Origin of the sequence: Labrenzia sp. OB1, assembly GCF_001624695.1 — a bacterium.
Taxonomy (GTDB): Bacteria; Pseudomonadota; Alphaproteobacteria; order Rhizobiales; family Stappiaceae; genus Roseibium.
Window position 1 is genome coordinate 1 of sequence record NZ_JSEP01000008.1, and the last position, 115,343, is coordinate 115,343.

The window sequence follows — 115,343 nt, forward strand, 5'->3', positions numbered from 1 at the left end:
GCCCATGGCGTGGTCATCCTTGATCAGGCCGGATGGCACACGTCAAACAAGCTCGCCATCCCGGACAACATCACACTCTTGCCTTTGCCACCCCGATCTCCCGAACTCAATCCTGTCGAAAACCTATGGCAGTACATGCGAGAAAACTGGCTCTCAAACCGGGTCTTCAAGGACTACGACCAGATCGTCGACCTGTGCTGCCGGGCCTGGAACACGCTCATCGATCAGCCATGGAAAATCATGTCAATCGGAATGCGTGACTGGGCGCATCGGTCCTGAATTTTGTCGTTTGGTATTACCTGGAAAGGTCTGCGTCCTTCATTGGTATTAATGGCTTTCTAAAGAAGCCGTTTGCTGCTGATGATGTCGATACATTCATGCACGAGTTTCTGGAAATAGATAAACCGAAATTCGGCAAGGTTCGGGACATGTTTACATTTCTTTCCAGAGAAAGTAGCTCTCCCGAAATCTAGCGCAGACTGCTTTGCGCAACGGTGTCTCATAGGAAAAAAATCGCTTTTGATCACATTGTCTCGTGGTGCCGATTTACGCGATCCGGCAAAGTCAGACGGTGTTAGATCGCAATTGTCTTGTGGTCAGCAAGGTTTCTGCGGTGAAGGCCCTGCAACGCTATTTGCCGCTCCTGAGAGTTTCGCCTATCATTTGTCATAGAGGATTCCGCTGCTTCGGAATGTCATGACATTTGGGAGGAGAGTGTCGGCATGTCAGTGACGCACGAGCCTTGGCTCGTCGCGCTATCGCTCTTGATGGCCTTTCAGGGAAGTTTCGTCGGGCTGAGCCTTGTGGTTCAGATCCGGCAGGCGGTTGTGCGGCGCCGTCGGCTGCTTCTGGCCGGTGCCGCGCTGACGCTGGCGCTGGCGATCTGGTCGATGCACTTTGTCGGCATGCTGGCGGCGCGGTTGCCCGTGGCGGTCGATTTTCTGGTTCTGCCGACCCTTCTGTCCTTTCTCGTCTGCGTGCTGGTTGTCGGCATAGCGGTCTTCGCGGCGAGCAACGGCCGCCTGACTTCTGTCCGTCTTGGCCTGTCTGCCTTTGTGATGGGAAGCGGCATTTGCACCATGCATTACCTTGGTATGTATGCGCTGCATGAATCGCTCCTCATGAGGCATGACCCATCCTACATCCTCGCCAGTTTTTTGATTGCTTTCAATGCCGCCGGGCTTGCCATGTGGCTGCTTTTCGGGCTGGGACGGCGTCCGCCGATTGTTTTTTCCGCTGTGGTGCTGGCCCTTGCCATATCGGCCATGCATTACACCGCGATGGCTGGTCTGACTTTTGATGTTTTGCAGCCGTCCACGGCATTGCGGGCGCCCTCCCTAAGCCCCGGCATGCTGGCGATTCTTGTCTCCTGCGTGGCGTTTCTCGTCTCAGGACTGTTTCTTCTGGCACTGGTGCCGGCACAGGAAACCGATGAAACGCATCGGCTGGAGAACGAGCCGGGGCAGCCGGAAATTGAGGCTTCAGGCGACGCTTTGGAAGCTACTGAAGCTGCCCCTTCCCTGCCCGCCAAATCTGCCGCCGGTTTGCAGTCAGCGGCAGTACCTGTGCGCACGACATCGCCATCGGCCAAGCGCATGCTGCCGATCGAGCGGGACGGTCAGAAGACGCAGATCAGCGTGTCCGATATCCACGTTATTCACGCCGATGCGCATTACACCAGAATATATGATGGCAACCGGGAGTTCTTCTGCCCGCTGTCGATCAGCGAAGCCGAACAGCAGCTCGACCCCAAGACCTTCAACAGGGTCCATCGCAGTCATATCGTCAATCTGCAGCACGTGGACAGCTTCAAGCGTGCAGGCGATGGAGGGGTGCTCATTCTTGCCGGCGAGAACGGACTGACGGTTCCTGTCAGCCGGTCCAGATGGGCGCGTGTCAGGACACGTCTGATGACGCTTGCGGAAAACGCCTCTCCCAAGGAACATGCTGCTGCAGCGCAATAGACAGCTTTTTTAGTTCGGGCAATCGGAACGCGCGTCGGATGGACGGCCGGTTTGACGCTGTTCGTGCGAAATCGCATAAAGTACCTACACCATAAAGTGGTATTCTGCCGCGCTCATTTTTACCTGTAATTCGTTGATTTGTTTATTCTTGCGGCGAATGAGCACAAAAACGATCGCAAAATACGGCAGTATAGCTACCGCATTTCGTGCGAAATATCCCGCAATCCGTGTAATCGAGCATGCTGTTAGTGCATGGCGTCTTGAGTGTGCGCTGCACATCTCCGCACCCTTGGGTTCACGTGACAATCTGTCGCCTCTTCGGTGGCAGCGCAACGTCGGCCCTGGTACGCGAACCGGTTGAGTGGGCCGGCAGTCCGTTTTCGACCCTTCCTGCAAGGGGCGTTTGAGTGAGGAGAGAGACGTGATCCCTGGTGAATTCACCTATCACCGGCCATCGTCGGTGGCCGAAGCAGTCGCCATTCTGGCCAACCACGGAGACGAGGCGCGCCCGCTGTCAGGCGGACACAGCTTGATCCCGATGATGAAGCTTCGCATGGCAGCACCCGAACATCTTGTAGACCTTGGGGGCATTCCCACCCTGAAGGGCATTTCGGAAGATGGCGACACCATCTCCATCGGTGCCATGACGACCCAGCATGATCTTATCGATTCCGGTCTTTTGAGCGCCAAACTGCCGATCATTGCTGAAACATCCCGGCTGATCGCGGATCCGCAGATCCGTTACGTTGGCACCCTCGGCGGCAATGTCGCCAACGGTGATCCGGGCAACGACATGCCAGCCCTGATGCAGTGCCTTGATGCCTCCTACGTTCTGACGGGCCCGGACGGTGAGCGGCAGGTCGCGGCGCGTGCATTCTATGAGGCCGCCTATTTCACCGCCCTTGCTCCTGAGGAAATTCTGACCTCGGTCCGAATTCCGGTTCCCGCCGCGGGGCATGGCTACGCCTATGAAAAGCTGAAACGCAAGGTTGGCGATTATGCCACGGCTGCTGCGGCCATCGTGCTGACGATGAACGGCGGAACTGTCGGCACGTGCTCTGTCGCACTTACCAATGTTGCCGACACGCCGCTGTTCGCAAGCGAAGCGGGACAGATCCTGACCGGTTCGACACTGGATGCAGAGACGGTCAAACGCGCGGTCGCGGCTGCCGAAGCCATCACCCAGCCGGCCTCCGATGGCCGGGGACCCGCGGAATACCGCACCAAAATGGCCGGGATCATGGTGGAGCGCGCTCTTGCCCGCGCCGCTGAACGGGCCAGAAGCTGAGACCGGGACTGAGGGAGAGACAAGATGAGCGATATTGAGCAGATCCCGGTCACGATGACCGTCAACGGCAAGAAGGTGCAGCGTTTCGTGGAACCGCGCACGCTTCTTATCCATTTTCTCAGGGAAGACCTGAACCTGACCGGTCCGCATATCGGTTGCGAAACGTCTCATTGCGGTGCCTGCACCGTCGAGATGAACGGCATGTCGGTGAAGAGCTGCACTTTGTTCGCAGTTCAGGCGAATGATGCCGAGCTGACCACCATCGAAGGCATGGCCAATGCGGACGGCACACTGTCGGCGCTTCAGGAAGGGTTCCGCCAGATGCACGGGTTGCAATGCGGCTTCTGCACACCGGGCATGATCACGCGCGCCCACACGCTTTTGCAGGAAAACCCGAACCCGACGGAAGACGAAATCCGTATGGGGATTTCGGGAAACCTGTGCCGCTGCACCGGCTACCAGAACATCGTCAAGGCCATCCAGTATGCCGCGGCCAAGCTCAACGGCACTGATTTTCAGGAGGCTGCAGAATGAACGACATGACCCCGACACGGGAACAGCGCGAGGCCGCCCTTGAAGGCATGGGCTGCAAGCGCAAGCGCGTTGAAGACATCCGGTTCACCCAGGGCAAGGGCAACTATGTCGATGACCTGAAACTTCCGGGCATGCTCTTCGGAGATTTCGTTCGCTCCCCCTATGCCCACGCCAAGGTCACCAGGATCGACGCGAGCGAAGCCCTGAAGCTGCCGGGTGTTATCGCGGTGCTCACTGCCGAGGACCTCAAGGGCGTCAACCTGGCCTGGATGCCGACGCTGGCCGGTGATGTGCAGATGGTTCTGGCTGACGGCAAGGTGCTCTACCAGAACCAGGAAGTGGCGTTTGTCGTCGCTGAGAACCGCTATATCGCCGACGACGCCATCCAGCTTGTCGAAGTCGAATACGAAGAGCTTCCCGTTCTGGTCGATCCCTTCAAGTCCATGGATGCCGATGCGCCGGTCCTTCGTCCCGATCTCGACGGCAAGACCGAGGGCGCGCACGGTCCGCGCAAGCACCACAATCACATCTTTACCTGGGAAGTCGGAGACAAGGACGAGACGTCCAGGGCTTTCGCCGAGGCGGATGTCACCATCAAGGAGATGATTTCCTACCACCGTACGCATCCCTCCCCTCTGGAGACCTGCCAATGCGTTGCCTCCATGGACAAGGTCAATGGTGAGCTGACGGTCTGGGGAACTTTTCAGGCGCCGCATGTGATCCGCACGGTGGCTTCCCTCCTGTCGACCATTCCGGAGCACAAGATCCACGTGATTGCGCCGGATATCGGCGGAGGGTTCGGCAACAAGGTGGGCGCCTATCCGGGCTATATCTGTTCCATCGTTGCCTCGATCGTCACCGGTGTGCCGATCAAATGGGTTGAGGACAGGATGGAGAACCTCTCCACCACCTCGTTCGCCCGCGATTATCACATGACTGCGCAAATTGCGGCGAAGAACGACGGTACGGTCACCGGTCTGAAGGTTCATGTTCTTGCCGATCATGGCGGATTCGACGCCTGTGCCGATCCCTCCAAATGGCCGGCCGGGTTCTTCAACATCGTCACGGGGTCCTATGACTTTCCGGCGGCGCATCTGGAAGTCGACGGCGTCTATACCAACAAGGCGCCCGGAGGCGTCGCCTACCGGTGTTCTTTCCGTGTGACGGAAGCTGCCTATTGCATCGAGCGGGCGATGGATATTCTGGCGCAGAAATTGAGCATGGATCCGGCGGACCTGCGCATCAAGAATTTCGTCAAGCCGGAACAGTTTCCCTATCAGTCGGCGCTCGGCTGGGAATATGACAGCGGCGACTACCACACCGCCATGCACAAGGCGATGGACACGATCGGCTACCGCGAACTGCGGGCCGAGCAAAAGGCCAAACAGGAAGCCTTCAGGCGTGGGGAAACCCGCGAAATCATGGGAATCGGAGTTTCCTTCTTCACCGAGATCGTCGGTGCCGGGCCTTCGAAGAACTGCGATATCCTTGGAGTGGCCATGTTCGACAGCGCGGAAATCCGCGTGCATCCGACCGGTTCTGTGATTTCGCGTATGGGCACCAAGTCCCAGGGCCAGGGGCACGAGACCACCTGGGCGCAGATCATTGCAACGGAGATCGGCATTCCGGCCGCGGACATCATGGTCGAGGAAGGCAATACGGACACGGCTCCTTACGGACTGGGTACCTACGGATCCCGTTCGACGCCTGTTGCCGGCGCCGCCATCGCCCTCGCCGCGCGCAAGATCCGGAACAAGGCGCAGATGATTGCCGCGCATATGCTGGAAGTGTCCGAATACGACCTGGATTGGGACATTGACGGTTTCCAGGTGAAGGGCAATCCGCAAGCGCGCAAATCCATGAAGGAGATTGCCTGGGCGGCCTATCACGCCCCGCCTCCCGGTATGGAACCGGGTCTGGAAGCGGTGAGTTACTACGATCCGCCAAACATGACCTATCCCTTCGGCGCCTACTTCTGCGTCATGGATATCGATGTCGATACCGGTGTCGCCAAAACCCGGCGTTTCTACGCGCTGGACGATTGCGGCACACGGATCAACCCGATGATCATCGAGGGACAGGTTCATGGCGGCCTGACCGAGGCATTCGCCATCGCGATGGGACAGGAAATCCGCTACGACGAGATCGGTAACGTGATGGGCGCGTCCTTCATGGATTTCTTTATCCCGACAGCGGTGGAAACACCGCATTGGGAAACCGATCACACCGTCACGCCAAGTCCGCATCATCCGATTGGGGCCAAGGGTGTGGGCGAAAGCCCGAATGTCGGCGGCGTTCCGGCCTTTTCCAACGCCGTGAACGATGCGTTCCAGTTCCTGGGCAGCACACATATCCAGATGCCGCATGACGCCTGGCGGATCTGGCAGGCTGCCAAGGATCTTGGTGCGCACGGCTGAATGAGGAGTGGCGGTCCACACCACACCACGCCACACCAAACTTACTTTCAGGAGAGGTTTCGTATCAGGACCTCTCCTGCCCCGTCCTCCCCTGGATCCAGCATATCGGGGTGCCACCGCTCCGGAATGAAGGCAAACGGGTCAGATCCGGCGGAAACACTGCATGGATTGCCGGTTCAAGTCCGGGGATGATGAAGCGGGAGGTTGAAGAGAACGGGCCTTATGACGAAGACCAGGGAACAATTGGCAAACGCTTTGGCGCAAACGGGTTATGTCGCCGATGAGGGACTGGCGACGACCCTTCTTCTGAGCGAAATGCTGGATCGTCCGCTCTTGCTGGAAGGCGAGGCTGGCGTCGGCAAGACCGAGGTTGCCAAGGCACTGGCCAAGCTTGAAAACACGGCACTTATCAGGCTTCAGTGCTACGAAGGGCTCGATCGCTCCGATGCCATCTATGAATGGAACTATCAGCGCCAGATTCTCGCAATCAAGGCGCGGGAAGGTTCCGGCGAGGATGCCGAAACCGTGGAAGAAGCGGTCTTTTCCGAAAAATATCTTCTCGAGCGCCCGCTGTTGGCCGCCATCCGGCAAGATCGGGCTCCAGTTCTTCTGATTGACGAGATCGACCGGGCGGATGAAGAGTTCGAAGCTTTTCTGCTGGAGATCCTGTCGGACTATCAGGTGTCGATACCGGAACTCGGCACGGTTCCTGCGATCTCAATTCCACGCGTTGTGCTGACCTCCAACGGGACGCGTGAGCTGTCGGACGCTCTGCGCCGGCGCTGCCTTTATCATTATGTCGACTATCCGACACCGGACCGGGAGGCACGGATCCTGTTGTCACGGGTCGACGGGCTTGACGCAGCGCTTGCCCTGCAGATTGCTGAACTCATGGGAAAGCTGCGCAAGGAGGATCTGGCGAAGGTGCCAGGTGTTGCCGAGACCATCGACTGGGCGGCCGCTCTTTTGGGGCTCGGCGCGAAAAACCTGCAGGACAGCCGCGAACTTGTCTTCGATGCGCTTGCCTGTGTCCTGAAGACCCGCGAAGACCGCGCCCGCGTTTCTCCCGAAGTTACAGACCGGCTTTTGGGAAAGGTGGCGTGACGCGATGACCGCCCTGACCCTGGACACTGCCGAGGATATCGGTGCCGTACTGCGGTATCGGCTGGCCGGGTTTGTCCGTTCTCTGCGCGACAGCGGCTTCAAGGTGGGGCTGGCAGAGACGAATGATGCGCTTCGATTGCTCAATACACCGGTCATGAACCGTTCGGGCAGCTTGAAGGCTGCCTATCGCTCGTTGTTTTGCGGACGCCTGTCGGACTGGCAGCGTTTCGACGAGATTTTCGATGCCTACTGGACAGGGCGCGGTGTGAAGTCGGGGGTCAAGGTGACCGGGTCAAATACGCGCAAGGGCACAAAGACAATTCGCGAACTGGTTGATGCCCAGGGCAACCGTCAGGAGACGATTGCCGGGGATGTCGAGCGCCAGCCCGGTGAGGAGGATGAAGACACCGGCGAAACGCCGTCCGGCCGACGGGAAGGCGCGAGCATCGCCGAGAACCTGGGTCAGGTCGACATCCGCAACATTCACGATCCCGAGGCTCTGGAAAAAGCCCATGACCTTGCGGAAAAACTGGCCCGCGCGATGCGTGTTCGGCTGACCCGAAGGGACCGACAGAAACGAAAGGGACCCCGGCTCGATCTCCGCCGGACGATCCGTCATTCCATCGCCCATGGCGGCACGCCGATCGAGCTGATCCACAAGGGTCCGCGGTCCCGGCAGCTCAGGCTGGTTATCCTGCTCGATGCCTCCGGATCCATGAACAACTACACCGGGGTCTTCACGCGCTTCGTGCACGGCATTCTGGACAATTTCCGTGAGGCGGAAGCTTTTCTGTTCCACACGCGTCTGGTGCATGTATCCTCCGCCCTGTCAGAGCGGGACGCGGCTCGGGCGCTCGACCGTATGGGGCTGATGGCTCAAGGCGTCGGAGGCGGAACGAAAATCGGCGAAGCCCTCGCGGATTTCAATCGCTTTCACGCGGCCCGGGTCATTCACTCACGAACCTGCGTAATGATCCTGTCCGACGGCTACGACACGGGGGCGCCGGAAATCCTGGGGGAGGAAATGGCCCGGCTGAGACGCCGCTGCCGCCGGATTGCCTGGCTCAACCCGTTGATCGGCTGGGAAGGTTACACGCCGGCAACGGGCGGCATGCAGGCAGCGCTGCCGCATGTCGATCTCTTCGCCCCGGCACATAATCTCGACAGTCTCGCAGCTCTTGAACCTTATCTGGCGAAGCTTTGACCCATGGGAGATGCTGAAATGAAACATGCCGCGCCCGTGACACCGTCCAGATCCGAACCTGTGTCCGGCGTCGATCTGTCGGAACTGATGAGCCGTCTGCAATATGACAATGAACCCTTTGTGCTGGCCACGGTGGTGCGCACCATATCGGTCACCGCGGCGAAGGCAGGCGCGAAAGCCGTCATAAACCGGGACGGCGCCATCGTCGCAGGCTGGATCGGCGGCGGATGCGCCAGGGGCGCTGTCCTGCGGGCCGCCAAGGCAGCCTTTGACGACAGGGAAACCAGATTGATTTCCATCCAGCCGGGAGATCTGCTCGCCGAGCTCGGTGTCGAACCGGGCGATGAGCGTGAAGGTGTGCAGTTCGCCAGAAACATGTGTCCAAGTCAGGGGACCATGGACATCTTCATTGAACCCGTTCTGCCCCGCCCGGTTCTTGTTGTTTACGGGGCGAGTCCGGTCGCCGTCGCATTGGCGCAACAGGCGCGAACCATAGGGTTCGACATTGCGGTTTGTGCTCTTCCGGAAGATCTCGATGCCTTTCCCGCCGGTATCGACAAGACCGGTGGCTTCGACAGCTTTAAGCCGGGCAATGCGGAGACATATGTCGTCGTTTCAACGCAGGGGCGCGGCGATCTGGCGGCGCTTGAAGAAACCTTCAAGTTGCCCGCGCGCCATATCGGCTTTGTGGGCAGCCGGCGGAAGCTGGAAACGCTCAAGGAAAAACTGAAGGACAAGGGGATAGCGCCCGAGGACCTTGATCGCGTCAAGGGACCAGCCGGTCTCGATCTAGGGGCGATTACACCGGAAGAGATCGCTCTTTCAATTCTGGCCGAACTTCTGATGCTGCGAAGGAAAGACCAGCGCCTACACGATCTGGACAGTGAAGATGCGCAGGTTGTTGAAACCTGAAAAATGGCAATGAGACCGAACAGGTCGTAGGCTGGGGTGCCGATGGTGCCGCGCGGCCGATTTGGAGGACATGATATGGAACGTTCTGACATCTTGCGGGAAAACGCTTTGCAGGCTGCGGTCAGCGACCCGTCTCTGCTTCTTGCTCTTGGGACCGGTTCCGCGCTGACGGCATTCCTGCTGCTGGCGCATTCCTGTTGCCTGGGCCTCAGCGAAACGCATCTGGCCCCGCTGCTGCAGATCTGTTCCTTTGCAGCTTAGCTGTTTTCAAGACCACAAATGATTACCAGTGCCGACATGCCTCTGGGATGTCGGACGTCTGAGCCGGAACCGGTCGCGGAATAGGCATGACTGATCCTTGAACATATAGGGTCAGAACATGCTGTTTTTTTAACCACGGCACTTACGGCTTCGCTAAAGTGACATTTCCTGACAGATCCATCTTATTGATCTAATTGCCGAAAATACTTCCCTCTACGAACTGGCATCGCACTTGCTTGATGACTCACGTGCAGCGCGCCTAGGGATCCGGTCGGAAACGACGCAGGACCGAGAGGTGCAAGCCGGACGAGGGTGTAAGCCAACATAGTCCGGTAACACGGCGGGATAAAAACCCGGGAGACAACTGCACGAGGTTTCGCGCGCGCGAACCTGCTCCCGGCCGTGCGCAAGAACCTGATGACGCAAGCCAGGCCGTTCCATGGCCGGGCTCATAACAGGAGTTGCGCCTAGATGCTGAAATCGATTGCCAAAGCTTCCCTCCTCGCCGCTGCGCTTTTGTCGCCGCTGTCATTGTCCGCAAGTCAGGCGGAAGAAAAGAAAGACTTCAAGGTCTGCTGGACGATCTATGCCGGCTGGATGCCCTGGGGATACATCTCCGAATCCGGAATCATGAAGAAATGGGCCGATAAATACGACATCACCGTCGAGATCACCCAGTTCAACGACTACATTGAATCCATAAATCAGTACACGGCTGGCGAATTCGACGCTTGCGCGATGACCAACATGGATGCCCTGTCAATTCCTTCCGGTGGCGGTGTCGATACGACCGTTTTGATCGCAGGCGATTATTCCAACGGCAATGACGGCCTGATCCTGAAGGATGGCGGCGACCTCGCATCCATCAAGGGACAGAACGTCAATCTCGTCGAACTGTCCGTCTCTCACTATTTTCTCGCCCGCGCGCTGGAAAGCGTCGGTTTGAGCGAGAAGGACATAACCGTGGTCAATACATCCGATGCGGACATGGTCGCGGTCTACGACACTGCGGACATCACGGCGGTTGCGACCTGGAACCCGATGCTGTCGGAAATTCTCGCAACGAAAAAAGGCGAAATGGTCTATGACAGCTCGAAAATTCCGGGCGAAATCATCGACGCGATGATGGTCAACACGGAAACGCTGGCGGACAATCCTGCGCTCGGCAAGGCGCTTGCCGGTGCCTGGTTCGAGGGTCTCGCCCTGATGGCGTCGGATACGCCGGAAGGCACTGCGGCGCTTGAGTCCATGGCAGCTGCCTCGGGTACCGACCTTGAAGGCTACAAGGCGCAGCTCGCGGCGACCGCTCTTTTCTACCAGCCGGAGGATCTGCTTGCCTTCACCAGCGATGACAAGCTGAAGGAGACGATGAAGTTCGTCGCCACCTTCCTCTTCGATCACGGCATCCTGGGCGAAGGCGCTCAATCCGCGGAGTTCGTCGGCATCGAATTCGCCGACGGTTCGGTGTTCGGCGACAGCAGCAACGTGAAACTGCGTTTCAACAATTCCTTTGTCGAGATGGCAGCCAAGGGCGCGCTCTGATCGTGACAGTTGGGCGGCGCGGCTGGAATGGCCGCCGTGCCGCCGCTTCTTGTACTTCCTGAACCACAATCATACGGGGTTCCTCATGGCTTCCAGATCGCCTCTGGCCTTCACCGAACTTCCAGTCGTGGATGTTTCCGGACTTTATTCTTCAAACAGGCAGGACCGTCTTGCGGCCGCCATGGAACTCGGCAAGGCCGCGCAGGAGGTCGGGTTTCTCTATGTGACCGGGCACAGGGTTTCGCGGGATGTGCGCAGCGGTCTCATCGACCAGACAAAAGAGTTCTTCGCGCTCTCTGAACAGGAGAAGATGGAGATCTACATCGGAAAGTCGGCGAACCATCGCGGTTATGTCCCCCCTGGCGAAGAAGTCATGGCGGACGGCAAGGGCGACACGAAGGAGGCTCTCGACCTGGGACCGGAAATCCCGTCGGACCACGCGCTGGTGAAATCCGGCACTCCGTTCCTGGGGCCCAATCAGTGGCCGGCGCTTGACGGCTTCCAGTCCTCGGTCAGCACCTACTATGAAGCCGTTTTCGACCTTGGCCGCCATTTGTTGCATGGCTTCGCTCTGGCGCTTGGAGAAGAAGAGGACTTCTTCGACAAATACGTCACCTGCCCGCCGAGCCAGCTCCGGCTTCTCCATTATCCATACAATTCTCAAGCGAGCGACAGTCCTGGCATCGGGGCGCACACCGATTACGAGTGCTTCACGCTTCTTTTGCCGACCGCCCCCGGTCTGGAGGTCATGAACGGCGCGGGGGACTGGATCGACGTTCCTCTCCTGCCCGACGCCTATGTCGTCAATATCGGCGACATGATGGAGGTCTGGACCAACGGTCGTTTCGTCGCCACGTCCCACCGGGTCCGCAAGGTCAAGGAAGAGCGCTATTCCTTCCCGCTGTTCTTCGCCTGCGACTACGACACCGTGGTGGAGCCCCTGCCCGCGTTCGTAGCGGAGAATGAAAAGCCCAACTTCGGGCCGATCAAGGCGGGGGACCATCTTCTGGCGCAGACCATGCAGAGCTTTACCTATCTCATTGAAAAGCAGAAGCGCGGCGAAATCGGTTTGCCCGAAGGAGCGAAGGAATTGTCCTCGTTCGGACAGGAAGCCCGGCAGAAGGCCGATGCGGATGCTTGAGCGCATGATGGAGTTGCCGCAGCACTGGCAGGGATTGTGGCATCGCACCCTGTTGGAGCGGCGCGGAGCCGGCAGCCTGACGAACGACCGGCCGGCCGAGGTCTATTGGCTCCAGACGCCACTTTGGCATGCGGACCTGCGCATTCCCGACGACCGGCCGGATTTCTCCGGCGTGACTTCGCTCGACGGATGCAACGACGACCAGTTGGCCTTTATCGCCGGGCAGGAAGGCTTCTGCGGCGTTACCCGTGTGGAAGGCTCGATCTGTACGTGGTCCCGTCTGTTCGATCTCAATCCCGGAACCGCGCTCGATGTCGCCCGGATGCGTTTCGAGCACGAGGATTTCATTATCGAAACCGGCATTGTGGAAGATTACACAGAACACTGGAAACGGGTGCCCGGGTCCGAGCCGGCACCAGGCCTTCCGCCGGCGGATTGTGCCCTCATTGACGGCATCTTCCTGCAATCCGGCGATTGGGGTGTCCAGGTGAACCCCCGCGAAGGCGCACCGGACGGGATCGATCTTTATTGCGAAACGGCGGCCCGCGGCCGCGAACATCTCCTGTGGCAGGCCAGTCTGGCGATTTCACTTTGCGAGCGTACGCCAGCTGGCTGGATCACAAGGCTCTCAACCCATCCATGGCGGGAAGGCCAGGCGCTCACTGTTGCAGAAAGCGAGACGACATGCGTCTGATCAACCGCAAGCCGGGCCGTGCGACGGCATTGATGCTGGGCCTCCTGCCTTTTCTGGCCCTCATCATCGTCTATACCATCGCCAGTCAGGCCCGGCTCGCCGAGAACCCGTCAGACAGATTGCTGCCGTCGCTTCAGTCCATGGCCAATGCGATGGAGAAGATGGCGTTCGAGCCGGATCGACGAAATGGCGAGCTTCTGCTGTGGAAGGACACATTTGCCAGTCTGGCAAGGATCGGTGCAGGGCTGGGTATTTCAACTCTGCTTGCGCTTCTCATCGGCCTTGCCATGGGAACCCTGCCCTACGGCAAGGCGGCGTTGGCTCCCTTCGTCGGCGCGTTCTCCCTTATCCCTCCCATTACGATCCTGCCGATCCTGTTCATCATTCTCGGTCTCGGAGAAGCCGCCAAGATCGGCTTGATCGTGGTTGGAACCGTAGCGTGCATGATCCCCTACATCACCCAGGCGGCGTTCGACATACCGCGGGAAATGATCATCAAGGCCGAAACGCTGGGGGCGTCCAGTTGGCAGATCGTGACCCGGGTCATCGTTCCGGGAGTTCTGCCCACGGTGGTGATGGCCTTGCGGATCGGCCTTATTCCGGCGTGGATCTTCCTTGTTTCCGCCGAGGCCATCGCTTCGACGGAGGGCTTGGGGTACCGGATTTTCCTGGTCCGGCGTTACATGGCGATGGATATCATCCTGCCGTATGTCGCCTGGATAACGCTGCTTGCGTTCATCATGGATTACCTGCTGCGTGTGTTCTCACGTGTCGCCTTCCGGTGGAAGCATCTTGAGGGGGACAGCCTGTGAGCACGGACGCGATCATCTCGGTAGACAGCGTGTTCAAGAATTATGGCGATGCCCGCATTCTGGAACGGGTCAATCTCGACGTGGCCCGGGGGACATTCTGCACCATTGTCGGCGCATCAGGCTGCGGAAAGTCCACCTTCCTGCGAATGCTGTTGTCTCAGGAACACCCGAGCCGGGGTAACATCCTCTTGGAAGGCCGCCCTCTCCCTCCGGAACCTACCCCCGATCGTGGCATCGTATTTCAGCGCTATTCGGTTTTTCCGCATCTGACGGTCGCCGAGAACCTTGTGCTGGCTTCGGAATTCGAGGCAGCGCCGTTCACGGGTCGTTTGTTCGGTTCCCAGAGGAGAGAGGCGCTTGCCGAAACGGAAGCCCTTCTTGACCGGATCGGTTTGTCTCATGCCGCGAACCGGTACGCCGTGCAGCTTTCCGGCGGCATGCAACAACGTCTCGCCATTGCTCAGGCACTGGTCAAGAAACCCAGCATCCTGCTTCTCGATGAGCCCTTCGGCGCGCTCGATCCCGGTATCAAGCTCGATATGCATGAACTTCTGCTCGGGCTCTGGGAAGAATTCGGCATGACGGTTTTCATGGTGACCCACGACATCCATGAAGCCTTCAAGCTGGGCACCCGCCTGCTCGTCTTCGACAAGGTTCGACACGACCTCCAGGCGCCCGAAGCCTATGGCGCCACTATTACCTACGATTTGCCACTTTCGGAACCGGAGAAGAGATCTGACCGGTTGCGTGATGAAATCGCGGGAACCATCCACGTCCCGAAGACTGCGCTCTCTTCGGGGTTTCAAACACCAAACCCTCATGAGGAACGTTCATGACACTGTTTGATCGCAACGGCCCGATGACATGGCACAAAGCTGCCGGACCTGTTCGGCGTGAGCCGGCGGAACACCGTCATCATCCGGATTTCGACAAGCTTCAGTTGCGCGGCTGGAAGGCGGCGGAAAAGGAAGGCACCCTGCCCTCCGCAGCCTGGGAAAAGGAGAAGGCCTGGGCGCTGCGTATGGGGCTGACGGGTTCCGACTGTCTGACGGACAAGTCCATACCGACATTCGCACGTGGCGAGCTCCCCCACTACGCGGGCATCAACACGTTCCTCAAGGCGCCATACATCGAGGACGTCACCCAGGTTGGAGCTTATGATGCTGCTGTCATAGGTGTTCCCTTCGACGGCGGGACGACTTACCGCCCGGGAACGCGTTTCGGACCGCAGGGGCTCAGGAAGATCTCCGCGCTCTACACGCCCTACAATTACGAAATGGGCGTTGATCTGCGCGAACAGATGACCCTTTGCGATGTCGGCGACATCTTCACCATTCCCGCCAACATCGAAAAGACCTTCGATCAGATCACCCGCGCGGTTTCGCATGTCGCGTCGTCTGGGGCGCTGCCTATCATGATCGGCGGCGATCACTCCATCGGCTTTCCCTGCGTGCGTGGCATCGCGCAATGCACCTCCAAACGTATCGGCATTGTGCATTTCGACAGGCATATCGACATCCAGGAAAAGGATCTCGACGAACGCATGCACACGACGCCGTGGTTCCATGCGACGGACCTTGTCAATGTCCCGGCGGTGAACCTGGTTCAGATCGGCATTGGCGGCTGGCAGGTGCCGCGCGAAGGTGTCGAGGTTGCCCGCGAACGCAACACCAATATCTTCACCATGCGCGACGTGGAGGAACTGGGACTTGCGGAAACCGCGGCCCGGGCGCTGGAACTGGCCTGGAAAGATGCGGATGCGGTCTATATTTCTTTCGATATCGACAGCGTCGATTGCGGGTTCGTTCCGGGAACCGGGTGGCCGGAACCGGGTGGGTTCCTGCCACGCGAGGCTCTGGAACTCGTATCCCTGGTCGCCAAGGAAGGTATTTGCGGCCTGGAGGTGGTGGAAGTCTCTCCGCCTTACGACTGTTCGGACATTACCGCGCTGCTTGCCACCCGTGTGATTGTGGATGTGCTCGGCACGCTGGTCTCTCACGGCAAGATGGGCGCGCACAAGCATATCATCGACAAGCCAGTCTCGATTCCGGCCGGCCCGGAGGTGATGTGAGATCATGGGACACGACCATCACGCTCATCATCACCACCCGCATGATCACGCGCATCCGCACAGTCACAATCATGCCGGATCGGATCATCTGCATTCACATGTCCACGGGACCTCGGATGCGGAGGCGGCGGAAGAAATTCAGGCGCTCGCGGCAAGCTTTGTCGAAGGCTTCCGCTCGGCTGACGACAAGACAAGCTATTTGCGTCTTGCGGCTATTCCGTTTCACCGGCCTGGTGCGGATGGCCTGACCCAGCATCTGGTCGATGCCAGTATCGTCAGCAACTGGCAGGTTGGAACGGCCTCGCCTGCCTTTGCGTCCAGGGAACTGGTCTACATGCCTTATCCTGGCGCCATGGTTCAGGCGCGCGAAAGCATGACATTTACTTATGTCTCTCTTACAGGGAGGGCGGATGTGGATCTCGTCGATATTCTGACAGAGCGTCTTGCACAGGGCGACATTTCACAATGAGGCATGCGCCCTGCCCGACCGACCTAATACCAAGCCATCAAATAGGGTCTTATTTGTTGAGATTGGTATAATCGGATCTGATTGGGCGGGGCTGTGCCGCCCCCTACCATCTGGCAGGTTTCTCGTGGAGAGGGCCGGGTTCATGTGAGGGCTGCCACATTGAGAGGTGCTTCCAGGTCGCAGAAGAACCGGCGGATTTCGAAGATCGGTTTCGGTTTGCTGTAAAAGTACCCCTGCCCGTAAAGACAACCGAGTGTTCTGAAAATTTCGACCTGTTCGCGTGTTTCCACACCCTCAATCAGAAGGGTCACATTCATCGTGTCCGCCAGCGATTTGATGACCTTGACGACCTTGCGCGCCTTGGCTGAATCGTCACAGGCGGTCACAAAGGACCGGTCGATCTTCAGTTCGTCCCACTTGAATTTGTTCAGGTAACTCAGCGCGGAATAGCCTGTTCCGAAGTCATCGAGGGAGATGGACACACCGAGGTCCTGAAGTCTTCTGAGAACGCCGGAGACAAAATCGACGTTCTGCATGAACACGCTTTCGGTGATTTCCAGTTTCAGCCTGTCCGGCCGGAGGCCCGTTTCCCGCAAAGTCGTCTTGACGAGTTGGACGATATCGTCGTTCATCAATTGGATCATCGACAGATTTACGGAAACGTGAATGTGGTCGGGCAGAAGCTGGATGTCACGGCAGGCGGATCTCAGCATGAACCTGCCAAGTTCAATCACGTCGCCGCTGGCTTCCGCTATCGGGATGAATTCTTCAGGCGACACAAGGCCGATATCGCTGTGGGTCCACCGGGCAAGCGCTTCCATTCCGATCGGCTCACCGGTGTCGAAATTGACCTGAAACTGGTAGTGCGGCTGGATCGTTGCATTGCGCAATGCGTTGGGGAGATGCCGTTCTATCTGCAACCTTCTTTCCAGTCGCGTCCGCATGGGCTCCGCGAATTGCATCACGGTCCCGCGTCCTGCCGCCTTTGCCTCCATCAGCGCGACATCCGCGTTCAGGACGACATAACCTGTTGCCTGCCTGCTGTCGGCCACGGCATAACCCATCGATGTGCCGGCAAGGATGCTGCCGATCGAGGTTTCCAGGGGCGTGCTGAACTGGCTTGAGAGCACACGGATCGTCGTCTCGATGTCTATGGCATCCCTGCGGGAGCGAAAGACGAGGATGAATTCGTCACCGCCGACACGAGCTGCTAGGTTTCTGCCGGGAAACCTGGTTACGAAGTCTTTCAGTCGTTGAGACAACGCGACCAGAAGCGCGTCTCCGCCCGCATGTCCGAGTGTGTCGTTGATGCCCTTGAACCCATCGAGGTCGATCGCGACGGCAAGCAGAATTTCGTCGGAAGCCAGATGTGTCTTGGCTTTGGTCATATATTCGTTCAGCAACGCCCGGTTCGGCAGCGCCGTCAGGGCATCATGCTTGGCCATGAAGGTCAGCCGCTTGGCGTCCCCGGCTATTGTGTCATTGGCGAGCGTCAGGACGCGGTTCTGGCGCATGACGACTGCAAGCAGAACCGTTGCGAGCATCAGGAGAGCCAGGACGATCCGTTTCTCTGTCATCAACCTGTCGTGGGAGGCCAGCCTCTCCTCGCTGAAACGCCGAATGCTGGTTTGATAGGATGTCCCTGCAATCGTCTCAATTTCTGACGCTATGTCGTCCAGTATCCTGTTCAAGTCTTCGGCCGGGGCGGTCTCGATGGACCGCATATATGGGTGAAGGTCTTCCAGATCGGCTGAGAGAGCCTCGAAGGCTGCACGCGATTCAGGGGACTTCGCCAGAAATGCCTTGAAACTCCCGGAATTCCAAAGGTCTATCCGGCCCAGAAATATCTCGTATTTCAACAGCGTATCGTCCAGGTACGACGGATTGCCGGACTGGAGATATCTGGAAACACTTGTGGTGTATTTGTAAAACTCGTTGCGGCCGTTGGTCGCCGACCACACGGTATCGTATTCCAGCGACCTCACCTGTTCCCGTTCCAGGGGATCCGAGGCGTAAAAGTAGGTCCAGAACACGAAGAGCGCGATCAGGAACAAGCACAATACGGCCCAGTGCCAGGTCTGATTGCGCGGCATTGCCCCCTCCCTCACTCGATCACGATGGATCTGACTTGCCAGACGGAACGGGAGTAGAAGATCTCGGTTTTCATTTCCGGATAGTCATCGAAGGGGTAGATGATGAACAAAGGCCCCTTGTCGCGGATGGACGGATATTGCCCATTCACCTTGTATGCCAGAAGAGGATTGCTCGATGTGAAGTCGGAAACCGGAATGACCGCCCGGTAGTCATTCAAGGCGGTGATTTCGGCGTTTTCGCCTTCCGCGCCAATCTGGTTCATCAGGTCGCTCAGCAGAACGCCTTCAAACGTTACCTTGCCATCATGCCAGGGTGTCGAGGTCTCAATCCTGGAGTGTGGCAACGCCTCCAGCTGTCCGATTGAAAATTCCGCCGGATCACCGGTAGAAATCTTTCCTGAGACTGACAGGATCGTCTTGTCCTGATCCTGCGACATGGCGGCGGAGACAAGGTTGAACGGCATCAGAAAAAACAGAAAAACCGTAAGATTCCGGAACACTATTGACCCTCCCAGTCAATTGATTTTCCGTATTTTACGGTAGGCTATGAAGTGCGTAAATTGGAACTCTCCCCAATCTTAATTTTATCAATAACCCTTCACGTTTAAATGGTAACTATTCTATTTAAGGTGAGACTAATATTTCAGTCTTTACTTATTCTGTCTTCAAGTCGAAATCGGGAAATACGCGCGACCTGCGTCAGCGCGGTCTGCAGTTCATCCTCCGATGAATTCGAGACCCGGTCTTCGAATGCAGCCAGGATCATATGTTTGTTTGCTCCCTTGACCGCGAATATGAAGGGGAACCCGAACCTGGTCTTGTAGCGTGTATTGAGCTGCGTGAAACGCTCGAATTCTTCGCGAGACAGAGTGTTCAATCCCGCTCCCGCCTGCTCGCGTCTTGAATCTTCGGCAACCTCACCGGCGAGTGCAGCCTTGCCGGCCAGGTCTGGATGCGCGCGCACCAGAGCAATTTTCCGGTCTGCGGGTGCTGCATTCATGGCTGTTTCGAACGCGGCTATCACAGCCTCCCGGTCGGCGAACGGCGCCTTTCTGAACGCGTCTTCGGCGACCCATGGAGAATGTTCCGCAACATCGCCGAAAGCGGCCACGAAGTCCTTGAGGTCCATGTTGTTTATTCGGTCGATGGCAATCATGGCTGAGCGCTATTTCTGTTGACTGATCCAGGCCCCCAAAGTGGCCCGGTCTTCGGATGTCATTCCGGTTTCATTTCCAAGCGGCATGGCGTCGGACTGCACGGCCTGGGCCATGATGAGATCCGCGTAACGATGCAGGTTCGCGATCGTATCAAGTTCGATTTCCTTGGGAGCTTCGTCAAAGCCCTCATAGGTCGGATGGGCGGAATGACAGGTTGCGCAATGGGTCCGGGCTATTTGCAGCGCCGCCGTGTCGCTGACCGTTTGCGATCCGGAAAAGTCGCGCGGTGCTGTCATGACCATGGCGGCAATCGTCGCGACGGCGGCGATCGGAAGCGACCACCAGAATTTCCCCAGCTCGTCACCAGCGTCATGCCGGTTGAAGAAATGACGCACCATTCCGCCGATGACGAGAACCAGCGCCACGAGAAGCCACGCATGCGGATGTCCCGTCAGCATGGGATAGTGATTGGACACCATCATCAGAAGAACCGGCAGGGTCAGGTAGTTGTTGTGCACGGAACGCTGCTTGCCGATGGCACCAAGAGCAGGGTCCGGCGCTTCGCCCGCCATCAGACTCGCGGCGATCTTCTTCTGGTTGGGAATGATCACGCCGAAGACATTCACGGCCATGATGGTGCCGATGAAGGCCCCGATATGGATCAGTGCTCCACGTCCGGAAAAGACGTGGGTGAACATATAGGCGGCCCCGAGGATCAGGACGAAGACGCAAATCGACAACAGCGGCGTATTCTTGCCGATGGGAGACTTGCAAAGCTTGTCATAGATGAGCCAGCCGGCGCCCAGAGACGCGATGGAAATTAGGATGGCCTCACTTGGCATGAGCCTCAAGACGCTCGGGTCGATCAGATAGGCCGTGGCATTGAAGTAATACTGGACGACAAGAAGCGCGAAACCGGTCACCCAGGTCAGATAGGCTTCCCATTTGTACCAGATCAGGTCATCGGGCAGTTCCTTTGGCGCGGTCATGTATTTCTCGACGTGATAGAAACCGCCGCCGTGGACTTCCCAGGCCGTGCCCAGGACGCCTTCCTTCATTCCTTCCCTTTTGCGCAGGGAGAGATCGAGTGCGATGAAATAGAAGGACGTGCCTATCCAGCCGATGCCGACAATGAGATGAGCCCATCTGAAAAGCAGGTTCAGCCAGTCCATTGCAAAGGCAAGGGTCATGGGTCGCGCGTCCGTCTTTAATGAGGTTCGGAGGTGCCGGTCCGGAAAAAAAACCGGACCGGCGTGCTTGAGTTTACTGCGGCAGCTGGTCGTCTACACCCTGGACGTACCAGTTCATGCCCAGGATTGCTCCGTCATCGAGAGGGACGCCGGTTTCAGCCGCGACCGATCCGTCCTGTTTGGTGATCGGGCCGGTGAAAGGCTCCCAACCGCCCTTGATCTTGGCTTCGGTGGCTTCCGCCATCTCGGCTACGTCTTCCGGCAGATTGGTGTAGGGCGCCATCACGACGTGACCTTCCGCCAGGCCGTCCCAGGTGCTTTCCGATTTCCAGGTTCCGTCGAGAACCTCCTGAACGCGCTCAACGTAGTAGGGAGCCCAGTCATCGATGATCGCGGTGTATTGAGCGTCCTTGGCGAAATTGATCATGTCGGAAGCCTGACCGAAGCCATGAACACCCCGCTCCTGAGCAACCTGCAGCGGTGCCGTGGAATCGGTGTGCTGGGTGATGATGTCGGCACCCTGGTCAACGAGCGCTTTGGCGGCATCCGCTTCCTTGCCCGGATCGAACCAGGTGTTGACCCAGACGACTTTTAGCTTGAAGTCCGGATTGACGGACTGTGCGCCAAGCAGGAAGGCGTTGATCCCGGCGACAACTTCCGGAATCGGGAAGGAAGCGATGTAGCCGGCAACACCGGTCTTGGACTGTTTTGCCGCGATCTGGCCGATGATGTAGCGGCCCTGGTGGAACTTGGAATTGTAGGTCGCGACATTGTCGGCCGTCTTGTACCCGGTTGCGTGCTCGAATTTCACGTCCGGAAACTTCTTGGCGACCTTGATTGTCTGGTTCATGTAGCCGAAGGACGTCGTAAAGATGATGTTGCAGCCTTCGCGGGCGAAGCGTTCGATGGCGCGTTCGGCATCCGGACCTTCCGGAACGCTTTCCAGATAGGCGGTCTCGACCTTGTCGCCAAATTCCGCTTCAACGGCAAGACGGCCCTGATCATGCTGGTAGGACCAGCCGAAGTCGCCGACCGGTCCGACATAGATGAAGCAGGCCTTTACATCGGCAGCACTCGCCGCGGACCCTGCGGCCACCAGGGCGAAAGCGGCGACGGTTGCTTTCAAAAGAGATTTCATTTGGTTCATTCCCCTCTTGTTTGAACTTTCTGTTGCGATCAGGTGATGAGTCCGTTCCCGGATCGCAGCGGGATTTGGACGTGACCGGCTACCGGGAGGTTTACCGGTCTGGAACAAACGGCTTGCCAAGACAGGCCGGTGTGTTGACCAGCGTCAGCCTGCGGTTCGCCGAGATGAGCACAAGAACCAGGATCGTCGCAAGATACGGCAGACTGGAGAGCAATTGCGACGGGATATTCAACATCTCATGGGCCTGTGCATGAAGGTTGAGAACGCTGACAGCGCCGAACAGATAGGCACCGGCAACCACGCGCAACGGCAGCCACGATGAAAATACCACCAGCGCAAGCGCAATCCAGCCCCTGCCCGCGGTCATGTTTTCCACCCATTGCGGTGTATAGGCAAGCGACATGTAGGCTCCGGCAAGACCGGCGCATGCGCCCCCGAAAAGCACCGCCATGAAGCGCACCTTGATCACGGAATAACCGAGCGCGTGCGCCGAGGCGTGATTGTCGCCGACCGCGCGCAGGACCAGCCCGATACGGGTCCGGAACAACGTATAGGCAACACCGGCAACCAACGCGAAACCGAGATAGACGATTGCGTCCTGCTGAAAGAAGACCGGACCGATGAACGGTATGTCCGACAGGCCCGGAATGTAGAGGCTGGGAATTTTCAACCCGGGCACACCGATGAAAGCCTCTCCGATCAGGCCGGAAAATCCGACGCCGAGGATGGTCAGGGCCAGGCCGGTTGCCACCTGATTGGCCACCAGGGACAGGACAAGGAAACCAAACAGCACCGACATCGCCATTCCTGCAGCTATTGCCGCGACCACGCCGAGTGCGCCGGATCCCGTCTGGTTGGCAACCGCGAAACCGACAACGGCGCCCATGATCATCATGCCCTCAACGCCAAGGTTCAGTACGCCGGAGCGTTCAACGACCAGTTCACCGACGGCTGCGATCAGCAGAGGCGTTGCCGCCGTAATGACAGTGAGTAGAACAGCTTCAAACATGGGATGTCTCCCCTGCTGGCGCATGATGCGAGACCAACCGGATGCGGTAGAGGATGAGGGTGTCGCAGGCGAGAACGAAGAACAGCAGCAATCCCTGGATCACGCTTGCGATCTTGTTGGATACTCCCATGGCGGATTGCACGCCCTCGCCGCCGATATAGGAAAGGGCCAGCACAAAGCCCGCGATAATGATGCCGATCGGATTCAACCGCCCCAGAAAGGCGACAATAATTGCCGTGAAGCCGTAGCCCGGCGATATGGTCGGAAGGAGCTGGTTGAGACCGCCGGACACCTCCATGGTTCCGGCAAGGCCCGCAAGACCACCCGCAAGGGCAAAGGAAAACAACGTCAGGCGCTTTGCCGAGAAACCGGCGAAGCTGCCGGCGCGGGGGCTTTCACCCATGACCCTGATTTCGAAGCCCTTGAGGGTTTTCGCAAGCACGACCGCCAGAATAAGCGCAATGACGATGGTGATCGGCGTCGACAGGCTCATTGTGCCGCCGAAGACGTCCGGCATGGTCGCGGCGTCTGAAAACATCCGCGATTCCGGAAAATTGTAGCCATCGGGATCGCGCCAGGGCCCGCGCACGAGATAATCCAACATCAGGCTTGCCACATAGACCAGCATCAGGCTCGTCAGGATCTCGTTCGTGTTGAACCAGTTCTTGAGCACGGCCGGGATCAGAGCCCAGAGAGCGCCGCCCAAGGCACCGAACACCAGCATGAGCGGCAGCGTTGCACCGGATTCGAAATCGGGAAGCAGGATCGGTAGAGCGGACCCGAAAAGGGCTCCGACGATAAACTGCCCCTCCGCGCCGATGTTCCAGTTGTTTGAAAGATAACAAACGGCCAATCCGCAACCGATCAGCACCAGGGGCGTCGCCTTGGCAATTGTTGCCTGCAGGGACCATTGTTGCGTGAGGGGTTCGACAAAAAACTTGTAGAGTCCTTCAAGCGGATTGTGACCGGAAACGGCGAAGATAATCGCTGCTGCCAGGGCAGTCAGGCCGATGGCGATTATCGGCGAAAGCATCGCCATCTTGTGGCTGCGTTCTTTTCTCTTGACCAGTTCCAGGCGCATCAGGCCACCTCCCCCTGCGCTTCGGCGCCGCCGGCCATGAGAAGGCCGACACGCTCCCGATTCATATCCGCCGCAGGTTCGGCGGCAGACAGGTAACCTCTTGATATCACGGCGATCCGGTCGGCAATTTCGAAAATTTCATCGAGATCCTGACTGATCACCAGAACGGCGGAGCCTGATCTGGCAAGATCGATCAACGCCTGGCGGATCAGGGCGGCTGCACCCGCGTCGACCCCCCAGGTCGGCTGATTGACCACAAGCACTCCTGGCTGGCGGTCCAGTTCCCGGCCGACGACGAATTTTTGAAGGTTGCCACCCGACAGGGAGCGTGCCTCCGGATCGTCATGGGACATGCGCACATCGAATTCCTGTTTGATGTGTTTCTCCAGCGCATTGGCCCGGGCAGTAGACACGAAGCCGCTACCGGTGAGCTTGTCGCCGGTGGCGTGGCGGGTCAGTACGATATTCTGAGACAGTTTCAGGCCCGGCACGGCTCCATGGCCCAGACGTTCCTCTGGCACGAAAGCCGCCTTCTGTCTGCGCCGCCAGGTGATGCTTCTGGAGCCGCAGGACTTTCCGTCGATGCGCACCATCTCCTGCGATACAGGCATTTCGCCGGATATGGCGTCGAAGAGTTCTCCCTGTCCGTTTCCGGCAACGCCTGCGATCGCCACGACTTCGCCCGCATGGAGTCCAAGCGATATGCTGTTCAGCGCGGTTGCGAACGGGGTAGCCGCTTTTGCGGAGAGGTTGCTCAGTTCAAGCCGGATCTCGCCAACCTGCGGCTTCTGGGCACCGGCACTGACGCTCGCCACATCGGCTCCGACCATCATGCTTGCCAGGGTCGCCGGGGTCTCATTCGCCGGATTGCATTCGCTCACGACCTTGCCGTGCCGAAGTATGGTTGCGTGATGGCAGATCCGCTGGACCTCTTCCAGCCTGTGACTGATGTAAAGGACAGCACAGCCTTCGCTTGCCAGGCGCTGCAACGTCAAAAACAGGAGGTCCGCTTCCTGGGGTGTGAGAACGGAGGTCGGTTCGTCCATGATGATGAGCTGCGGTTCCTGGAGGAGACAGCGGACAATCTCGATGCGCTGACGGATACCCACCGGCAAATCCGCGACGATATCGGTTGGATTGAGCGGCAGGCCGTAGTCAACCGAAACGGATTCAATCCGCGTTGCAAGCTCCGTCATCTTGCCCGGGTTCGGCAGGGCAAGAGCGATGTTTTCGACAACGGTCAGTGCCTCGAACAGCGAGAAATGCTGAAAGACCATACCGATGCCGAGTTCGCGTGCCGCGGCGGGATTGCCGATGCTGACCTTTTGTCCCTGCCACAGGATTTCACCACCATCCGGTTCCAGGGAGCCGTAGAACATCTTGACCAGTGTGGATTTGCCCGCGCCGTTCTCGCCCAGGAGGGCGTGGATCTCACCCTTGTTTATGACAAGATCCACCTTGTCGTTGGCAAGAATGTCGCCGAAGCGCTTGGTCAGTCCTCTAGCGTCCAGCAGCACGTCCATACCGGATCTCGTTTGCTGAACCATGTGAGTGTCTGCCTCTGAAAGGATTGTTTCTGACACGCCGTCCCCCGAGCGTCTGCCGCTTTATTGACCATATGGTATATTTTGTGCAAGCCCCTTGCCTGCTGCGGCTTGTTGATGACCGGCCTCGTCCCGTTCAAGGAATTCGACGGCTATACCGGCGGCAATCGCAGCCGGATGTTTTGATTTTATTGCCGAAACTCCGACCGGACAGACCATTTTAGAGATAAGTGAGACGTCCATTCCTCTCGATTTCAAACGCCTCCGAAACCTTGCGCGCTTGGTTTTTGAGCCAATGACACCGCAATAGGCGAACCTTTGCTGAAGCAAGGCGCGTGCCATGATTTCCTCATCAAGCGCGTGGGAATGGGTCATTGCCAGCACAAAGGCCTCGTCGGGAGCCTGTTCCAGAAGGGATGCGGGTTCGGGAACGCAGATTTTTTTGACATTGGCCGGTACCGGGCCGGGAAACTGTTCCGCCCGGCTGTCGATCCAGGAAACGGAAAAAGGCAAGGGCGCGAGCGCCAGCACAAGTGCCTTGCCGACATGGCCGGCTCCAAAAAGAAAAATTGGGCGAAGGTTCGCTCCGAAGCGTTCTGTCAGCACACGCGTGCCGTTTTCCGGATCGGTATCAATGTTGAAGGCGTCACCCGGAACTGTCTCGACAATCCGCCGGTTCAGCGAGCCTGCGGGCTCGAGACCGGACACGGTCGCAAATGGTGTTTCTTCCGCTTCCCTGGCGGCCAGAAGCTCCACTGTTTCCAGAGCGTCCGGCGTGAACACTTCAACTGCGAGTTCCGCGCGTCCACCGCAGCATTGTCCAAGATCTGGTCCCAGGGAAACCGAGTGCAGATCAAAAGAGGCTTTTCCGGAGCCCGCTGCCCTGGCAGCGCGCCGGATAGCCTCGAATTCCAGGGTTCCACCGCCGATCGTCCCGTAAAAAGTGGATTGGGGGCCGACGACCATGCGTGCGCCCGCCTCCCGGGGAGTTGAGCCTTCGGCCCGGGCAACCGTGACGAGGGCACACGCCTTGCCGTGCCTCAGGTTATCCGCGATGTGCGCCCAGATCCTCACTGCGTCGCTTTCCTCCTGCGCATGTCCTGAACCGCTTTCATGATCGCTTCAGGCGTCGCGGGTGCATCCAGCGAAGGCACCTCACCGGGATTGAGACTGGCGACAGCGTCATTGATGGCGCAGAAGACGGAATTTGCAAGCATGACCGGCGGCTCGCCGACCGCCTTTGAGCGGTAGACGGTCGCTTGCGGATTTCCCTCGCCCTCATAGAGATCGACCCTGAAGTCTTCAGGCACATCGGACGCCGTCGGAATCTTGTAGGTTGACGGGGCATGGGTGCGCAGACGCCCCTTGTCGTCCCAGACCAGTTCCTCCGTCGTCAGCCAGCCCATCCCTTGAACGAAACCGCCTTCTATCTGTCCAAGATCGATGGCGGGATTGAGTGAGTGGCCGACATCGTGAAGGATATCAACCCGGTCCACGCTCATCTCGCCGGTCATCGTATCGATGGTGACTTCTGCGCAGGCGCCACCAAAGGCAAAATAAAAGAATGGCCTGCCGGTAACGCTTTCCCTGTCCCAGGTAATCCCCGGTGTGGCGTAGTATCCGGCATGCGACAACTGAATGCGCGCGACAAAGGCCTGTTTGGCGATTTCCGCGAGGGAGAATGCCTGTTCGCCGACGAGCACCTTGTTGTCGCCAAAATGGATCGCCTCGGGTCCGCACTGGTACTGTTCACCGATATAGGCAATCAGCCGGTCCTTGATCTCTCGCGCAGCCTTGCGGGCAGCCATGGCGTTGAGGTCGGTGCCCGAGGAGGCAGCCGTCGGCGCGGTATTGGGAACTTTAGACGTGTTGGTGGCCGTGATCCGCACCTTGTCGAGCGTTACGCCGAATTCCTCGGCGACGACCTGGGCGACCTTCTGGTTGAGCCCCTGCCCCATTTCCGTGCCGCCGTGGTTCAGATGAACCGAGCCATCCGTATAAAGATGCACAAGGGCGCCAGCCTGGTTGAGTTGTTTCAGGGTGAAGGAAATGCCAAATTTCACCGGCGTTAGGGCAAGGCCCTTCTTGAGGACAGCGTTTTCGGAGTTGAACCTTGCAACCTCTTCACGGCGGTTCCAATAGTCCGAGCTTTCCTCAATTTTTTCAACAAGATCGAGCATCACCTCATGCTCTTCCACCGGCATGCCGTATGGGGTGAGATTGTGCTCGGCGTCGTAAAAATTCAGTTTGCGGATTTCGAGCGGATCCCTGCCCGTCTTGATGGCGATGGCATCGATCATCCGTTCCGCCGCCAACATGCCCTGCGGTCCGCCGAAGCCCCTGAAGGCGGTGTTGGAACAGGTGTCGGTGCGCAATCGGCGCGACCGGATGAGGGCGTCCGGGTAAAAATAGCTCGAGTCGGCATGAAACATCGTGCGGTCGTTGACGCCGAGCGAAAGATCGGCGGAATATCCGCAGCGCGCCAGAAACTGGATGTCCACGGCCCGGATCTTGCCCGAACCGTCGTGTCCGACCTTCCATTCGACTTTGAAATCGTGCCGCTTGCCGGTCATGATCATGTCGTCGTCGCGATCAAGGCGCAACTTGCAGGCTCTGCCGGTCTTTTGTGCGGCCAGCGCCGCAAGAGCGGCCCATTGATTGGCCTGGGACTCCTTGCCGCCGAAGCCGCCGCCCATGCGGCGCACTTCCGCGGTGACGGCTGCATCCGGCACGCCGAGAACCTTGGCAACGGTGTGCTGGATTTCCGTCGGGTGCTGGGTGGAGGAATAGACAAGCATGCCGCCATCTTCCTGCGGCAGGGCCATGGCGACCTGGCCTTCGAGATAAAAATGCTCCTGCCCGCCGATATACATGGTTCCGGAGAGCACCGCCTCTGACGCGGGCATGCCGGTTTCCGGCGAGCCTCGGCGGAACTGATAGTCCGGCATGACCGTGGTGTCCGCATCCACCGCATCGTCCGGGGTCAGGATCGGCGTGCTCGGTGTTATCTCGATTTTCGCATTGAGCGCCGCCTTGCGTGCGGCTTCGCGAGTCTCAGCGACGACAGCGAACACCACCTGGCCATTGAACAGGATTTCCTTCTCGGCCAGGACCGGATCGTCACCGAATGCGGAAGAACAGTCGTTTATCCCACGTATGTCAGCGGCGGTCAGCACTTCAACGACCCCCGGAGCCGACCTGACATCCTCCAGATCGATGGCGTGAACACTGCCGCGCACGGCATCTTTCGCCCATCCCGGAACCACATGCAGGGTGCCAACCGGCTCAACCATGTCGTCGATATATTCGGCTGTGCCGCGGACATGTTTTTCCGCGCTGTCATGCGGCAAGGACTTGCGGACCTGCTTCAAGGGCCCTGTCAGATCGAGGTGTTCAAGCGGCGCGGTCATTGTCGGCCTCCCGCTGTGCCAGCACACGGATATCTTCCGGCGCCGTTCCGCTGATTTCCATCAAGGCCTTGGCCAAAAGAGCCCTTGCGGTTTCCATGCGGTATTCCGCGCTGGCCCGCATGTCGCTCAAGGGCGTGAAATCGGTCAGCAGCGCCTGCATGCCTTCGCCCCATGTCGATGGATCGTCCACAAGAGCGCCGGTCAATGCAGCTTCCGCACCTGCCGCCCGTTTGGGTATGCCCGCCATGCCTCCATAGGCGATACGCGCTTCGCGGATCACGCCGTTTTCCAGGGTGAAACGGAAAGCGCCCATGACCGAGGAGATATCCTGATCGAACCGCTTGGTGATCTTGTAGCAACGGAATGTCTGATTGCCGGACAGGCGCGGCACGAACAGGCCGGTGACGAATTCCCCCGGCTTGCGGTCCTGCTTGCCGTAGTCGATGAAGAACTCCTCCAGCGGCAGCGCGCGGGATCCATCGATTGTCTGCAGCTCCAGCGTGGTTCCAAGGGCAATCAGCGCCGGAGGCGTATCGCCGATCGGCGAGCCGTTGGCGATGTTTCCACCCACCGTTCCGGACGCGCGAACCTGCTTGGAGCCGATGCGTTTCCAGAGTTCGCCAAGATCGGCCGACAGGTCGGTCATGGCTTCCTCGCTTGCCTGGTAGGTTGCGGTCGCGCCGATCAGCACACCCGAAGGGCTGTTCTCTACCCGGTCGAGACCTTCGATGCGGCCAAGCCAGATCGTTCTCGACAGGTCGCGCAGTTGCTTGGTGATCCAGAGACCGACATCGGTCGCGCCGGCCACCAGCGTAGCGTCGGGATGCTGGGCGTATAGAGAGGCAAGGCCGTCCAGAGTCGATGGAGAGGCAAAAAAACGCTCGCTGTCGCCGATGAAGACGTCCCGGCTGTCCGCAAGCGCCTGAAGTCTTTCACGCGTTTCGTTGGCGCGCCACGAAAAAGCGTCGTCGGCCGCATCGAAACAGGCGTCCAGAGCCGCCTCCACGATGGGGCGATATCCGGTGCAGCGGCAAAGGTTGCCTGCCAGCCACTCGTTTACGGTCTTCCGGGACTTCTGCTGGCCTTCCGAATGATACAGCGTAAAGAGGGTCATGATGAACCCTGGTGTACAGAAACCGCATTGCGAGCCATGGCAGGCAACCATCGCGGCTTGAACCGGGTGCAGCTTGTCATCTGCGGTCAGGTCCTCGACGGTCACCAGCTCGGCACCGTCGATCATGCCCAGAAGCTGAATGCAGCTGTTCACGGGCTGGTAGACCGGTTTTCCATCCACAAGACGGCCCAGTGCCACTGTGCAGGCGCCGCAGTCACCTTCCCCGCATCCTTCCTTGGTTCCCGTCTCACGGCGGCGGAGCCTCAGGTAGTCGAGAACGGTATCGGTCGGGCCGACATCGTCCAGTTCGACGATCTCGCCACCTTTCAGGAAGCGTATGGTTTCGCGCATTTTTCAGCTCCCCCGGTAAGTTGAATAGCTGAAGGGAGACAGTAGCAACGGCACGTGATAATGGCCGTGAGCCTCCGCGACGCCAAACCGGATCGGAATAACGTCCAAAAACAACGGGTCGGGCAAATTCTGGCAGGTCTTGCGCAGATAGTCGCCGGCAAAAAAGCGCAATTCGTAAGTGCCGGTCGCGAATGCGCTGCCTTCAAGCATCGGGCCGTCGACTCTGCCGTCGTCGTTGGTTTCGTGAGTTGAAATCAGTTCAGGCGCGGCACCCTGGGCCCAGAGTTCTATTTTCAGACCTCTGGCCGGTTTGCCGAGTGCGGTGTCCAGAACGTGCGTCGTCAAACGCCCCATATGGTTTTCTCCCTCGCGCGGCCAGAGCATCCAGCATTCAATCGAACGCAGTGACGATGCTCTATTTCCCTAGAAACGATCAACTTCCGGATGCCCAACCGATATCGATTGGAGGTTGCTCGTTAGAGTGCCACGAAACTGTCGTAAAAAATGTGCCTTAAAAAGGCGCGGATCCAAAGCGCTCATTTGAGATCTTGTTGATGCCTATTTGGCAGCAAGTGATGGAAGATGGTCCTTCAAGGAGTACACAGCATGATCAAAGAACATGCCCGGAGCCAAAGCCAACGCGCGCAGCGACGAGGTAACCACACACAAACGGTCTTCCTGAAGCGGGGCATCCGACAAGGGTTTAAACACCAGTGTGCCGGCCTCCAGGTCATCCTCGCAGCCGATAAGCGTCTGAAAGCCGATCACATCCTCTTCCCTGGCCAGAGCTCGCATCAGGCGCAGGGAATTGGCTTCCACATAAGTTCGCGAGGCGCCCAGTATCCGGGCACGCACCACATCGATGCGGGTGCGCAGGGAGAGCCCCTCCGCCGGAAGGGCGACGGGATATTTCAGACAATCCTGGAGGCTGAGCAGCTTTTCTCCTGCCAGCGGGTGAGCGGGAGACATCAGCGCGCCGATGACGAGATCATGGTGAAAGGCGGTTGTCAGAGATGAGGTTTCGGGCGGATCAAATGTGAATCCGACATCCGCCTCGGCTGCCCCCACCATGCGGGCCGCTTCCCTGGAAGAGGACACTGCGACGTTGACGTGAATGCCCGGATAGCTTTTCCGGAAGCTGCTTATGATAGCCGGCAACAGCTTTTCCGCGACGCTTTCCACCGAGGCAATCGATACCGTGCCCCGGCGCAGGCCTTTCAGGGCATCGAGTTCGGCCACGGTTCCATCGAAGTCGGAATAGGTCCGCCTGATGTGGGCAAGCAGAAGTTCGCCGGCCTGAGACAGCCGCAGCCTGCGAGCCACCCGGTCGAAGAGTTGCAGGCCAAGAGCCTCCTCAAGCCAAAGGATCTGCCGGTTGACGGCTGAGGAAGCGACATTCAGTTCGCGCGAGGCAGCCCGGATCGAACCGGCCTCCGCCGCGGCCAAAAAGTACCGCATGGCGGGGGTGTAGAGATTTCGCGAGAGATCCTGGGACCGGCCGGAACGCATCTTGCCTCGTTCGCTTTAGGGGATCAGGACCGTGGTGCCGGTTGTCTTCCGGCTCTCCAGGTCCTGATGCGCCTGACCCGCGTCGGCGAGCCTGTATTCCTGATTGATCCCGATCCGGACAATGCCTTTTTCAACGACTTCGAACAGTTCTCCCGCCGTGCGCTCCAGATCTTCCCGACTGGCGATATAGTTGAAAAGGGTCGGCCGGGTTGCGTAGAGCGACCCTTTTTGCGCCAGCAGCGCCAGATTGAAATCGGTGATCGGACCGGAAGCCTGGCCAAAACTGACCCAGAGACCGCGTTGTTTCAAGCAATCGAGCGAGCCCGGATAGGTGTCTTTTCCAACGGAATCGTAAACGACGTCACACCCTTTGCCGCTGGTGATCTCCTTCACCCGTTCGGCGAAGTTTTCCGTCCGGTAATTGATCATATGCTGGTAGCCATGGGCCCTGGCGAGTTCAATCTTTTCGTCCGATCCCGCCGTCCCGATGACGGTCGCGCCCAGATGCGCCGCCCATTGACCGGCGATAAGACCGACGCCGCCGGCGGCGGCATGGAACAGAAGCGTCGTCTGCGGGCCAACCTTGAAGGTCTGTCTGAGAAGATACTGGGCGGTCATGCCCTTCAGCATCATGCCGGCCGCAGTCTTGTCGTCGATCGCATCGGGGACGATCACAAGCCGGTCGGCTGGAACGACGCGTTCCTGGGCGTATGCACCCAACGGACCGGCATAGGCCACCCTGTCACCTGGCTTCAGGTGTGTGACGCCTTCTCCGACAGTCCGCACGATCCCTGCCGCTTCATTGCCGGGGCTGAACGGCGTTCCATTCGGTGCGGGATAGAGGCCTGTGCGGAAATAGACGTCGATGAAGTTCAGACCGACGGCGGTCTGGCGGATGCGTGCTTCGCCGGGCCCGGGCTCTCCGACGTCGATCTGTTCCCAGCGCATCGCTTCCGGACCACCGGTTTCGTGTATTCGGATTGCGTGAACCATTTAATCCTCCGCGGCAGTGGCTGCCGTTAGCTGTTGTCGGTCTTGCGACGATTTCGTTTGGCAAGAACATTAATGATTTCAACGCCTGCCGAAAAGGCCATGGCGAAATAGATGTAACCGCGCGGGATGTGAAACCCCAGACCGTCCGCGACCAGCGCGACGCCGATAAGAAGCAGGAAAGACAGGGCCAGCATCTTCGTGGTCGGATGCTTCTGGATGAACGAGGCTACCGGTCCCGAGGCTATGAACATCACGATCATTGCCAGAACGACAGCGGCGACCATGACCTCGATGTGCTCGGCCATGCCGATCGCGGTGATGATGGAATCGACGGAAAAGACAAGATCGATGACGATGATCTGGGCGATGACCGCCGCAAAACTCATCTTGATGTCACGCGGAGCCCCCTCCTCGCCTTCCCCCTCGATCCCGTTGTGAATCTCGTGCGTGGCCTTGAAGAGCAGGAACAGGCCACCGGCGATCAGGATCGCGTCCCTCCAGGAAAAGGTATGGTCGCCGAGACTGAAGAACGGCGCCGTCAGCCCGACCAGCCACGTCAGGACGGACAACAGGGCGATGCGGAACACCAGCGCCAGAGCAAGACCGATCTGCCGGGCACGATGCGCCATCGCTGCCGGAAGGCGTGAAACGATTACAGAGATGAAGACGATGTTGTCGATGCCGAGCACGATTTCCATGACCGTCAGGGTCACGAGACTTGCCCAGATCTGAGGATCCGTTACCCAGGCCAGCATGGCTACCTCTGTTTTGTGTGCTATTTCGGCAGAAAATCAGTCAACCCGGTCGAGCAGTTGCTGTACTGCGGAAACCGAGAACAGATACAGGCTCGCGGCAGTAAATATCAGCGCATAAACACCGTCGAGTGACATGTCGTTCAAGATTGCCAGGGCAGCAAGGCCCATCCAGAGCAAAGTGACCGGCAAGGTCAGCACGCGCCAGCGGCGCACGCGGACCGGATGCACGAAACGGACGGGCGCAAAGGTCAGCGCACAGCACAGGAGCACGAATGCGATGGTGAAGCCTTCGGAAGGCGACAGCACCATCAGACCGAAAACCGCCATATTCCAGCCGGCCGGAAAGCCCTTGAAGGAACCGTCCGGTGTTTTCATGCCGTTGTCGGCAAAATAGAGCGCGCCCGTGAAGACGACGAGCCCGCCGCAAATCCAGTTCCAGGGCTGCGACAGCATAAGGCTCCAGGACAGCGCGAATGCCGGCAGGAACACATAGGTCGCATAATCGATGACAAAATCGAGAGAGGCTCCCGACCAGCGGGGCAGTCGTTCGGCGATATTGTAGCGCCGGGCGAGTGGGCCATCTATCCCGTCGACAAAAAAGGCCAGACCAAGCCAGGCGAACATTTCCGACCACCGCCCCTGAGCACCCGCAAGAAGGGCCACCAGGGCAATCGGCGCGCCTGAAGCGGTCAGAATATGGATCAGGAACAGGACCGGTTCCGGAGCCTCTTTGCCTGGCGTAATATCTGTCACGGGGTTTCCCTATTTATAGGCCAGAGCAAGGTTCAGTCTTAAACAGCGCCTGGATTGATTAATTCATTCCCCGCCCAGCGAATTCACAGGTGCTGGGACAATCATCTATTGCAATCGTATGACAGTGTGAACCGAAAAAACAGTCCTGCTCCGCTTTCGGGCTGAAACACGTGTAAAAACTTCCCGGACGACGGTCAGGCAGGCGCGGCGGCCAGCAGCACCGTTGATGCCAGAAACCCTGCCCAGAGGATCAGGAAAACACCGATTGCAGCCGGAAAGAACCGGCTGGGAAAGGTTTTCTCCAGCACCATGATGCCGCCAAGCAAGGCGATCCAGACGATGTTCATGATGCCGACGGCGAACATCACTGTCATGACCGCCCAACAACAGCCAAGACATGCCAGCCCCTGGATCATGCCTTCCCTGAATCCGGAGAGTAATTGTCCAGGTTCCCAGCCGCCAATCCAGCGCGGATACCAGCATCTGCGCAGGCAGGCCTGCTTGGCGGGAGTGAACTGGTATATGCCGGCCACGAAGAGAACCGATGTCGTCAAGGCGAGGCTCACCGGCGCCATCATCTCGGAAAGGGCGCCGAGAGAAAAAAGCAGCCATTGCGCGAATGTCGCCACAAGTGCATAGGCAATCCAGACGAGCAGATAGCCCAATGCAGCAGACATAACAGGAAGGGCCGAAGTGCTGTCCTTGCGGCCACTAGCGGACAATCGGGTCGAATAGGACCGCAGCATGGGCACAGCCGTCGGCAACATCATCGCCACGGCCATCATGGACCACATCAGAAATATCTTGCCGAGGGCGGCAAGGGTCATCTCCGTTCCCGGCATGCCGAAAGTCGCGCCTGCGGGAAGGCAAAGGACAGCAAGAGCTGCCCGGGCTTCCGGAGACAGATCCCTGAAAATATTGAATCTGTTGAGAACGCCCATGCCCGGACCGGCCTGGCTCATATCCATGACCGGAACCATGTCGGCGACCATCGCGACCAGATAAGTCCAGCCGCAGATGGACAATACCGCAACAAACGCCAAGACCAGCGGCCATGCCCGGCCCCCGGCCTCCATGTCTGCCTGGCTTTTGTCGTTCTGCGGACTGGAAACATGTGTCATGTCGGGAAGAGTTTCACTGTTCCGGATTGATCCTGTCAATCGAGTAACCGTATTGGCCTCTTCGGAAATTGATATTTGTCATCATGTGACGGTGACACACATAGAAGCGTACGGACCTGGCCTGCGGATGCGTGCTTTGGTCCCGTTGCAAAAGCGATGCAAAAGGACAATCACTTGCGGGCAGATGAACTGGCAGTTAGACGCGTTGATCCGGTTGGAACCATGGCAAAGACAAAACAGGCAAGAATGTTCGACATAGCAGTTGTGGGTGGCGGTCCATCGGGCCGTATCGCGGCCCTGAGGTTTGCCAAGAGCGGGTTCTCCACCGCCCTGGTGGCAACGAACGGTGGCATGCCGGATGGCCGGACAACGGCTTTGTGGCAGAAATCCATCTCGCTTCTTGAGGAAATAGGTGTCTGGCCGCAAATACGCGAAAACGCCGCACAGCTTCGGAAGATGCGGATGATCGATGACACGGGCCGTCTGATACGGGCCCCGGAAGTCATTTTCGACAGTGCGGAACTGGAGCTGGAAGAGTTTGGTTTCAATATGTTGAACAGCAATCTTAATGCTGTTCTTGAGGAACACTGCGCCACAGCCAAGAACATCACTCTCGTCGACAGCACCGTGACCAAAGTAGACTTTCTACCGCAAAGCGCTGTTCTGCATGCCGAGACCGGCGAGGTCATCGAGGCGCGTCTCGTTGTCGCCGCTGACGGCCGTAATTCGCTGGTCCGCAAAGCGGCGGACATCGATGTCAGGCATTGGTCCTATCCGCAGGCCGCCCTTGTGCTCAATCTGGAACACAGCCTGCCCCATCACGGAATCTCGACTGAATTTCACACGCCAACTGGTCCTTTCACGCTTGTTCCCCTGCCCGGCCGTCAGTCTTCATTGGTGTGCGTAGAAAGCGTCGATGGTGCGGAGCGTTTGCTTGAAATGAAAGACGCCCTGATCGAAATGGAGCTGGAACGGCGCGCGCATTCCATCCTTGGCAGCTTCAAACTTGTCTCGCAGGTGCAGAGCTTTCCGCTGTCGGGCCTCTCCGCGACGCGTCTAGTTGGCGACCGGGTGGCGCTCATCGGCGAAAGCGCACATGTCTTTCCGCCAATCGGTGCGCAGGGTCTGAACCTGTCGCTCCGCGATATCGCCGATCTGGACAAGGTGCTTTCCAGGGCTGCCGCACGGCAGCAGGACGTTGGCGGTCAGGATGTACTGAAATCCTACGAGGCAAATCGCAAGAGCGATGTCCGAACCAGAACACAGGCAGTGGACCTTCTCAACCGGTCACTGCTCACCGGCCTGTTGCCTGTGCAGCTTGCGCGCGGCGCCGGGATGTATCTGGCCGGAAAGGTCGGTCCCTTCCGCAGACTGCTGATGCGCGAAGGCATGGCGCCAGGCAGCGGTTTCACCCTCAGCAGATAAATCCGCGGCTCATACAGGCAGTATCATGACCTCACGGCTCTGCGTTTTCTGGAATGGTAAGTGAGCGCCATGGTGATCATCTGACGCAATTCGTTTTCAGGAACCGGGTCGCCGAGTCTGAAGTGGACACTGCGGTCTCCCCCAAAGCGAAGATGCGGAAACAGGGCCCGCCACTCCGACACAAGCGAGGACTGACAGTTCACATAGAGCGCATAATCGCCATTTTGCGATGTGTCCCGATCGATGCGGATCGTGGTGCCTGTTTTGGGACCGGTCGTCAGAAAGCTCGGTTGTCCCCATTTCAGGGTCTCTTCAAGCACGCCGATCTCCGCGTTCTGCCGGGCGGTGTCCCGGATCAACTGGCGCAACTTCAACAAGGCGTTTTTCAACGCTTCAGGGTAGCTGTGCAGGACGGATTGAACATCGGTGCGGGAAGTCATGCGCGGCGATCCTGAAATGTACCTGTCTGAGAGTTCCCAATCATATCCCTCAACGCAGAGGCAGGAAACCACTGGTAAGCGCCCAGATAAACGCGGTGACCGTGACGATGGATACCGCCGTGCCGAACAGCACGAAACTCGACGCGCGTTGCACATAGACCCCGTATTGCTGCGCTATGACGAAGACATTCGTGGCAGGAGGCAGACAGGCCATGAGTACGGCGGTCGCAACCCAGTTGGGATCGAAACCGCCAAGCCAGCTCAACAACAGGAATATCAGGATCGGGTGCAGGACAAGCTTGACCGACAGAACAAGCGGCATTTCCAGCGGAATATGTCCGACCGGCCGCAGGGCTATGCTAACGCCCATGGCGAACAGCGCACAGGGTGCGGCGGCGCTGCTGAGATATCTGAGCATGGTGTCTATGGCCACAGGTGGCTGGAATTTCAGAGCGGCGGCGAGAACCCCGGCGATGGTTGCCAGGATGAAGGGGTGCGTGAAGATCTTGAACAGGATCTTCTTGAGCGTGACGAAAAGAGATTCGTCCTCTGTGCCCGCGAGCGCCATCAGCAAGGGAGCCAGGATGAACATCAGCGCATTGTCGAACGCGAGGATCAATGCGGTCGGTACTGTTGCCTGTTCTCCAAGGACCGCAAGCGTCAGGCCCGGGCCCATGTAGCCGACATTGGAATAGGCGCCGGCGATACCCAGAATTGTGGATTCGGCGATGCTGCCTCTTGTCGCCACAACCCCGATGCAGAAGGAAATTGCGAAGACGATGTATGTTGTGAACGTCGTTGCGCTGATGAAGGACAGGTTGGCCAGTTCTTCAAACGGCGTTTCGGACAGCAGCCGGAAGAACAAGGCCGGCAGAGCAAGATAGACCACAAAGAAATTCATCCAGCTCAGGCCTGCTTCCGGCAAATTCCGGATTTTTCCCGCTGCGAATCCCAAAAGGATCAACCCGAAAAACGGCAAGGCCAGTGTGATGACGTTCTGCATTCTACTTCCCAAGACAAGGTAGGGTAACTCGTGTGAGCGGGTCTGTGTCCGTTATGGTGCTTGCTTCTTACGTCCTGCTTGGCTATGGGACGCTTTGCCGGCGGATTGGCGTAGCGATCCGCATTCCAATCAGGTCTGCGGCCGCATCGCAAGTGCGCTTTCCGGCGCACATGGTTGGAGTGAGCCTTTTCGTCGACGAATGGCGCAGAAGATGAAAGCACCTGTTCCTGATGTCACGGAAGAAACGACAGAAAAACGCACCAAGGCTCACCGCCTTCCAGAATTGGGTGGAAGGTGTCGCGCTCAAGGCCGCGATCTGGCTGTTCCGTCTCATTCCGGTTGACGTCGCCTCCGGCGTCATGGGATTCCTGTGGCGAAAGCTGGCGCCCTTCAATGCACGGCACAAAAGGGCACTGGGGCATCTCGAAGACGCCCTGCCCGACTTGAGCGCCGAGGAACGGGAAGCCATCGTTCGGGGGATGTGGGAGAACCTTGGCCGCGTTACCGCCGAAACCTTTCACATCGACAAACTACTGCGTCAGCCACACCGTTTCGAAGCCGATGCCGACGAGATCACCTCGCAAGTCCTCAATGGCGACCGTGCCTGCCTGTTTGTCTCCTTCCATAGTGGCAACTGGGAACTCGTCGTCCAGCCGGCGGTCGAAAAAGGAATAGCGATCACCGGGGTTTACCAGGCTCTGCGCAACCCGAAGGCCGACGCGGAGCTCAGTGCGCTCAGGCAGGACCTCTACAAAGGCGGATTGCTGTCCAAGGGACACCGTACAGCGCGAAAAATACTCACCACTTTGAAAAATGGCGGCGTTGTCGCGATGATGGCGGATCTGCGGGAAACACGAGGAATTCAGGTACCGTTTTTTGGCCGTATGGCCTATGCCACGCCTGTCCCCGCCTCGCTGGCAAGATCCTGCGATGTTCCGATTGTCGTGGGCCGCGTCATTCGCAAAAAGGGTGTGAATTTCCGGATCGAAGGCCGGGCCATTTCCTTTCCGGTGACAGAAGACCGTCAGGCCGATATCGAAGCGACAACGAGGCAAATTCACGCTATTTTTGAAAGCTGGATCCGGGAATATCCGGAACAGTGGATGTGGATTCACAAGAAGTGGGCGCCTCCCGGCAAGTCTTCCGCCCAGAAACAGGCCAGGCGCGCTGCCGCCGCCAAGGTCGCCAATTCCGGGAATTAGCGGTCTGCTTCAAAGGAAGAAACCGCGCTTTCGCCTTTCGGTGCATAGTTGCGGCGCAGCATAAGCGCTATAGATCTTTTTTGTTCAGCGGAGGATCGCGGATTCATGAAGACCCCAGGTGCGTTTTACAAGCCGCTTGCCATCGGTGCACCGGCACCTTTCCGGGAACCGCCCGTTTCCCTGGAACGCATGATCCATTTCGTACCGCCGCACATTGAAAAGATGCGCGCGAAGGTGCCTGAACTCATCCACAAGGTCGATGTGATTCTCGGCAATCTCGAAGACGCCATCCCCGCGGATGCCAAGACAGAAGCCCGCGCAGGCTTTATTCAGATGGTCAGAGACAATGAATTCGGTGAAACCGGTCTCTGGACCCGGGTGAATTGTCTCAACAGTCCCTGGTTCCTCGACGATCTTATGGAAATCGTGCCGGCCGTCGGCGACAAGCTCGATGTCATCATGCTGCCCAAGGTCGAGGGCGTATGGGACATTCATTATCTCGATCAGCTGCTGGCCCAGTTGGAGGCCCGGGCGGGTCTTTCCAGGCCGATCATGATCCATGCGATTCTGGAGACTGCCGAAGGCGTCAAGAATGTAGAACAGATTGCGGCGGCAAGCCCTAGGATGCATGGTATGAGCCTCGGGCCTGCCGACCTTGCCGCTTCCAGGGGCATGAAGACGACCCGTGTCGGCGGAGGGCACCCCGATTACGCAGTGCTGTCGGATGCCGATGGAACGGGCGCGCGGGCGGCTTATCAGCAGGATCTTTGGCACTATACCGTCGGCAAGATGGTCGATGCATGCCTGTCCTGTGGGCTGAAACCCTTTTATGGTCCTTTCGGGGACTTTTCTGACCCTGAAGCCTGCGAAAGTCAGTTCCGCAACGCCTTCCTGATGGGATGCCTGGGTGCGTGGTCGTTGCACCCGACCCAGATCGACATTGCAAAGAAGGTTTTCTCTCCGGACCCGGTCGAAGTTGCATTTGCCGCCAAGATCCTTGCAGCCATGCCGGACGGTACGGGGGCAGTCATGATCGACGGAAAAATGCAGGACGATGCAACCTGGAAGCAAGCAAAGGTGATTGTTGATCTCGCCAAACTCGTTGCTTCCAAGGATACGGGGCTTGCTGCCGTTTACGGTCTTTAGAAAATCTCAAGGCCAGGTGTGTAAAGTTTAATGTTGCAACGCTTGCAAGCTTGTCGTTGACAGGCTATCCCGGCATTGCATGCAGCAGGCGGACGAGTAACCATGCGAACGGCAAAATTCAGAATTGGCCAGGTCGTCCGGCACCGGATTTACCCTTTCCGGGGTGTGATTTTCGATGTCGACCCGACTTTCAGCAATACGGAAGAGTGGTGGAACGCGATCCCTGAAGACGTGCGCCCTCTTCGCGACCAGCCTTTCTACCATCTTCTCGCCGAAAACGAGGAGACGGAATATGTTGCCTATGTCAGCGAACAGAATCTGGAACCGGACATAACCGGCGAACCGGTGCGTCATCCTCAGGTCGAGGAAATTTTCGAAGAACAGACCGATGGTTCGTATCTGCCGCGCAGCGTCGAAATTCATTAAAGAACCAAGCGCGAGATAAGCTGGCGCGATATTTGAACGCCGCGGAGGAGCCCGCGGCGTCGTCAGGATTGGCTGCAGCCTACTGCAAATGGCAGACGTCTGTTCCACCGGGTGTCGTGATAGAGACGGAATCGCCCTTTGAATGAAGACTATAGCGGCCGTCGCTGTAGAGAGATCCGGAACCAGAAGGAACCTGCTCAAGCCGGATTTTTTCCGGACTGTCGTAGCCGAACAGAATATATCCATCGCCTTCGTTGTAATAGGTCACATCAAGCGGAAGTCCCTCCGGGCAGGTGTACCGAACATGGATGACGTCAGAGGACGTTTGTGGGGCGACGTCGGCGATTGCATTTGTAATGGCATACAATGGCGTTTTTCCCTGATTGCCGATCCCGTACATGACCTGCTTCCGATGAAGATCAAGCTGCAATGAAACACTGCGCGACGCATCAAATAGATAAACCGACCACTCGTCCCTGTTCTGCTCCTGAAAAAGGAAGGCAACCCGGCCCTGGGTATTCAGTTCCTCCCACTGGCCTCCGCCAGCCTGTGAAAAGCTGCCGTTCGAATGGAAGACCTGGGAGACATTGTAACCGTTGACCGGTATCTGTGCATTCGGCTTCGCCGGACTGTTAACAGCGGGCTGTCGAGGCGCACACACCTTGTAAATGGTCGGATAGGGCGTTTGCGAGCAGAGAAGCCCGCCCCACTGAAAGCCGGTCTGCCCGTTGCCATAGCGGATCTGGAACCATTCGTAGCCATTCATCATCACGCCTGTCGCGTTGAGGATGAGAAAACTATCGCGCTCGTACAGACTGCCTACCTGCTGGTACTGCATGCCCGGACCGCTTCGAACCTTGCCGCCGAACGACTGGCCTTGCTGCGGAAAATCGACATCCGGCGAAGCAAGGATTGGCCGTACTGGCAACAAGAACATTGCCAACACGACAAAGACTGAAAAACGTTTCATCAAATTTCCTGTTTGTAACGCGCTATAGGAACTGGAAAAAAGATACTAGTACAGAGGGCGTGACAACTGATTTGTTAGACGTCCAATTCTGTTGAAATTTGTTTTCTTGTATCCGGGCAAAAAGTTGTGCTCCCGCCCGCACACAAAAATAAAGGCCGGAACGCCTGGTTCCGACCTTTATTGTTTTGCAGCCGTGCAGGCCGTCTTTCATTTGTTAACTCGAGCGTTGAGCAACCGCATGCCCGCGGGGGAGCAAAACAGCCGGCGCTGTCGTGGAACGATGCGCAAGCCGTTCTTCACCTCACAGTTTACTGGCTCGGCTTCTGAGCGTCGATCAGCTTCTGACGGGCTTCATCCGCACGCTTTTGAAGTTCGCTTTGCAGTTCTTCCTGGCGCTTTTGCAGGTCAGCCAGGTTCATGGGCTCGCCGTCATAGACGCTGGTGAAACCGATCAGCGTCATCTTGAAGACGATTTCCTTGGCCTGCTGATTGTAGGGAGCCACCCGCATTTCTCCACCCTGCTTCATCACGCTGATGAAGCTGTCGTCAATGGCCAGCTCCGCGTAGCACGCATTGGGCGCACAAATGCTGTATTTGGCCTGTACCGGTTTGCCGTCATCAATCTGGATGCGCAGTCCCGGCTGGAGCAAAACACCGGTCGGTACAGCTACAAGCAGCTTCTTGCGCGCCTCGCCTTCCGTCTCCTGGATGGCGATGTTGCTCAGGAACTGGCCTGTGTTGGTGCGCAGTTCAATCGATATGAAGCAGATTTCTTTCTGCGTATTCGGATTGGTGTTACACGCTTTCGTCCAAGGGCTCTTTTCTTCTTGGGCGATTGCGGGAGCACCTGCAAAAGAAGATAGGGCAAGGAATGCACCCGCTGCACATCCGAACAATCCTCTTTTCAAAACACTCTTCATCGAAACGTCCTCAATCGTGCGTGTGCGAAAACTTTCGCGTTGTTCTGAGGCATTCCGGACCCAACCGCAAGGCCCGAGAGATAATTCAAACCGTGAAAACATGGTAAGGCAGCTAATTTGGGCAAGAGGGTGACCGATTTGCAACGCAGGTGAAATCAGCGATTCAAAGCTGAATATCTTGCTGAATATCTCTTGCACCAGGCGCGTCCTTTCCAACCCTGTGATAGTCTGAAAGATGAGAATCAACAGAATCTCGGACGGTGGTCATGCGTTTCTTCATAGTTACCGAGTATCTTTGCCAATACTGTAACATCCGGCCGCTTGCCATGATGTCGGCGCTTCTTTGCGCGGCAATTGGTTTGCTTCCCGCATTTGCGGCAGATGAAGACGTGCCCTGGACCCATGCCATTTCAATGCATGGATCCCCTGCCCTCGGTCCTGACGAGCCGTTTCCTTACACCAACACGGACGCGCCGAAAGGCGGATCGATCACACTCGGTGTGCAAGGAACCTTCGACAGTCTGAATTCCTTCATTGTTCAGGGCGGCTGGACTTCGGCGCGTGGAATGCGCGAGCGGGAGATGGGCAACAACATCCTTGAAAGCCTGATGGTACGGTCCCACGCGGAGCCCTTTTCGCTTTACGGCCTCCTGGCCCAACGGGTGCGCATGCCCGACAGCCGAGAATGGATCGAGTTCGAGCTCAATCCGGATGCGAAGTTCTCCGATGGCTCTCCGGTGACCGTTGACGACGTGATCTTCTCACTAGATGTCATTCGTGATAAGGGCCGTCCGCCTTACCGGAACTGGTATGCGGCCATTGTCGACAAGCAGATAACCGGCCCCAACCGGCTGAAGCTGATATTCGAAAATGGCGATAACAGGGAATTGCCATTGCTGATCTCACTGGCGCCTATCTATTCCAGCAAACACACCGACGCCGAGACTTTCGACAAGTCATCCCTGAACCCGCCGGTCGGCTCCGGTCCCTATACCTTCAAGACAATCGAGCCCGGCCGGGTCGTCGTCTACGAGAAAAATCCCGATTACTGGGCGAAGGACCTCCCTGTCAAAGCCGGTTTCGATAATTTCGACAAAATCCGCATCGAGTATTTTCGCGATGAAACCACACTGCAGGAGGCCTTCAAAAAGGGGCTTGTTCAGGCGTTGCAATTTCGCGATCCGGCTCGCTGGGCGACAGGGTTCAATTTTCCCGCCGCCGAGAATGGCGACGTCGTGAAACTCGAGGTGCCGTTCGGTGTCCCTGCTGCCACGCAAGGCATCGCGTTCAACACACGGCGAAAACAGCTGAGCGACCCGAACGTGCGCAAGGCGCTTCGCATGCTTTTCGATTTCGAATGGGTCAATCGAAATCTCTATCACGGACTTTATACACGCACGGCCGGGTATTGGGACAATTCGGAGCTGTCGTCGGTCGGCCGTCCAGCCAGTGCGCGCGAAAAAGAGCTGCTTGCGCCCTTTCCCGATGCTGTCGATCCGGACGTCATGGCCGGAACCTGGCGCCCGGCCGATGCGGACGGGTCCGGGCGGGACAGAAAAGTAATGCGAGCAGCATTGGCTGAATTCAGCAAGGCTGGATATGGCCTGAAAGACCGGAAGCTCGTTCACGAAGAAACCGGTGAGCCGCTGACATTTGAAATCCTCGCCAAAAACGAGGACGAGGAGAAACTTGCGCTCACCTATATCCGCACTCTGGAACTTCTCGGTATCGACGCGAATGTCCGCAGTGTCGACCCTTCCCAATTCGAAGACCGCAGAACGAAGCGCGATTTCGATATGGTCTTCAACACATGGACCGCGTCCCTTTCTCCTGGGGCGGAGCAGTATGGACGCTGGTCTTCAACTGCGGCGGATGCCGAAGGGTCCTTCAACTTCGTAGGGGCGAAGGATCCTGCAATCGATGCACTCATCGACGCAATTGTCGGAGCCCGCAGCCGCGAGGAGTTCGTGGACGCAGTCCGTGCCTTCGACCGTGTGCTGATTTCCGGTGCTTATGCCGTTCCCCTGTATCACGTATCGGATGATTGGGTTGCATACTGGAACCAGGTTTCACCGACCCGGACGCATTCCCTCTACGGACACGAATATGACACGTGGTGGTCTTCCACGGCACGTTAATCGGACCAATGGACGAAAGAAAAAATGAAAGTCACCCAAGAAAGTCTTTCCAAAGAGCATCATGACAGCGGAGCCTGGTCCGATTTGCCGCTGGACGAACTCTTTCGGCAAACTGCGGCCGAACACCCGACTCGCCTCGCGATTGCGGATGCACCGGACCGGGAAGTCTGGACCGGCGGTGCTCCCCGCCAGGTTACCTATGAAGAAGCGGATCGTGAAATCGATCGCCTCGCGGCCTTCTACAGGACAGTGGGTCTCGCCACGGACCATGTCATCGGGGTGCAGGCGCCCAACACCGTGGATGCCGTGATCGCAATTCTCGCAGCATTTCGTGCGGATCTGATCATTTCCCCCCTCCCCCTCCACTGGCGCCAGAAAAACGTGCTTGCAGCGCTCAATTCCATCGGCGCGAAGGGATTTATCGCTGCAGATCGCGTCGAGACGAGAGACGTCGGCGTCGCAGCGCGGGACGTGGCGGGGGATCTGTTTTCGCTTCGCTTTGTCTTTGGCCTCGGCAAGAACATTCCCGATGGACTTATCGAACTCGGGCCGATGCTTGCGGAAATGGGAGACGGGCTCGAATTCAAGCCAAGCGAACGCCCCGACCCCGCCGATCACACGGCAACAATCTGCTGGAGCCGGAGCGGCGAGGAGAATGTTCCTGTCAGCCGTTGCCACAATCACTGGATCTCGGCTGCGCAGATGATCGTCGAAGAGGCGCATATCGGCGAAGCGAGCAGCATTCTGCTGCCCTATTCGCTCAGCGGTCTGACAGGACTGGGAGGTGGACTGGTCCCCTGGCTGCGAACCGGCGGTACACTGCATCTGCACCATCCGACATCTCTGGCAAATCTGGCCGCGCATGCCAACGATGTGAAGGCGGACGTGGTCATGACGCCCGGTCCGCTCGCGCAGACGCTCGATCGGAAGCTGAGCGACCACGAAACCACAATTCTGGCTGCCTGGAACATTGCCGCGCCACGTCCGACAACCTTCGTTGCCCGCAGAAGACTGGTCGATCTGCATATTGCCGATGAATTTGCCCTCATGGCCAAGGCGCGCGGACCTTCCGCCAAGATGAAAGCGATGGCGCTGGGAAAGCACTGCGGGCCGAACGGGTGTGAAAGCGGGCCAGCCCTTCTGGAAATTTCAGTTGCCGACGCCACGGAGGGCCTCGGTCCGTCTCTTCTTGTCAAGGGGCCCATGGTTCCAGAGGTCGGCTGGCACACCATCAATGGCGAAAACCTCAAGGTCCACCGGGACACCGCTGGTTTCCTGAACACCAATATCGGGGTGGACCTTGTTGAAGGTGGAATTTCCGGGTTCGGCATTCCCGGACGATATGCGTTGGGAACCGGCAACCTCGAAGCGGTTGATCTGATCTACGCCGACTATGAGGGAGTGAAGGAAGCTGCTGCCTTCATTGTCGCAGACTCGATCCTTGGCGCCAGAATGTATGCGGCCCTGGTTCCCGAGCAAGGTCAGGTCCCGGATGCCGGTGCTTTCTTTGCTTATCTCGATGCGGAAGGAGTTGACCTTGCCAAGATCCCTCATCGTGTGCTGATTTTACAATCGTTGCCACGGAATGCGGATGGGACAGTCTCCCGTGAGCGATTGACGATGCGCACACAGCGGTTGCCTGCTTCCGCTGTGGCATAGGTGGGGAACCGGAATGGATGTTGAAACCTCGCTTTCCTGGCGTGGACCATATTGGTATGCGGGGCGGCGCCCGAAACGAAACGGCAATGGCGACGAACCGGAAGATCTGGATGTTGCTCTTGTAAACATGTTCGAACGGGGTGGCCGTCTTCCAACTGCCTTGCCGGCCGCGATTGTCGTCGATGTGACCTGCCTTGAAGACGGTCAGGTGGACCCGTTTTTTGATTGGCTGAAAGCACAGATGCAGACCCTTGACAGCGAGGTTCCGTTTTATGTGCTCACCGGGAGCGACAGTACGTTGCCGGAAGGATTGCGTGCCACGGCCATAATCGACCGGATCGTTCCGGACGACATTCTTTTGATGCTGATCTGCATTCATCAGCGCGCGCTTCTGCGTTCTGAAGAGGCCCAGCTTCGCCGCCGGATTTTTGGCCGGATTCCCGGTTTTGGTACTGCCCCCCATCATTCAGGGTCGAGCAGCCTTCTTGTTGTCGGTTTGAGTGGACGGTTTCTGGAGTGGCAGGACGCAAGCGACCAAAAGGTCGAAGTCGTCGGTGCCTTTGACGGAAACATGGCCGTGGAATTCATGTCGAAACGGGCATTCGATGCCGTCGTGGTCGATGCTGCGTTTGAGGATGCTATCGACTATATGCAGCAGATCCGCAGGGATTCCCGCTTTGCGGGGCTTCCAGTGCTGGCTGTCTGCGAGAGGGAGGAAGATCTGGTGCAGTTGTTCCGCAACGGGGCATCAGATGTTCTGGTTGGCGAGAACCGCAAGGAAACCCTCTCCCGCCGCCTGACCTCCGCCATCAGATTCGGCAAGCGCCGTCGTCTGGCGGATAGAATCCTGGCGGAAAGCCACTTGTGGCTCCGGCAACGGCTCCACGAAGGTGGTCTCGGTGTGAAGGATTACACCGCCTATCTTGAGGCCTGCAGCAACGCACTTGCTGTTCGGGGTCTGGACCTTTGGGAAATGCGTCTTGAACCTGAAAATTTTGGTCTTTCCATCAACTCCTCGCAGGAGCTTGCGGAATTCAACGCCACCTTGCTGTCAATTGCCGACGCGACAAGCCGCGACGAGGACCTTGTCTGCCTGGTGCGCGATTTCGGACCGGTGGCAGTACTCAAAAACGAGGCGGGGATAGGCCGGCTGCAGAAAAGGATCAATGCGATCCTCGCTCATACGGTGCTCTAGGGTAACGCGATACGCGTTCAGTCGGTTCGGAAATTGGTGTCGCCGGGATGGGAGATTGCAGGAAACAACCTGGCTCTCCTATGCCGGGTTACCACCCGCAGGTACAATATTATGGAGATGTGCCCCAGGTGCCTTGCCCTGATTTTGCCCCGATATTTGGATTGAATCGATCTTTCATGTAATTGTGCGTGAAATGCGATGCAGATGCATAAGCGCCAACTCAGACCCGGGATTGTGAATGACCGAATTTCCTCCTTTGACCGTGGACGTTGTTTCCGACGTCATGTGCCCGTGGTGCTATATCGGCAAGAGACGCTTGGAAACGGCCCTGAGATCGGTTCCTCAATTGAATGTGACAGTCCGTTGGCATCCCTTCCAGTTGGACGCGTCTCTGCCCAAAACGGGTAAGGACAGGCAGAAGTATCTCAGCGACAAGTTCGGCGGCATTGAAAAGGCGGATAGTTTCTACCGCCAGATCAAGGCAGCGGGTCTGGAAGAAGGGATCGATTTCGCCTTCGACGACATCAGACTTTCGCCGAATACGCTTGATTGCCACCGCCTGATCCTGTGGTCGCGCGCCGACGACCTTCAGGACGAAGTCGTCGAGCGGCTGTTCGATGCCTATTTCCTGAAAGGCGAGGATCTGACAAAATCCGAGACGCTGGTGCGGATTTCTGAGGAGGCCGGCATGCAATCCGACCTTGTGGAACAGCTTTTGGAAACGGATACCGACCTCGACAAGGCCGAGGCGGAAATCGCAAATGCTCAGGCGGCCGGCATCACCGGAGTTCCGTGTTTCATCATCGATGGACGTTTCGTTCTTGCGGGTGCGGAAAAGGCAGAGACGATTGCTGCCGCACTGCTGCACGCGGAAGAAACCCGCACAGATCAGGATTCGCAATCGGCAGTCTGAGTTGCTGAAACTCTGCGGCACAAAAAAAGCCCCGGACAATCCGGGGCTTTCGTCGTTTTCAATTGCCTCGAGCCTTCAGCCCTTCAGGATGGATCTTCCGGCGTAGATAGCCTGAAGGCCAAGCTCTTCCTCGATACGGAGCAGTTGATTGTATTTCGCCAACCGGTCGGAACGGGCGAGAGATCCGGTTTTGATCTGTCCGCAATTGGTGGCAACGGCCAGATCGGCAATGGTGGCGTCCTCGGTTTCGCCGGAGCGGTGGGACATGACCGCGCTGTAGGCCGCCTTGTGAGCGGTTTCCACAGCATCGAGAGTTTCCGACAAGGTGCCGATCTGATTGACTTTGATCAGGATCGAATTGGCGACACCCATGTCGATACCCTTGCGCAGACGCTCGGAATTGGTCACGAACAAGTCGTCGCCGACGAGTTGGCATTTGTCGCCAATCAGGTCGGTGGTGGCTTTCCAGCCGTCCCAGTCATCCTCGGCCAGGCCGTCTTCGATGGAGATGATCGGGTAGCGGGCGGCGAGGTCGGCCAGGTAACCGGCCATTTCGCCCGGTGCCAGCGACTTGCCTTCGCCATCAAGCGCATATTTGCCGTCCTTGAAAAATTCCGTCGAAGCGGCGTCGAGCGCGAGATAGACATCTTCGCCCGGTTTGTAGCCGGCGGATTCGATCGCCTTCATGACGAATCCAATTGCCGTGTCGGTCGATTCCAGGTTGGGTGCGAATCCACCCTCGTCGCCGACATTGGTGTTATGGCCGGCTGCGCCGAGCGCCTTTTTGAGCGTGTGGAAGATTTCCGTTCCCATGCGCATTGCTTCGCTGAAGGATTCAGCGCCAACAGGCATGATCATGAATTCCTGGAAATCGATCGGGTTGTCGGCATGCGCGCCGCCGTTGATGATGTTCATCATCGGTACCGGCAGGGTCCGGGCGGACGTACCGCCAACATAACGGTAGAGCGGCAGACCGGAGGCTTGGGCGGCGGCGCGGGCAACGGCAAGGGAAACGCCGAGGATGGCGTTTGCGCCGAGGCGCGCCTTGTTCGGGGTGCCGTCGAGATCAATCATGGCCTGATCGATCTGCAACTGGTCCTCGGCCTCAAGACCGCCAACCGTCTCGAAAATCTCTCCATTGACGGCATCGACTGCCTTTTGCACACCCTTGCCCAGGAAGCGGTCGCCACCGTCGCGCAGCTCAACAGCCTCATGCGCACCGGTGGAGGCGCCGGAGGGCACCGCCGCCCGGCCGAAGGAACCGTCCTCCAGGAAAACATCGACTTCAACGGTCGGATTACCACGGCTGTCAAAGATCTGACGGCCGATAACATCAATAATGGCGGTCATGGAAAGAACTCCCTATCGCATGTACCTGAACTGACAATCTGCCGGACGGTGACCCGGCGCTTTCCGTATCCGCCGGAGCGGCTGCATAACATGAAAAAGCCGCCCAACCGCACGGCCTCAAAAAAGCTATCAGATCGCAACATCCGTAGCCTTCGTAACTTCATCGAGCGCCTTCAACCGCTTCAGCAGCGCTTCAAGGTCTTTAAGGGGAACCATGTTCGGGCCGTCCGACGGTGCATTGTCCGGGTCTGGATGGGTCTCGATAAACAGACCGGCGACACCAACCGCAATCGCGGCGCGCGCGAGCACGGGCACCATGGTGCGATCACCGCCGGTGGATGCCCCCTGCCCGCCGGGCTGCTGAACGGAATGGGTCGCGTCAAAGACGACCGGCGCGCCCGTCGCAGCCATGATCGGCAGGGACCGCATGTCGCTGACGAGCGTATTGTAACCAAAACTGGCGCCGCGTTCTGTCAGAAGAACATTCGAGTTTCCCGACTCGGTCACTTTGGCCAGAACGTTCTTCATGTCCCAAGGGGCAAGGAACTGGCCTTTCTTTACGTTAACGACTTTTCCGGTGTTCGCGGCTGCGATCAGAAGGTCCGTCTGACGGCAGAGAAACGCCGGGATCTGCAGAATATCGACCACTTCGCCGACCGGGGCGCATTGTTCCGGTGCATGGACATCGGTCAGAACGGGCATGTCGTAGGTTTCGCTGATTTCGGCGAATATGGGCATCGCCTCCTTCATACCCAGACCGCGCTTGCCCGACAAGGACGTCCGGTTTGCCTTGTCGTAAGACGTCTTGAATACGGTGCTGATGCCGAGCCTGCCGGTGATTTCCTTGATGGCGGCCGCACATTCCAGTGCGTGTTCGCGGCTTTCCATCTGGCATGGACCCGCTATGAGGCTGAACGCCGCTTCATTGTCAAATATCACATTTCCAACGGAAACAACGCGGTTCGCCTGGGTCATTTTTCACCAATGTTTTCAGTACGGATTTCGTCCGGACAACAGCCTTTCAGCATGCGACCGGGTGCCTGAATGAAGTTGCGTGTTCCATAGCGTTCTTTTCGCCTGCCCGCAACATCCCGCCTGCGTTCGCCGCAAAACAGTTAAATCGATTTAAAAACGGGCTTGCCACATTTTTACTCCTGACCATTGTTTTGCCATCGGTTTGATGATTTTATTGCGTTGCACACATGTATTGTCGGCAAAATCGAAGTCTGTCGCCGGACTTATTTTATATGGCTTTTTAAGCAGTCTTGTTTTGCGGGTAATATTTTTTGAGTGAGCAAATTGCCTGTCGGCCGCCGCAATCCGGATGCATGTATGTAAATTCATGATACGGGTCTGCAATTTAAGGCCAATCGGGTATAGAAGCCGTTAGGTTCGAATTTGGAAGGCGTCACATGAACAAACCCATCCGCAAGGCAGTGTTGCCTGTTGCTGGTCTCGGCACCCGGTTCCTGCCGGCGACGAAAGCAGTTCCGAAGGAAATGCTGACGATTGTCGACCGTCCGATCATTCAATACGTTGTCGATGAAGCGCGCGCCGGCGGCATAGAGCACATCGTTTTCGTGACCGGCCGCAACAAGCAAGTGATCGAAGACCACTTCGATATCGCTTATGAACTCGAAGACACCTTGAGGACGCGGAACAAGACTGCCGCGCTGGAACTCCTGGAAAAACATCGTCCGCAGCCCGGATCCACGAGTTTTACCCGTCAACAGGCACCGCTCGGTCTCGGGCACGCCATCTGGTGCGCCCGGGATATTATCGGTGATGAGCCGTTTGCCATTCTTCTTCCGGATGTGATTATCAAGTCACAGGTCAGCTGCCTGAAACAGATGGTGGACTTGTATGAACACACCGGCGGCAACATAATTGCCGTAGAAGAAGTTCCCGAAGATCAGACGCACAACTACGGCATTGTCGAGCTTTCCGACCGGATCGCGGCAAACGCCAGCCGGATTTCAAATATGGTCGAAAAACCGGCACCCGGAACGGCTCCATCCAATCTGATGATCACCGGCCGGTACATTCTTCAGCCGGAAATTTTCGACCTTCTGTCCAGCCAGGACACGGGAGCCGGTGGAGAGATCCAGCTAACGGACAGCATGCTCTCCATGATGAAGGGGCAGCACTTCGCGTCGCTCAAATTCGAGGGACGCAGCTACGACTGCGGCAACAAAGCAGGGTTCCTGAGTGCCAATATCGCCTTTGGCATGGATGATCCGAAACTGGCCGAGCAGCTCGTTCCGTTTATGGAAGAGATGATCAAACAGCCACTCGCCGCCGAATAAGCGCTTCTCCAGCGCCTGAACCCTTGAAATCAGCCTGTAGAACCGATTAGGAGTGGGCCGGATCCTGTGCAGCGATCCGGCCCACTCCTTTTCAGGAAGTTTCATGTCCGCAACCTCTCTTCTGTCCAAAAAGATTGCCGTGCTCGGTCTAGGTTATGTCGGACTGCCCGTGGCGACTGCCTTTGCGGCCAAGGGCTTCGACGTGCTTGGGTTCGACATCAAGGCGGACCGGCTGAAGGAGCTGGAAGACGGGCACGACAGCACGGATTCGGTAACTTGCGACGACCTTTCCCACGCGACGCTCGCTTTTTCCGCAAACGAGGAAGATCTCAAGGACAGGGATATTCTGATCGTCGCGGTTCCCACGCCCGTCGATCAGGCAAAACGCCCTGATCTGACGCCCTTCAGAAACGCGGCAGCCATTGCCGGCCGCAACCTGAAACAGGGTGCTATCGTCGTTTTTGAATCGACCGTTTTTCCCGGCGCTACGGAAGATATCGCGGTTCCGATCCTGGAACAGCAGTCGGGCCTGACACTCGGCCAGGGATTTGAGGTCGGCTATTCTCCCGAACGTATCAATCCGGGCGACAACCAGCGCGGATTTTCGGACATCACCAAGATCGTTTCCGCATCGTCCGGAATAGCAGACCGCACACTATGCGATCTCTATGGCGCGGTCGTAACGGCGGGCATACATCTCGCGCCCTCGATCAAGGTCGCGGAAGCGGCAAAAGTGATTGAAAACACCCAGCGGGACCTCAATATCGCCTTGATGAATGAACTGGCGATGTTGTTCCACCAGATGGGTATCGATACCCGTGATGTGCTTGAGGGTGCCGGCACGAAATGGAATTTCCTCCCCTTTCAACCTGGCCTGGTCGGTGGACATTGTATCGGCGTTGACCCGTATTACCTTACACACAAGGCCAATGAAATCGGGATGACCCCGCAGGTAATTCTGGCCGGGCGCGGCACCAATGAAGCAATGCCGGCCTTTGTTGCGGGCAAGATCATTCAGGAATGCGTCAAGTTGGGTCTGCCGGTACAGGCAAAGATCGTGGTTCTGGGCCTTACCTACAAGGCGGATGTGCCCGACACCCGCAATTCCAAAGTGGTGGATCTGATCAATGAACTGCGGAAGTTCGGTGCCGAGGTTCTGGTGCACGATCCGTTGGCGGATCCCGACGATGTGTCGAGCGAATATGGAATCATTCTTTCCGGTCCGGAGGCTCTGACAGGTGCCGATGCTGTTGTCCTGGCGGTTCCGCATCGGCAATTCTTACAGGATGAACCAGTCTGGCGGTATCTGACAGGGATGCTGAAAAACGGAGCCGGTCTTGTTGCCGACATTCCCGCGCTTCTGGACCGCACTTCCGTGCCCGAGGGGGTCCGGCTCTGGAGGCTTTGAGTTTACTGGGTAATTTCGACCCTAAGCCTCAAAGATCTGCCGAGTTATCAGTTTCCACTGAGTTTTCCCATGAATACTTTCAATCTTTCGAGTGGTCGATTTGGGGGATTATTGCGAAATCGGAAAACCGGAAATTAAATTCGCCCGTATAGTGTTGGTGTTTCGAGAAAGGAGATACCGATCATGGCTCAGGCTCATTTCCGGAAGTTGGCTGCCGCGGCAGCCGTAAGCACGTTTTTGCTGAGCGGTGCAGCGAACAGTGAAGACAGGCTCGATAGTGGCGCATTTCAGGAAATCATTAAAAATCAGATGAATGCCTTCGCGACGGACGATGCCGGAGCGGCGTTCTCCTTTGCAGCCAATTCTCTGAAGCAGCGGTTCCAGACCCCGGAATTCTTCATGGAGATGGTCCGGCAAGGCTACCAGCCGGTCTATAATCCGCAAAGCGTTACCTTCGGGCGATCCATGATGACCAAGATCGGACCGACACAGGAAGTTTATGTGACGGGACCCAAGGGCAAAAACTGGCTGGCGCTTTACAGCTTCGAGGAGCAGTCCGATGGGTCGTGGCGAATTTCCGGCTGTTACCTGACTAAATCCGACGGTTTTTCTGCCTGAACCGATTGCGGATCAGAGAGCCGGAATATCGCCCCGGGCCCAGTCTTCTTTCGTCCGGGCATAGAAATCCTCGAAGCTTCCAGCCTCGATGGCGTCGCGCATGCCCTGCATGAGCTGTTGATAGTAGGCGATGTTGTTCCAGGTCAGCAGCATGCCGGCAAGCCCCTCGCCTGCCCGTACAAGATGATGCAGGTAGGCGCGGCTGTAGATGCTGGCCGCGGGGCAGGTGTTTTCCTCGTCCAGAGGACGCGGATCGTCCTGGTGACGGGCATTTTTCATGTTCACCTTGCCAAATCTGGTATAGGCAAGCCCATGTCGGCCGGCACGGGTCGGCATGACACAGTCGAACTGGTCGATACCCCGCTTCACGCTTTCCAGCAGATCGTCGGGAGTTCCCACGCCCATCAGATACCGCGGCTTGTCCACCGGCATGACCGGCGTCGTGATGTCCAGCATCGCGAGCATCACGTCCTGAGGTTCTCCGACTGCGAGACCGCCAACCGAATAGCCTTCAAACGGCATTTTGCCGAGTTCCTGCGCAGAGCGGATACGCAAATCGGGCTGATCACCGCCCTGGACAATGCCGTAGAGCCCTTGCCCCTTGCCGGGTCCGCCCATCCGTTCGAACTGCGTTCTGGACCGCTCGGCCCATCGCAGCGACAGTTCCATGGCGCGCTGGACCTCTTCCTTCGGACTGGGCAGGCGTATGCATTCGTCGAGCTGCATCTGGATGTCCGATCCGAGCAATCCCTGAATTTCGACAGACCGTTCCGGCGTCAGATGGTGTTTGCTGCCGTCAATATGGCTTTGGAAGCGGACGCCGTCCTCGTCCAGTTTGCGCAACTGGGCCAGAGACATCACCTGAAACCCGCCGCTGTCGGTCAGGATGGTGTGCGGCCAGTTCATGAAAGTGTGCAAACCTCCCAGGTTTGCCACCCGTTCCGCGGTCGGCCGCAGCATCAGGTGATAGGTGTTGCCGAGAACCACATCCGCGCCCGTCTCACGCACCTGACTCGGATACATTGCCTTCACGGTGGCCTGAGTTCCCACCGGCATGAAAGCGGGGGTGCGAACGGTGCCATGGGGCGTGGTGATTTCTCCGCGCCGGGCGTCCCCGTCCGTGGTGATCAGGCTGAAACTGAAAGTCTTTTCGTTTTCGGACATAGCGGAGTTTCCTAAAGCGCGCTGTCGTGCGGAAACAGCAGGGAGGCGTCTCCGTAGCTGTAGAACCTGTATTCCTCGGCGATGGCATGGGCGTAGGCGGCACGCATGTTTTCCAGGCCGCAAAATGCCGATACCAGCATGAAGAGGGTCGAGCGCGGCAGATGAAAATTTGTCATCAGGGCATCGATAACCCTGAAACGGTATCCGGGGGTGATGAAGATCGATGTCTCTCCGGAAAATGCTGCGATCGAGCCGGTTTCCTGCGCTGCGCTTTCAAGAATGCGCAGCGATGTCGTCCCTATGCTGACGACCCTGTTGCCACGTTTTTTGACTGCGGCAAGCGCAAGCGCCGTCGTCTCTGACACCTCGCCCCATTCCGCGTGCATCTTGTGATCCTGCGTGTCGTCAGCCTTTACCGGCAGAAACGTTCCTGCTCCCACATGCAGCGTAACCCGGTGTTGCTCGATGCCCCTCTCTTCAAGCGCCTTCAGGAGCTGTGGCGTGAAATGCAAACCTGCAGTCGGGGCAGCCACCGCCCCATCTTTTTCGGCGTAAATCGTCTGATAGTCCTGCCGGTCCTGCATGTCTTCGGCGCGCTTGTGGGCGATATAGGGAGGCAGGGGAATATGTCCGACCACGGCGATCGCCGCATCGAGTTCCAGTCCCGCGCGATCAAAAGCAAGCAGAACTTCCCCGCCGTCGGCTTTCTCCGCGACCCTTGCCGTCAGAACGGTGTCTTCGTTTTCGAAAACGAGGGTATCTTCTGTCTGGAGTTTTTTGGCCGGGCGCACGAAAGCCCGCCAACTGCCAGGATCTGTGCGCAGATGCAGGGTCACGCTGATGCCGGCGACGACTTCGCCGCGCAGGCGCTTGCCTTCGAGCTGGGCGGGAATAACCCGTGTGTCATTGAAAACCAGCGCGTCTCCCGGGTTGAGGAGCGCCGGCAGATCGCGCACCCCGCCGTCAGTCAGAAGTTCTTGGCTACCGGGGCGCACGACAAGCATGCGCGCAGCGTCACGCGGCCGGGCGGGCCGGAGCGCGATCCGTTCATTGGGGAGGTCAAAATCGAACTGTTCGACGCGCATTGCGCTTCTGCTCAAGCCGTATATTCGTGAGGTGGGCGGGCTTCAATCGGAAAGAATGTCTTCCGGATCACCGCATTCAAGTGTCAGCGGCTCATAAAGGGCGATCAGGTCAAGGTCAACCGGCGCGGACAGGAAGGCAAAAAAACAGCGCGGATATCGAATCCGCGCTGCATGCTCCGGCCATCGCCGGATCTTCCGTTTTCGATATCAGGCAGCGTCAGCGGCAACCTTCACAGAAACGATGTTGTCGGGATCTGCGACCGGCTCGCCGCGCTTGATCTTGTCGACATTGTCCATTCCCTCGATCACCTGACCCCAAACGGTATACTGACCGTCAAGCCAGGGAGCTTCGTTGAAGCAGATGAAGAACTGGCTGTCGCCTGAATTCGGATCCGAGGACCTCGCCATGGAACAGGTGCCGCGGGTGTGTTTTTCCTTGCTGAATTCGGCTTTCAGTTTCTGGCCGGAACCGCCGGTGCCAACGCCCTGCGGGCAACCGGTCTGTGCCATGAACCCGTCGATCACCCGGTGAAAGACGATCCCATCATAAAAGCCATCGCGGACGAGTTCCTTGATGCGCGCTACATGGGCCGGCGCGAGGTCCGGTTTCATTTCAATGACGATCTGCCCCTGGCTGGTATCCATGAGCAAAGTGTTTTCCGCATCCTTGATGTCGGCCATATTCAGTCTCCTTGAATTCTCAAACAACAGGCTTGTTTCAGCCGGTTTTATTGCGCGTCAGCGGCAACCTGCATCTTGACGATCTTGTCGGGATTCGCGGGCGGTTCGCCTTTTGCAATCATGTCGACATATTCCATGCCCTCAGTGATTTCTCCGAACACTGTGTACTGGCCGTTCAGCCAATCGCCATCAGAGAACATGATGAAAAACTGCGAATTGGCGCTGTCCGGGCTGGCCGCCCGTGCCATGCCGAGTGTACCGCGCTTGAAAGACGCCTGGCTGAATTCGGCCTTCAGGTCCGGTTCCTTTGAGCCGCCCATGCCCGTTCCGGTGGGATCGCCGGTCTGCGCCATGAAACCATCGATCACGCGGTGGAAGACGATTCCGTCATAAAACCCTTCACGGGTGAGTTTCTTGATCCGTTCCACATGGTTGGGGGCCAGATCCGGCCGCAACTGAATGACAACCCGGCCATCCTTGAGATCGAGATAAAGCGTATTTTCCAGATCGGTTCCCTGCGCGCCCGCCGCGACGGGCAAGATGATCAGGGACGCCAGAACGGCAATCAGTCTAAAAAGGCGTGACACTGGTTACTCCTACGATTCAGGTCAGAAATTCGGTTTCCTGTCAGGCACCGGCGGTTGCCCGGCGGCGCAAGGGTTCCGTGACCGGTTCAGGCACGAACGCGGAAATTTCTCCGCCCATCCTTGCGATTTGACGCACCAAGGTGGCCGTGATGTGGCGGACGTTGGGAGATGCGGGCAGGAATACCGTCTTGATATCCGGTTCAAGCGTTCCGTTCATTCCGGCCATCTGCATTTCGTAATCGAGATCCGTCCCGTCCCTGAGGCCACGAACGAGATAAGCCGCGCCCTGCATGCGGGCGGTCTCGATAACAAGATTTGAAAACGAAATAACTTCGATCCGGGAAGCCTCTTGCGGGCTGTATTCCGCCGCTGCGGAAGCATGGATCAGATCCACCCGTTCCTCGAAGGAAAACAGCGGCGACTTGCCCGGATGAATGCCTATAGCCACCACGACCTTGTCAGCCAAGGCAAGCGCCTGGCGCAGAATGTCCATGTGGCCGTTGGTAACCGGGTCAAAGGACCCGGGATAGAGAGCGATACGATTCATGGCCCCTTCCTTACTCCGCCTTCCGCAAGCTCACAAGGAAAAGCCGGTTGGAAACGGCCATTTCCCAACAACTGACATTATGTGACGGCCGTCACATCGGGCTTTCCATCAATAGGCCAGAGTGGCGTCATCGAAATCAGATGGCGTGAGCAGGAGCCAATACAATGAAAGGCTACGATACAATCGATCCGAGCGGAAACCGGAGTGGGTTCCAACCGTTTTCAATCGCGGTCAATGCAACCGACCCTTCCGCCCATCTCAAGGTGGCTATGGTTTTCGTCCTGGCACTGCTGACGATGATAGCTGCCGGGCTGATCACCATGCATCCGGGCAACGCATCCCAGGCGGAGGGACTGAACAGCCACGCAACACAGGGACTGTCGGCAACCAAGTCGGATCGTGTTGCCAGTGGTTCCGTCGAAACGAGCTGCAAATCGCAAACCTGGGGCGCATGGAGCGAAGATTGCGCTTCCGCTTTGAGTGGAGCCGGCAAGGTTCGCAACGTGTCCTTCGTGACTGTTGAAAAACAGGCGCCGACGGTGAATGAAACGATCCTCGCGCGGTATCCGGCAGCGAACTGACGGCACTTCTATTTACCCTAACGGCAAACAGCGGCTCAGGTTCACCTGGCCGCTGTTGTCGTTTCAGTATGGGGAAGTTATCGAAGATCAGCTTTCCGGAGCTTCGCCCTCTTCCCCTTTCGGGTTTTCGCCTGCATCGGAAGTGCCTTCCGCTTCAGAGGCTTCGCCACCTTCCGGTGTTACCACACCGTCTTCGTCGAGATCGTCTTCTTCATCGACCTCGGACAGGCCCTCGACCGCGACGACCTTTTCGCCTTCCGCCGTCTTGAATACGATGACGCCTTGTGTGGCGCGGCCGGCGATGCGGATGCCATGGACAGGACACCTGATCAACTGACCGCCATCGGTGACCAGCATGATCTGATCGCTGTCCTCAACCGGGAAGGAGGCAACAAGTCCGCCGTTGCGGTCGTTCACAGCCATGGCCGTGATGCCCTTCCCGCCCCGGCCCGTCACCCGGTATTCGAAGGATGACGTGCGCTTGCCGTAGCCGTTTTCGGAGATGGTGAGGATCACCTGTTCCGCCGCACTCATTTGCGCATAGCGCTCCTGAGGCAGGTCCCCGGCGACCACGCCTTCTTCATCCGATCCGGTCACACCGTCATCGGCCTCGCCGCGCATCGCTCTGGAGAGCTTCAGATAGGCGGCCCGTTCCTCTGCGTCGACATCGATATGGTGCAGGATCTGCATTGAGATGACATTGTCTTCATCAGCCAGCCTGATACCGCGCACACCGACCGAGTTCCGTCCTGCAAAGACGCGGACATCGGTGGCCGGAAAGCGGATGCACTGACCAAAGTTGGTTGTCAGCATGACATCGGAATGCTCGGAGCAGGTATCCACGCCGACAATGCCGTCGCCATCTTCCAGTTTCATGGCAATCTTGCCGTTCCGGTTGATGTTCACGAAGTCGGACAGCTTGTTCCGCCGCACCGTGCCGCGCACGGTCGCGAACATCACATCCAGATTGGCCCAGGTGTCCTCATCTTCGGGAAGCGGAAGAATGGAGGTGATCTGTTCACCCTGCTCCAGCGGCAGCATATTGATCAGGGCCTTGCCGCGTGAGGTCGGGCCGCCAAGAGGCAGGCGCCAGACCTTCATCTTGTAGCAGATGCCGCGAGAGGAGAAGAACAGTACGGGCGTATGGGTGTTGGCCACGAAGAGACGGGTAACGAAATCCTCGTCCTTGGTCGCCATTCCCGACCGGCCCTTGCCGCCGCGCCTCTGGGCACGATAGGTCGCAAGCGGAACCCGCTTGATGTAACCGCCATGGGAGAAGGTCACGACCATGTCTTCGCGCTGGATCAGATCCTCTTCGTCGAAATCCGGGCCGCCCTCAATGATCTCGGTTCGGCGCGGCGTCGCGAATTCTTCCTTGATCTCCAGCATCTCGTTGCGGACGATTTCCTGGATGCGGGCCCGGGAACTGAGAATGTCGAGAAAGTCGGAAATTTCCGCACCGATCTTGTTCAGTTCTTCCTCGATTTCGTCGCGACCCATCGCCGTGAGGCGCTGCAGACGCAGTTCGAGGATGGCGCGAGCCTGTTCTTCGGAAAGTTTATAGGTACCGTCTTCCCGGACCATGTGGCGCGGATCGTCGATCAACAGGATCAGGGCCTCAACATCCCGGGCGGGCCAGTTGCGCTCCATCAGCTGAGACCGGGCGGTCGCCGGATCGGGCGCGCTGCGGATCAGCTTGATCACTTCGTCGATATTGGCGACAGCAATACCCAGACCAACCAAAATGTGGGCCCGGTCGCGCGACTTCTTCAAAAGGAACCGCGTCCGGCGCTGAATGACCTCCTCGCGGAACGATACGAATGCCCTCAGCATGTAGGACAGGTTCATCTGTTCCGGCTTACCGCTGTTCAGCGCTACAATGTTGGCCCCGAAGGACGTCTGCAACTGGCTGAAGCGGTAAAGCTGGTTCAGGATGACATCCGGCACCGCATCGCGCTTGAGCTCGATCACCACCCGCATGCCGGAACGGTCGCTCTCGTCGCGGATATCGGAGATACCCTCGACGCGTTTGTCGCGCACCAGTTCGGCGATCTTCTCGATCATGCTGGATTTGTTGACCTGATACGGGATTTCCGTGACGATCAGCGCGGTCCGGTCCTTGCGGACTTCCTCGACGTCGACCTTGGCACGCATCATGATCGATCCGCGGCCGGTTTCATAAGCGCTGCGTATGCCGGACCGGCCCAGGATCATGCCACCTGTCGGAAAATCCGGACCCGGAACAATCTCCAGCAGTTCCTCCAGGGTCATGGCCGGATTTTCCATGATCGCGATGGCTGCGTCGATCACTTCGCCAAGATTGTGCGGAGGAATATTGGTTGCCATGCCGACGGCGATACCGCCGGCGCCATTCACCAGAAGATTGGGAAATTTGGAGGGCAGAACGACGGGTTCGCTCTCGGAGTTATCGTAGTTCTCCTGAAAGTCGACCGTGTCCTTGTCGATATCGTCCAGAAGCCTGTGCGCAACCTTTTGCAGACGGCACTCGGTGTAGCGCATGGCTGCCGCCGGATCGCCGTCGACCGAACCGAAGTTCCCCTGTCCGTCAATCAGCGGCAGACGCAGCGAGAAGGTCTGCGCCATGCGGACCAGGGCATCATAAATCGCGCTGTCACCGTGCGGGTGGTATTTACCCATGACGTCACCGACCACACGGGCCGATTTCCGGTAAGGCTTGTTCCACTCGTAGCCGTTTTCATGCATCGAATAGAGGATGCGCCGGTGAACCGGTTTCAGGCCGTCGCGCACATCCGGAAGCGCGCGGGAAACGATTACGCTCATGGCGTAATCGAGGTAGCTGCGCTTCATTTCATCGACGATGGAAATCGGTTTGATATCGGACGGGAGACCGTCGGAGGGGGTGCTGTTGTCCTGGTCAGCCAAGGAAGACACTCATTTCATTGTTATTGCTTGCTCTTTTATATCCGATTCAACGTGCCGCTCCAAATTTGGAGCGCTTTTCCGCCCAACTTATAAGTCTTTTGAATCAATGCCCTACAAGGAGTATGCACAGGACGTGAAAATGTTTTTTGCCGCGTGGGTCGCTGCGCTCTGAAAACCCCTATAGAAAAGCAAGAATCGCGCCTGAAAACCGGCCTTGGGGATACGAAATGCTCGACTATTTCATCAATGCCTTCGCAACGCTTTTCGTCACCATAGACCCGGTCGGGCTTGCGCCGATGTTCCTGGCCGTCACGGCTGGAATGAACCGCGCCGACAGGCAGCGTGTCGCAATCCGGGCGGTCTTGACTGCGGCTGCAATTCTTCTGGTCTTTTACGCCACCGGTCAGACGGTTCTTACTGTTCTGGGGATCTCCGTCACCGCGTTCCGGGTGTCCGGGGGCATTCTGCTGTTCCTGATTGCGATCGAAATGATTTTTGGCAAACGGCAGGAACGCAAGGCAGAGACAGCCGAAAAGGCGGTGGAAACCACGGATGCGCATCGCCGCACGATCAATGAATTGGCGATCTTTCCGCTCGCCATCCCGCTGATTTCCGGTCCGGCGGCGATTTCAGCGATCATTCTTCTGTCCGGCGAAGCCCCCGATACACTTGCCTATGCGGGCCTGGGCGGCGTCATCGCTGTCATTCTTGCCAGTTGCCTCGGTGCGTTCCTGCTGGCCGACAAGATCGAGCGGCTGCTGGGCGATACGGCTCAGCTGGTGATTACACGGCTTCTCGGGGTTCTCCTGGCCGCGCTTTCCGTCCAGTTTGTCGCCGACGGGGTCCTGGCGTTCATGGCCCGGTGACCAAAAGGCACCGCTCCGCCTCCAGGTGCCTCCGAACAAGGGCCGTGCGCTTAGCGCAGCTTTAGCCTGAATTCCTGAGGAGACACACCGTGAACGCTATCGCGTGCCCGGATGATCACTTCGTCCAGACCTTCGGGCACTTGCACGCCTGACAGGGAGCGCGTGAAGGGTTGTTCGTCGACATGGGGGTGCAGGAGCACCCGTTCTCCCAATATGTCGCCGTCGGGAGTAACCACCTGCCACAGATCGGCATAGTGATCCCAGCCGGTGTCTGCATGTCTGAGGGTAACCGAGACGGTCCAGCCACTCCCCGACTTGTTTGCAGTCGCAGCGACAATTTCCACCTCGTCGGCGAAAGCCGGCAACCAGCTGAAAACGATCACCGGAAGCGCGAAAGTCAAAATGGCCTTGCGATACATCTGAATTTCTTCCCCGATTTGTTGGCCTGCTGTGTGCCTGAGGAGTTTGCGAAGGATACCTGCTTGATCAAAGTCACGAATGCGTCATAGGCTTCGGCGCAACAGTTGCAATGAAACATTCAATTCTCGGGAGACGTTAATGGCCGGACATGGGTCTAAGAAGGTGATCTACGCAGCACTTGTCGGCAATTCCCTGATTGCCGTCACCAAATTCGCGGCGGCCGCCTATACCGGTTCGTCCGCGATGCTGTCGGAAGGCATTCACTCCCTTGTCGATACCGGCAACCAGGGACTGCTGCTCTACGGCTTGAAGAAATCGAAGCAACCCGCGGACCAGAGACATCCCTTCGGCTATGGAGCAGAGCTGTATTTCTGGTCTTTCGTCGTTGCAATCCTGATCTTTGCCGTCGGTTCGGGCGTCTCGATCTACGAGGGAATTCAGAAGGTTCTTCATCCACACCCGGTCTCCAGCCCCTATGTGGCGTATATCGTGCTCTCGCTGGCAATGGCCTTCGAGGCGGTCGCCTGGTGGATCGCCTACAAGGAATTCGATCAGCTGCGCGGCAAGAAATCGATCATGGCTGCCGTGCGCGACAGCAAGGACCCGACGGTCTTTACCGTGCTATTCGAGGACAGCGCCGCCATGCTCGGGCTTGTGGTGGCCTTTCTCGGGCTGTTGGGTGTGCAATATCTGGGTCTTGCCTGGCTGGACGGCGCCGCGTCGATCACCATCGGCATCATCCTTGCAGCCACAGCCGGCCTGCTGGCCTATGAGACAAAGGGTCTGCTGATCGGCGAAGGTGCCGCGCCAGAAGTTCTTGCGAAAATCGAGGCCATCATCGGCGCAACCCCGGCAATCAATAACCTCAATGAAATCCGCACGCTTCACAGAGGTCCGCAGGATGTTCTGCTGGCTCTCTCGGTGGATTTCATCGACGAAGTAACGGCGGGGACCGTCGAGGAAACCATCTATTCACTTGAACGGACGATCAAGATGGAAATGCCGGAGGTGACACGGCTGTTTATTGAGGTCCAGGCCAAGGAACATCACGAAGAAATGCTGGAAGAGGAAAAGGCGGCCATCGATCCCGCCAAGGAGTAACGCTCCCCGATACGCTGGCCTTTTACACTCGCGCTTGCGCTGGCTTGCCACCGCCGTCATTCTTCTTGGTTGGAGGTGACGCGTGATGGACGAGACGACTGTACGAGCCGGCCTTTTGAAGCTTAAGGCCGAACTTGTGTCCCTGAGCCAGATTTCCGAGGAGGCCCGGGCAACCGTGACGCTCGATCAGCAGTCGGTGGGAAGGCTGTCCCGGATGGATGCCCTTCAGGGGCAGGCCATGGCGCAAGCGGCCGAGCGGCAGCGCCGCACCCACATCCAACGTATCGAGGGCGCCTTGCAACGGCTCGAAAATGGCGAATACGGCTGTTGTGTCGAATGTGGGGAAGTCATTGCCGAGAACCGCCTGAACGCCGACCCCGCTGCCGCGTTCTGCATCAATTGTGCCCGCTAGGAGGATTGGCGTTTCCGGGCGCATCGTCCACGTGATGCCGGAGCCCCCGCAGGAATGCCGCGATTTCGCGGGAAACCGCATCGATTTCGAAACCCCGAAGGCTTTCTTCCGTCCAAGTGTCCTGAGGAGATAGGCGCTCTTCGAGGGAACGTGCGAAATTGCGTTCCTCAGTCGTCAGTGGAAAATTGCCCGCGGTCCTGAGAATGACAAGCTGCTCGTGTATCCGGCGCATGACCGACAGCGCCGCGCCCATCCTTACTGTCAACCCGGCATCGTCCCGCCAGCTTCTGCCGCCGAAGACCTCCTGGGTAACGCGCTGCCCTGCACCATAGCAGTCATAGGCGATACAGCCCTTGAAACCCAACTCCTGCCGCTCGGCAAAGACCCGGCATTGTCCACAATCATCGAGATTGACGCAGACTTCTCCGGCAGCCTTGTCGAGCGCGAAAGATTCAGATTTGTCGAAGGCAAAAACGACGCAACACAAAGCGGCACAGTTCGAACAATCCGGCGTAAGCGCTTGTTTGATCATTTCTCAGCGTACATCCACAGTCTTTCCGCCACATAGCATTGGATCGCGGCGCGAGTCCAATTCCTGTGTTCACCCATGAGAACGCCAGCGGAGGGAATGGTCGATAAGTCAGATCCGCTCGCCGTCCTTACTGTTGAACAGATGCGCCTGTTCCGTGTCCGGGAGGAGACGTATTTCGTCCCCGGGGTTCAAGGCATGCCGTTCGCGGAACACGGCAAGCACTTCCTGCCCGCCTATTTCGGCAAGGATCTGCGTTTCCGAGCCAGTGGGCTCAATGACCAGAACCCTGGCCGGAACGCCGGCGGCGTCGACCGTGAAATGCTCCGGGCGTATTCCGTAAGTCACTGATCCACCCGGATAGGCCTCACCCGCGACGGGCAGCGGCAGCCTGAGGCCCCCTTCGGTCACGAAAATCCCCGCCTGAATCCCGCCTTCGAAAAAATTCATAGCGGGCGAGCCGATGAACCCGGCGACAAATCGGTTGGCCGGCTTGTCATAGAGCTCCAGCGGTGTACCGAGCTGCATGATTACCCCTTCCTGCATCACCACGATAATGTCGGCCATGGTCATGGCCTCGATCTGATCGTGGGTGACGTAGACGGTTGTGGTTTTCAGGCGCTGATGGAGTGCCTTGAGTTCTGTGCGCATCTGAACGCGCAGCTTGGCGTCAAGATTTGACAGAGGCTCGTCAAACAGGAAGACGGAGGCGTCGCGCACAATCGCGCGTCCCATTGCGACGCGTTGGCGCTGGCCGCCTGAAAGCGCTTTCGGATAACGATCCAGAAGAGGCATCAGCCCCAGGATCTCCGCTGCACGGTTTACACGTTCGTCCACCGTTGCCCGTTTTTCCTTCCGCAGACGGAGTGAGAACGCCATGTTCTCCTTCACTGTCAAATGCGGGTAGAGCGCGTAATTCTGAAACACCATTGCGATGTCGCGGTCTTTTGGCGGCATGTCGTTGACGATCTTGTCGTCAATGAGGATTTCCCCCGAACTGATGTCTTCCAGTCCGGCGATCATGCGAAGCAATGTCGACTTGCCGCAGCCGGAGGGGCCGACCAGAACCACGAAGGCTCCGTCCGGAATGGCGAAGTCGATCCCGAAGATAACCGGGTGGGTGCCATATGCTTTCCAGATCGCCTTAATATCGATTGTCGCCATTTTTTATCCCTTTTGGCCTCCCAGATCGCTTGTCGGGATTTGGTCCGGCGCAAAGAAAAAGTGTTCGCATGACGGCTTTGCGATCGCCGTATGAGCGAATTCCATACCTGTTTGTTCCGGTGCCACGGTGCCGCGTGTGCGCATCTGCAAGCCGAAACAGCGGGCCGGACAGGGTCCGGCCCGCATGATCGTTGTCGCGGTCTATTTCATTTCGGCGCGGGCCTGTTCGACCTGGTCGGTCAGCAAGCGGGCTGCTTCGGCGACAGCCTTGGCCGGATCCTCGCCCTCATAGGCGATCTTCTGAACCGCGCGCGCGTAGAGGTTCGAGTTCCACACAACGCTGGTGAAGGGGTTCACCACACCGGTAGAGCGCAATTCGCATGTTTCGGTGTCGAGACCTCCGGCATGCAGGATTTCGCTGTAGCCGTCGACGGCGGCCGGATAGACCGTGTTGAACAGAAGGTCGCCATAGGAGGCCACGGTTGGGGCATCCGAACTGCGCAATGCTTCCATCGCCGCGGACGTCGCAGGCGGATAGAGAAGCGGGCTCATCCCTGTCAGATCGGCGGCATTTTTCGGTGTGAATATGTACTCGATCCAGTCCTTGCCCGTGTCGAGCGTCGGGGAATTCGCGAACAACGCGACATAGCGGCCGCCGGTCTGGGTGGCGCGCATCTTGTTGGCCGTGACCGGAGCGATGCCGATGTTCTTCACCATGTCCGGGTTCTGGCGCATCATCAGATCCAACGCATGCCAGTGAATAACCATGGCAGCACGGCCGGACCAGAAGGACTCCGGCGGCTCGTTGAATGCCCAGGCTGCGGCATCGGGAGCCGAAAACTTCAGCAGGTCGGCATAATGCGCGGCAGCTTCAACGGCTTTCGGATTATCCAGGATCACATTCAGCTCGCCGTCGAAGAAATCATGGCAGTTCTGCCAAAGCATTGTTCCGGCCATGATGGTCGTCATACGGTTTTCACCGCCGGCCAGTGCGATTCCGATCACGTCGTCCGAATGCAGAGCCTCGGCCGCCGCACGCACTTCAGCCCAGGTCGATGGCGGCGCGATGCCGGCTGCCTCGAACAGGTCCTTGCGATAGAACAGTTGCGGAGAAGTTGCCGCCTGATTGATCGCGTAGACATGGTCGTTGACGATCAGCAGGCGGTTGGTGAGGAAAGAGTCCCGTCCACCCAGTGCCTCCACAACGTCGTCCAGCGGGGCCAGAAGACCTTCAACCGCAAGACGGGCGGCTGTCCCAGGGTCAGAATGCACCACATCGAGCGGCGCGCCTGCCTGAACATAGGTTGCGATACGCTGGTTGATGACGCCGGCGGGCGCACTTTCAAGGACGATATCGGTGCCGGGATTTGCTTCTATGAAACCCTTCACCCATTCACGCTGGATACGCACAACAGCCGGATCCGTTTCCTGGCTGAGATATCGTACGACTTCGATTCCTTGCGCGCTTGCTCCGCCGGCTGTCAGCCCCAGGCCGATAAGCGCGGTCGCGCAGATCTTTGATCCGAATTTCATAGCTGTTCCTCCCTCAGATGGTGGGTCGACATACCCCTCACCCCAAAAAGTCATCGTTTTCCGCTCTTGTGTGTGTGCGTGATGACCGGATTGCGCGCACGGCGTTCGTTTTCTGTTTTGTTCCTTGCCCGATGGCTCCGGAGATACCCCCTCCCGAAGCAGCTCCCGGATTATTGGTTTTTTTGGCCTCAAATGGTGGTGCACCTCATCCCTTGACCGCCCCGGCTCCGATGCCTGACGCCATCTGGCGGGCCGCGAAGGCAAACAGGAAAAGTACGGGAACGGTCGCGACGACGCCGGCGGCATTGACGAGCCCCCAAGAGTAGACCGAGGTCTCCAGGATCAGCGAAGCGATACCGAGTGACACCGTGCGCTTCGTCTCATCGCTGATCAGCACCAGCGAGTACAGCAACTCGTTCCACACAACGACGAATGTGAAGACGAACGAAGCAACGATTCCTGGCCATGCCTGCGGTACGATGACTTTTCTGAATGCCTGGAAGCGCGTGCACCCGTCGATCATCGCCGCTTCTTCCAGGGCACGCGGGATGGCTTCGATGTAGGGCCGCAGAATCCAGAGCGAGAACGGCAGTGTTATCGTCAGATAGGTGATGCCGAGCGCCCAGAGACTGTTCAGCATGTTCAGATTGTACCAGATGCGAAAAAACGGCAGCGCCAGCAAAATTGGTGGCAGCATGTAAATGAACAGGACGCCGAAAGCGAAGGCCCGCGCCGCGATGAATTCAAACCGCGTGATCGCGTAAACCGTGAACAGGCTGATCACGACACCTGCAAGGCACGATATTCCGGCCACAAGGAAGGTGTTCAAGAAATAAAGCGGGAAACTCGTGAATTCCCAAAGCTCGACGTAATGCTCGAGTGTCGGCGCTTGCGCGAAGATCTTCGGCGGGCGCTGGAACAGTTCAACGTTGGGCTTGAAGCTTGAAGCCACCATCCAGAGCAGTGGAAGGAGCACGATCATCAGAACCGTCAGGGCTGCCAGCAGGAACAGCAGTTTTTCGAAGCGCTTCTTCATTGCCGCCCGGCGCGCGCGCGCGCTCACTACAAGAACCGGCATTTCTCTTGTCATGGCTGTCATTTGAACCGTTCCTGCGTGCGCTCATAAAGGCGCCAGTAAATTGCCGACATGATCAGGAGAACAAAGAAGACGATCACCGCCAGCGCCGCGCCGCGGCCGAGGCTGAATTCCCCGAAAACGAACCGGTAGATGTAGAGCGGCAGGGTTTCCGTTCTCCCGATCGGTCCACCCTGGGTCAGAAGGAAAACAACCTCGAAATTATTGAAATTCCAGATGGTTCGCAGCATCCCCACCACCAGCATGATGGGCAGAAGGGACGGCAGGGTTATCTTGTAGAATTGCTGCCATGCCGTCGCCCCGTCCACTGAAGCGGCCTCATAAAGCTGCCTGTCGATGGTTTGCAGTTGGGCAAGGAAGACGATCACCATGAACGGAAAATTCTTCCAGGAATTCACGAAAATCACCCCGGCCATCGCCCAATCGAGCGACCCGAAGGGAGACGCCGGCATTGGAAGGCTGAGGGCGCGCACCCAGTAGTTCAGAATGCCGGTCGCATCCGAGAACATGAACTTCCAGGTCATTGCGGCAACGACATAGGGGACGAGATAGGAAAACAGCATGACGCCGCGTATCGGCGAACGCAGCGGAAATTCCTTGTTGAGCAGAAGTGCGATGGGCAGGCCCATGGCCATTTGCAGCGCCAGCGATCCGAAGGTGAACACAAAAGTGTTCGAAACCGAACGGGTGAAGCCTTCATGGCTTACTACAGCGTTGAAATTCGCCAAACCGACAAAGGTCGATTCCGGGCTGTAGAGACTTTGCTGCTGAAAGGCGAGCGATATCACCTGAACGATCGGGTAAACGGTCAGCCCCAATACCAGAACGACAAGAGGCAGAAGCAGCAACAAGCCGATCTTTCGATCGGTTGTCATGGTTTTTCTGCGGTTGAACGGCGGCGGCACCGCGCGGCGTTTGGCCTCGGCAATCGATAAACCCATTTACAACGCCTCTCCCAAACGCCCGGCCCTCAATACGCCCGCCAGGGGACCGTCATCATGCGGCCCGATTTCAATTCGGCCGGTCACAACGAAGAGGCGTGGAGTTTTGCAAAACTGCAAAATTTCCGCGGCTCGAATTTGACAATGACGCCACCCGAATAGCCCGTCACCTGAGACCTACCCCCGAAACTGCGATATAGATCACTTAGATTTATACCAAATATTGTGTACTCATCATACCAGTTTAGAGTAATTGCTGTTAGCGACGAGTGTCAAATGGAATTTCAATGAAAAATTCTGCTGTTCTTTGATTTTTTACCTATTGCAAAAATCTTTTTGGCTGAATGGTCATATTTTTACGTAGTAATTTCTTTCCCTATTACATGTACTTAGCGAATATTTATGATCATCAGCGACCCTTCAGGAGAATTATCCCGAGCCCCGTATAAATCAGGAAAAATTGTTGGAATCCGTCGCAATAATCAAAAAACTATAAGAATAGAATATAAGGCAGCCGGAAAAGCCTTGCGCGATCACAGAGTGCTGCAAGTCGTCGGTGCGATGGTGATCAATCGGTAGGGAGGTTCCGGGGGCGGGCCGACCGGTTTGCTGTCATCGTAAGTCAGATGAGCAGAATTCTCAGCGAAACGGCGCCTGCCGGAGAGCCCCCCTTCGGAGCCAAGGCTCGCGTTTCTGGAAAATGGGCACAGCGCCTGGGTGGCTGCACCGGACTGTGCGCTGGCTGAAGAGATCGGCCTGCAATCAAAACAGACAGGCACAGATGCGTCTGTGCCTGTCAAATTCGCCGGTTGTTTATTCCCACTCGATGGTGCCCGGGGGTTTGGAGGTTATGTCATAGGTCACCCGGTTGATCCCCTGCACCTCGTTGATGATGCGGGTCGCGGTTTCGCCGAGAAACTCGTGACTGAAGGGATAATAATCCGCAGTCATGCCATCCACTGACGTCACTGCCCGCAGAGCGCAGGCGTAGTCGTAGGTACGGCCGTCGCCCATCACGCCAACGGTGCGCACCGGCAGAATTGCGACGAAGGCCTGCCAGATGTCGTCGTACAGATCATGCTTGCGGATCTGATCGATATAGACCGCATCCGCCTTGCGCAGGATCTCCAGCTTCTCGCGGGTGATTTCACCCGGACAGCGGATGGCAAGGCCCGGTCCGGGGAAAGGATGGCGTCCGATGAAATGATCCGGCAGGCCAAGTTCCCGGCCAAGCGCCCTCACCTCGTCCTTGAAAAGTTCACGCAGCGGCTCGACCAGCTTGAGGCCCATTTTTTCCGGCAGGCCGCCAACATTGTGGTGCGACTTGATGGTCACGGACGGTCCGCCGGAGAAGCTGACGCTTTCGATCACATCCGGATAAAGCGTTCCCTGGGCGAGAAATTCGGCGCCCTCGATAGCATTGGCGTGTTTCTGAAAAACATCGATGAACAGCCGTCCGATGATCTTGCGTTTGGTTTCCGGGTCGGATTCTCCATCCAGCTCCCCAAGGAACAGGTCCTTTTCATCCGCATGGATCAGCGGAATGTTGTAGTGGTCCCGGAACATGGAGACGACTTCATCCGCCTCGTTCATACGCAGCATACCGTGGTCGACGAAAACGCAGGTGAGCTGATCGCCGATCGCCTCGTGTATCAGAACGGCTGCCACCGAACTGTCGACACCGCCTGAAAGCCCGCAGATGACCTTCTTGTCGCCGACCTGTTCGCGGATTTTAGCGATGGCGTCTTCCCGGTAGGCGCCCATGGTCCAGTCGCCGGTGAAACCGGCCAGTTTGACGAAGTTCTCGTAAATTGTCTTGCCGTTGGGCGTGTGATGCACTTCCGGATGGAACTGAACCGCGTAGAAATGACGGCTGGTGTCGGCGGTTATGGCGAAAGGGGCGTTCGGCGACGTGCCGAAAACCTCAAAACCCGGAGCAATCCGGCTCACATGGTCGCCGTGGCTCATCCAGACCTGCTCCCGGCCGTCGGAGAACCACCCCTTGAGAATATCAAGCGGCTGACCGGCCGGGGTCACAAAGGCGCGGCCGAATTCTGCCGTGCCGCCGCCGCCGGATATCTTTCCACCTTCGACCTGACCGCCGAGCTGCTGCATCATGACCTGCTGGCCGTAGCAGATTCCCAGAATGGGAACGCCAAGATCATAGACGGAAGCAGGCGGCCGCGGCGCATCATTTCGGGTGACTGTGTCGGGTCCACCAGAGAAAATCACGGCCCTGGGCGCGAATTCGGTCAAAAACGCGTCGGTGACCTTCTGATAAGGATGTATCTCGCAATAGACATTCAGCTCGCGCAGGCGACGCGCGATCAGTTGGGTCACCTGAGAACCGAAATCGATGATGAGAAGACGTTCATGCTGGGTCATGGCCAGCTTCTAACCGGTCTTTCCGTCAAATTGAACCTCAAATTCACGCTGCTGCATGTCTCTCACAGCATTTTTTGAGCACTGCGGGCCAGTGCGTGGTTTGCCGTCGAATTGCCTGTCCGGCAAATAAATCGGCGGACAAGCTGTGCAAGATCGAATTTCGCTTTTGACCCGTGCGGCCACGCTCCCTAGGCTGAGCTTTGCCCTGCGTCTCATACCTTGGGACGAGACGGGAGCAGGTGCTCGAGGAACTGATTATCGAATGACAGCAGCTGCCCGACACGCGTTTGAAGAAGCCCAGGCGCTGGAAAATGCCGGCGACCTCGACAAAGCCCTGGTTTCCTACCTCAAGGCTCAGGAACTTTCGCCCCAGGACACGGAAATTGCCTACCGGACCGCAAGCGCGCTTCTGCAGGCAGGCTATCTGGAAGAAGCCCAATCGCAATTGCGCCGGATCGTCTTCGCGGAACCCGAACACCTCGGCGCCCGCGCGAGCCTCGGCAATTGCCACCTTCTTCTCGGCGATATCCCCAATGCCAGACAGAACTTCACGGAAGTTCTTGAGCTGGCACCCGATAACCGCAATGCGCTTTTCGGGCTGGCCAGTGTTCTGCTCAAGGACAACAAACCCGCCGAAGCCGAAGGTCACGCGAGACATCTGTTGAACCTGCTCCCGGACTCGGCACCTGTTTTGACGCTGTTTGCGGAAACGCAGGACAAGTCGGGACAGGCCTCGGCGGCGATCGCCGCCTACCGCAAGGCGCTCAAATCCGCACCCGATCATGTACCGGCTCTGCTGGGCCTGTCTGACACCCTGCTGCGCCGCAAGCGGTTCGATGAGGTCGTTGAGTTGTCCATCCGGGCAAACAGGCAGATACCGGCCGATCCGCTCCCCATGGAAATGCTGTCGGATGCGCTTTCGGGAAAAGGCGACCTTGAGGATGCCCGCGAGGCAGCGGAAGAAGCGCTCAGGCTCAGTCCTCGCTCCGTGGCGGTTCTGGTCCGGCTTAGTGTCCTGTCGCGCAAAATCGGACACCCTGTCACAGCGCTGAAACACGCTCTCACCGCACATGACCTGGACAAGTCGGCCCATGGACCGCTTAACGCACTGGGCGCGGCGCTTGCTGCCCTCAAATATTCCAATCAGGCGCGATCCGTCCTGACGGCGCTTTCTGCGGGTAAAGGGCTTGAGCCTGACATCAGGCTTGTTGTCGAGAGCCTGATCGAAAATGAGACAGCCCGGCTGGCCGATGAGGCCGCGCAGCGGACGGCAACACCTGCGGCACCCGACGCAGAGCCAGAGATGGCCAAGCCGACAGCTGCCTCGTCAAAGACCGGGAGCAAAACCCCCGCTGCTCATGGTCTGCCCTCTCATGATCCCGGAACCATGACCCGGTCGACCAGAATTGTGGAACCGGTTGCCGAGGCGCCGGTCGGCGCGGATGATCAGGTGCCGAATGTGCTCGGGCTTCAACGTCAGGACCGGTCTTAGGCCCTGCCGTATCGCGGCTTCGGTCAGAGGCTGCGTTCAAAAATCGCCACGAAGAAACCATCCGTTCCCGTGGACGCCGGAGTCATCAAGAGGTCTCCGCGTTCGGTGACATAACGCGGCTCCGGTGTCTTTGGCAGGGCGGCTTTCCAGGCGTCCAGAGCCGACACCGTTTTGAAGTCGGGCGTGTTTTTCAGGAACCATTCAGCCTGATCCTCGTTCTCTGCCGGCAAAACGGAACAGGTTACGTAAACGAGGCGACCGCCCGGTTTTACATAACGGCTGGCATTTTCAAGAACGTGACGCTGATCCTCGATGCGGTCGGCCAGAGCCTTTTCGGTCAGACGCCATTTCGAATCCGGCCTGCGGCGCCATACGCCGGTGCCTGTGCAGGGGGCATCCATGAAGACGAGATCCATCTGGCCCGTAAGGTCCTCCAGATTGGAACTGGCCGGATCGCGTACCTGAATATTGCGGACGCCGGCCCGTTGCAGGCGTTCATGGATCGGGGCAAGGCGCAGCCTGTCGGCGTCATAGGCGTAGAGCTGACCCTTGTTCTGCATGGTGGCCGCAAGCGCGAGGGTCTTGCCACCGCCGCCGGCGCAGTAATCCAGAACCTGTTCGCCCGGTTTGGCCTGAGCAAGGATGGCGGCGATCTGGCTGGCTTCGTCCTGAAGTTCGAACCAGCCCTTGCGATATCCTTCCTCGGCCTGAACATGCGGCACGCGGCCGGATCCGGGCTTGGCTTCAATGCGCATGCCGACAGGTGACAGGGACGCCGGCAGGGCGCCCGTGTGCGCGAGGCGCTTGAGAAGCTTGTCGCGATCGGATTTCAGGGTGTTGGTCCTGAGATCGACCGGCGCGCGCTGTGCAAGCGCCCTGCCCTCCTCGACAGCCTTTTCGCCGAAGACCGACTGAAAGCCAGGCCAGAGCCATTCGGGGACGTCAGCTTGCGCATGCGCCGCCGGGTCGCCGTTTCCGGGAGCCGACAGTCTGCCTTGTTCTTCATCCGTGAGGGCTTCCGGCGCGTGCTGGTCCTGTGCCAACACTTCGGTGAGAACCGGAACGCCTTTTTCCCATGTGAGGGCGTAAGTCGCCAGGATGAGTGCGCGCGGCGAGCCCTCCTGGACGGCTTCCGCCAGAGACGCCTTGTTGCGCAAGGCGTCGAAGACGAGATTGCCGATGGCGGTTCTGTCGCCGGAACCGGCAAAGCGGTGTGCCGCTCCCCAGTCACGCAGGGCAATCTGAACCGGCCTGTGGCGGGTTTCAACCTCGGTTAAGACTTCAATTGCCGCCGCGAGGCGTCCGCCATCTTTCATATCGAATCCCTGGGGTTGGACCCCAATCGGTCCGCACCGAATATAATGCTATCAAACGTTGGAAGGATAGTTCGGGCTTTCCCGCGTGATTGTCACGTCATGAGCATGGCTTTCGCGAAGGCCCGCGCCGGAAATCTGCACGAACCGTGCCTTTTCCTGAAAATCTGCAATGTCCTTGCCGCCGACGTAGCCCATGGCGGCGCGAAGACCGCCGGCCAGTTGATGCAGTACGCTGCTGAGCGCTCCCTTGTAGGGAACCTGGCCCTCGATACCTTCGGGAACGAGTTTCAGGCTGTCACGCACTTCCGCCTGGAAATACCTGTCCGCCGATCCTCGTGCCATGGCGCCGACCGAGCCCATGCCGCGATAGGATTTGTAGGACCGGCCCTGATGCAGATAGACCTCGCCGGGGCTTTCCTCCGTACCGGCGAGCAGCGAGCCGACCATGACCGAAGCGGCGCCGGCTGCAATCGCCTTGGCCAGATCGCCGGAAAACTTGATCCCGCCGTCGGCAACCACGGGAACGCCGTGCCTGTCGGCCTCATTGACCGCTTCCATGATGGCCGTGAGCTGCGGCATGCCGACACCGGCTACGATCCGGGTGGTACAGATGGATCCCGGGCCGATGCCCACCTTGACAGCATCGGCGCCTGCATCGATCAACGCCTTTGTGCCTTCGGACGTAGCGACGTTACCCGCCAGGACCTGAACCGAATTGGAAAGCTTCTTCACCCGTTCGACCATGTCCAGAACCTTCTGGGAATGACCGTGGGCGGTATCGACGACAACCATGTCGACACCAGCATCGACCAGGCGTTCCGCACGCGCGAACCCTTCCTCGCCGACGCTCGTCGCCGCTGCGACCCTCAGACGGCCCTGCGCGTCCTTGGAAGCATTGGGGTTGAGCTGCGCCTTTTCCATGTCTTTCACGGTGATGAGGCCGATGCAGTTCCGGCTCTCGTCGACCACCACAAGCTTTTCGATGCGGTTGTGGTGCAGAAGCCGCTTGGCGTCTTCCTGACTGACATTGTCGTTGACCGTGATCAGATTTTCACAGGTCATCAACTCATGTATCTTCTGATCCGGGTTGGACGCAAAGCGCACGTCGCGGTTGGTCAGAATGCCGACGAGCTTGCCAATCGCCTGCCCGCCTGAGCCGCCGTTCTCGACGACAGGCACGCCTGAGATACCGAAATGTTTCATCAGGTTAAGGGCGTCCTGCAGGGTCGCGTCCGGTCCGATCACCACCGGGTTGACGACCATGCCGGATTCGAATTTCTTGACCATGCGGACTTCCTCGGCCTGCTGGTCGAGAGAAAGATTGCGGTGAATGACGCCGATGCCACCGGCCTGGGCCATCGCAATGGCGAGGCGGCCTTCGGTGACCGTATCCATGGCGGAGGAAAGGATCGGAATATTGAGTTCCAGTTCCCTCGTGACCCTGGTGCGCAGATCCACCTGGCCCGGAAGGACTTCCGAATGACCGGGGATAAGCAGGACATCGTCGAAGGTCAGGGCTTGCTGTCCGGTCGGTGGGACAAAGAAGGATGCCATTGCCAATTCCCCTTTAAAAAAATAAACGCGACGCAGGCCTGTCTATAAAGCCTGCATCTTTCGAGTCGCTTCGGCTGTGCCGGAGAAGTTGGCGCGGGTCAATAACACGCAGGTGACAGAATGAAAAGAGCCTTGGGTCTGCTTTCCATGCGGTTTGTCTTCCTTGGACGGAATTCAGTTCGCTTCCGTCCGCTAGAGCGCTTCACCTTTGAGCGGATTGATGGCTTCAGGAAGACGCTCGAGACAGCCTTTGCATTGCAACTGCGTTGGGACGATTTCCTGAACTCAATTTAACGCGATATGCTCCAAAGTTCCGCAGCTCAATCCTGTTCCAGATCACTGCCGCGGAACCCCTTGGCAATCACGTAAAGCTCCGGGCTTTCCTTGCGGCTGGCCGGTGGCTTGAGGTGCGAGACGGTCTTGAATTCCCGTTTGAGATCCAAAAGCAGCGAATTTTCGGTGCCACCACGGAAAACCTTCGCCAGAAAGGATCCTCCTGGCACAAGATTGCGGCGGGCAAAATCGATGGCGATTTCAAACAGATGAGTCGTGCGCAGATGATCCGTCTGCTTGTGCCCGGTCGTGGGTGCGGCCATGTCCGAGAGGACCACATCCGGTTTGCCGCCCAGGGCTTCCATCAGTGCCGCCGGTGCGTCGTCGTCGAGAAAGTCCTTTTTCAGAAAGGTGACACCGCGTACGTGATCCATGTCGAGATAATCAATACCGACAACCTTGGGCGCATCGATGCTCGATTGGACGCGATGAGCTGCCACCTGACACCAGCCGCCTGGCGCACAGCCGAGATCGACAACCCTGTATCCAGGTTTCAGCAGCTTGTGGCGGTCATCGATTTCGATGAGCTTGTAAGCTGCCCTCGACCTGTAGCCGTCAATTTTTGCCCGCCGTACATAGGGATCGTTCAACTGGCGCGACAGCCAGCGGGTGGACGATTCGCGACGGCCGGCCGATGTCTTCACCTTAACGTGCAGCCCCCGGTCACCGGTGCCTTTTTTAGACCCGCTCATGCTCTGTTCCTTTGACGGCCGCGATCCTGACGGTTGCCGGACCTCCTGTGGGTCCAGACGCCGTCGGCCGACATCAATTCCGTTAAAATTCCCTCGCGCAATCCCCTGTCAGCAACGCGCAGCCGCGAGCAGCTCCAACGGCGGCGTATGGCTTCCAGGATGGCGCAGCCGGCCAAGACCAGATCGGCACGATCCGCGCCGATGCACGGGTTCTCGACGCGCGCCTCATAGGGCATATCGCGAAGCTGATCAATCATTCTGCCGACATCGCCGTCCTCGAGCCAGGTTCCGTCCACCCGGCGCCGGTCATAGCGCTTCAGTCCGAGATGCACGCCGGCAAGGGTCGTGACTGTTCCGGACGTGCCGAGCATATGCACCTTCCCGGAGGAAATGGCCTCCGTCAGGCTGCTGGCGAGGCTGAAGGAAGCCAGGTGTTCGGCGGCATCCTCGACCATCGCTTCGAAGACATCCGGCGTGACATGCACTCCCCCGTGACGCTCGGCAAGATTGACCACGCCGACCGGCAGTGAAATCCAGGAGCGGATAAAGCGCGTCAGGGCGTAGCCGCGCGCACCGCAGCGATTGCGCAGGTCCAGCCAGACGATTTCCGAAGATCCGCCACCGATATCGAAAAGGATGACACCGTCCGCATCGTGATCGACAAGCGACGCACAGCCGGCAACCGCCAGCCGGGCCTCCGTTTCCCGATTGACGACCTCCAGTGCGAGCCCTGTTTCGGATTGGACGCGCTCGATGAATTCGGTCCCGTTTTCCGCCGCACGGCAAGCTTCCGTCGCAATCAGGCGTGAGCGGGAAACGCCCCTGTCCGCCAGCTTTCGATGACAATTCGCCAGCGCATCGATTGCCCTGTCCATTGCGGCATCGCCGAGCCGTTTGTTGGACCCGACCCCCTCGCCCAGCCGGACAATGCGGGAATAGGCGTCCACGACCCGAAATCCGCGCTCCTCCGGCCGTGCGATCAGCAGCCTGCAGTTGTTGGTTCCAAGATCGAGGGCGGCATATAGAGAGCCGCGATGATGCCCGTTTCTGGCCCGTTCCCTGGTACCACTGCTCCAGTTTGTGCGGGGCTGTTTTTCCTGCGTTTTCGCCAGCCGAAGATCAGCGTCCCTTGCGGACGGCTCACGCACTGTATGTGCCGGATCACCGGCATGGGCAGGTTTTGCACGCGAAGATCCGCTGTCCGGAGTGGCGCGGGTCTCAGAGGACGCGCCCCCCGCTGCACCGTCCACGGATTGCCGTCTGCGCCGTCCACGCCGCCACGCCGCTTTTTTTCCTTTCAGGCTGGTCGCAGCATCGTTGCAAGGTGTCGTGTCCCGATCCTCAGCGCCGGAGAGCGGATTCCGGTTGGCCGCGCCGTCGTGTCCACCCTGCCCCGGACTGCGTCCCCGGCGGCGTTTCTTGCGCCGTTTTCCGGGATTGGACGCGGTTGCGCCCTCCGCTGCAGGCTGCGCCGGCGGTTGGGAACTGGTTTCGACGGTTCCGGATACAGCTTTGGCCTGAACAGGTCCTGCCCTCTGGGGCGAACCCGTTGCGGCGGCATTTTCCTGCGCTGCCGCCTTGGCTTTGGAACCCTGGCCTGAGCGACGCTTGCGGCGCCGTCTGCCAGGTCCCTTGAACTCCTGCGGAGTTCCGCTGTTGCCGGACACGTCAGCGGTACGACGCCCGTTCTCGGGCGGTTCCTGACCTGACTGAGTCACTTTGTGCCTTTCAGGTCCCGGCGTGCCGGCCATAAACGGGGCGCTGCCGGGGACCATGTCTTTCGTTGACAAAACTGTAACAGGTTGGCCGCCGATGGAAAAGCACATAACAGCCGACGAAAGATCCTGACTTTTGCGAAACTGGTCTGAGCGCAGCTATTTCACAAAAAAGTCGAAAGCGACCCTTGCAATCGTGAATATGATGGATGTATATGCGGCACACTCGTTGCTGCAGAGGCTTCCAAGCCAGACAACTGCCGGAACAAGGTGCCCGGTTACCGGGCCGCGTTGGGGAATAGGTTAACGGTAGACCCACGGACTCTGACTCCGTTAGTCCTGGTTCGAATCCAGGTTCCCCAGCCAACTCATTTCCTAAAGACACTGATATATCAACGATAAGCGCAAGATTTTCCGATCTGTTGTCTCAATCGATTCCAACACCTTTTCAATCAAAACCGGTCCCTGGACCGCTCATGGCATTTGACTGCTGTTTTCCTGGTTGATGTGTGATCGGCTGCCTCAAACTATCCGCTTCCCATCGTGTTCGTCACCCGGCGACTTGATTGCTCCTAAATTCTGCCGGTATCATACAGTCGTGAGGTACGTTCCTCAGTCCTGACGGACGTACCGCATGAAAAATGTTCCGGCGACCCGCCGCGTATCCGAGGTAAGGTTGGGCTATGTTGATGAGGTTATCTCGTCCCGGGCCAAGGTTTCGAAAGGCAGCATCGTGAAGAAATACAAGGTTGATCCGGCAACTGTCATTTCGGATGAGCAATCGCTCCGAAGCCTGTTTCCGGCGATGTCTCCCCTCGCCGTGAAGAAGTGCCAGACCTCACTCGACGACCATGCGCAAGCCTTCATCAGGCGGTCGCCGTTCATATGCCTCGGCACCCAGAATGCGGACGGGAGAGCCGATGTCAGTCCGCGCGGCGACCCTGTCGGCTTTGTTCGTATTCTCGACCGGAACACGCTGGCGATACCGGACCGTCCCGGCAACAACCGCCTCGACAGTCTGGTCAATATTGTCGCCCACCCAAGCGTCGGACTGTTGTTCATCGTTCCGGGATTTGACGACACCCTGCGCGTCAATGGTGACGCCAGTCTGGTGAATGATCCCGAGTTGCTCAAGAGCATGAGCGTTCAGGACCGCGTTCCCAAACTAGCGATCGTGGTCGATGTAAAGGAGGTCTTCCTGCATTGCGCCAAGGCATTCCGGCGCTCTCACTTGTGGGATCCGGCTAGGTTTCAGAACCGAAGCGAAATGCCCTCGATCGCAAAGATCATTCTGGACCAGACGACAGGTGCTCCCGACGATGACGAGGAGATGCGCAGGATAGATGACGATCTGGAAGCTCAATACAAGCGAACGCTTTACTGATGTTTTTAGAGGGGCACGGTGTGCCGAAGCTCGGGGACCGGCGGGTGCTCGGTTTTCGCGGAATGCGACAGAGCCGAGCCCCGGATGCTCAAAAAGTGGCGGCGATGCCGATGACGGGACCATGGGTGATGGTGTCATATGCGAAGCTTGAGGGGCCGGTCCGGCCGTTGTCGTAATCGACGCTCAGCACCTTGTATTGGAGGTGGGCCGACCAGATATCGTTGAAACGATAGCCTGCCCCGCCCTGGAGGTTCCAGGTGAAATCGGAAGCAATACCAAAGCCTCCGATATCGGCGCGGGCGTTCAGCGACCACTTGTCGGTCAGATCGTGTGACCCGCGCACACCGATCACCGGGTCCCACCAATCGTCTCCACGGGTGGTGGTGAAAGACCCGGCGATAGATCCTGTGACGTTGAGATCCAGTGAAATGTCCCAATACCGGCCGCCGGCATAGACATCGACGTGGCTGTTCGCGGATTTGAATAGCCGGTAGGTCAGCATGGTCTCGGCGATCAACTGGCCGACGCCGACGCGTGCGCGCCCACCGGTCGCCAGAATATCCCGGGCACTTCCGAGCTTCATGTAAGCAACGTCGATAAAGGCACCGAAGCGCTCCCTGTAGAGGGCTTCCGCGTAGATCATTCCGCCGAAATGAAGGTTTTCGAGGATGTCACCCGTGCCGATATCGATGTCCGTGTTCGGCAGACGCCCAACCTGACTGGTGCCGGTAATGTTCGCACCGACAAAATAAGGGGCGACGATGAACTGCCAGGCACGGTCGACCCGGACATTGACCTCATCGCCTGCTCCGGAAACATCCGCGGCCATTGCGGTACCGGCAGGCCAGGCAACGGCAGCCGCCATCGCGATGATCGGCAGTGACCACTTCTTGCGTCGCGGATTCAACATGCGCGCCCCTTTTTCCGGTTTGTCCTGGCCTGTCCTTTTCAGAGCACCTTGGCCTTCGTCCTTATCGCCCCGACTCGCGTAAAACCTTACAGGGCGACTGTATGCGTCCGGAACGCCGGGGAATATTCGGATTTTTTACAGCAGGAGCTTTTAGGACTCAGTCTTTTCCCTTGGTTAGCGACTTGATCAACAGCGTCAGGATCGGGGTAAGCAGAGCTTGAATTGTTCCATCCAACGGATTGCGGGAAAAATTCACCAGACTGTTCTTCACCGCCAGCAATTCATCCCGGACGGCTTCAACCTCGTCCTGGATGTCCCCTGCCCTGGCCTCGAGGTCCTGCAAACCGCCGTCCCGGACTTCCCGGGCCAGATCAAGTTCGGGTCCGGTCGTCAAGCGCGAAGCCCACAGAACAAGAAGGGCCGCAATCAGGAAATCAGCAGCCGCGACACCGAGCGCGGCATAGACCGGGCCCCAGTTTTCTTCCAGAGCGAAAAAACCGGCGACATTGAGCATTCCGAGACCGAAGATGCAGATCAGGCCGGCGAATGCCGTGGCTCCAATCCGTTTGGTGGCGACGCTGATCTTCGCTTCGATAATCAGAAGCTCCGCGCGCCAGATGATCCGCATTGTACGAACGAAACTGTCCATAATACCCCCTATCGCCGAAGCAGGGCGCCGATCACGACGCCAAGTGCGAGCGCTCCCAGAACCGCGGTGACCGGGCGTTCCCTGATTTCCTCTCCCGCGTTTTCCATAAGTTCCGAAAGTTTGTGTGTGAGGTCCCCGAGTTCGTCCTTCCCGGGTATTTCATCCGGGTCAGGTTTCTGCGGAGTTTCTGAACTCTCGGCCGGCGTTTTTTTCGCGCGCTGCCGACGAGGCTTGCGCTTTGTCTCGGAGTCCGCCTTCAATTGTGAAATTTCGTTCCTCAGACCGGAAGCGCCGGGCATGGACAGTATCCTTCGCAATCAGGTGTCGACATTAGCTTAGGGTTCCTGGCGAAAAAAGGCTAAACTTTAAATTGTTCCGGGTGTTCGAGCGCGAGGGGAGAGACTGCACGATGGAGAATGAGCGCGTCATGCCGGACGAAAAACAGGAGGACAAGGCATACTTTCAGCTGTTCCTGATCGGCTTGCTCGCCCTGGCGACAGGCGCCGCCTTTCTGGGGCTGATCTGGGATTATCTGATCGCGCTTTTTCTGGCGGCCGTTTTCAGCGCCATGTCCGCCCCCTTGTATCGCCGGGTTTTCGAGCGCACCGGACACCGCAAGAGCGTTGCGGTCGCTATCACGCTTTTGCTTCTGTCGGTCGGTGTACTTTTGCCACTCGGCGCGGTGATAGTCCTGGGTGTGCAACAGGCGGCAGGCGTTGCCAAGACAACGTCGGCCTGGCTCGAGACAGTCGATATCGCAGCAATCGAAAAGACATTGCCGGGCTGGCTCCCCTTCGAGGTCGATGTTGCCGGGCTTGGAGCAACGGTCGCTCAGAAGATCGGGCAAGCGGCAGGACAGATAGCCGATTTTTTTGTGGTAGCCTTGTCCCAGGTGACCAAGGGCACCGTCACTTTCTTTCTGAATATCTTCATCATGCTCTATGCGATGCTGTTTTTCCTGCCGCAGACCTCAAACATGTTCCAACAGATGCTGATCCATTCCGGACTGCCGTCTGAGGTGCAGAATACATTGGCCGACAGGGTTGTCTCCATCAGCCGCGCGACCATCAAGGGAACTTTCCTGATCGGTGTCGCCCAGGGGGTTCTTGGCGGAATCGGTTTCTGGATAGCCGGGCTGCCGGGCGCCGCATTCTGGGGATGCGTCATGGCGGTTTTTTCCGTTATCCCCGGCATCGGCCCGACGCTCGTTCTGATTCCGGGCATAATCGTTCTGGCGGCGAATGGACAACTGGTCGCGGCCGCCGGGCTTGCGATATGGACGGGTCTGGTGGTGACAACCGTCGACAATCTGCTGCGCCCTATTCTGGTTGGGCGCGACACGAGGATGCCCGACCTTCTTGTCCTGATCAGCACCTTTGGCGGACTTGCAACCTTCGGAGCTGTCGGACTGATTGTCGGTCCCGTGATCGCGGGTCTGTTCCTGACGGTATGGGCCGTGTTCGAACAGTCCCTCCGGTCAGGTGGATTTACCGAGGAGGCCAGTGTGAACCCTTCCATGCCTGACACCGGTCCACCGGAACAAACGCACCTTGCCCGGGAACTGGAAACTCTGCGCGCTGAATTGGAAGTCCTGAAAAAACAGAGGTGACATTGTGCCGGACAGACAGGCCAGCAAAAAATTGACTCACGCCAGCCTGGGCAACCTAAGTCAACCTTGGGCAATCACCAATGTACGTCTGGCATGCAGGAGGTGGCATGCATTGGTTTAGACGGGGCCTGGCGGTTCTCTTCGGGCTTGGTTGCGCAATGAACTCGACCGTCTCCGCAGAGCCCCCGCCTTCCTATGTCGGCTCCGCATCCTGCGGGACCTGCCATTCGGCTGAGTATAGCTCCTGGAAAACCAGTCATCATGCAGATGCCTGGCGACCGCCATCCGCCGAGAGCATCGCAGGTGACTTCGATGAAGCAGTCTTTGAACATGGCGGGAGAACGACACGTTTCTTTCGTGAAGGTGATCGTTTTTTTATCGAGACCGAGGATTTCACTGACGGGCCAAAGGTGCTTGAGGTCAAAGGCGTCGGTGGCGTTGAGCCACTGCAACAGTATCTTGTCGAAACCGAGCCAGGAAAACTGCAGTCTTTCGACGTTGTCTGGGACAGTGAGAAAAAGAACTGGTTCCACCTTTATCCCGATCAGCTTCTTCCGCCGGACGACGGCTTTCACTGGTCCGGCCCCTACAAGACCTGGAATGCACGGTGCGCCGAGTGCCACGCGACTGATTTCCGGAAGAATTACGATGCCCGGACCCGGCGGTATAGCAGCACACAGGCCGAAACCGGTGTCGGCTGCGAGGCCTGCCACGGGCCTGGCGAAGCCCATGTCGAATGGGCGGCGAACAAAGACGCCGGATTGCAAAGTCCCTTTCCCGGAACAGATGATCGGGGGCTTCTGCAGAGTTTCAGGGAAACAATTGCAGAGACCGAAATCCAGCAGTGCGCCGGCTGCCATTCAAGGCGCGAACCATTCGAGGACGGGAACCCCGCGCCCGGCACACCGTTTCACGACAGCTACCGGCTCGCGCTGCTGCGCGAAGGCCTTTATCACCCGGACGGCCAGATCCTGGACGAGGTCTATGTCTACGGCTCCTTTCTCCAGTCGAAGATGTACGCCAAGGGTGTCCGGTGTTCTGACTGCCATGATCCGCACAGCGCCCGACTGAAGGCCGATGGGAATGCTGTTTGCACGCAGTGCCATTCAAGTGCGGGCAACCCTGCTTTCACCTCCCTTGCCAACAAGTCGTACGACGACCCCGCGCATCACTTCCATGAGCCGGACAGCGCGGGCGCGGCCTGTGTGTCCTGCCACATGATCGAGCGAACCTATATGGGTGTCGACGGCCGAAGGGATCATTCGTTCCGCGTGCCCCGCCCCGATGTCAGCGTGAAAATTGGCACGCCGAATGCCTGTAACGATTGTCATCAGGACAAGACGGCCGCCTGGGCAGCCGATATCCTGACAAACCGTTATCCCGGCAGCCGGCACAGAGGCCCGCATTTCGGGGAGGTTTTCTCTGCCGCAAGAGCAAACACGAACAGAGGCGGTGAAGACCTCCTCGATATTGCCCTTCACGATGCGTTTCCAGGCATCGTCCGTGCGTCTGCTCTCAACCTGCTTGGAACGCGCATCGGACCGGATCAGCGCGCTCTGGCCGCCGGTCTTCTAGCGGATTCGGATCCACTTGTTCGGGCCGCCGCCGTGCCATTCGCCGGGTTCGATACGGACGGAAACGGGATCGCCCTCCTGACAGTGGCTCTTGAGGATCCGGTCAAATCTGTTCGCATCGCCGCAGCCCGCCAGGTGCTGCGGGTTCCGTTGGCCAACGCACCGGAGCGAAGCCGTTTGTCTGCACGGTCGGCTCAACGTGAATGGCAGGACTCTCTTGCTGCCAAACTGGATTTTCCGGAAACCCATATGGCGCTTGGCGGAACCGCATTGGTGTTGCGAAATTCAAGAGCCGCGATCCGCGCCTTTCAGGAGGCTACCGCCCTTGATCCGCAACTGGCCGAAGCCTGGATCATGCAGATTCGTCTGCGCATGGCAGCAGGCGATCTGGCGGGTGCGGAAGTTGCTCTTCAGAGAGCCTTGCAGAATATTCCCGACAACGCCGTGCTTCTTGATCTGAAGCGCCAGTTTACGTCAAGATAAAAATATACCTAATACATTATACGTATAATCTACATAGCTATACTATACATCCAAAAAGAGAGAAAAATTCTTCAACAGCTTTTCCATTGACGAAGAGAAAATTCTAACTCTTGATGACTGTTAGGCCATGAGAAAACATGGTCCGCAAAAGATGCATTGATAATTTTTGCAATAAGGAGGATCACACTATGTTTGCGGGAATGAGATCGTTTACCGGCAGATTGTCTGCCTGTGCGGCAGGGGTATTGCTTCTGGCAATAGCCACGCCTTCCTTTGCGCAAGAAGAGGAAAAGCCGAACATACTGGTCATCTGGGGGGATGACGTCGGTCAATCCAACATCTCGGCCTATACTTTCGGTCTGATGGGATACCGGACGGACAACATCGACCGGATTGCCAAAGAAGGCATGATGTTCACCGACTATTACGGCGAGCAGTCCTGCACCGCCGGCCGATCTTCCTACATCATGGGACAGAGCGTCTTCAGGACAGGCCTGTCCAAAGTCGGGCTGCCGGGCGCGGATCTTGGAATGCAGGTGGAAGATCCGACCATCGCCGGCCTGTTGAAACCACACGGCTACATGACCGGCCAGTTCGGCAAGAACCATCTTGGCGACAAGGATTCAATGCTCCCGACCAACCATGGGTTCGATGAATTCTTCGGCAACCTCTATCACCTGAACGCAGAGGAAGAGCCGGAAAACCCGGATTATCCGAAAGATCCGGCTTTTCGGGAAAAGTTTGGCCCCCGCGGCGTTATCAAATCATCTGCTGATGGGGCCATTGAAGACACCGGTCCCTTGACCAAGAAGCGGATGGAAACCGTTGATGATGAAACCGTGGCGGCCGCCATCGATTTCATCAAACGCGCCAACGATCAGGGCAAACCGTTCTACGTCTGGTGGAATGGCACACGGATGCATTTTCGCACCCATATCAAGGACGAAGTGCGCGGCATTTCCGGACAGGACGAATACAGCGACGCCATGCTGGAGCATGATGGCCATGTCGGACAGTTGCTTGCGGTGCTCGACGAACTCGGCATCGCGGACAACACAATCGTTCATTATTCGACCGACAACGGCCCGCACATGAACACATGGCCGGATGCGGCGTCCTCCCCGTTCTATGGTGAGAAGAACACCAACTGGGAAGGTGGCTGGCGTGTGCCGTCCATGGTTCGCTGGCCGGGCAAGGTCGAAGCCGGATCGATTTCCAACGAAATCATGCATCACATGGACTGGTTGCCGACATATCTGGCAGCAGTTGGCGATCCGGACATCAAGGCGAAGCTTAAGGAAGGTGGCGTCCAGGCCATCGGCCGTGAGTACAAGGTCCATCTCGACGGCTATAATTTCCTGCCGGTGCTCACGGGTGAAGCCGAGGAAGGTCCGCGTCGGGAAATCTTCTATTTTGCCGATACAGGTGAACTGACGGCTCTTCGGTATGACGACTGGAAGGCAATCTTCCTGGAGCAAAAGGAATTCGCGACACTGCGAGCCTGGATCGAGCCCTGGACCCTACTTCGTGTGCCGTTGATCACCAACTTGCGCCGGGATCCTTATGAGCGGGCCCATGTCACATCCAACACCTACTACGATTGGATGATCGACCGCGTCTTCTTCCTGGTGCCGGCTCAGCAATATGTCGCGAACTTCCTTGAGACCTTCCAGGAATTCCCGCCACGCCAGAAACCGGCCAGCTTCTCCATCGATCAGGTCATGGAAATGATGACCCAATCAACCGGATCAAAGTAAAGGCTACGACATATCCCAACCCGGGCGGAGGCTTAGCCGCCCGGGTTGGGCAAGCGGTATGTCCAGGCATGAAAAAGACGCCCCAATTCAAGGGGTTTTCCAGTTACGGTCTTTTCACGGATCATCATGGAGAGGTTCAGATGAAATCGCGGGTAAAGCAACTGTGCTTGGCATCCGGTGTCCTTCTGACCGGCTTCTGGTCCGAAGCGGTTATCGCGGAGACGCTGGCTCCGCGCCTGGTGTTGCAGATCACGGTGGACCAACTGCGTGCCGACCTGCTCTACCGGAACCGCGAGCAATTCGGTGAAGGCGGCTTTCGATATCTTCTGGAAAACGGCACTGTCTACTCCGACGCGCACCACCGGCATGCCAATACCGAGACGATTGTCGGTCATGCAACCCTTGCCACTGGAACGGATCCCGCCGTCCACGGCATGGTCGCCAACCTCTGGTTCGACCGCAAGACCGGCCGCCCCTATTACAACGTTCAGGATGCGGATTACCCCTTGCTCAGCCAGGGCGGCGTGGATCAATCATCCGAGATCGACCCCACTCAACGGGCTGCAACCACGGACGGCCGTTCGCCCAATGCGATCCTGTCGTCCACGATCGCGGACGAGATTTCCATCGGCATAGCAGGAGGACCCAAGGTCTTCGGTGTTTCGGTGAAGGATCGCGGCGCTATTTCCATGGCCGGGCATAGCGGCAAGGCCTTCTGGTTTTCGAAAAGCGAAGGCCGCTTCATAACTTCCAGCTACTATATGGATCAGTACCCGGATTGGGTGAGCGCCTGGAACGACAAAGGACTGACAGGCTCTTATGCAGATGGTGCCTGGGAGCTGTCCGGCGAAAAAACTTCCTATCGTTTCGGCGACGCCGACGACATGGAATGGGAGACCGATTTCCCCGGATTCGGCCGTGCGTTTCCGCATCCCTATGGTGCCGGTGACGGCAAATACTACACAACGCTCCTGACCCTCAGTCCCGCCGGGGATGAGTTGACGGCCGATTTCGCAAAAGCCCTGATTGACGCGGAGCAGATCGGCACGGACGATGTGACCGACTATCTTTCAGTCAGCTTTTCTTCAACGGATTATGTCGGTCATATCTTCGGGCCTTCCAGTCTGGAGACGGAAGACAATCTTCGCCGGCTCGACCGCACTCTTGCCGGTTTCCTCCAATACATAGACGAGACAATCGGCCTCGCGCGCACACTTGTGGTGTTGTCGGCCGATCATGGTGCCGCTGAAGTTCCGGGTTATCTGACCTCTTTGGGGATCCCCGCGAGCTATTTCAATTTCGAGGATGTCGACAAAAGGCCTGCGATCGAAGCAATGAAGGCCGAGTTCGGTATCGCCGAGGAACTGGTGGAGAATTTTTCCCAGCCTTACGTCTATCTCAATCAGGCCGTGCTGGACGAGAAGGGGCTGGACAAGGCGACCGTTTCCCGCAGACTTGCCGATGAACTCCAGAAAATGCCGGGCATTGCCTATGCGATTTCAAGCGAGGATCTTCGGTCGGGAAATGTTGCCAGGACAGCGGTCAGCGAGGCGGTCCTTGCCAATTTTCATCCGGATCGGTCCGGCGATATCTACATCGTCTTCGAACCGCACTGGTTCGTTGGCGAATTCGATGGATTGACCGTCGCCGCGACCCACGGTTCACCCTGGTCCTACGACACACATGTTCCCATCATCTTCGCAGGACCCGGAATCGTTTCGCAAAGGATCGCAAGGCGGGTGGAGACGGTCGATGTTGCCGCGACCATAGCCGCCTATCTGAAGATCAAGCCGCCGAGCGGTTCGCGCGGCCAGGTGCTGACAGAAGCCCTTCCCTGAGACTGAATTTCCAGCCCATCGGATATCGCCCGCATGACAGATACCCTCGATCAGGTTCTTGATCTGAAAGACCGGATGCAGCAGTCGATCATTGGCCAGGAGGGCGTCATCGACCGGCTGGTGATCGGCTTGCTTGCCAATGGCAACCTTCTGGTCGAGGGCCTTCCGGGACTTGCCAAAACCCGCGCGATCAAGGCGCTGGCAAAGAACATCGACGCTCATTTCAGCCGGATCCAGTTCACTCCTGACCTGTTGCCGTCCGACGTGACCGGCACGGAAGTCTATCACCAGTCGGGCGGCACCGGTACGTTCCGCTTCGAAAAGGGTCCGATCTTCGCCAATATCGTGCTTGCCGACGAAATCAACCGTGCGCCGGCGAAAGTGCAGGCTGCCCTGCTTGAGGCCATGGAGGAGCGACAAGTCACGGTGTCGGGAACCACTCATGAGATGGAGCCCCTGTTCATGGTCATGGCGACGCAAAATCCGGTCGAGCAGGAGGGAACCTATCCCCTGCCCGAAGCCCAGATGGACCGTTTCCTGATGCATGTGATGATCACATATCCGCCGGTGGAGGACGAAGTGAAGGTCATCCGTCTGGTGCGCGGCGAAGAACAGGCGGCGCTTGCGAAAACCAATGGTGGCGAAACCGCACCCGCGAAGGAACGCCCCGCGCCGATCTCCAGGGACATCGTATTCGCCGCCCGTGCGGAGATTGCCGCGTTGCATGTGTCCGAAGCGATCGAGCGCTATATGGCCGATCTTGTTCAGGCGACCCGGACGCCTGAGCTTTATTCGGAGGATCTTGCCCGCTGGATTGAAATCGGCGTCAGTCCGCGCGCGTCTATCGCACTCGACAAATGCAGCCGGACCCATGCCTGGTTGAAGGGCCGTGATTACGTCGATCCCGTCGACGTCCGGGCAATCCTGAACGATGTCTTCCGGCACAGGCTCTCCCTCAGTTTCGAAGCGGATGGTGACGGCCTGTCCCCGGACAGGGTCATTGAAGACATCGCGGCGCAAGTCGCCCTGACCTGAAGGCACGGAAGATGCGAGATCACGCCGCCAGAACCCGTGTTGGCCTGACCGCCGGGCCGGATACCGTTCGTGCGGGCGAAGATCCACGCATCCACATCACCCGTTCCGGCTTGCGCGCGCTCGAGTTTCAGGGACGCAGTCTGCGTCTTTTGCCTAAACAGCCGGCCGCCAGTGTGTTGAACGGCAGGCACGCTTCCCGGTTTCGCGGCCGGGGACTGAACTTCGAGGAATTGCGCGAATACCTGCCGGGCGACGACCCCAGAACGATTGACTGGAAGGTGACGGCCCGCACCGGCTCTCCGCATGTGCGGGTTTTTACCGAAGAACGCGACCGGCCCGTGCTGCTTCTGGTCGATCAGCGCATTTCGATGTTTTTCGGTACGCGCCACAACATGAAATCTGTCACCGCAGCCGAAGCCGCTGCCCTGATCGCGTTCCGGGTTCTCGATCAGGGGGACCGTATCGGCGGAATTGTCTTTGGCGATGAGTCTGTGGGGGAACTGCGGCCAAGAAAGAGCCGTCAGGCCCTCGACCAGTTCCTGCTGGCCCTTGAGCGGGCGAACCACGCGCTTTCCGCAGATGCACCGACCGTGGACCCAGCCATGCCGCTCAATCAACCACTCGCTTCCGCACTTCGGATCGCCAGGCGGAACCACCTCGTCGTTATCATCAGTGACTTCGACGAGATCGATGTACAGACGGAGAAAATGATCGGAACGCTGTCACGACACAACGACTTGATTCTGTGTCCCGTCACCGATCCGATCTCCCGCGATATTCCGGAAGGATTCAAACTGGTTGTTTCGGATGGAAACCTGCAGGCAGAGCTCGACACCTCAAGTCGTCAGACCGATCAGTCGCTCAGGATGTTCGTCAGCGAAAGGCTGAACAAGCTGCTTTCCTGGCAGCGGCGTTTCGGGCTTTCCGTTTTGCCGCTCGACACCGGGGAAGATACCCTTCCCCAGATCCTTCGCCTGACCGGTCATCGCGGCTCAATTCGGAAAAATCAGAGATGAAGGACGCTTGGGAAGGCTTAAATCTGGTTGATCTGTTGGATTTGCTTGACCCCGTACAAGAGCCTCCACCGATCTCCATGTTTCCACAGACCGCCGGCTGGATCTGGCTGGGGTTGGCCCTTCTGCTTGGTCTGGCAGCCCTTGTTTGGCAATTCCTGAGATACCGTCGGAAGAACGCCTATCGCCGTCAGGCCCTGCGCGAACTGCTGGACTGCCCGGACGATGCGGCCCATCTGGCAACGCTTGTGCGCCGGACTGCGCTGGCTGCCTTCCCGCGAGACGAAGTCGCGTCGTTGTGCGGCAAGAATTGGCTGACGTTTTTGGACCGCGCCTATGGCGGCAACGGGTTTTCGGCAGGCCCGGGGGAGCAGTTGGCGAGCGCGCCCTATGCTGCAGGTCAAAAGGAAGCTTCCCTGAAAGCTCTCGTTCGCACCTGGATACGCAAACATCGCGGGCCCGGCGCATGATCGAACTCGCCTTCCCGCTCGTCCTGTTGCTGCTGCCGCTCCCGCTCGCGGTTTTCTACCTCTTGCCGCCGCACAGGAAACAGGTTCCGGGGACACGGTTTCCGTTTTTCCGCAAGATAGTTGTCGCCACCGGCCTCACCCCTTCCTCCGGATCGGTCATCTTTCGCCGTTCGATCTTGCAGATGATATCGGCCGCGGCAATCTGGGGTCTGCTTGTTGTAGCCCTGGCACAGCCCGAAAAGGTCGGCGATGCAATTGTGGTCGAAAAATCCGCCCGCGACATCATGCTGGCCATCGACTTGTCCGGTTCAATGGACCAACGGGACTTTCCCGCGCTTGACGGTAGCCGTACCCAACGGCTGGAAGCGGTGAAGGCCGTGGTGGGAAAATTCATTTCAACCCGCGAGGATGATCGGGTTGCTCTCATCGTTTTTGGAACCAGAGCTTTTGTGCAGGCCCCCTTCACCGAGGACCTTGAATCGTTGCGGGCGCTGCTGGACCAGACCGAAGTCGGCATGGCCGGCCCTCATACCGCGCTCGGCGATGCGATAGGTCTTGCTATTGTGACCTTTCAGGCCAGCGAAATAGAAGAACGTCTCCTGATCGTGCTGAGTGACGGCGGCGATACCGGCAGCCGGATGACGCCGGTGAACGCGGCGTCCATCGCCTCGCGGTACGGCATCGATATTCTGACCATTGGTGTCGGTGACCCTGAAGGGAGCGGCGATCAGAGGCTCGACGAGAAGACGCTTGAAGCCATTGCCGCCTCAGCCGGTGGAACCTATCAGTTTGCCGGCAGCGAGCAGGCCCTTGCGCAGATCTACACGAGAGTCGCGGAACAGCTTCCGCGCGAGGTCGAAACACAAAGCTACCGGCCCAGGCAGTCTCTCAGTCATATTTTGCTGGCGGCGGCTGCGCTGCTCGGGTTTCTGACTGTCGCCTTTCTTCAGATCTCGACATATCGGCGGAGGGAAGCATGATGCCGGACCAGCTTCCCGATGCCCTGACGCTTTTTCATTTCATCCGTCCCTGGTGGCTGGCCGGACTGCCCTTCATTGCCGCGCTATGGTGGACCGTTCGCCGCTTCGGGAAAACAAGGGAGACGTTGCCGGCCGGTATCGCGCCTCATCTCGCAGATGCCTTGAGTGTGGGCGCCGAGCCGGGAGCGCGCCTGCTTCCCATTGACGGTGTCAGCGCCGCGATCATACTGATGCTGCTGGGGTCAGCAGGCCCGACGTGGTCGCGTCTGCCCGATCCGCTGGTCGCGGACACTGCGCCTCTGGTCGTGGCGCTGAAGGTCACCGGCAGCATGATGCAATCGGATATTCCACCCAACCGGCTTGAACGCGCCAAACAGAAGATAACCGATCTTCTTGAACGCCGTTCCGGCGCCAAAACCGCGCTGATCGCCTATGCAGGGACGACCCATCAGGTTGTGCCCCTGACGGAAGATCCGGCCGTTCTCAAGCCGTTTCTTGAAGGTCTGTCTCCCGATATCATGCCGCGAAACGGTGAAGCCGCCTCGCCCGCCCTGCTCATGGCCAATGATATTCTCGGCAAACAGGACACCCCTGGCTCGATCCTGATTGTACTGGACCGATTGACGGATGCCGACGGATCCTTGTTCGCGGAACAATCGAAAGATGGCGGCGCTCCGGTGGTTTTCTGGCAAATCGGGTGTGATGAGGCCGCTCGCTCCGCATTGGAAGCGGTCCCCACGGCCGCCCTTGTCGACCTGACGGTCGACAGTTCCGACGTCAGTCAGGTCATCCGCCGGATCGAGGTTTCCTATCAGGATGCTCTGTCCAGGGACGACCGGCAAAACTGGAAGGATCAGGGTTGGGTTTTCGCGGTACCGGCGGCTTTGATCGCGCTGTTGTGGTTCCGGCGCGGCTGGACAATGCAGTGGTCAGTCTGGCTCATCGCCGCCATGATCGCGTGTTCTCACGGCAGTGCGCGTGCCGATGGATGGCGGGATTGGTTCCTGACACCGGATCAGCAAGGACGTCTGGCGTTTGAAGCCAGGGATTTCGAAAAGGCGGCGAGCCTGTTCGAGGATCCCGAATGGAAAGCCTATGTGCTCTACCGCGCAGGGCGCTATGAAACCTCGGCCGAGCTGTATGCCTGGCAGGAAAGTTCCAATGCCGCCATGGGCGAAGGCCTGTCGCTCATCCGCTCGCGCAAGTACCGGGAAGCGATTGCCGCCTTCGAAAAGGCCGTCGAAAGAGACCCGGACAATGCCGCGGCTCAGCACAACCTGGAGCTTGCGAAAGATATTCTCTACTACATCGAGACAACGCGCGAGCAATCGGATACCGGCGAAGAAAGCGGCATAGGCGCCGACGACGTCGTGTTCGACAATGATGCAGGGCGCGGTACGAAGAGCGAGACGCAACAATCAACCGGCGAGATTGTCCCTGAAACCGCGGAAGCCTGGATGCGAACCGTGGACACGCGCACCGGCGATTTCATGAAGTCCCGTTTCGCTCTGGAAGCCGCCAGGAGCCCCCGATGAGACGGCTGCTTGTCTTCACGCTACCGCTGTTTTTCCTGATTTTCGCCCATGCACAGGCCCAGGAACAGGCCAAGACGCCCGTCGAGCCGATTGTCAGAACGGATCTGAACGAGACGCGCACGATACCCGGTCAGGCATTGGTTCTCCGGATTACCGTTCTTGTGCCGACATGGCTTCCCGAACCGGCCGTCTTTCCGACTTTCGAAGTGCCGAATGTCATCGTGCGTGTGCCTTCGCGTGGAACCGGGCCGACGAGTGAAACCGTGGATGGGGAAACCTGGTCCGGCGTGACGCGGGCCTATCACATCTCACCGATGCTTCCCGGGCGGTTCAGAATCCCGGAAGACACGCTGACGGTCACTTATGCGGCCCCACAGACGCGCGAAGCTGTTCGTGTGGAGGTGCAAACGCCTGCCTTCGAAATCTCCGGTGTCGTTCCGTCTGAGGCGCAGGATCTGTCCCCCTTCATCGCCGCCCGCTCCCTTACGCTTGAGCGAACTGTCGAGGGCGATCCTTCGAGCCTTGCCGAAGGGGACGCGCTTGTCCTGAAGACGGTCGCCAGGGTCTCCGGCGTATCTCCGATGTTCCTGCCTCCGTTGGCGCCCATCGCGGGTCAGGATGGCCTGGCGGACTACGCACAAAGCCCTGTCATGGAGGAAACCGAAGATCGCGGCGTCATCAGCGGCAGCAGAAGCGAGGTCGTGACACTCATGGCGGAGTTTGCCGGAAGTTATACGATCCCGGCAGCGTCTCTGGAATGGTACAATCTGGACAGCGGCAAGGTTGAGATGGTCACGCTGCCCGAAATCGAACTCACTGTATCAGGCGGGCCGATTACGAACTTGCAATCTCCGGACGACAGCAACACCGGTTTCTGGAAATCGACCGACGTCTTGTTGAGCGTCCTGGCCCTCGTCGTTCTGGTTTTCTTTTTCCTCCGGCGGTTCTTGCGATCGGCCAGGTTTCTTGAATTCCGCGACCGGATCAAGAGTTCCGAGCCTTATGCTTACCGGCAATTCAAGCGCGATCTGGGCTCCAGAGATTTCAACCGCGCAATGCTTTCTGCCGTCACATGGAAGCGCCGTGTTGACAGTCTTTACCCGAATGTCGACTGGCAGGAATTCAACGTAGCCATGACCCGGCTCGGTTCCGGGTTCTTCGGTCCCGACACGACGGAACGCACGCGTGACAGGATTGCACATTGGCAAGCACTCGCCCTGGCAGCGAGAGCCGTCAGACTTAGGACTGCGAGGGCTGCTCAATCCGGACACCGGAACAAGCTTCCCCCGATGAACCCCGTTGCGTAGAGTATCTACCTTCGAAAAACAGCGGACTCTCACCATGTCTTCCCGCGGCTGGGGGGAGCAAGTCCCGTCAAACATGCGGCATCAAATACAGCCCCTTACGGCGCGCCCGCTCTGCCGTCCTTCTTGAGAAACCCGTCAACGCAACAGGAACGACAGCGTCAGGACGAGACCGATACCCGCGACGCCATAGCGGACCACGGGTTCAGGTAGTCGCCGGGTCACGCTTGCGCCGACATATCCTCCGACGACACCGCCCACGAGAACGCAGACGGCCGCCACCCAGTCGACCAGACCCGAAAACATCATCGGAACAACCGCGACGGACTGGATAGCCGCCGCGAAGAGGTTCTTGGCACCATTCACATGGCTGACACCCATCCCGGAGGAAACCGACAGAACAGCCAGAAGCATGAAGCCCAGACCGGCGCCGAAAAAACCGCCATAAAAGCCGAAAATCGCCAGCAATACCGCGACAGCTGTCTCAAGCCGTTCGCCGGGGAAAGCACGGCGCATCAGCACGGTCGTCCTGGGCCCCAGCACGATGGCGACCACAGCGATAATGAGCAGGAACGGCACGACCCTGACGAAGGCTTCGTTACTGGAATTCACCATGACGAGCGAGCCGAGCAAGGCACCGGCGAGCGCCGGGATCATCTGGCGCCAGAGGCGTTTCATCTCGCCTGCAAGTTCGCGGCGATAAACCCAGATTGCCGGCAGCTGGGCCGGCCAGAGCGCAACGCCCTGTGTGACATTCGCTGCAATCGGCGGCAATCCGGTCGCCAGAAGAAGCGGAAAGACGAAAAGCTTGGCGCCGCCCGCTGCTGCGTTGACAGCTCCTCCCACAAGACCCGCGATCAAAAACAGAAAGACCGACCCCGTCATCTGTTGTCCTGTTCACCGTCGCCGGCGGGGTCCCGGCTGGCGGCAAGCGCCGACGCGGTCAGCGCGAAATGTTCCTCGATCAGACGGCAGGCAAGATCGGCGTTTCGGGCCAGCGTGGCATCAACGATTGCGGCATGTTCCGCGGTCAGGTCGCGGGCACCTATTTTCTGATAGACGGAGGCCCGGCGGTAACGCTCGCACAGATCGTGCAGACCGCCACGCAGCTTGAGCAGCCAGGCGGATCCGCAGGCAGAAACCAATGCCAAGTGCAATCCGGAATTCGCGCGCTCCCAACTGTCCGGCACATGTCCCTGCGCCTTCATCAGCGCGGCATCCTCCTTTGCCATGATATAGCCCGCGGCGACGACCCGGGCCTCCCAGACGTCGTCCCCCTGTTCGATAGAAAGCCTGAGCGCCTCCTTCTCGATCACGGTGCGCGCAAGGTTAAGGTCCTTGAATTCGGCCGGATCGAGCGGGGCGACAGTGAACCCGCGATTGCCCTCGCTGACAACCAGCCCGTCCTGGGCGAGTTTCTGCATTGCCTCGCGCAGTGGTGTCGGTCCGATCTGGTAGATCGACTTGAGTTTTTCGATCCTCAAGCGTTCGCCGGGAGCCCGCACGGACGTGATGATATCGCGTCTCAGCCGTCCGTAAGCGGTGTCCGCGAGTGTCGCTCCCTCAGACGCGCCCTGGCCGCGTGCTTCTGTATAACTTTCTGTTTTCATTTGTCTATCACGGTTTCCGGCACTTTGATTGACACTCAGGACTTTCTATGATCTTAATTATTATCGATAAAATCTAACAATGTCGAGAAAATGAAACTCATTACCTTTAATACCGGCCAGACCCTTGCCGCCGGCTATATTGACGGCGGCGAAGCGGTGATATGCGCTGAGGACGAGGCCGCACGGCGCGCCGTTCTGAATGTAATTTCGGGCGGAAAAAATGCGGTTGCGGATTGGGCATCCAGTGGCGGAAGACACTTGCCGCTGAGCGAGGTTCACCTGCTTGCGCCGATCCCCGAGCCGTTGCGCGACATCTTTTGCGTTGGCAAGAACTATTACGCCCATGCGGCGGAGTTCCATTCCAGCGGCTTCGATTCCAGTGCGAAGGAAGCAGTGCCGTCCCACCCGGTCATTTTCACCAAGGCGACGACGAGTGTTTGCGCTCCGGGAGATGTCGTTCAGGCGTCGCTCGATCATACGGACAGCACCGACTACGAAGGCGAGCTTGGCGTGGTGATCGGCAAGCGCTGCTTTCAGGTTTCCAGGGAAGAAGCACTCGATCACGTGTTCGGCTATGTGGCCGTGAACGACGTTACTTCGCGGATACTGCAGAAGAACCATAATCAGTGGGTCATCGGCAAGGGCATCGACACGTTTTGTCCGATGGGACCGTGGATTGCCACTGCGGACGAGATCGGTGACGTGGGTTCGCTCGAGCTTGTCACCCTTATCAACGGCGAGGAACGGCAGCGGGCGAAGGTCGCCGACCTGATCTTCGACATCCCGACTCTCATTGAAACCATAAGCCGAACCATGACGCTTCTGCCGGGCGACATCATCGCCACCGGCACGCCCGTCGGAGTGGGAATCGGCTTCGATCCGCCGAAATACCTGAAGAGTGGCGACACGATGCGCGTCACTATCACTGGGCTTGGAACGCTCGAGAATACGATCGGCTGAGCCAGAACTGCATCTGCCAAGGGAGGAATAACATCATGTTAAATCGGAGGCTATCAGTTGCGGCCGCCATCGTCCTGGGGAGCACCCTGGCCGTAGGGGCCCAGGACGGACTGTTCTCCGGCAAGACCATCGAGGTGGTCGTGCCGTTCGGCGAAGGCGGCGCGACATTCGTGTCGGCCAAATTCCTGGAGCCTTATCTCGAAAAGCATCTGCCCGGGAACCCTGACCTCGATGTGGTGTCACGCCCGGGCGGCGGGTCGATTCTCGGTGCCAACTGGTTCGAGCAGAACGCAAAATCCGATGGCACGACAATCCTGTTCACCACGTCGTCTACAGCGAACCCGTTCGTTCTCGGTCAGAAAGGTGTCGAGTACAAGCTCGCCGACTACCGTGTCGCCTACAGCCATCCCTTCAGTGCCGTTGCCTATGTGTCGCCAACTACAGGTGTCACCAACGCAGCCGGCATCAGGGATTCAAGCGTGCCGCTTATCTACGGCGGGATCGCTGCCGCGGCCTCGGACCTTCCCGGTCTTCTGTCGTTCGAGGTGCTCGATGTCGATGTGAAGTCCGTTCTCGGGTTCAACGGCCGCGGTCCGGTCCGGCTGGCCTTCGAACAGGGCGAACTGAACATCGATTACCAGTTCACGCCTGTCTATCTGACACAGGTCGTTCCCTCCGTTGCCGAAGGCCGCGCGGTCCCGCTTTGGACAGGTGGCGCAATGGAGGACGGCGTTCTGAAGGCGCGCGATCCGATCGCCCCGGAACTGCCCTCAGTCTATGAAGTCTATGAGGAACTCAACGGCAAGGCGCCGTCGGGCATCGAATGGGACGCCTTCCAGGGCATTGCCTCGGTGACCTATGCCTACGGCCTGACCGGCTACATGCATCCGGACACTCCGCAGGAGGTTCTCGACGCCTTCGCAGAAGCGGTCGCCGCGATCAACGCGGATCCGGAATTCCAGGAGGAAAGCCAGAAGGTGACCAACGGCGCGCGGCTCAATGCCGGCCCGGACACAGAATCGGCGGTCAAGGCCGCGCTGTCTCCGAGCACCGAGGTAAAGGATTATCTGCGCAACCTTCTTTCGAGCAAATTCGGGGTCACCTTCTGATCCGTACCGCTGCCCGGGCCATGACTGACATGGCCCGGGCAAGTTTCCTTTTCCCGGGACCTTTTCATGATCGAAAACGCGGTTATGGCGCTTGACGCGCTCTTCGACCCTATCCGTCTGGCAGCGTTGTTCACGGGCATGATTGTCGGAATGGTCTTCGGAATGCTTCCCGGTCTCGGCGGCGTCGCTGCGGTGTCGATCCTTCTGCCCTTCATCTATTATCTCGCCCCCTATTCCGGTCTCGCCATGCTTCTGGGCGCGGTCTCGGTCGTCTACACCTCGGACACGATAACCTCCGTCCTTATCGGCGCGCCGGGCTCTCCCGCCTCCGCCCCGACCGCAATCGAAGGCCATGCGCTCGCCAAACAGGGACAGGCCTCGCGGGCGCTCGGCGTCGGGTTCCTTGCCTCCATGGTCGGCGGGCTCACAGGCGCGGCGATCCTCTTTGTCGCTATCCCCATAGCCGGACCGATCGTGCTGATGCTTTCGACGCCCGAACTCTTCATGTTCGCGCTCGTCGGCCTGTATTATGCCGCTTCGATGATTGGCAAGGATCTCGCCAAGGGGCTGGCCGCTGCCTGTCTCGGGGTTCTCCTGGGGGTCGTCGGCCCGGCCCAGGCGGCCGCCGATTTCCGCTACACATTCGATCAGGTCTATCTGCTCGACGGATTTTCACTGACCATCGTCGCGCTTGGCCTTTTCGGCGTCGCCGAAGTGATCTCGATGCTCGCCGCGGGCGGGGGAATCAGTCATGAACGGGTAAAAGTCGATCACTGGGGCGAAGGTTTCCGGGACTTCTGGAAGGCCAAGTGGCTGGTCTTGCGTGCGGCGGTGATCGGTGTCTTCGGAGGGTTCGTGCCGGCCGTCGGGGCGTCAGCGTCCACATGGGTGGCCTATGGGCATGCCATTCATTCAACAAAAGACAAATCGCGCTTCGGCAAGGGCGAGATCCGAGGCATCGCCGCGTCGGAAGGCGCCAACAACGCCACAGTGATTTCCGACCTGGTGCCCACTCTTCTCTTCAGCGTGCCGGGAGGACCGGCGGCTGCCATATTCCTCGGAGCCCTGTTTTCGTTCGGCTATTATCCCGGGCCGCGCATGATCACCCAGAACCCGGACCTGATGTTCCTGATCGTCTGGTCGGTGGCCCTGACGTCCGTGGTGGGCGCCGGATTGTGCTTTGCCATCACCCCTGCCCTAGCGCGCCTCACACGCATACCATTTGCGATCATCGCAGCCCCGCTCGTGCTGATCATGGTGATCGGCGCTTATCAGTCCACCTCGACGATGGGCGATATCTTCATGCTGTTCCTTCTGGGCGGTCTGGGCTGGCTGATGAAACACGGGGGCTGGCCCCGCGCGCCCGCTCTTGTCGGCTTCGTGCTCTCCGGGCCGATGGAACAGTATTTCTGGCTGACCAACCAGATCTACGGCTGGTCCTGGCTCACGCGACCCGGCGTGCTCATCATCGGTTCGGTCATCGTCATTCCCATGTTTCTCTCGTTCGTGCGCCGGCTGAGAGCCAGGGGGCGGAAAGCCGAGCCCGCGCCTGAAAATGCCCTCCCGACGCTGAATGCACCCAGCCATGGCATTGCGCTGGTTCTGGCCGCCATCGTTTCGGTGATGTTCGCCTATGCGCTGTGGGAGACCTTCTCTTTCAATCCGGCCTCGCGCCTGATGCCGGGTCTGGCAATCCTGCCCGGACTGCCGCTCGCCCTCTATCTGCTCGTGCGCGGTCTCCGTGGCTATCGCAATGACTTCAGCCGCGATGCGAATGAGCTCTGGGTCCTGGTCGCGCTGTTCGTTTACGCCGTGGCTGTCTGGGCCTTCGGCCTCAGCATCCCGACCGTCGCCCTGATTGCGTGGATGCTTCTGGTGAAGGCGCGCATGCGGATCTGGACCGGCCTGATTTACGGCACGGCCGTCTTCGCCGTGATCCGGCTGCTTTTCGACCTCCTGCGAGGCGACGCGCCCGTCGGAGCCCTCATTCCCTTTAGCTGACGGAAGGATCTTCCATGTCCGACATGATCGACGCAGACATCATCGAACCGAGCATAGACCCGCAAACACGCAAGATCGGTGTCCGCCATGTCAAGGCAACCAACGCCGCTGGCACACGCACCAAGATCCAGGTCAGGGATTTCGATGCGGCCTACACCGACGAGCCCGCCTCGCTTGGGGGGACCAACTCCGCGCCGAGCCCGCTCGAAACCGTGCTGATCGCTCTGGTCGGCTGTGACGGTGTCATCATCAACGGCGTCGCCAAGGCGATGAGTTTTGACTATTCCGGCGTTGATTTTGCCTGCGAAAGCCAGATCGATGTGCGCGGACCGAAAGGCGTGCCGGGCATCCGCCCCTATTTCGAAAGCGGCAAACTCGACATCACCGTCTATTCCAACGAGCCTGACGAGCGGTTTCGCAAGCTTTGCAAGAATGTCGAATTCCGCTGTCCGGTCATGAACCTGTTCGCCGCGGCCAAGGTCGACATGACTGTGACCTGGACGCAAAAGCCAGCAGCGGATTACAACGGAAACGTCGACTAACCTTGAGGATTTCCCGCGGTTCCCGGTAAACGGCCGCGCCTCAGGCGCGGTTGAAGCGCTGAGCATTTTTTCGCAGCACCGGGAAGGCCACGCCGGCGGCCTTCCCCTAGTTTCATATAGGGCCGGTTACCGGCGACGACGCACACGCACGCACAGATAGGGATTTCCCGGCAATTCCACACCAAAGGCGGCGTCGGGTTTACCTCCGCGTGTGATGGCGCCGTGGCGGGTGGCCACGGGCACGGGCGCCGGAACCTTTTTGCCTGGCGTGATCGTCATGTTCCAGCCATCGATGATATCGATCTCATAGTCGCCATCTTCCATCGGCAATCCGGTGGACAGGACGACAGGCCGGTGCTCGCCGAGATAGATGTAGGTAAGGTCACCTTCCTTCGACGAGGCGACGAGCCGGTGAGACCGGAAACCGGGGATCTCGTCTACCGGGGTCAGGCCCTCGCTGACGTCCTCTTCGATGATCTTGCGCAAAAAGGCGATGCGTTCCGGGCTCTGGCCGCGCAGCTCTCCACCCTTGGCCCACCACAAGAGGTCCTGGGGGTGCACATAGGTTTCGCCGTGTCCGGCATAGCCGCCTTTCAGAACGGTCATCCAGAAGCGGTGAACCATGGTCTCTGCCGTGATGTTGCCCCAGAACTGCAGAATATTGCCTTCATAGTGCATCTCGTCATTGAGCACAGGCTTGCCATATTGAGCCCGCCATTCCGGTGTCTGCGACACATCGGAATGCTGGATGCTGACGTGGCTGACCCAGGGTTTTCTGTGATCGTAGCAAAGGTCCGGATTGCCCTGGTGAATCGACTTCGGGTGCAGATACGGGTCGGTTTCCTCGATGATCTGGAAGAACCGGTCCCAGCGGTCCATCGGCTTCACATCGAGCATGAAGTCGTATTCGTTGGCCAATGACCACCAGACATTACGATACGCGGCGATGCGGGCGACGAGATATTGCAGGTAGCGATAGTCCTGCTCCTCCGTCCACATGCAGTGATCCCAGCGGTCATAGGGATGGAAGATGATGACATCCGCCTCGATATTCATCTCGGCCAGACGCGCGATCTGGTTCTCGAAATGCCGGAACGCCGCGAAGTTCGGACGATCCGGGTCGTATTTGCCGTCAGCACGCACTTCATAAACATCGTGCAGCGGCTCATTCTGGTTGTAGGGATAGGACTTCGGCATGACGCACATGCGCAGCTTGTTGAATGCTCTCGTATCCTCCAGCGACTTGAAGGTCTGTTCCTGCATTTCCAGCGGTTGATGGGTCCAGGCGTAACAGGTTGTCGTAAAGGGGAAATACGGCGTTCCGTCCGCATAGGCGAAATGGAACCTGTTGCGCACATGGACCGGGCCGCGAACCCCTTCGCGCGGCTCTGTCGCGGTGAAGCTTGCCGTCTGACCGTTGAGCGCGGCGGTGTCCGACTCGGTCGTCAGCGTCCAGTCGCCGGGATGATCCGGGCTGAAACGCACCTTGAAGACGCCGTCGCCATCGTAGAAACCGGGAACCCTGATCTTGCGGTTGTTCAGGGCGAATACGCCCCAGAACTCGGTGTCGAGATAAGGATTGCCGGGTATGTCGGCCTTAATCTCGTGTTCGAAAATATCGTATTGTGCGATCGTGGTTGCGCTGGACATGAAACGTCCCTCCCTTGGCGTATTGATGTTGATTGTCCGAGGCTCTTTCGGGCCGTCAGTTCAAGGTGGCCGGCGCGACGTTGCGAGGACGCCAGCGCTGACGAGTGGTGGGAATGGAATTGAGAAGAAGGCGGGTGTATTCGTGCTGCGGATCGGACATGACAGCCTGTGCCTTGCCGAACTCGACAACCTGCCCCTTCTTCATCACGGCGATGAAGTCGCTGATGTAGTAGGCGGTCGCCAGATCGTGGGTGATGTACAGGAAACTGCGGCCCTCCTCGTCGCGCAGTTTCCTGAACAGATTGATGATGATCATACGGCGCGATGCGTCGATCATGCTCACCGGTTCGTCGGCCACGATAAGGCTGGGTTCGGGGATCAGGGCCCGTGCGACGGAAATCCGCTGCAGTTCTCCTCCCGAGAACTGGTTCGTGTATTTGCCGACCACGTCATTGTATTCCAGACCGACCGACGACAGCGCATGGGCAACCGCATCCCTGGCGTCTGGCGCCGAGAGCCCTGCGACGCGAATGGCGGTCTCGTGAAGATAGGCATCGACATTCCGGTAGCGGCTGAATGCCTCGAATGGGTTTTGAAAGATCGGCTGGATCGACTTCAGAAACTCCCGCCGCGAAGGCCGAGAGCCCGCGCCGGCGACTTCCTTGTCGTAGACGACGGCAGAGCCGGACGTCGGCACTTCCAGCCGCAGAAGGGTCTTGGCCAGTGTCGTCTTGCCGCTTCCGGACTCGCCGACGACAGCGATGATCACCGGCCGGTCGCTTTCAACAGTGATATTGACGTTGTCCAGCGCCTGAATTCTCTTCGCCCGGAAGAAGCTGCCAAGGCGGTAGACCTTGTTCAGACCGACTGTCTTGAGGATCACTGCCATCCGGCGCCTCCTGTATCGGGAAGATCTGCACCTGCGAAGTGACAGGCTGCGAAGTGGCCCGGCTTGTGTTCTACAAGCGGTGGCTCCTGGCTCCGGCAAAGGCCGGTGGCCAGCGGACAGCGTTCGGCGAACCGGCAGCCTTGCAGGTCCCCCCACAGACTGGGTGGACTGCCCGGAATACCGTGCCGGGCACGATCTTCTCCGATGGTGGGAAGCGATCCGATGAGCATTTTTGTATAGGGATGCAGCGGCTCGTCGAAAACGCTGTCTGAATCGCCATATTCGGCTGCTTTGGCGGCATACATGATGAGCATCTTGTGGGTCACCTGATAGTGCACCCCCATGTCGTGCGACACGATCAGGATCGTATTGCCCATCTGTTCCTGCAGTTCCATCAGCAGAAGCAGGATTTCCTTCTGAACCACAACATCCAGCGCGGTTGTCGGTTCATCGGCAATGATCAGGTTGGGCTGGAAGAAAGTGGCAAGGGCGATCATCATCCGTTGCCGCATGCCACCGGAGAGCTGGTGCGGAAAGGAATCGAGCGCTTCCACCGGCAGGCCGAGTTTGCCGATATACTCCCTCACCTGCTCCAGAACCCGTTTCTTGTTCGGGTCGGTGCCGGGAAAATCAATGAATTGTTCTCGGATTCTGATGACCGGGTTCATCGAGTTCATTGAGCTCTGCGGGATGTAGGACAGCGTCCTGAACCATTCGTTGCGGACGTTTTCACTCGTCACCGGTTCGCCGTTTCTGTCGTTGAACCCGTATTCTATCGTCCCCGAAGACAGTGACATCGGTGAGAGAATGTCACCGTAGATCGCCCGCATGAGCGTCGACTTTCCGCAGCCGGATTCACCGGCGATGCCGACGATGCAGCCATCAGGTATTTCCAGATTCACCCCGTCCACGGCATTGATGCTGCCGCGTTCGGTCCGGTAGCTGACCACGATGTCATTCAGTTCAATCATTGCACACCACGCTTGGTTGCGAATGCGGCGTTGAAGCCGGTCGACGTCAGAAAGAGCCCCAGGAACAAGGTCACCGTTGCCACAATCGGGGCAATCATCCAGGCGTAATGACCGGTAAAGAGCGCGTTGAAATTCAGCGCCCAGAATATGACCGATCCAAGCGTCGGAACCTCGACCTTCGACAGGCCGATCACCGCCAGGGCGGCTTCCGTGTTGATCGCGAAGAGAATGACATTGATGAAGCCGACCAGAATGTAGGCGGAGACATAGGGAAAGACTTCCCTGAGAATAATCTGCGGCGTGTTGGCGCCCGAGAACCGCGCCATGTTTATGAATTCACGCTCCCGCAGCGACAGCGCCATGGATCTTACGGTCCTGGCATCCCAGGCCCAGCCGAAGATGATGATGATGAAGCCTACGGCGAGAAACGAGGTGTTGCCGCGGATCAACGCCCCCAGAATGATCAGGACAGGCAACAGCGGTATGGTGATGATCGTATCGACAATGAGCATCACAAACCGCTCAAAATTGCCGCCGACGAAACCGGCGCTGAGGCCGACAGTCGTTGCAATCACCGTGACCCCGACCGCGACAACGATGCCAAGGATCAGGGAGTTGCGGATGGAATAGACCAGATACCAGAAGATATCCTGGCCGAGCGCCGTGGTTCCAAGCAGATGATCGAACGAAGGTGGCAGGTTTCGCGTGTAGGAGCCCTGAAAGGAGGGATCGACCGGTGCGAACACCGGCAAAATCATGCTGCCGCCCCCCATGACGAGCAGGATCGTCAGGCCGATGATCAAACGGGGCGTGAGCAACCAGAGGATCGACTCCCTGCGACGCTCCGAGGACCGCGCCGCGGGCACCGGAATTGAAGTTGCGGTTTCGCCGATTTCTGCCATCTATTTATGCCGGATTCTTGGGTCGAGAAGAGGATACGCCAGGTCGATCAGGAGACCTGCCGTGGCGACCGCAATGATCGAGACGGTTATTGCGCCATAAAGAACGTTGTAGTCTCCGCCGCTTGCGGCCTGGCGCATGATCAATCCGATGCCTGGATAGGAGAAAATGATTTCTGTCAGCAGCGCACCGTTGAAGATGACACCCAGGGACAAGGCCAGGGCGGTCACTTGCGGCAACAGCGCATTGCGGAAAACATACCGGATCATCCGGGTCCGGTGCGTGGTTCCCTTGAGGCGCGCGAAAGTGACGTAAGGCTCTTCGCTGGTCGCAATCGCCAGCGCCTTCATGCTGAGGATGTTCCATCCGAAACCGGCAAGGACGAGCGCCAGGCCCGGCAGCAGTGAATTGAACAGGATCGTGCCGGCCTTATCGAGCGTCAATGCGCCGACCGGGAAAGTCGCGGACAGTGGAAAGATCGGAAAGATATAGGCGAAGATCATCAAGACCGAGATCGCCAGGATGTAATACGGGATCGGGTACAGAAGAATACCCACGAACTCCAGGATCGAGGCGGCCCGTTTCTTGTAGAAATACCCGGCCACCAGTCCCACCGTGTTTCCCAGGCACCAGGCGATGACCGTCGCGGTCATGAGCAGGCCCATCGTCCATGGCAGCGCTTCGGCCAGCATGGAGGAAACGGGATGCGGAAAATACGTGTAGGACGGTCCGAAATCGAAATCGATCACGACCCGCTTCATGTAGGCCAGATATTGCTCGAAGACACTGCCCTGAAGGCCATAGAGCTCTTCCAGGCTCTTGCGCAACTCGGCGAGGCCTTCCGGAGCAATCGTCGCACTGGCACGGCTCTGAAGTTCGCCAATATATCCGTCGATCGGATTGACGGGCATAAAGCGTGGAAGAGCGAAGGTGATGGACAGCCCGATAAAGAGAACAGCGAAATATAGCGCTATCCGTTTGGCGATGAACGTTACGACGCCCACGGCGTGCTCCCGCAAAATATGAGATGGACGGTCAACGAGGCGGCGTCAGGCCGCCTCGTCTTTCGACACCTGGCCGTGATTACTTGCCTGACGGCTCGATGTTCACGACGGTTTTCTTGAAGGAACTCCACCATGAGTAGGGCAGCGCATAGAAGTTGTCCGCCTTGGTGTAGTTGGTCCAGTAGGTGCTGTTCGTCGGGATGGTTGTCGGAATGCTCATGAGCGGGAGCATGTACATCTCCTCGACCACGATTTTCTGAATGTCCCGTCCGAGTTTTGCCATCTTCGGATCGTTCGTCGGCACGGTCGCACCAGTGGCCACCAGATCGTAGATCCGCGGGTCGGTGATCCGAACATAGTTGCCGTCCAGTCGTTGGTCGGCGTCGGTGGAATCCGCCGGAAGGACGAATTCGGGAGACCACTGCCGCCAGTTGTTGCGCCAGTTGGCGTTGAAGACACACTGCTGGTTCCAGGCGATCGTCATCTGGAAACGTGCATTGGTCCGCATGTAGGTGTTGAACTCACCGTTATCGACCTGGCGCGCATTGATGTTGAACCCGGCCTGCCGCCAGCTGTCGGCAATCGAGAAACCGAGCCGCTGCAGGATCTTGTTCCAGTCCGCCGGATAGACGAACTCAAGCACCATCGGCGATCCGTCGGGAAGCGCATAGAACCCGTCGCTGCCCCTTTCAATGCCGACTGAGGCCAGCAGTTTTTCAGCCTCCGCCGGATCGTGCTTCCACCAGCCGAAGCCGAAGGAATCCACAATGCCGTCGCCTTCAGGCAGCTTCTCGGGATCGACGCCCTGCTCGGCCAGAACCTTCACAAGTTTCTGGTTGAAGGACGTGTCGAAGGGCTTGTAGCCGTCATCCAGAGTGAGGTTCTTCAGGAAATCCCGCATCGGTTCGTGAAAGATCGGCCGCGTCACCGGAGTATCGGCAACGGGCAGAGCCGTCGACTTGAACTGACCGTTGAGAGCGCTGATGCCGACCTGCTGGAGGTCCAGCGACAGAGCAAGCGCCCAGCGAAGTTCCTTCATGTCATAAGGCGACTTTTGCAGGTTGAAATAAACACCCCAGCCGCATGCGTCGTTCATGTCATGGAAAGGAAACACCGGTGCGAAAGTTTCGATAGCCGGGTTACGCCTCTGGGCAGCCTCAATGGTATCGGGGCTCATGAAGGTGTCGATGTCGTACTGGTTCTGGACGAATGCGAGACTGCGGGTCTCTTCCGTTCCAAAGTCCTTGTAAAGGATGTATTTCGGTGTCGGCTCGACGAGATTTCCCCAGCCTGAACGCTCCCAGTCGTCACGCTTTTCCCAGAGCTGCCAGAAGCCGTTCGGGTCGTACTCCTTGACCGTGTAGGGACCAAGCAGAACGGGTTTTTCATTGTTGTAAGTGACGATCTCGTCGCCGAGCGGAGCCAGAACATGCTCCGGCAGCCAGACGATATGAGACCCCCAGGTGTAGACCCCCATACGGGTCAGAAAGTCATATGAAGGCTTCTGAGTCTCGACTTCGAACGTGTAGTCGTCGATTTTCTTCCAGTCCTTCAGGAAGGTGACATAGTTGGTGACATTGGTCAGCTTGTCGCGATACTTGAAGGCAGTGTCTATCGAAAAGATAATGTCGTCGGTCGTGAATTCCTCGCCGTCGCTCCAATGGACGCCTTCGCGGATCTTGATACGAAATTTGGTGTGATCGTCGTTCAGGACTTCCGGAAAACCATCGGCCAGTTCCGGGTAGGATTCACCCGTCGAGGTGTCCATTTCCCAGAGATAGCTCCAGCCTAATTCGCGAAACCCGCGCCAGTGAGCATACCTGTTCAGCGGGTTCATTTGCGTGGCATTGGACGAGCGGCCATCGAATGTCTGTACGATGAGCGTTTCGTTTCTCGGCGTACCGACATCTGTCATCTGTGCCGCCGCAGCTGTAGCCCACAGGACTCCCGCCGCGGACGCCAAGAGTATTTGGCGAAACGGATTCATTAACTTCCTCCCATTTTGCTTGCTTTATGCGCTAGCTAGAAACATTTGCCGTATTAAACCGGACCTCATCGAAGCACTCCTCAATGCTCAACAATATCCGCAAACACTTCTTGTTTTTAATTTCTTGTTTGCTGGCAAATATTTACATTCATTCGCATTTTCCAATCTGGCTGTACCCTTCCCCCTCTCCTGTTTGTTAATTTTGTATTTGGTATACCAATATTACAAGTTATGATAATATCATATGTACTTATTATACCAGTAGTCAATACGAGGGGAAAGCGTTTAGACATGACGTCGTGCGTTTTCCGGACCCCACCTCCGCAAAGCCAGGTTTGCGGCATCTTCAGGAAACAGGAAATTCATGGAATACAAGCATTTGGGCCGCACCGGCCTCACAGTCAGCCGCCTTTGTCTCGGCACGATGAACTTCACATGGACGACGGAAAAACCGGACGCCTTCAAGCTCATGGATGCGGCGCATGCACACGGAATCAACTTTTTTGACACTGCCAATCGCTATGGCCGCCCGGCCTGGGGCGATACCGAGTCCCTTATAGGCGAATGGTTTTCTCTAGGCGGTGCACGCCGCCATAAAACCGTCCTTGCAACCAAACTGTACGGTCTGATGGGCGACTGGCCGAATGACGGCAAGCTTTCCGCCCTGAATATCCGCAGGGCTCTCGATGCCAGCCTCAAACGCCTCAAGACCGACTACATCGACCTGTATCAGTTCCACCACATCGACCGCGACACTCCATGGGACGAGATCTGGCGGGCGATGGAGGTCGCGGTTCAGCAGGGCAAGATCCTTTATGCCGGCAGTTCAAACTTCGCGGGATGGCATATCGCCAAGGCGCAGGGTGTCGCCCGTTCGCGGAATTTCATGGGGCTGGTGTCAGAGCAGTCCATCTACAATCTGATCGAAAGAAACCTTGAACTGGAGGTGCTTCCGGCCTGCCAGGACTTCGGTCTTGGCGTCATTCCCTGGTCGCCCCTGCACGGGGGATTGCTGGGCGGCGTCCTGCGAAAACAGAACCAGGGCATCCGCCGGCTGGAGGGCCGCGCGGCCGAGACGCTCGAAGCGCTTCGCCCCCGGATCGAGCGATATGAGGCTTTCTGCGACGAACTGGGTCATGAACCCGGCGATGTTGCCCTTGCCTGGCTCCTGCATCAGCCGGGCGTCACGGGTCCGATCATCGGACCGAGAACGTCCGAACAACTGGAGGCTTCTGTCCGTGCTCTGGATCTGACTCTTGACGCAACGGCCCTGTCCCGCCTCGACGAGATCTTTCCAGGACGCAAGACCGCACCGGAAGATTATGCCTGGTAACACATCCGACATGCGAGAGCCGAGAGGTCGAGCGCTGTCCACTAAACCGAACGAGGGATAAGATGAGCACACTCAACAATATCAACGACCGCGTCGAGTTGAACAACGGAACGCGGATGCCGTGGCTGGGACTCGGGGTCTTTCAGATGTCGGATGACGAGGCACGCCAGGCGTGCCTTCACGCTCTCGACGCCGGCTATCGCAGCCTCGACACTGCCGCAGTCTACAAGAATGAAACCGGTGTCGGCCAGGCTCTTCGCGAGACGGCATTTTCGCGCGACGAGCTTTTCGTGACCACGAAACTGTGGAACGACGATCAGCGTGCACGACGGGCCTCAAGCGCCTTTCAGGAAAGCCTCGACCGCCTCGGAACCGACTATGTCGACCTTTATCTCGTGCATTGGCCCGTTCGCGAACACATTGCCGAAACATGGAAAGCCATGGAGGACATCTACTCGAGCGGCCGCGCCAAAGCGATCGGGGTAAGCAACTTTCTTCCTCATCATCTTGAGAAACTTCTGGCGGTCGCCGATGTCGTTCCCACGGTCAATCAGGTCGAATTCCATCCCTATCTGGTTCAGCCGGACCTGCTCGGCTTCTGCAAGGACCACAAGATTGTCGTGGAAGCCTGGAGTCCCCTGATGCAGGGACAGGTCGCCAGCGAAAAGACATTCGCGGCCCTTGGAGAGAAATACGGCAAAACCCCTGCCCAGATCGTCCTGCGCTGGGACCTGCAGCATGGTCTCGTGACCATCCCCAAGTCCGTCCGCGCCAGCCGCATTCAGGAAAATGCCGGCATCTTCGATTTCGAGCTTTCCGAAGCGGACATGAGTGTCCTGGACGCACTCGATCAGACAAGACGCTTCGGGCCGGATCCCGATACGTTCGGCTTTTAGGGAACTGCCGGGTCAATGTTCCGTGTTTGCCGGACTGAAGGCGATATTCCCTGAAAATATCCGATCTCTCGGCCTCCAGCCGGCTGCGGCTGGAGGTCTTTCACGTCAGGATCCGCGAACGAAAGCATCGAAAACATCCGGGGACCCAACCTGCCCGCCCTTGAACATCACGCGCAGACCGTCCCGTTGCGCGATGCGGGAACGGGCTCGGCAAACGGCGACGCCCTTTCCCAGTCTTCTGTCGAATTCCAGGCTTTCCAGATCTATGTTCTGCGCAATGATGCTGGATGTGTCGCCGCCTGCAATCCCGAGAACCTGCAAGGCCACCCGGGACAAGACACGTGACACCACTTCGGCAAGACGTGACGACAGGTCCTTGGCGGAAAGCCCATATTCCTCCTCAGGGAGAAGGTGGGTCAGCATGTGCCTGCCTTCCCGGATGCTTTTACAGCATTCCTCCACGAGCGCGGCGAAAAGCGTCTCGTCTTCAAGGTCTTTTGCAGTCACGGCACGTTTCCTGAAAGACACGGCGGTCGCAACCTGCTCGGCCGTGACGGACGAACGGCTTCCGGCGACAATCAGACAGGGTGTGCCCGGGCGGTCCGCCGGAGCCGGTTGCGCACTCCCACCCTGAGTATGCCTAGCGGTTGCCAGCGCTTCTGCAACGCTGCTCGCTCCGACCAGCAGCAGCGGAGTTCCGATGCCTGCTGTTATGTCGGTGAGCACCCTGCCGACGATCTCCAGGTGATGCTGGTCCGTCGCATCGAAGAGAAAGCGTTTTTGCCCGGACTGAACGGCCTCCTGCAGAAGCGAGGCCAGGGCTTTCTCACCCATGGCAAGTTGATTCAAACAGACGAGTTGAAGACCATCAAGGCCTTGCTCACCAAGATGCAGGCGCAGGTCCGCCTCCGCCATTGGTGTGATCGGATGGCGTTTCATCACCGGATGCCGGTCGATGCGATAAGTTTCGCCGTCGCCTCCCCGGGCGAACAGAGTTCCAAAAGAACAGTAGCGGCCGAGGCTCGGCTGACCGCCGATGACTGCAGTCACAGCCGGCTGCAGATGCCGTTCAAGCGCGCCGACCGCGACCCCGATGTTTCCTGTATGCACCGCGGAATCGAAGGTGGAGCAGACCTTGTAGTGGACAATGCGCGGCCGAAACGCCGCGACTTGCGGGGCAAGCATATCGATCTGGCGGATTATCACCTCTGGCGGCAAGGCCCTCAGATCCGTCGCGATGCCGAGTGCTTCAAGGCTCCCGCTGCTTACGGTTTCAGCAGTCGGAGTTTGGAGATAGAGCTGGGCTCGCCACCCCCGTTCGGCAAGCGTGGCGAGCGTATCGGAAGCACCGGTAAAATCATCACCGATAAAGACGTAGGGCACCGGCACCACCCTTAACGCCCTCCGTAAAACGCGAGCGCGGCAGCAAGCTCTGGAGACTCTTTTGTGGCCCGGTCCAGCTCAATGCCCTCGGCAGTCGCCTCATAGGCCTGACGCAGGCTTGCAACGCCCGCCGCGGGACCTTCGGGATGCGCCAGGATGCCGCCACCGGCAAGAAACATGAAATCGGCCGATCCGGCGGCTTTCATGGTCGCGGGCAATGTGCCTGCCCATTGACCGGAAGAGTAGACCGGCATGACCAGATCCGAAGTGTCCCTTGCATCAACCGCAACCGGCTGCAGGCAACGCCGCCCTGCCGTCACCACTTCGTCGTCGGAATCGGAGAACTTTCCGCCGATCCCGTGGACATGCAAATGGTCGATCCCTGCAAGACGGTAGAGCGCCAGGTAGGCTTCGACACCGATCCCGAGCAGCGGGTGGCGCGACAGGGCGCCATATCCGTTCCGGTGCGCGTGTATGGCCAAAGGGGTGGATTTGCGCAGGGACTGCATTGCCGACAGTCCGCACCAGTTGAGACTGGCCATCACGCAGTCACCGCCTTCCTGTGCCACAAGGTCCGCGTGACGGCGGATGGCGTCGGTTTCGTCCGTGACGTTGAACGCCATCAGCACATTGCGGCCGGTGCGTTCGCGGTAGGCCCTGATGACGGCCATCACGGCCGGAACCCGTTCTGCGAGCGGCGCATGGTCCGGATTGGCGCAGATTTCATCATCCTTGATGAAATCCACACCGGCTTCGCACATCATGGAGACCAGATCGGCGATCTCGGAGGGAGAAAGCCCTACATTCGGTTTGACGATTGTTCCGAAGAGCGGCCGATCCTTCACATTCAGGCTTTTGCGTGTGCCCTCGACACCGAGTTTCGGCATCTCGAAACGGGCTCTGTAGGACGCAGGCAGGGTCACTTCGACAAGACGAAGACCGGACACTTCGCCAAGATCATAAAGATTGCCCGCGACAGTAGAGGCCAGCGTCGGCAGATTGGCGCCGATATTGGCGGTCGGATAGGCAATTTTGATCTTCGCCCGGCGCCATGGGCCGGTATATCCCTTGCGCTCCATGTAGGAACTCGGGAGACTTGCCTCGCCGGCAGGCTCCAGTTCCTCGACCGACACCACCTGGGCTGCGGCCCGCAAGCGCAGTTCGTCGGTTTCCCCCGCGACCCGGACGAAGGTCCCGCAACTTTGCTCGCCCGCCATGATGCCCGCGACGGATTCCGGATCGAGCGGAGTTTCTATCAGATAGTCTGCTGTTATGGTTTCTCGGGTCATTCAGGCCTCAAAAAGTGGACAGGTCCGGAAACGGACGGACGGGATCGGAACCGTCCCAACCGCTGGACGCTTCCCGGATCAGATCGAACAGGCGGCCCTTGGGTCCGACAACCTCGGACAGTTCGATCACGGTCCCCGGATGGGCTTGCCGGTCGAAATAGACGAAGCGTCCGTTCTCGCCGACCTTGCCGCTCATCTTCTGCCTGAAACCGTCGGCTTCCATCTTTGCAAGGTCGCCGTCGTAGTTCTGGGTCCAGAATGCGACATGCTGAAGACCCAGGTGCCCGGCCAGTTTGAAATCCCTGTACATCGACGGCGCATCGTTGCGCGTCTGGATGAGTTCCACCTGCACGGGGCCACTGTTGGCGAGCGCGACCGAGTTGTGCACCTCATAGGCCTTGCCGTCATAGAGATAGTCTTC

The 115,343-nt window shown here is 58.3% G+C and carries 103 protein-coding genes and 1 tRNA gene (1 of these 104 running past the window's edge); 50 read left to right on the forward strand and 54 right to left on the reverse strand.

The genetic code is table 11. The annotated features are described in order from the left end of the window. The 16 genes from OA90_RS12280 to OA90_RS12355 all read left to right on the forward strand — a co-directional run. The coding region (locus OA90_RS12280) for a transposase (RefSeq protein WP_199823691.1) at nucleotides 1-279 on the forward strand (279 nt) is incomplete at its 5' end. A 443-nt stretch (nucleotides 280-722) separates the two neighbouring features. Then, a complete protein-coding gene (locus OA90_RS12285) occupies nucleotides 723-1,964 on the forward strand; it encodes an MHYT domain-containing protein (protein WP_068411617.1) in 1,242 nt (413 codons plus the stop codon). 421 nt (nucleotides 1,965-2,385) lie between these two features. After that, nucleotides 2,386-3,252 carry a xanthine dehydrogenase family protein subunit M gene (locus OA90_RS12290; RefSeq protein WP_068411619.1) on the forward strand — a complete coding sequence of 289 codons (867 nt, stop codon included), beginning with the start codon at nucleotides 2,386-2,388 and terminating at the stop codon, nucleotides 3,250-3,252. A gap of 33 nt (nucleotides 3,253-3,285) precedes the next feature. Continuing rightward, nucleotides 3,286-3,786 carry a (2Fe-2S)-binding protein gene (locus OA90_RS12295; protein WP_068412275.1) on the forward strand — a complete coding sequence of 167 codons (501 nt, stop codon included), beginning with the start codon at nucleotides 3,286-3,288 and terminating at the stop codon, nucleotides 3,784-3,786. After that, nucleotides 3,783-6,203 (forward strand): aerobic carbon-monoxide dehydrogenase large subunit, encoded by a 2,421-nt coding sequence (locus tag OA90_RS12300; RefSeq protein ID WP_068411622.1) that lies wholly within the window; start codon nucleotides 3,783-3,785, stop codon nucleotides 6,201-6,203. Before OA90_RS12295 ends, OA90_RS12300 begins: the two co-directional genes overlap by 4 nt. Nucleotides 6,204-6,425: 222 nt before the next feature. Continuing rightward, a complete protein-coding gene (locus tag OA90_RS12305) occupies nucleotides 6,426-7,307 on the forward strand; it encodes a MoxR family ATPase (protein ID WP_068411625.1) in 882 nt (293 codons plus the stop codon). 4 nt (nucleotides 7,308-7,311) lie between these two features. Then, nucleotides 7,312-8,511, forward strand: coding sequence for a VWA domain-containing protein (locus tag OA90_RS12310; RefSeq protein ID WP_068411628.1), 1,200 nt, complete (start codon nucleotides 7,312-7,314; stop codon nucleotides 8,509-8,511). An 18-nt stretch (nucleotides 8,512-8,529) separates the two neighbouring features. Then, nucleotides 8,530-9,423, forward strand: a complete 894-nt coding sequence (locus OA90_RS12315; protein ID WP_068411631.1) for an XdhC/CoxI family protein — start codon at nucleotides 8,530-8,532, stop codon at nucleotides 9,421-9,423. Between the two features lie 75 nt (nucleotides 9,424-9,498). After that, nucleotides 9,499-9,684 (forward strand): hypothetical protein, encoded by a 186-nt coding sequence (locus OA90_RS12320; RefSeq protein ID WP_068411633.1) that lies wholly within the window; start codon nucleotides 9,499-9,501, stop codon nucleotides 9,682-9,684. 474 nt (nucleotides 9,685-10,158) lie between these two features. Then, nucleotides 10,159-11,226 (forward strand): putative urea ABC transporter substrate-binding protein, encoded by a 1,068-nt coding sequence (locus OA90_RS12325; protein WP_208986119.1) that lies wholly within the window; start codon nucleotides 10,159-10,161, stop codon nucleotides 11,224-11,226. A gap of 85 nt (nucleotides 11,227-11,311) precedes the next feature. Next, the gene (locus OA90_RS12330; protein WP_068411639.1) at nucleotides 11,312-12,367 is read left to right on the forward strand and encodes a 2-oxoglutarate and iron-dependent oxygenase domain-containing protein; all 1,056 of its coding nucleotides are present in this window, start codon (nucleotides 11,312-11,314) and stop codon (nucleotides 12,365-12,367) included. Next, complete coding sequence (locus OA90_RS12335) at nucleotides 12,354-13,061, forward strand: hypothetical protein (RefSeq protein ID WP_068411641.1); 708 nt, start codon at nucleotides 12,354-12,356, stop codon at nucleotides 13,059-13,061. The genes OA90_RS12330 and OA90_RS12335 overlap by 14 nt, the downstream gene beginning before the upstream one ends. After that, nucleotides 13,052-13,873 carry an ABC transporter permease gene (locus OA90_RS12340; protein ID WP_068411644.1) on the forward strand — a complete coding sequence of 274 codons (822 nt, stop codon included), beginning with the start codon at nucleotides 13,052-13,054 and terminating at the stop codon, nucleotides 13,871-13,873. The genes OA90_RS12335 and OA90_RS12340 overlap by 10 nt, the downstream gene beginning before the upstream one ends. Then, nucleotides 13,870-14,709 (forward strand): ABC transporter ATP-binding protein, encoded by an 840-nt coding sequence (locus OA90_RS12345; protein ID WP_082837010.1) that lies wholly within the window; start codon nucleotides 13,870-13,872, stop codon nucleotides 14,707-14,709. Before OA90_RS12340 ends, OA90_RS12345 begins: the two co-directional genes overlap by 4 nt. A 23-nt stretch (nucleotides 14,710-14,732) precedes the next feature. Continuing rightward, entirely contained in the window at nucleotides 14,733-15,944 is a 1,212-nt protein-coding gene (locus OA90_RS12350) for an agmatinase family protein (protein ID WP_068412277.1), read from the forward strand. Between the two features lie 4 nt (nucleotides 15,945-15,948). Further along, nucleotides 15,949-16,413 (forward strand): hypothetical protein, encoded by a 465-nt coding sequence (locus tag OA90_RS12355; RefSeq protein WP_068411647.1) that lies wholly within the window; start codon nucleotides 15,949-15,951, stop codon nucleotides 16,411-16,413. 140 nt (nucleotides 16,414-16,553) lie between these two features. Here the strand turns inward: OA90_RS12355 and OA90_RS12360 are convergent, their stop codons facing one another. From OA90_RS12360 to OA90_RS12440, 17 genes are all read right to left on the reverse strand, one after another. Further along, the gene (locus OA90_RS12360) at nucleotides 16,554-18,506 is read right to left on the reverse strand and encodes a bifunctional diguanylate cyclase/phosphodiesterase (protein ID WP_068411650.1); all 1,953 of its coding nucleotides are present in this window, start codon (nucleotides 18,504-18,506) and stop codon (nucleotides 16,554-16,556) included. 11 nt (nucleotides 18,507-18,517) lie between these two features. Beyond that, entirely contained in the window at nucleotides 18,518-19,006 is a 489-nt protein-coding gene (locus tag OA90_RS12365; RefSeq protein ID WP_199823692.1) for a molybdopterin-dependent oxidoreductase, read from the reverse strand. A 143-nt stretch (nucleotides 19,007-19,149) separates the two neighbouring features. Beyond that, the gene (gene uraD / locus OA90_RS12370) at nucleotides 19,150-19,635 is read right to left on the reverse strand and encodes a 2-oxo-4-hydroxy-4-carboxy-5-ureidoimidazoline decarboxylase (protein WP_156510474.1); all 486 of its coding nucleotides are present in this window, start codon (nucleotides 19,633-19,635) and stop codon (nucleotides 19,150-19,152) included. A 36-nt stretch (nucleotides 19,636-19,671) separates the two neighbouring features. Further along, nucleotides 19,672-20,853, reverse strand: a complete 1,182-nt coding sequence (locus tag OA90_RS12375) for a urate hydroxylase PuuD (protein WP_068411656.1) — start codon at nucleotides 20,851-20,853, stop codon at nucleotides 19,672-19,674. 73 nt (nucleotides 20,854-20,926) lie between these two features. Beyond that, nucleotides 20,927-21,991 carry a BMP family ABC transporter substrate-binding protein gene (locus OA90_RS12380; RefSeq protein WP_068412285.1) on the reverse strand — a complete coding sequence of 355 codons (1,065 nt, stop codon included), beginning with the start codon at nucleotides 21,989-21,991 and terminating at the stop codon, nucleotides 20,927-20,929. Nucleotides 21,992-22,091: 100 nt separating this feature from the next. Continuing rightward, nucleotides 22,092-23,009: an ABC transporter permease gene (locus OA90_RS12385; RefSeq protein ID WP_068411659.1), complete on the reverse strand. Its 918-nt coding sequence runs from the start codon at nucleotides 23,007-23,009 to the stop codon at nucleotides 22,092-22,094. Further along, nucleotides 23,002-24,090, reverse strand: a complete 1,089-nt coding sequence (locus OA90_RS12390) for an ABC transporter permease (RefSeq protein WP_068411662.1) — start codon at nucleotides 24,088-24,090, stop codon at nucleotides 23,002-23,004. The genes OA90_RS12385 and OA90_RS12390 overlap by 8 nt, the downstream gene beginning before the upstream one ends. Then, the gene (locus tag OA90_RS12395) at nucleotides 24,090-25,637 is read right to left on the reverse strand and encodes an ABC transporter ATP-binding protein (protein WP_068411665.1); all 1,548 of its coding nucleotides are present in this window, start codon (nucleotides 25,635-25,637) and stop codon (nucleotides 24,090-24,092) included. Before OA90_RS12395 ends, OA90_RS12390 begins: the two co-directional genes overlap by 1 nt. 60 nt (nucleotides 25,638-25,697) lie before the next feature. Beyond that, nucleotides 25,698-26,708: a xanthine dehydrogenase accessory protein XdhC gene (xdhC, locus tag OA90_RS12400; protein WP_068411668.1), complete on the reverse strand. Its 1,011-nt coding sequence runs from the start codon at nucleotides 26,706-26,708 to the stop codon at nucleotides 25,698-25,700. Further along, the gene (gene xdhB / locus OA90_RS12405; protein ID WP_068411671.1) at nucleotides 26,705-29,044 is read right to left on the reverse strand and encodes a xanthine dehydrogenase molybdopterin binding subunit; all 2,340 of its coding nucleotides are present in this window, start codon (nucleotides 29,042-29,044) and stop codon (nucleotides 26,705-26,707) included. Before xdhB ends, xdhC begins: the two co-directional genes overlap by 4 nt. After that, entirely contained in the window at nucleotides 29,028-30,509 is a 1,482-nt protein-coding gene (xdhA, locus tag OA90_RS12410) for a xanthine dehydrogenase small subunit (protein WP_068411674.1), read from the reverse strand. Before xdhA ends, xdhB begins: the two co-directional genes overlap by 17 nt. A gap of 3 nt (nucleotides 30,510-30,512) precedes the next feature. Next, complete coding sequence (uraH, locus tag OA90_RS12415; protein ID WP_068412288.1) at nucleotides 30,513-30,863, reverse strand: hydroxyisourate hydrolase; 351 nt, start codon at nucleotides 30,861-30,863, stop codon at nucleotides 30,513-30,515. A gap of 204 nt (nucleotides 30,864-31,067) precedes the next feature. Beyond that, nucleotides 31,068-32,018 (reverse strand): LysR family transcriptional regulator, encoded by a 951-nt coding sequence (locus OA90_RS12420; protein ID WP_068411677.1) that lies wholly within the window; start codon nucleotides 32,016-32,018, stop codon nucleotides 31,068-31,070. Nucleotides 32,019-32,033: 15 nt separating this feature from the next. Further along, on the reverse strand, nucleotides 32,034-33,011 hold the full coding sequence (locus OA90_RS12425) for a quinone oxidoreductase (protein ID WP_068411681.1): 978 nt from the start codon (nucleotides 33,009-33,011) through the stop codon (nucleotides 32,034-32,036). A gap of 26 nt (nucleotides 33,012-33,037) precedes the next feature. Beyond that, on the reverse strand, nucleotides 33,038-33,766 hold the full coding sequence (locus tag OA90_RS12430) for a TerC family protein (protein WP_068411684.1): 729 nt from the start codon (nucleotides 33,764-33,766) through the stop codon (nucleotides 33,038-33,040). Between the two features lie 36 nt (nucleotides 33,767-33,802). Further along, nucleotides 33,803-34,519 (reverse strand): CDP-alcohol phosphatidyltransferase family protein, encoded by a 717-nt coding sequence (locus OA90_RS12435; RefSeq protein ID WP_068411688.1) that lies wholly within the window; start codon nucleotides 34,517-34,519, stop codon nucleotides 33,803-33,805. Between the two features lie 194 nt (nucleotides 34,520-34,713). After that, nucleotides 34,714-35,640, reverse strand: a complete 927-nt coding sequence (locus OA90_RS12440; RefSeq protein ID WP_068411691.1) for a DUF2182 domain-containing protein — start codon at nucleotides 35,638-35,640, stop codon at nucleotides 34,714-34,716. 222 nt (nucleotides 35,641-35,862) lie between these two features. On the opposite strand from OA90_RS12440, the gene OA90_RS12445 reads away from it, so the two are divergent. Beyond that, complete coding sequence (locus tag OA90_RS12445; RefSeq protein WP_068412294.1) at nucleotides 35,863-37,065, forward strand: UbiH/UbiF family hydroxylase; 1,203 nt, start codon at nucleotides 35,863-35,865, stop codon at nucleotides 37,063-37,065. A 23-nt stretch (nucleotides 37,066-37,088) separates the two neighbouring features. Here OA90_RS12445 and OA90_RS12450 read toward each other — a convergent pair whose 3' ends face one another. Both OA90_RS12450 and OA90_RS12455 read right to left on the reverse strand, forming a co-directional pair. Next, nucleotides 37,089-37,505: a DUF1801 domain-containing protein gene (locus tag OA90_RS12450; RefSeq protein WP_068411694.1), complete on the reverse strand. Its 417-nt coding sequence runs from the start codon at nucleotides 37,503-37,505 to the stop codon at nucleotides 37,089-37,091. Between the two features lie 49 nt (nucleotides 37,506-37,554). Continuing rightward, entirely contained in the window at nucleotides 37,555-38,508 is a 954-nt protein-coding gene (locus OA90_RS12455; protein ID WP_068411697.1) for an AEC family transporter, read from the reverse strand. A gap of 230 nt (nucleotides 38,509-38,738) precedes the next feature. On the opposite strand from OA90_RS12455, the gene OA90_RS12460 reads away from it, so the two are divergent. The 3 genes from OA90_RS12460 (at nucleotide 38,739) to hspQ (ending at nucleotide 41,282) form a co-directional block, all read left to right on the forward strand. Next, nucleotides 38,739-39,710 (forward strand): lauroyl acyltransferase, encoded by a 972-nt coding sequence (locus OA90_RS12460; protein WP_068411700.1) that lies wholly within the window; start codon nucleotides 38,739-38,741, stop codon nucleotides 39,708-39,710. A gap of 105 nt (nucleotides 39,711-39,815) precedes the next feature. Then, entirely contained in the window at nucleotides 39,816-40,856 is a 1,041-nt protein-coding gene (locus tag OA90_RS12465; protein WP_068411703.1) for a CoA ester lyase, read from the forward strand. 102 nt (nucleotides 40,857-40,958) lie between these two features. Beyond that, nucleotides 40,959-41,282 (forward strand): heat shock protein HspQ, encoded by a 324-nt coding sequence (gene hspQ / locus OA90_RS12470; RefSeq protein WP_068411706.1) that lies wholly within the window; start codon nucleotides 40,959-40,961, stop codon nucleotides 41,280-41,282. A 79-nt stretch (nucleotides 41,283-41,361) separates the two neighbouring features. Here the strand turns inward: hspQ and OA90_RS12475 are convergent, their stop codons facing one another. Further along, entirely contained in the window at nucleotides 41,362-42,252 is an 891-nt protein-coding gene (locus OA90_RS12475) for an MliC family protein (RefSeq protein WP_068411709.1), read from the reverse strand. A 308-nt stretch (nucleotides 42,253-42,560) separates the two neighbouring features. Next, on the reverse strand, nucleotides 42,561-43,370 hold the full coding sequence (locus tag OA90_RS12480; protein ID WP_208986106.1) for an invasion associated locus B family protein: 810 nt from the start codon (nucleotides 43,368-43,370) through the stop codon (nucleotides 42,561-42,563). A gap of 68 nt (nucleotides 43,371-43,438) precedes the next feature. Between OA90_RS12480 and OA90_RS12485 the strand changes: the two genes are divergently transcribed. From OA90_RS12485 to OA90_RS12500, 4 genes are all read left to right on the forward strand, one after another. After that, nucleotides 43,439-45,310 (forward strand): extracellular solute-binding protein, encoded by a 1,872-nt coding sequence (locus tag OA90_RS12485; protein WP_082837011.1) that lies wholly within the window; start codon nucleotides 43,439-43,441, stop codon nucleotides 45,308-45,310. A gap of 24 nt (nucleotides 45,311-45,334) precedes the next feature. Further along, complete coding sequence (locus OA90_RS12490; RefSeq protein WP_068411713.1) at nucleotides 45,335-46,969, forward strand: class I adenylate-forming enzyme family protein; 1,635 nt, start codon at nucleotides 45,335-45,337, stop codon at nucleotides 46,967-46,969. Nucleotides 46,970-46,982: 13 nt separating this feature from the next. After that, entirely contained in the window at nucleotides 46,983-48,164 is a 1,182-nt protein-coding gene (locus OA90_RS12495) for a hypothetical protein (RefSeq protein WP_208986107.1), read from the forward strand. Between the two features lie 238 nt (nucleotides 48,165-48,402). After that, nucleotides 48,403-49,077, forward strand: coding sequence for a DsbA family oxidoreductase (locus OA90_RS12500; protein ID WP_068411716.1), 675 nt, complete (start codon nucleotides 48,403-48,405; stop codon nucleotides 49,075-49,077). A gap of 75 nt (nucleotides 49,078-49,152) precedes the next feature. Here OA90_RS12500 and eno read toward each other — a convergent pair whose 3' ends face one another. From eno to OA90_RS28530, 3 genes are all read right to left on the reverse strand, one after another. Next, nucleotides 49,153-50,427, reverse strand: coding sequence for a phosphopyruvate hydratase (gene eno / locus OA90_RS12505; protein WP_068411719.1), 1,275 nt, complete (start codon nucleotides 50,425-50,427; stop codon nucleotides 49,153-49,155). 129 nt (nucleotides 50,428-50,556) lie between these two features. Then, nucleotides 50,557-51,402, reverse strand: coding sequence for a 3-deoxy-8-phosphooctulonate synthase (gene kdsA, locus OA90_RS12510; protein WP_068411723.1), 846 nt, complete (start codon nucleotides 51,400-51,402; stop codon nucleotides 50,557-50,559). Nucleotides 51,403-51,552: 150 nt separating this feature from the next. Further along, nucleotides 51,553-51,771, reverse strand: coding sequence for a hypothetical protein (locus OA90_RS28530; protein WP_156510475.1), 219 nt, complete (start codon nucleotides 51,769-51,771; stop codon nucleotides 51,553-51,555). A 68-nt stretch (nucleotides 51,772-51,839) separates the two neighbouring features. Here OA90_RS28530 and galU point away from each other — a divergent pair, with 68 nt between their 5' ends. From galU to OA90_RS12525, 3 genes are all read left to right on the forward strand, one after another. Then, nucleotides 51,840-52,733, forward strand: a complete 894-nt coding sequence (gene galU / locus OA90_RS12515) for a UTP--glucose-1-phosphate uridylyltransferase GalU (RefSeq protein ID WP_068411726.1) — start codon at nucleotides 51,840-51,842, stop codon at nucleotides 52,731-52,733. 103 nt (nucleotides 52,734-52,836) lie between these two features. After that, nucleotides 52,837-54,141, forward strand: coding sequence for a nucleotide sugar dehydrogenase (locus OA90_RS12520; protein WP_068412304.1), 1,305 nt, complete (start codon nucleotides 52,837-52,839; stop codon nucleotides 54,139-54,141). A gap of 183 nt (nucleotides 54,142-54,324) precedes the next feature. After that, a complete protein-coding gene (locus OA90_RS12525; RefSeq protein WP_068411729.1) occupies nucleotides 54,325-54,759 on the forward strand; it encodes a DUF4864 domain-containing protein in 435 nt (144 codons plus the stop codon). Between the two features lie 12 nt (nucleotides 54,760-54,771). On the opposite strand, the gene tgt is transcribed toward OA90_RS12525, so the two are convergent. The 5 genes from tgt to coaD all read right to left on the reverse strand — a co-directional run bounded on the left by tgt (nucleotide 54,772) and on the right by coaD (nucleotide 58,823). Beyond that, entirely contained in the window at nucleotides 54,772-55,923 is a 1,152-nt protein-coding gene (gene tgt, locus OA90_RS12530; protein WP_068411732.1) for a tRNA guanosine(34) transglycosylase Tgt, read from the reverse strand. An 11-nt stretch (nucleotides 55,924-55,934) separates the two neighbouring features. Beyond that, nucleotides 55,935-57,008 (reverse strand): tRNA preQ1(34) S-adenosylmethionine ribosyltransferase-isomerase QueA, encoded by a 1,074-nt coding sequence (gene queA, locus OA90_RS12535; RefSeq protein WP_068411735.1) that lies wholly within the window; start codon nucleotides 57,006-57,008, stop codon nucleotides 55,935-55,937. 207 nt (nucleotides 57,009-57,215) lie between these two features. Further along, complete coding sequence (locus OA90_RS12540; protein ID WP_068411738.1) at nucleotides 57,216-57,689, reverse strand: peptidylprolyl isomerase; 474 nt, start codon at nucleotides 57,687-57,689, stop codon at nucleotides 57,216-57,218. Between the two features lie 47 nt (nucleotides 57,690-57,736). Next, the gene (locus OA90_RS12545; protein ID WP_244274617.1) at nucleotides 57,737-58,234 is read right to left on the reverse strand and encodes a peptidylprolyl isomerase; all 498 of its coding nucleotides are present in this window, start codon (nucleotides 58,232-58,234) and stop codon (nucleotides 57,737-57,739) included. A gap of 82 nt (nucleotides 58,235-58,316) precedes the next feature. Further along, entirely contained in the window at nucleotides 58,317-58,823 is a 507-nt protein-coding gene (gene coaD / locus OA90_RS12550) for a pantetheine-phosphate adenylyltransferase (protein ID WP_068411744.1), read from the reverse strand. 164 nt (nucleotides 58,824-58,987) lie between these two features. Between coaD and OA90_RS12555 the strand changes: the two genes are divergently transcribed. Continuing rightward, a complete protein-coding gene (locus OA90_RS12555; protein ID WP_068411747.1) occupies nucleotides 58,988-59,404 on the forward strand; it encodes a phosphopantetheine adenylyltransferase in 417 nt (138 codons plus the stop codon). Between the two features lie 87 nt (nucleotides 59,405-59,491). Here the strand turns inward: OA90_RS12555 and gyrA are convergent, their stop codons facing one another. After that, on the reverse strand, nucleotides 59,492-62,317 hold the full coding sequence (gene gyrA / locus OA90_RS12560) for a DNA gyrase subunit A (protein WP_156510476.1): 2,826 nt from the start codon (nucleotides 62,315-62,317) through the stop codon (nucleotides 59,492-59,494). A gap of 218 nt (nucleotides 62,318-62,535) precedes the next feature. Between gyrA and OA90_RS12565 the strand changes: the two genes are divergently transcribed. Further along, nucleotides 62,536-63,174 (forward strand): MarC family protein, encoded by a 639-nt coding sequence (locus OA90_RS12565; RefSeq protein ID WP_068411754.1) that lies wholly within the window; start codon nucleotides 62,536-62,538, stop codon nucleotides 63,172-63,174. Nucleotides 63,175-63,224: 50 nt separating this feature from the next. On the opposite strand, the gene OA90_RS12570 is transcribed toward OA90_RS12565, so the two are convergent. Continuing rightward, nucleotides 63,225-63,593 carry a hypothetical protein gene (locus OA90_RS12570; protein WP_068411757.1) on the reverse strand — a complete coding sequence of 123 codons (369 nt, stop codon included), beginning with the start codon at nucleotides 63,591-63,593 and terminating at the stop codon, nucleotides 63,225-63,227. 139 nt (nucleotides 63,594-63,732) lie between these two features. Here OA90_RS12570 and OA90_RS12575 point away from each other — a divergent pair, with 139 nt between their 5' ends. Both OA90_RS12575 and OA90_RS12580 read left to right on the forward strand, forming a co-directional pair. After that, complete coding sequence (locus OA90_RS12575; RefSeq protein WP_068411760.1) at nucleotides 63,733-64,695, forward strand: cation diffusion facilitator family transporter; 963 nt, start codon at nucleotides 63,733-63,735, stop codon at nucleotides 64,693-64,695. Nucleotides 64,696-64,780: 85 nt separating this feature from the next. Beyond that, complete coding sequence (locus OA90_RS12580) at nucleotides 64,781-65,107, forward strand: TraR/DksA C4-type zinc finger protein (protein ID WP_068411763.1); 327 nt, start codon at nucleotides 64,781-64,783, stop codon at nucleotides 65,105-65,107. Here OA90_RS12580 and OA90_RS12585 read toward each other — a convergent pair. The 6 genes from OA90_RS12585 to guaA form a co-directional block, all read right to left on the reverse strand. Then, entirely contained in the window at nucleotides 65,091-65,639 is a 549-nt protein-coding gene (locus OA90_RS12585; RefSeq protein WP_068411766.1) for a hypothetical protein, read from the reverse strand. The genes OA90_RS12580 and OA90_RS12585 overlap by 17 nt on opposite strands. A gap of 108 nt (nucleotides 65,640-65,747) precedes the next feature. Beyond that, nucleotides 65,748-66,800: a sn-glycerol-3-phosphate ABC transporter ATP-binding protein UgpC gene (ugpC, locus tag OA90_RS12590; RefSeq protein ID WP_068411769.1), complete on the reverse strand. Its 1,053-nt coding sequence runs from the start codon at nucleotides 66,798-66,800 to the stop codon at nucleotides 65,748-65,750. A 201-nt stretch (nucleotides 66,801-67,001) separates the two neighbouring features. Continuing rightward, entirely contained in the window at nucleotides 67,002-68,333 is a 1,332-nt protein-coding gene (locus tag OA90_RS12600; RefSeq protein WP_068411775.1) for a sugar ABC transporter substrate-binding protein, read from the reverse strand. Between the two features lie 205 nt (nucleotides 68,334-68,538). Next, nucleotides 68,539-69,432, reverse strand: a complete 894-nt coding sequence (locus tag OA90_RS12605) for a carbohydrate ABC transporter permease (protein ID WP_082837013.1) — start codon at nucleotides 69,430-69,432, stop codon at nucleotides 68,539-68,541. Then, entirely contained in the window at nucleotides 69,429-70,370 is a 942-nt protein-coding gene (locus tag OA90_RS12610; RefSeq protein ID WP_068411779.1) for a sugar ABC transporter permease, read from the reverse strand. Before OA90_RS12610 ends, OA90_RS12605 begins: the two co-directional genes overlap by 4 nt. A gap of 813 nt (nucleotides 70,371-71,183) precedes the next feature. Beyond that, complete coding sequence (guaA, locus tag OA90_RS12615) at nucleotides 71,184-72,755, reverse strand: glutamine-hydrolyzing GMP synthase (protein WP_068411782.1); 1,572 nt, start codon at nucleotides 72,753-72,755, stop codon at nucleotides 71,184-71,186. Nucleotides 72,756-73,017: 262 nt separating this feature from the next. Between guaA and OA90_RS12620 the strand changes: the two genes are divergently transcribed. Continuing rightward, nucleotides 73,018-74,247, forward strand: coding sequence for a tetratricopeptide repeat protein (locus OA90_RS12620; RefSeq protein WP_068411785.1), 1,230 nt, complete (start codon nucleotides 73,018-73,020; stop codon nucleotides 74,245-74,247). 23 nt (nucleotides 74,248-74,270) lie between these two features. On the opposite strand, the gene OA90_RS12625 is transcribed toward OA90_RS12620, so the two are convergent. The 4 genes from OA90_RS12625 to OA90_RS29275 form a co-directional block, all read right to left on the reverse strand. Continuing rightward, nucleotides 74,271-75,563: an RsmB/NOP family class I SAM-dependent RNA methyltransferase gene (locus OA90_RS12625; RefSeq protein ID WP_068411788.1), complete on the reverse strand. Its 1,293-nt coding sequence runs from the start codon at nucleotides 75,561-75,563 to the stop codon at nucleotides 74,271-74,273. A gap of 51 nt (nucleotides 75,564-75,614) precedes the next feature. Continuing rightward, the gene (guaB, locus tag OA90_RS12630) at nucleotides 75,615-77,117 is read right to left on the reverse strand and encodes an IMP dehydrogenase (protein WP_068411791.1); all 1,503 of its coding nucleotides are present in this window, start codon (nucleotides 77,115-77,117) and stop codon (nucleotides 75,615-75,617) included. Between the two features lie 320 nt (nucleotides 77,118-77,437). After that, a complete protein-coding gene (locus OA90_RS12635) occupies nucleotides 77,438-78,142 on the reverse strand; it encodes an RlmE family RNA methyltransferase (protein ID WP_068411794.1) in 705 nt (234 codons plus the stop codon). Next, complete coding sequence (locus tag OA90_RS29275) at nucleotides 78,139-79,860, reverse strand: Ppx/GppA phosphatase family protein (RefSeq protein WP_244274609.1); 1,722 nt, start codon at nucleotides 79,858-79,860, stop codon at nucleotides 78,139-78,141. Before OA90_RS29275 ends, OA90_RS12635 begins: the two co-directional genes overlap by 4 nt. Before the next feature lie 289 nt (nucleotides 79,861-80,149). Between OA90_RS29275 and OA90_RS12645 the strand changes: the two genes are divergently transcribed. Both OA90_RS12645 and OA90_RS12650 read left to right on the forward strand, forming a co-directional pair. Beyond that, nucleotides 80,150-80,223 (forward strand) — tRNA-Gln (locus tag OA90_RS12645). Nucleotides 80,224-80,590: 367 nt separating this feature from the next. Beyond that, nucleotides 80,591-81,241, forward strand: coding sequence for a pyridoxamine 5'-phosphate oxidase family protein (locus OA90_RS12650; protein WP_068412324.1), 651 nt, complete (start codon nucleotides 80,591-80,593; stop codon nucleotides 81,239-81,241). 88 nt (nucleotides 81,242-81,329) lie between these two features. Here OA90_RS12650 and OA90_RS12655 read toward each other — a convergent pair whose 3' ends face one another. Both OA90_RS12655 and OA90_RS12660 read right to left on the reverse strand, forming a co-directional pair. Beyond that, the gene (locus OA90_RS12655; RefSeq protein ID WP_068411796.1) at nucleotides 81,330-82,151 is read right to left on the reverse strand and encodes a hypothetical protein; all 822 of its coding nucleotides are present in this window, start codon (nucleotides 82,149-82,151) and stop codon (nucleotides 81,330-81,332) included. Between the two features lie 157 nt (nucleotides 82,152-82,308). Continuing rightward, nucleotides 82,309-82,800: a phage holin family protein gene (locus OA90_RS12660; protein ID WP_156510477.1), complete on the reverse strand. Its 492-nt coding sequence runs from the start codon at nucleotides 82,798-82,800 to the stop codon at nucleotides 82,309-82,311. A 409-nt stretch (nucleotides 82,801-83,209) separates the two neighbouring features. On the opposite strand from OA90_RS12660, the gene OA90_RS12670 reads away from it, so the two are divergent. The 10 genes from OA90_RS12670 (at nucleotide 83,210) to OA90_RS12715 (ending at nucleotide 96,401) form a co-directional block, all read left to right on the forward strand. Next, nucleotides 83,210-84,409, forward strand: a complete 1,200-nt coding sequence (locus OA90_RS12670) for an AI-2E family transporter (protein WP_068411805.1) — start codon at nucleotides 83,210-83,212, stop codon at nucleotides 84,407-84,409. A 107-nt stretch (nucleotides 84,410-84,516) separates the two neighbouring features. Continuing rightward, nucleotides 84,517-86,466 carry a multiheme c-type cytochrome gene (locus tag OA90_RS12675; protein WP_068411808.1) on the forward strand — a complete coding sequence of 650 codons (1,950 nt, stop codon included), beginning with the start codon at nucleotides 84,517-84,519 and terminating at the stop codon, nucleotides 86,464-86,466. A gap of 188 nt (nucleotides 86,467-86,654) precedes the next feature. Continuing rightward, the gene (locus tag OA90_RS12680; RefSeq protein WP_208986109.1) at nucleotides 86,655-88,223 is read left to right on the forward strand and encodes an arylsulfatase; all 1,569 of its coding nucleotides are present in this window, start codon (nucleotides 86,655-86,657) and stop codon (nucleotides 88,221-88,223) included. Between the two features lie 140 nt (nucleotides 88,224-88,363). Next, nucleotides 88,364-90,061, forward strand: coding sequence for an alkaline phosphatase family protein (locus tag OA90_RS12685; RefSeq protein ID WP_068412333.1), 1,698 nt, complete (start codon nucleotides 88,364-88,366; stop codon nucleotides 90,059-90,061). Between the two features lie 33 nt (nucleotides 90,062-90,094). After that, nucleotides 90,095-91,096, forward strand: coding sequence for a MoxR family ATPase (locus OA90_RS12690; RefSeq protein ID WP_068411812.1), 1,002 nt, complete (start codon nucleotides 90,095-90,097; stop codon nucleotides 91,094-91,096). Nucleotides 91,097-91,107: 11 nt separating this feature from the next. Beyond that, the gene (locus tag OA90_RS12695) at nucleotides 91,108-92,112 is read left to right on the forward strand and encodes a DUF58 domain-containing protein (protein WP_068411815.1); all 1,005 of its coding nucleotides are present in this window, start codon (nucleotides 91,108-91,110) and stop codon (nucleotides 92,110-92,112) included. Further along, the gene (locus OA90_RS12700) at nucleotides 92,109-92,579 is read left to right on the forward strand and encodes a DUF4381 domain-containing protein (RefSeq protein ID WP_068411818.1); all 471 of its coding nucleotides are present in this window, start codon (nucleotides 92,109-92,111) and stop codon (nucleotides 92,577-92,579) included. The genes OA90_RS12695 and OA90_RS12700 overlap by 4 nt, the downstream gene beginning before the upstream one ends. Beyond that, nucleotides 92,576-93,559: a VWA domain-containing protein gene (locus OA90_RS12705; RefSeq protein WP_068411821.1), complete on the forward strand. Its 984-nt coding sequence runs from the start codon at nucleotides 92,576-92,578 to the stop codon at nucleotides 93,557-93,559. Before OA90_RS12700 ends, OA90_RS12705 begins: the two co-directional genes overlap by 4 nt. Then, nucleotides 93,556-95,094: a VWA domain-containing protein gene (locus tag OA90_RS12710; RefSeq protein ID WP_068411823.1), complete on the forward strand. Its 1,539-nt coding sequence runs from the start codon at nucleotides 93,556-93,558 to the stop codon at nucleotides 95,092-95,094. Before OA90_RS12705 ends, OA90_RS12710 begins: the two co-directional genes overlap by 4 nt. Beyond that, nucleotides 95,091-96,401: a BatD family protein gene (locus OA90_RS12715; RefSeq protein WP_068411826.1), complete on the forward strand. Its 1,311-nt coding sequence runs from the start codon at nucleotides 95,091-95,093 to the stop codon at nucleotides 96,399-96,401. The genes OA90_RS12710 and OA90_RS12715 overlap by 4 nt, the downstream gene beginning before the upstream one ends. Nucleotides 96,402-96,536: 135 nt before the next feature. Here OA90_RS12715 and OA90_RS12720 read toward each other — a convergent pair whose 3' ends face one another. Together OA90_RS12720 and OA90_RS12725 are read right to left on the reverse strand one after the other, a co-directional pair. Further along, the gene (locus OA90_RS12720) at nucleotides 96,537-97,283 is read right to left on the reverse strand and encodes a sulfite exporter TauE/SafE family protein (RefSeq protein WP_068411829.1); all 747 of its coding nucleotides are present in this window, start codon (nucleotides 97,281-97,283) and stop codon (nucleotides 96,537-96,539) included. Then, complete coding sequence (locus OA90_RS12725) at nucleotides 97,280-98,008, reverse strand: FCD domain-containing protein (RefSeq protein WP_068411832.1); 729 nt, start codon at nucleotides 98,006-98,008, stop codon at nucleotides 97,280-97,282. Before OA90_RS12725 ends, OA90_RS12720 begins: the two co-directional genes overlap by 4 nt. Nucleotides 98,009-98,098: 90 nt before the next feature. Here OA90_RS12725 and OA90_RS12730 point away from each other — a divergent pair, with 90 nt between their 5' ends. The 4 genes from OA90_RS12730 to OA90_RS12745 all read left to right on the forward strand — a co-directional run bounded on the left by OA90_RS12730 (nucleotide 98,099) and on the right by OA90_RS12745 (nucleotide 102,620). Further along, entirely contained in the window at nucleotides 98,099-98,968 is an 870-nt protein-coding gene (locus tag OA90_RS12730; protein WP_068411835.1) for a fumarylacetoacetate hydrolase family protein, read from the forward strand. A 35-nt stretch (nucleotides 98,969-99,003) separates the two neighbouring features. After that, nucleotides 99,004-100,077 carry a hypothetical protein gene (locus OA90_RS12735; protein ID WP_068411838.1) on the forward strand — a complete coding sequence of 358 codons (1,074 nt, stop codon included), beginning with the start codon at nucleotides 99,004-99,006 and terminating at the stop codon, nucleotides 100,075-100,077. Between the two features lie 66 nt (nucleotides 100,078-100,143). Continuing rightward, a complete protein-coding gene (locus tag OA90_RS12740; protein ID WP_068411841.1) occupies nucleotides 100,144-102,078 on the forward strand; it encodes a tripartite tricarboxylate transporter permease in 1,935 nt (644 codons plus the stop codon). 14 nt (nucleotides 102,079-102,092) lie between these two features. Then, nucleotides 102,093-102,620 (forward strand): OsmC family protein, encoded by a 528-nt coding sequence (locus OA90_RS12745; protein WP_082837015.1) that lies wholly within the window; start codon nucleotides 102,093-102,095, stop codon nucleotides 102,618-102,620. A 126-nt stretch (nucleotides 102,621-102,746) separates the two neighbouring features. Here OA90_RS12745 and OA90_RS12750 read toward each other — a convergent pair whose 3' ends face one another. The 6 genes from OA90_RS12750 to OA90_RS12775 all read right to left on the reverse strand — a co-directional run bounded on the left by OA90_RS12750 (nucleotide 102,747) and on the right by OA90_RS12775 (nucleotide 109,949). Next, on the reverse strand, nucleotides 102,747-104,270 hold the full coding sequence (locus OA90_RS12750; protein WP_068411844.1) for a DUF5060 domain-containing protein: 1,524 nt from the start codon (nucleotides 104,268-104,270) through the stop codon (nucleotides 102,747-102,749). 55 nt (nucleotides 104,271-104,325) lie between these two features. Then, nucleotides 104,326-105,159: an ATP-binding cassette domain-containing protein gene (locus OA90_RS12755; RefSeq protein ID WP_068411848.1), complete on the reverse strand. Its 834-nt coding sequence runs from the start codon at nucleotides 105,157-105,159 to the stop codon at nucleotides 104,326-104,328. Next, nucleotides 105,150-106,130 carry an ABC transporter ATP-binding protein gene (locus tag OA90_RS12760; RefSeq protein WP_068411851.1) on the reverse strand — a complete coding sequence of 327 codons (981 nt, stop codon included), beginning with the start codon at nucleotides 106,128-106,130 and terminating at the stop codon, nucleotides 105,150-105,152. Before OA90_RS12760 ends, OA90_RS12755 begins: the two co-directional genes overlap by 10 nt. Continuing rightward, nucleotides 106,127-107,032, reverse strand: a complete 906-nt coding sequence (locus OA90_RS12765; protein WP_082837016.1) for an ABC transporter permease — start codon at nucleotides 107,030-107,032, stop codon at nucleotides 106,127-106,129. Before OA90_RS12765 ends, OA90_RS12760 begins: the two co-directional genes overlap by 4 nt. Further along, nucleotides 107,033-108,034, reverse strand: coding sequence for an ABC transporter permease (locus OA90_RS12770; RefSeq protein WP_068411854.1), 1,002 nt, complete (start codon nucleotides 108,032-108,034; stop codon nucleotides 107,033-107,035). A 79-nt stretch (nucleotides 108,035-108,113) separates the two neighbouring features. After that, nucleotides 108,114-109,949, reverse strand: a complete 1,836-nt coding sequence (locus tag OA90_RS12775; RefSeq protein WP_199823694.1) for an ABC transporter substrate-binding protein — start codon at nucleotides 109,947-109,949, stop codon at nucleotides 108,114-108,116. 436 nt (nucleotides 109,950-110,385) lie between these two features. Here OA90_RS12775 and OA90_RS12780 point away from each other — a divergent pair, with 436 nt between their 5' ends. Both OA90_RS12780 and OA90_RS12785 read left to right on the forward strand, forming a co-directional pair. Continuing rightward, a complete protein-coding gene (locus OA90_RS12780) occupies nucleotides 110,386-111,354 on the forward strand; it encodes an aldo/keto reductase (RefSeq protein ID WP_068411860.1) in 969 nt (322 codons plus the stop codon). Between the two features lie 62 nt (nucleotides 111,355-111,416). Then, complete coding sequence (locus tag OA90_RS12785; protein ID WP_068411863.1) at nucleotides 111,417-112,250, forward strand: aldo/keto reductase; 834 nt, start codon at nucleotides 111,417-111,419, stop codon at nucleotides 112,248-112,250. A gap of 105 nt (nucleotides 112,251-112,355) precedes the next feature. Here OA90_RS12785 and OA90_RS12790 read toward each other — a convergent pair whose 3' ends face one another. The 3 genes in view from OA90_RS12790 to OA90_RS12800 are tightly spaced (at most 11 nt apart) and all read right to left on the reverse strand, a layout consistent with a single transcriptional unit that may run on beyond the window. Further along, complete coding sequence (locus OA90_RS12790; RefSeq protein WP_208986110.1) at nucleotides 112,356-113,633, reverse strand: four-carbon acid sugar kinase family protein; 1,278 nt, start codon at nucleotides 113,631-113,633, stop codon at nucleotides 112,356-112,358. 11 nt (nucleotides 113,634-113,644) lie between these two features. After that, nucleotides 113,645-114,922: a ribulose-bisphosphate carboxylase large subunit family protein gene (locus tag OA90_RS12795; RefSeq protein ID WP_068411869.1), complete on the reverse strand. Its 1,278-nt coding sequence runs from the start codon at nucleotides 114,920-114,922 to the stop codon at nucleotides 113,645-113,647. Nucleotides 114,923-114,929: 7 nt separating this feature from the next. Continuing rightward, a protein-coding gene (locus OA90_RS12800; protein WP_068411872.1) for a VOC family protein crosses the window boundary here: on the reverse strand, nucleotides 114,930-115,343 show its 3' portion. The gene runs 126 nt beyond the window's last position; 414 of the gene's 540 nt are visible here — the last part of the coding sequence; its start codon lies off the right edge, out of view — the gene reads right to left on this strand; the stop codon is at nucleotides 114,930-114,932.

Excerpts from the sequence above, each read along its gene's own strand:
- OA90_RS12285 (WP_068411617.1), top strand. The coding sequence starts at position 723 with ATGTCAGTGACGCACGAGCCTTGGCTCGTCGCGCTATCGCTCTTGATG.
- OA90_RS12300 (WP_068411622.1), top strand. The coding sequence starts at position 3,783 with ATGAACGACATGACCCCGACACGGGAACAGCGCGAGGCCGCCCTTGAA.
- OA90_RS12305 (WP_068411625.1), top strand. The coding sequence starts at position 6,426 with ATGACGAAGACCAGGGAACAATTGGCAAACGCTTTGGCGCAAACGGGT.
- OA90_RS12310 (WP_068411628.1), top strand. The coding sequence starts at position 7,312 with ATGACCGCCCTGACCCTGGACACTGCCGAGGATATCGGTGCCGTACTG.
- OA90_RS12315 (WP_068411631.1), top strand. The coding sequence starts at position 8,530 with ATGAAACATGCCGCGCCCGTGACACCGTCCAGATCCGAACCTGTGTCC.
- OA90_RS12320 (WP_068411633.1), top strand. The coding sequence starts at position 9,499 with ATGGAACGTTCTGACATCTTGCGGGAAAACGCTTTGCAGGCTGCGGTC.
- OA90_RS12330 (WP_068411639.1), top strand. The coding sequence starts at position 11,312 with ATGGCTTCCAGATCGCCTCTGGCCTTCACCGAACTTCCAGTCGTGGAT.
- OA90_RS12335 (WP_068411641.1), top strand. The coding sequence starts at position 12,354 with ATGCGGATGCTTGAGCGCATGATGGAGTTGCCGCAGCACTGGCAGGGA.
- OA90_RS12340 (WP_068411644.1), top strand. The coding sequence starts at position 13,052 with ATGCGTCTGATCAACCGCAAGCCGGGCCGTGCGACGGCATTGATGCTG.
- OA90_RS12350 (WP_068412277.1), top strand. The coding sequence starts at position 14,733 with ATGACATGGCACAAAGCTGCCGGACCTGTTCGGCGTGAGCCGGCGGAA.
- OA90_RS12355 (WP_068411647.1), top strand. The coding sequence starts at position 15,949 with ATGGGACACGACCATCACGCTCATCATCACCACCCGCATGATCACGCG.
- OA90_RS12360 (WP_068411650.1), bottom strand. The coding sequence starts at position 18,506 with ATGCCGCGCAATCAGACCTGGCACTGGGCCGTATTGTGCTTGTTCCTG.
- uraD (WP_156510474.1), bottom strand. The coding sequence starts at position 19,635 with ATGGACCTCAAGGACTTCGTGGCCGCTTTCGGCGATGTTGCGGAACAT.
- OA90_RS12375 (WP_068411656.1), bottom strand. The coding sequence starts at position 20,853 with ATGACCCTTGCCTTTGCAATGGACTGGCTGAACCTGCTTTTCAGATGG.
- OA90_RS12380 (WP_068412285.1), bottom strand. The coding sequence starts at position 21,991 with ATGAAATCTCTTTTGAAAGCAACCGTCGCCGCTTTCGCCCTGGTGGCC.
- OA90_RS12385 (WP_068411659.1), bottom strand. The coding sequence starts at position 23,009 with ATGTTTGAAGCTGTTCTACTCACTGTCATTACGGCGGCAACGCCTCTG.
- OA90_RS12390 (WP_068411662.1), bottom strand. The coding sequence starts at position 24,090 with ATGCGCCTGGAACTGGTCAAGAGAAAAGAACGCAGCCACAAGATGGCG.
- OA90_RS12395 (WP_068411665.1), bottom strand. The coding sequence starts at position 25,637 with ATGGTTCAGCAAACGAGATCCGGTATGGACGTGCTGCTGGACGCTAGA.
- xdhB (WP_068411671.1), bottom strand. The coding sequence starts at position 29,044 with ATGACCGCGCCGCTTGAACACCTCGATCTGACAGGGCCCTTGAAGCAG.
- xdhA (WP_068411674.1), bottom strand. The coding sequence starts at position 30,509 with ATGCGCGAAACCATACGCTTCCTGAAAGGTGGCGAGATCGTCGAACTG.
- uraH (WP_068412288.1), bottom strand. The coding sequence starts at position 30,863 with ATGGGGCGTTTGACGACGCACGTTCTGGACACCGCACTCGGCAAACCG.
- OA90_RS12420 (WP_068411677.1), bottom strand. The coding sequence starts at position 32,018 with ATGCGTTCCGGCCGGTCCCAGGATCTCTCGCGAAATCTCTACACCCCC.
- OA90_RS12425 (WP_068411681.1), bottom strand. The coding sequence starts at position 33,011 with ATGGTTCACGCAATCCGAATACACGAAACCGGTGGTCCGGAAGCGATG.
- OA90_RS12430 (WP_068411684.1), bottom strand. The coding sequence starts at position 33,766 with ATGCTGGCCTGGGTAACGGATCCTCAGATCTGGGCAAGTCTCGTGACC.
- OA90_RS12440 (WP_068411691.1), bottom strand. The coding sequence starts at position 35,640 with ATGACACATGTTTCCAGTCCGCAGAACGACAAAAGCCAGGCAGACATG.
- OA90_RS12445 (WP_068412294.1), top strand. The coding sequence starts at position 35,863 with ATGGCAAAGACAAAACAGGCAAGAATGTTCGACATAGCAGTTGTGGGT.
- OA90_RS12450 (WP_068411694.1), bottom strand. The coding sequence starts at position 37,505 with ATGACTTCCCGCACCGATGTTCAATCCGTCCTGCACAGCTACCCTGAA.
- OA90_RS12455 (WP_068411697.1), bottom strand. The coding sequence starts at position 38,508 with ATGCAGAACGTCATCACACTGGCCTTGCCGTTTTTCGGGTTGATCCTT.
- OA90_RS12460 (WP_068411700.1), top strand. The coding sequence starts at position 38,739 with ATGTCACGGAAGAAACGACAGAAAAACGCACCAAGGCTCACCGCCTTC.
- OA90_RS12465 (WP_068411703.1), top strand. The coding sequence starts at position 39,816 with ATGAAGACCCCAGGTGCGTTTTACAAGCCGCTTGCCATCGGTGCACCG.
- hspQ (WP_068411706.1), top strand. The coding sequence starts at position 40,959 with ATGCGAACGGCAAAATTCAGAATTGGCCAGGTCGTCCGGCACCGGATT.
- OA90_RS12475 (WP_068411709.1), bottom strand. The coding sequence starts at position 42,252 with ATGAAACGTTTTTCAGTCTTTGTCGTGTTGGCAATGTTCTTGTTGCCA.
- OA90_RS12485 (WP_082837011.1), top strand. The coding sequence starts at position 43,439 with ATGCGTTTCTTCATAGTTACCGAGTATCTTTGCCAATACTGTAACATC.
- OA90_RS12490 (WP_068411713.1), top strand. The coding sequence starts at position 45,335 with ATGAAAGTCACCCAAGAAAGTCTTTCCAAAGAGCATCATGACAGCGGA.
- OA90_RS12495 (WP_208986107.1), top strand. The coding sequence starts at position 46,983 with ATGGATGTTGAAACCTCGCTTTCCTGGCGTGGACCATATTGGTATGCG.
- OA90_RS12500 (WP_068411716.1), top strand. The coding sequence starts at position 48,403 with ATGACCGAATTTCCTCCTTTGACCGTGGACGTTGTTTCCGACGTCATG.
- eno (WP_068411719.1), bottom strand. The coding sequence starts at position 50,427 with ATGACCGCCATTATTGATGTTATCGGCCGTCAGATCTTTGACAGCCGT.
- kdsA (WP_068411723.1), bottom strand. The coding sequence starts at position 51,402 with ATGACCCAGGCGAACCGCGTTGTTTCCGTTGGAAATGTGATATTTGAC.
- OA90_RS28530 (WP_156510475.1), bottom strand. The coding sequence starts at position 51,771 with ATGAATTTACATACATGCATCCGGATTGCGGCGGCCGACAGGCAATTT.
- galU (WP_068411726.1), top strand. The coding sequence starts at position 51,840 with ATGAACAAACCCATCCGCAAGGCAGTGTTGCCTGTTGCTGGTCTCGGC.
- OA90_RS12520 (WP_068412304.1), top strand. The coding sequence starts at position 52,837 with ATGTCCGCAACCTCTCTTCTGTCCAAAAAGATTGCCGTGCTCGGTCTA.
- OA90_RS12525 (WP_068411729.1), top strand. The coding sequence starts at position 54,325 with ATGGCTCAGGCTCATTTCCGGAAGTTGGCTGCCGCGGCAGCCGTAAGC.
- tgt (WP_068411732.1), bottom strand. The coding sequence starts at position 55,923 with ATGTCCGAAAACGAAAAGACTTTCAGTTTCAGCCTGATCACCACGGAC.
- queA (WP_068411735.1), bottom strand. The coding sequence starts at position 57,008 with ATGCGCGTCGAACAGTTCGATTTTGACCTCCCCAATGAACGGATCGCG.
- OA90_RS12540 (WP_068411738.1), bottom strand. The coding sequence starts at position 57,689 with ATGGCCGACATCAAGGATGCGGAAAACACTTTGCTCATGGATACCAGC.
- coaD (WP_068411744.1), bottom strand. The coding sequence starts at position 58,823 with ATGAATCGTATCGCTCTCTATCCCGGGTCCTTTGACCCGGTTACCAAC.
- OA90_RS12555 (WP_068411747.1), top strand. The coding sequence starts at position 58,988 with ATGAAAGGCTACGATACAATCGATCCGAGCGGAAACCGGAGTGGGTTC.
- OA90_RS12565 (WP_068411754.1), top strand. The coding sequence starts at position 62,536 with ATGCTCGACTATTTCATCAATGCCTTCGCAACGCTTTTCGTCACCATA.
- OA90_RS12570 (WP_068411757.1), bottom strand. The coding sequence starts at position 63,593 with ATGTATCGCAAGGCCATTTTGACTTTCGCGCTTCCGGTGATCGTTTTC.
- OA90_RS12575 (WP_068411760.1), top strand. The coding sequence starts at position 63,733 with ATGGCCGGACATGGGTCTAAGAAGGTGATCTACGCAGCACTTGTCGGC.
- OA90_RS12580 (WP_068411763.1), top strand. The coding sequence starts at position 64,781 with ATGGACGAGACGACTGTACGAGCCGGCCTTTTGAAGCTTAAGGCCGAA.
- OA90_RS12585 (WP_068411766.1), bottom strand. The coding sequence starts at position 65,639 with ATGATCAAACAAGCGCTTACGCCGGATTGTTCGAACTGTGCCGCTTTG.
- ugpC (WP_068411769.1), bottom strand. The coding sequence starts at position 66,800 with ATGGCGACAATCGATATTAAGGCGATCTGGAAAGCATATGGCACCCAC.
- OA90_RS12600 (WP_068411775.1), bottom strand. The coding sequence starts at position 68,333 with ATGAAATTCGGATCAAAGATCTGCGCGACCGCGCTTATCGGCCTGGGG.
- OA90_RS12605 (WP_082837013.1), bottom strand. The coding sequence starts at position 69,432 with ATGACAGCCATGACAAGAGAAATGCCGGTTCTTGTAGTGAGCGCGCGC.
- OA90_RS12610 (WP_068411779.1), bottom strand. The coding sequence starts at position 70,370 with ATGGGTTTATCGATTGCCGAGGCCAAACGCCGCGCGGTGCCGCCGCCG.
- guaA (WP_068411782.1), bottom strand. The coding sequence starts at position 72,755 with ATGACCCAGCATGAACGTCTTCTCATCATCGATTTCGGTTCTCAGGTG.
- OA90_RS12620 (WP_068411785.1), top strand. The coding sequence starts at position 73,018 with ATGACAGCAGCTGCCCGACACGCGTTTGAAGAAGCCCAGGCGCTGGAA.
- OA90_RS12625 (WP_068411788.1), bottom strand. The coding sequence starts at position 75,563 with ATGAAAGATGGCGGACGCCTCGCGGCGGCAATTGAAGTCTTAACCGAG.
- guaB (WP_068411791.1), bottom strand. The coding sequence starts at position 77,117 with ATGGCATCCTTCTTTGTCCCACCGACCGGACAGCAAGCCCTGACCTTC.
- OA90_RS12635 (WP_068411794.1), bottom strand. The coding sequence starts at position 78,142 with ATGAGCGGGTCTAAAAAAGGCACCGGTGACCGGGGGCTGCACGTTAAG.
- OA90_RS12655 (WP_068411796.1), bottom strand. The coding sequence starts at position 82,151 with ATGTTGAATCCGCGACGCAAGAAGTGGTCACTGCCGATCATCGCGATG.
- OA90_RS12660 (WP_156510477.1), bottom strand. The coding sequence starts at position 82,800 with ATGGACAGTTTCGTTCGTACAATGCGGATCATCTGGCGCGCGGAGCTT.
- OA90_RS12670 (WP_068411805.1), top strand. The coding sequence starts at position 83,210 with ATGGAGAATGAGCGCGTCATGCCGGACGAAAAACAGGAGGACAAGGCA.
- OA90_RS12675 (WP_068411808.1), top strand. The coding sequence starts at position 84,517 with ATGCATTGGTTTAGACGGGGCCTGGCGGTTCTCTTCGGGCTTGGTTGC.
- OA90_RS12680 (WP_208986109.1), top strand. The coding sequence starts at position 86,655 with ATGTTTGCGGGAATGAGATCGTTTACCGGCAGATTGTCTGCCTGTGCG.
- OA90_RS12685 (WP_068412333.1), top strand. The coding sequence starts at position 88,364 with ATGAAATCGCGGGTAAAGCAACTGTGCTTGGCATCCGGTGTCCTTCTG.
- OA90_RS12690 (WP_068411812.1), top strand. The coding sequence starts at position 90,095 with ATGACAGATACCCTCGATCAGGTTCTTGATCTGAAAGACCGGATGCAG.
- OA90_RS12695 (WP_068411815.1), top strand. The coding sequence starts at position 91,108 with ATGCGAGATCACGCCGCCAGAACCCGTGTTGGCCTGACCGCCGGGCCG.
- OA90_RS12700 (WP_068411818.1), top strand. The coding sequence starts at position 92,109 with ATGAAGGACGCTTGGGAAGGCTTAAATCTGGTTGATCTGTTGGATTTG.
- OA90_RS12705 (WP_068411821.1), top strand. The coding sequence starts at position 92,576 with ATGATCGAACTCGCCTTCCCGCTCGTCCTGTTGCTGCTGCCGCTCCCG.
- OA90_RS12710 (WP_068411823.1), top strand. The coding sequence starts at position 93,556 with ATGATGCCGGACCAGCTTCCCGATGCCCTGACGCTTTTTCATTTCATC.
- OA90_RS12715 (WP_068411826.1), top strand. The coding sequence starts at position 95,091 with ATGAGACGGCTGCTTGTCTTCACGCTACCGCTGTTTTTCCTGATTTTC.
- OA90_RS12720 (WP_068411829.1), bottom strand. The coding sequence starts at position 97,283 with ATGACGGGGTCGGTCTTTCTGTTTTTGATCGCGGGTCTTGTGGGAGGA.
- OA90_RS12725 (WP_068411832.1), bottom strand. The coding sequence starts at position 98,008 with ATGAAAACAGAAAGTTATACAGAAGCACGCGGCCAGGGCGCGTCTGAG.
- OA90_RS12730 (WP_068411835.1), top strand. The coding sequence starts at position 98,099 with ATGAAACTCATTACCTTTAATACCGGCCAGACCCTTGCCGCCGGCTAT.
- OA90_RS12735 (WP_068411838.1), top strand. The coding sequence starts at position 99,004 with ATGTTAAATCGGAGGCTATCAGTTGCGGCCGCCATCGTCCTGGGGAGC.
- OA90_RS12740 (WP_068411841.1), top strand. The coding sequence starts at position 100,144 with ATGATCGAAAACGCGGTTATGGCGCTTGACGCGCTCTTCGACCCTATC.
- OA90_RS12745 (WP_082837015.1), top strand. The coding sequence starts at position 102,093 with ATGTCCGACATGATCGACGCAGACATCATCGAACCGAGCATAGACCCG.
- OA90_RS12750 (WP_068411844.1), bottom strand. The coding sequence starts at position 104,270 with ATGTCCAGCGCAACCACGATCGCACAATACGATATTTTCGAACACGAG.
- OA90_RS12755 (WP_068411848.1), bottom strand. The coding sequence starts at position 105,159 with ATGGCAGTGATCCTCAAGACAGTCGGTCTGAACAAGGTCTACCGCCTT.
- OA90_RS12760 (WP_068411851.1), bottom strand. The coding sequence starts at position 106,130 with ATGATTGAACTGAATGACATCGTGGTCAGCTACCGGACCGAACGCGGC.
- OA90_RS12765 (WP_082837016.1), bottom strand. The coding sequence starts at position 107,032 with ATGGCAGAAATCGGCGAAACCGCAACTTCAATTCCGGTGCCCGCGGCG.
- OA90_RS12775 (WP_199823694.1), bottom strand. The coding sequence starts at position 109,949 with ATGACAGATGTCGGTACGCCGAGAAACGAAACGCTCATCGTACAGACA.
- OA90_RS12780 (WP_068411860.1), top strand. The coding sequence starts at position 110,386 with ATGGAATACAAGCATTTGGGCCGCACCGGCCTCACAGTCAGCCGCCTT.
- OA90_RS12785 (WP_068411863.1), top strand. The coding sequence starts at position 111,417 with ATGAGCACACTCAACAATATCAACGACCGCGTCGAGTTGAACAACGGA.
- OA90_RS12795 (WP_068411869.1), bottom strand. The coding sequence starts at position 114,922 with ATGACCCGAGAAACCATAACAGCAGACTATCTGATAGAAACTCCGCTC.